This window comes from Antarcticirhabdus aurantiaca (assembly GCF_009765365.1).
GTDB lineage: Bacteria > Pseudomonadota > Alphaproteobacteria > Rhizobiales > Rhizobiaceae > Antarcticirhabdus > Antarcticirhabdus aurantiaca.
Map to the genome: position 1 here is coordinate 165,803 of NZ_VTOM01000001.1, position 110,300 is coordinate 276,102.

At 70.1% G+C, this 110,300-nt stretch carries 115 protein-coding genes (2 of these 115 running past the window's edge); 66 read left to right on the plus strand and 49 right to left on the minus strand.

Annotated elements, in window-relative coordinates:
- The 6 genes from FZN60_RS00800 to FZN60_RS00825 form a co-directional block, all read right to left on the minus strand.
- A protein-coding gene (locus FZN60_RS00800; protein WP_158870066.1) for a CheR family methyltransferase crosses the window boundary here: on the minus strand, positions 1–359 show its 5' end (the start). It extends 538 nt beyond the left edge of the window; 359 of the gene's 897 nt are visible here — the first part of the coding sequence; it begins with the start codon at positions 357–359; its stop codon lies beyond the left edge, outside the window.
- Between the two features lie 58 nt (positions 360–417).
- Complete coding sequence (locus tag FZN60_RS00805; RefSeq protein WP_158870068.1) at positions 418–918, minus strand: chemotaxis protein CheW; 501 nt, start codon at positions 916–918, stop codon at positions 418–420.
- Between the two features lie 103 nt (positions 919–1,021).
- Complete coding sequence (locus FZN60_RS00810) at positions 1,022–1,504, minus strand: chemotaxis protein CheW (RefSeq protein ID WP_158870070.1); 483 nt, start codon at positions 1,502–1,504, stop codon at positions 1,022–1,024.
- Positions 1,505–1,516: 12 nt separating this feature from the next.
- Positions 1,517–3,592: a chemotaxis protein CheA gene (locus FZN60_RS00815; protein ID WP_158870072.1), complete on the minus strand. Its 2,076-nt coding sequence runs from the start codon at positions 3,590–3,592 to the stop codon at positions 1,517–1,519.
- 10 nt (positions 3,593–3,602) lie between these two features.
- Complete coding sequence (locus FZN60_RS00820) at positions 3,603–3,971, minus strand: response regulator (protein ID WP_158870074.1); 369 nt, start codon at positions 3,969–3,971, stop codon at positions 3,603–3,605.
- 6 nt (positions 3,972–3,977) lie between these two features.
- On the minus strand, positions 3,978–4,271 hold the full coding sequence (locus FZN60_RS00825) for an STAS domain-containing protein (protein WP_158870076.1): 294 nt from the start codon (positions 4,269–4,271) through the stop codon (positions 3,978–3,980).
- A gap of 247 nt (positions 4,272–4,518) precedes the next feature.
- Between FZN60_RS00825 and FZN60_RS00830 the strand changes: the two genes are divergently transcribed.
- Genes FZN60_RS00830 through FZN60_RS00875 form a run of 10 tightly spaced genes read left to right on the plus strand, consistent with a single transcriptional unit; the run spans position 4,519 to position 13,335 of the window.
- Entirely contained in the window at positions 4,519–6,465 is a 1,947-nt protein-coding gene (locus tag FZN60_RS00830) for a methyl-accepting chemotaxis protein (protein ID WP_158870078.1), read from the plus strand.
- Positions 6,465–7,037: an STAS domain-containing protein gene (locus tag FZN60_RS28770; RefSeq protein WP_246726507.1), complete on the plus strand. Its 573-nt coding sequence runs from the start codon at positions 6,465–6,467 to the stop codon at positions 7,035–7,037. Before FZN60_RS00830 ends, FZN60_RS28770 begins: the two co-directional genes overlap by 1 nt.
- A gap of 1 nt (position 7,038) precedes the next feature.
- On the plus strand, positions 7,039–7,407 hold the full coding sequence (locus FZN60_RS00840; RefSeq protein ID WP_158870080.1) for a response regulator: 369 nt from the start codon (positions 7,039–7,041) through the stop codon (positions 7,405–7,407).
- Between the two features lie 11 nt (positions 7,408–7,418).
- Positions 7,419–9,617, plus strand: a complete 2,199-nt coding sequence (locus FZN60_RS00845; RefSeq protein ID WP_158870082.1) for a chemotaxis protein CheA — start codon at positions 7,419–7,421, stop codon at positions 9,615–9,617.
- An 8-nt stretch (positions 9,618–9,625) separates the two neighbouring features.
- Entirely contained in the window at positions 9,626–10,093 is a 468-nt protein-coding gene (locus FZN60_RS00850; RefSeq protein WP_158870084.1) for a chemotaxis protein CheW, read from the plus strand.
- Positions 10,090–10,980 carry a CheR family methyltransferase gene (locus FZN60_RS00855; RefSeq protein WP_158870086.1) on the plus strand — a complete coding sequence of 297 codons (891 nt, stop codon included), beginning with the start codon at positions 10,090–10,092 and terminating at the stop codon, positions 10,978–10,980. The genes FZN60_RS00850 and FZN60_RS00855 overlap by 4 nt, the downstream gene beginning before the upstream one ends.
- Complete coding sequence (locus FZN60_RS00860; protein WP_158870088.1) at positions 10,977–12,074, plus strand: protein-glutamate methylesterase/protein-glutamine glutaminase; 1,098 nt, start codon at positions 10,977–10,979, stop codon at positions 12,072–12,074. Before FZN60_RS00855 ends, FZN60_RS00860 begins: the two co-directional genes overlap by 4 nt.
- A 16-nt stretch (positions 12,075–12,090) precedes the next feature.
- Positions 12,091–12,483 carry a response regulator transcription factor gene (locus FZN60_RS00865; protein ID WP_158870090.1) on the plus strand — a complete coding sequence of 131 codons (393 nt, stop codon included), beginning with the start codon at positions 12,091–12,093 and terminating at the stop codon, positions 12,481–12,483.
- Complete coding sequence (locus FZN60_RS00870) at positions 12,480–13,001, plus strand: chemotaxis protein CheD (RefSeq protein WP_158870092.1); 522 nt, start codon at positions 12,480–12,482, stop codon at positions 12,999–13,001. The genes FZN60_RS00865 and FZN60_RS00870 overlap by 4 nt, the downstream gene beginning before the upstream one ends.
- Positions 12,985–13,335: a DUF8776 family protein gene (locus FZN60_RS00875; protein WP_158870094.1), complete on the plus strand. Its 351-nt coding sequence runs from the start codon at positions 12,985–12,987 to the stop codon at positions 13,333–13,335. Before FZN60_RS00870 ends, FZN60_RS00875 begins: the two co-directional genes overlap by 17 nt.
- Positions 13,336–13,347: 12 nt before the next feature.
- On the opposite strand, the gene FZN60_RS00880 is transcribed toward FZN60_RS00875, so the two are convergent.
- Positions 13,348–13,608: a hypothetical protein gene (locus FZN60_RS00880; RefSeq protein ID WP_158870096.1), complete on the minus strand. Its 261-nt coding sequence runs from the start codon at positions 13,606–13,608 to the stop codon at positions 13,348–13,350.
- A 259-nt stretch (positions 13,609–13,867) separates the two neighbouring features.
- On the opposite strand from FZN60_RS00880, the gene FZN60_RS00885 reads away from it, so the two are divergent.
- Positions 13,868–14,749 carry a 3-hydroxybutyryl-CoA dehydrogenase gene (locus FZN60_RS00885; RefSeq protein ID WP_158870098.1) on the plus strand — a complete coding sequence of 294 codons (882 nt, stop codon included), beginning with the start codon at positions 13,868–13,870 and terminating at the stop codon, positions 14,747–14,749.
- Between the two features lie 117 nt (positions 14,750–14,866).
- Positions 14,867–15,352, plus strand: coding sequence for a manganese-binding transcriptional regulator MntR (mntR, locus tag FZN60_RS00890; protein ID WP_158870100.1), 486 nt, complete (start codon positions 14,867–14,869; stop codon positions 15,350–15,352).
- A gap of 40 nt (positions 15,353–15,392) precedes the next feature.
- Here mntR and FZN60_RS00895 read toward each other — a convergent pair whose 3' ends face one another.
- From FZN60_RS00895 to tlpA, 3 genes are all read right to left on the minus strand, one after another.
- On the minus strand, positions 15,393–15,746 hold the full coding sequence (locus FZN60_RS00895) for a hypothetical protein (RefSeq protein WP_158870102.1): 354 nt from the start codon (positions 15,744–15,746) through the stop codon (positions 15,393–15,395).
- Entirely contained in the window at positions 15,746–16,483 is a 738-nt protein-coding gene (locus tag FZN60_RS00900) for an RNase A-like domain-containing protein (protein WP_246726509.1), read from the minus strand. Before FZN60_RS00900 ends, FZN60_RS00895 begins: the two co-directional genes overlap by 1 nt.
- Positions 16,484–16,884: 401 nt before the next feature.
- On the minus strand, positions 16,885–17,583 hold the full coding sequence (tlpA, locus tag FZN60_RS00905; RefSeq protein WP_422570283.1) for a thiol:disulfide interchange protein TlpA: 699 nt from the start codon (positions 17,581–17,583) through the stop codon (positions 16,885–16,887).
- Positions 17,584–17,590: 7 nt separating this feature from the next.
- Here tlpA and argH point away from each other — a divergent pair, with 7 nt between their 5' ends.
- The 4 genes from argH to FZN60_RS00925 all read left to right on the plus strand — a co-directional run bounded on the left by argH (position 17,591) and on the right by FZN60_RS00925 (position 23,841).
- The gene (gene argH, locus FZN60_RS00910) at positions 17,591–19,000 is read left to right on the plus strand and encodes an argininosuccinate lyase (protein WP_369413017.1); all 1,410 of its coding nucleotides are present in this window, start codon (positions 17,591–17,593) and stop codon (positions 18,998–19,000) included.
- Between the two features lie 80 nt (positions 19,001–19,080).
- The gene (locus FZN60_RS00915; protein ID WP_158870108.1) at positions 19,081–19,431 is read left to right on the plus strand and encodes a hypothetical protein; all 351 of its coding nucleotides are present in this window, start codon (positions 19,081–19,083) and stop codon (positions 19,429–19,431) included.
- Positions 19,432–19,458: 27 nt separating this feature from the next.
- On the plus strand, positions 19,459–20,727 hold the full coding sequence (lysA, locus tag FZN60_RS00920; RefSeq protein WP_158870110.1) for a diaminopimelate decarboxylase: 1,269 nt from the start codon (positions 19,459–19,461) through the stop codon (positions 20,725–20,727).
- Positions 20,728–21,063: 336 nt separating this feature from the next.
- Entirely contained in the window at positions 21,064–23,841 is a 2,778-nt protein-coding gene (locus FZN60_RS00925; protein ID WP_158870112.1) for a TIGR02302 family protein, read from the plus strand.
- A 181-nt stretch (positions 23,842–24,022) separates the two neighbouring features.
- Here the strand turns inward: FZN60_RS00925 and FZN60_RS00930 are convergent, their stop codons facing one another.
- The 3 genes from FZN60_RS00930 to FZN60_RS00940 form a co-directional block, all read right to left on the minus strand.
- Positions 24,023–24,430, minus strand: coding sequence for a response regulator (locus tag FZN60_RS00930; protein ID WP_158870114.1), 408 nt, complete (start codon positions 24,428–24,430; stop codon positions 24,023–24,025).
- Between the two features lie 108 nt (positions 24,431–24,538).
- On the minus strand, positions 24,539–25,081 hold the full coding sequence (hpt, locus tag FZN60_RS00935) for a hypoxanthine phosphoribosyltransferase (RefSeq protein ID WP_158870116.1): 543 nt from the start codon (positions 25,079–25,081) through the stop codon (positions 24,539–24,541).
- Complete coding sequence (locus FZN60_RS00940) at positions 25,078–25,773, minus strand: hypothetical protein (RefSeq protein ID WP_158870118.1); 696 nt, start codon at positions 25,771–25,773, stop codon at positions 25,078–25,080. The genes hpt and FZN60_RS00940 overlap by 4 nt, the downstream gene beginning before the upstream one ends.
- Positions 25,774–26,036: 263 nt before the next feature.
- Here FZN60_RS00940 and ftsE point away from each other — a divergent pair, with 263 nt between their 5' ends.
- The 4 genes from ftsE (at position 26,037) to FZN60_RS00960 (ending at position 29,383) form a co-directional block, all read left to right on the plus strand.
- Entirely contained in the window at positions 26,037–26,696 is a 660-nt protein-coding gene (gene ftsE / locus FZN60_RS00945) for a cell division ATP-binding protein FtsE (protein ID WP_158870120.1), read from the plus strand.
- 5 nt (positions 26,697–26,701) lie between these two features.
- A complete protein-coding gene (locus FZN60_RS00950) occupies positions 26,702–27,691 on the plus strand; it encodes a cell division protein FtsX (RefSeq protein WP_158870122.1) in 990 nt (329 codons plus the stop codon).
- Positions 27,692–27,769: 78 nt separating this feature from the next.
- Entirely contained in the window at positions 27,770–28,504 is a 735-nt protein-coding gene (locus FZN60_RS00955) for a YdcF family protein (protein ID WP_158870124.1), read from the plus strand.
- An 84-nt stretch (positions 28,505–28,588) separates the two neighbouring features.
- Positions 28,589–29,383, plus strand: a complete 795-nt coding sequence (locus tag FZN60_RS00960) for a lysophospholipid acyltransferase family protein (protein ID WP_158870126.1) — start codon at positions 28,589–28,591, stop codon at positions 29,381–29,383.
- On the opposite strand, the gene FZN60_RS00965 is transcribed toward FZN60_RS00960, so the two are convergent.
- A complete protein-coding gene (locus FZN60_RS00965) occupies positions 29,361–29,924 on the minus strand; it encodes a gamma-glutamylcyclotransferase (protein WP_158870128.1) in 564 nt (187 codons plus the stop codon). The genes FZN60_RS00960 and FZN60_RS00965 overlap by 23 nt on opposite strands.
- Positions 29,925–30,089: 165 nt before the next feature.
- On the opposite strand from FZN60_RS00965, the gene FZN60_RS00970 reads away from it, so the two are divergent.
- On the plus strand, positions 30,090–31,109 hold the full coding sequence (locus FZN60_RS00970) for a DUF2125 domain-containing protein (protein WP_158870130.1): 1,020 nt from the start codon (positions 30,090–30,092) through the stop codon (positions 31,107–31,109).
- Between the two features lie 4 nt (positions 31,110–31,113).
- Here FZN60_RS00970 and FZN60_RS00975 read toward each other — a convergent pair whose 3' ends face one another.
- From FZN60_RS00975 to pheA, 4 genes are all read right to left on the minus strand, one after another.
- A complete protein-coding gene (locus tag FZN60_RS00975; protein ID WP_158870132.1) occupies positions 31,114–32,181 on the minus strand; it encodes an FUSC family protein in 1,068 nt (355 codons plus the stop codon).
- 34 nt (positions 32,182–32,215) lie between these two features.
- Positions 32,216–33,142, minus strand: a complete 927-nt coding sequence (locus tag FZN60_RS00980) for a prephenate/arogenate dehydrogenase family protein (protein ID WP_158870629.1) — start codon at positions 33,140–33,142, stop codon at positions 32,216–32,218.
- Positions 33,143–33,153: 11 nt separating this feature from the next.
- A complete protein-coding gene (gene hisC / locus FZN60_RS00985) occupies positions 33,154–34,263 on the minus strand; it encodes a histidinol-phosphate transaminase (protein WP_158870134.1) in 1,110 nt (369 codons plus the stop codon).
- 63 nt (positions 34,264–34,326) lie between these two features.
- On the minus strand, positions 34,327–35,085 hold the full coding sequence (pheA, locus tag FZN60_RS00990; RefSeq protein WP_158870136.1) for a chorismate mutase: 759 nt from the start codon (positions 35,083–35,085) through the stop codon (positions 34,327–34,329).
- Positions 35,086–35,274: 189 nt separating this feature from the next.
- Here pheA and metX point away from each other — a divergent pair, with 189 nt between their 5' ends.
- Both metX and metW read left to right on the plus strand, forming a co-directional pair.
- The gene (metX, locus tag FZN60_RS28775) at positions 35,275–36,435 is read left to right on the plus strand and encodes a homoserine O-acetyltransferase MetX (protein WP_246726531.1); all 1,161 of its coding nucleotides are present in this window, start codon (positions 35,275–35,277) and stop codon (positions 36,433–36,435) included.
- Positions 36,432–37,076: a methionine biosynthesis protein MetW gene (gene metW, locus FZN60_RS28780; protein WP_158870140.1), complete on the plus strand. Its 645-nt coding sequence runs from the start codon at positions 36,432–36,434 to the stop codon at positions 37,074–37,076. The genes metX and metW overlap by 4 nt, the downstream gene beginning before the upstream one ends.
- A 7-nt stretch (positions 37,077–37,083) precedes the next feature.
- Here metW and FZN60_RS01005 read toward each other — a convergent pair whose 3' ends face one another.
- The 4 genes from FZN60_RS01005 to FZN60_RS01020 all read right to left on the minus strand — a co-directional run bounded on the left by FZN60_RS01005 (position 37,084) and on the right by FZN60_RS01020 (position 39,744).
- Entirely contained in the window at positions 37,084–37,464 is a 381-nt protein-coding gene (locus FZN60_RS01005) for a hypothetical protein (RefSeq protein WP_158870142.1), read from the minus strand.
- A gap of 64 nt (positions 37,465–37,528) precedes the next feature.
- Positions 37,529–37,822, minus strand: coding sequence for a hypothetical protein (locus FZN60_RS01010; RefSeq protein ID WP_158870144.1), 294 nt, complete (start codon positions 37,820–37,822; stop codon positions 37,529–37,531).
- A 62-nt stretch (positions 37,823–37,884) separates the two neighbouring features.
- On the minus strand, positions 37,885–38,868 hold the full coding sequence (locus FZN60_RS01015) for an aldo/keto reductase (protein ID WP_158870146.1): 984 nt from the start codon (positions 38,866–38,868) through the stop codon (positions 37,885–37,887).
- 123 nt (positions 38,869–38,991) lie between these two features.
- Positions 38,992–39,744: a class I SAM-dependent methyltransferase gene (locus FZN60_RS01020; protein ID WP_158870631.1), complete on the minus strand. Its 753-nt coding sequence runs from the start codon at positions 39,742–39,744 to the stop codon at positions 38,992–38,994.
- Positions 39,745–39,901: 157 nt separating this feature from the next.
- On the opposite strand from FZN60_RS01020, the gene gloB reads away from it, so the two are divergent.
- Together gloB and FZN60_RS01030 are read left to right on the plus strand one after the other, a co-directional pair.
- On the plus strand, positions 39,902–40,675 hold the full coding sequence (gloB, locus tag FZN60_RS01025) for a hydroxyacylglutathione hydrolase (RefSeq protein ID WP_158870148.1): 774 nt from the start codon (positions 39,902–39,904) through the stop codon (positions 40,673–40,675).
- The gene (locus tag FZN60_RS01030; RefSeq protein WP_158870150.1) at positions 40,675–41,127 is read left to right on the plus strand and encodes a cupin domain-containing protein; all 453 of its coding nucleotides are present in this window, start codon (positions 40,675–40,677) and stop codon (positions 41,125–41,127) included. Before gloB ends, FZN60_RS01030 begins: the two co-directional genes overlap by 1 nt.
- Before the next feature lie 21 nt (positions 41,128–41,148).
- Here the strand turns inward: FZN60_RS01030 and csgH are convergent, their stop codons facing one another.
- The 3 genes from csgH to yddG all read right to left on the minus strand — a co-directional run bounded on the left by csgH (position 41,149) and on the right by yddG (position 43,193).
- Positions 41,149–41,559, minus strand: coding sequence for a curli-like amyloid fiber formation chaperone CsgH (gene csgH, locus FZN60_RS01035; protein ID WP_158870152.1), 411 nt, complete (start codon positions 41,557–41,559; stop codon positions 41,149–41,151).
- A 144-nt stretch (positions 41,560–41,703) separates the two neighbouring features.
- Positions 41,704–42,207: a curlin-associated protein gene (locus FZN60_RS01040; protein WP_158870154.1), complete on the minus strand. Its 504-nt coding sequence runs from the start codon at positions 42,205–42,207 to the stop codon at positions 41,704–41,706.
- 104 nt (positions 42,208–42,311) lie between these two features.
- Entirely contained in the window at positions 42,312–43,193 is an 882-nt protein-coding gene (gene yddG / locus FZN60_RS01045; protein WP_246726511.1) for an aromatic amino acid exporter YddG, read from the minus strand.
- 125 nt (positions 43,194–43,318) lie between these two features.
- Between yddG and FZN60_RS01050 the strand changes: the two genes are divergently transcribed.
- Positions 43,319–44,161, plus strand: a complete 843-nt coding sequence (locus tag FZN60_RS01050; protein ID WP_158870156.1) for a PhzF family phenazine biosynthesis protein — start codon at positions 43,319–43,321, stop codon at positions 44,159–44,161.
- 6 nt (positions 44,162–44,167) lie between these two features.
- On the opposite strand, the gene FZN60_RS01055 is transcribed toward FZN60_RS01050, so the two are convergent.
- Both FZN60_RS01055 and FZN60_RS01060 read right to left on the minus strand, forming a co-directional pair.
- Positions 44,168–44,965: a DUF3108 domain-containing protein gene (locus FZN60_RS01055; protein WP_158870158.1), complete on the minus strand. Its 798-nt coding sequence runs from the start codon at positions 44,963–44,965 to the stop codon at positions 44,168–44,170.
- 192 nt (positions 44,966–45,157) lie between these two features.
- The gene (locus FZN60_RS01060; RefSeq protein ID WP_158870160.1) at positions 45,158–46,513 is read right to left on the minus strand and encodes a dicarboxylate/amino acid:cation symporter; all 1,356 of its coding nucleotides are present in this window, start codon (positions 46,511–46,513) and stop codon (positions 45,158–45,160) included.
- A gap of 255 nt (positions 46,514–46,768) precedes the next feature.
- Here FZN60_RS01060 and FZN60_RS01065 point away from each other — a divergent pair, with 255 nt between their 5' ends.
- The 3 genes from FZN60_RS01065 to FZN60_RS01075 all read left to right on the plus strand — a co-directional run bounded on the left by FZN60_RS01065 (position 46,769) and on the right by FZN60_RS01075 (position 50,351).
- A complete protein-coding gene (locus FZN60_RS01065; protein ID WP_158870162.1) occupies positions 46,769–48,601 on the plus strand; it encodes a sensor histidine kinase in 1,833 nt (610 codons plus the stop codon).
- Positions 48,601–49,953, plus strand: coding sequence for a sigma-54-dependent transcriptional regulator (locus FZN60_RS01070; protein ID WP_158870636.1), 1,353 nt, complete (start codon positions 48,601–48,603; stop codon positions 49,951–49,953). Before FZN60_RS01065 ends, FZN60_RS01070 begins: the two co-directional genes overlap by 1 nt.
- 113 nt (positions 49,954–50,066) lie before the next feature.
- A complete protein-coding gene (locus tag FZN60_RS01075) occupies positions 50,067–50,351 on the plus strand; it encodes a hypothetical protein (RefSeq protein ID WP_158870164.1) in 285 nt (94 codons plus the stop codon).
- Here the strand turns inward: FZN60_RS01075 and FZN60_RS01080 are convergent.
- Positions 50,326–50,949: a GNAT family N-acetyltransferase gene (locus tag FZN60_RS01080; RefSeq protein WP_158870166.1), complete on the minus strand. Its 624-nt coding sequence runs from the start codon at positions 50,947–50,949 to the stop codon at positions 50,326–50,328. The genes FZN60_RS01075 and FZN60_RS01080 overlap by 26 nt on opposite strands.
- 251 nt (positions 50,950–51,200) lie before the next feature.
- Here FZN60_RS01080 and rpmB point away from each other — a divergent pair, with 251 nt between their 5' ends.
- The 3 genes from rpmB (at position 51,201) to FZN60_RS01095 (ending at position 52,721) form a co-directional block, all read left to right on the plus strand.
- Complete coding sequence (gene rpmB / locus FZN60_RS01085; RefSeq protein WP_158870168.1) at positions 51,201–51,512, plus strand: 50S ribosomal protein L28; 312 nt, start codon at positions 51,201–51,203, stop codon at positions 51,510–51,512.
- 135 nt (positions 51,513–51,647) lie between these two features.
- Complete coding sequence (locus FZN60_RS01090) at positions 51,648–52,331, plus strand: queuosine precursor transporter (RefSeq protein WP_158870170.1); 684 nt, start codon at positions 51,648–51,650, stop codon at positions 52,329–52,331.
- Positions 52,332–52,349: 18 nt separating this feature from the next.
- On the plus strand, positions 52,350–52,721 hold the full coding sequence (locus FZN60_RS01095) for a glyoxalase superfamily protein (RefSeq protein WP_199266449.1): 372 nt from the start codon (positions 52,350–52,352) through the stop codon (positions 52,719–52,721).
- Between the two features lie 7 nt (positions 52,722–52,728).
- Here the strand turns inward: FZN60_RS01095 and FZN60_RS01100 are convergent, their stop codons facing one another.
- From FZN60_RS01100 to FZN60_RS01120, 5 genes are all read right to left on the minus strand, one after another.
- Positions 52,729–53,736: an esterase-like activity of phytase family protein gene (locus FZN60_RS01100; RefSeq protein ID WP_158870172.1), complete on the minus strand. Its 1,008-nt coding sequence runs from the start codon at positions 53,734–53,736 to the stop codon at positions 52,729–52,731.
- Positions 53,733–55,649 carry a cobaltochelatase subunit CobT gene (gene cobT / locus FZN60_RS01105; RefSeq protein WP_158870174.1) on the minus strand — a complete coding sequence of 639 codons (1,917 nt, stop codon included), beginning with the start codon at positions 55,647–55,649 and terminating at the stop codon, positions 53,733–53,735. Before cobT ends, FZN60_RS01100 begins: the two co-directional genes overlap by 4 nt.
- A 2-nt stretch (positions 55,650–55,651) precedes the next feature.
- Positions 55,652–56,164, minus strand: a complete 513-nt coding sequence (locus FZN60_RS01110) for a hypothetical protein (protein WP_158870175.1) — start codon at positions 56,162–56,164, stop codon at positions 55,652–55,654.
- Positions 56,165–56,199: 35 nt separating this feature from the next.
- Positions 56,200–57,186, minus strand: coding sequence for a cobaltochelatase subunit CobS (gene cobS, locus FZN60_RS01115; RefSeq protein ID WP_158870177.1), 987 nt, complete (start codon positions 57,184–57,186; stop codon positions 56,200–56,202).
- Between the two features lie 177 nt (positions 57,187–57,363).
- Positions 57,364–57,990: a J domain-containing protein gene (locus FZN60_RS01120; RefSeq protein WP_158870179.1), complete on the minus strand. Its 627-nt coding sequence runs from the start codon at positions 57,988–57,990 to the stop codon at positions 57,364–57,366.
- 117 nt (positions 57,991–58,107) lie between these two features.
- On the opposite strand from FZN60_RS01120, the gene FZN60_RS01125 reads away from it, so the two are divergent.
- Positions 58,108–58,440, plus strand: coding sequence for a BolA family protein (locus FZN60_RS01125; protein WP_246726512.1), 333 nt, complete (start codon positions 58,108–58,110; stop codon positions 58,438–58,440).
- 99 nt (positions 58,441–58,539) lie between these two features.
- Complete coding sequence (locus FZN60_RS01130; protein WP_158870181.1) at positions 58,540–60,417, plus strand: transglycosylase domain-containing protein; 1,878 nt, start codon at positions 58,540–58,542, stop codon at positions 60,415–60,417.
- Between the two features lie 33 nt (positions 60,418–60,450).
- On the opposite strand, the gene FZN60_RS01135 is transcribed toward FZN60_RS01130, so the two are convergent.
- The 4 genes from FZN60_RS01135 to FZN60_RS01150 form a co-directional block, all read right to left on the minus strand.
- A complete protein-coding gene (locus FZN60_RS01135) occupies positions 60,451–61,050 on the minus strand; it encodes a PH domain-containing protein (protein ID WP_158870183.1) in 600 nt (199 codons plus the stop codon).
- A 122-nt stretch (positions 61,051–61,172) separates the two neighbouring features.
- The gene (locus FZN60_RS01140) at positions 61,173–62,645 is read right to left on the minus strand and encodes an HlyC/CorC family transporter (protein ID WP_158870185.1); all 1,473 of its coding nucleotides are present in this window, start codon (positions 62,643–62,645) and stop codon (positions 61,173–61,175) included.
- The gene (gene aroB, locus FZN60_RS01145) at positions 62,642–63,781 is read right to left on the minus strand and encodes a 3-dehydroquinate synthase (RefSeq protein WP_158870187.1); all 1,140 of its coding nucleotides are present in this window, start codon (positions 63,779–63,781) and stop codon (positions 62,642–62,644) included. Before aroB ends, FZN60_RS01140 begins: the two co-directional genes overlap by 4 nt.
- Positions 63,782–63,785: 4 nt before the next feature.
- Positions 63,786–64,367: a shikimate kinase gene (locus FZN60_RS01150; RefSeq protein WP_158870189.1), complete on the minus strand. Its 582-nt coding sequence runs from the start codon at positions 64,365–64,367 to the stop codon at positions 63,786–63,788.
- Positions 64,368–64,555: 188 nt separating this feature from the next.
- Here FZN60_RS01150 and FZN60_RS28550 point away from each other — a divergent pair, with 188 nt between their 5' ends.
- From FZN60_RS28550 to FZN60_RS01170, 4 genes are all read left to right on the plus strand, one after another.
- Positions 64,556–64,741, plus strand: coding sequence for a hypothetical protein (locus FZN60_RS28550; protein ID WP_199266450.1), 186 nt, complete (start codon positions 64,556–64,558; stop codon positions 64,739–64,741).
- Positions 64,742–64,776: 35 nt separating this feature from the next.
- Positions 64,777–65,751, plus strand: a complete 975-nt coding sequence (locus FZN60_RS01160; protein ID WP_255475866.1) for a site-specific tyrosine recombinase XerD — start codon at positions 64,777–64,779, stop codon at positions 65,749–65,751.
- A 130-nt stretch (positions 65,752–65,881) separates the two neighbouring features.
- Positions 65,882–66,835 carry an acetyl-CoA carboxylase carboxyltransferase subunit alpha gene (locus tag FZN60_RS01165; RefSeq protein WP_158870191.1) on the plus strand — a complete coding sequence of 318 codons (954 nt, stop codon included), beginning with the start codon at positions 65,882–65,884 and terminating at the stop codon, positions 66,833–66,835.
- Positions 66,836–67,109: 274 nt separating this feature from the next.
- A complete protein-coding gene (locus tag FZN60_RS01170; RefSeq protein ID WP_422570203.1) occupies positions 67,110–68,174 on the plus strand; it encodes a L,D-transpeptidase family protein in 1,065 nt (354 codons plus the stop codon).
- A gap of 81 nt (positions 68,175–68,255) precedes the next feature.
- Here the strand turns inward: FZN60_RS01170 and galE are convergent, their stop codons facing one another.
- Both galE and secA read right to left on the minus strand, forming a co-directional pair.
- A complete protein-coding gene (gene galE, locus FZN60_RS01175; protein WP_158870193.1) occupies positions 68,256–69,236 on the minus strand; it encodes a UDP-glucose 4-epimerase GalE in 981 nt (326 codons plus the stop codon).
- Between the two features lie 148 nt (positions 69,237–69,384).
- A complete protein-coding gene (gene secA, locus FZN60_RS01180) occupies positions 69,385–72,120 on the minus strand; it encodes a preprotein translocase subunit SecA (RefSeq protein ID WP_158870195.1) in 2,736 nt (911 codons plus the stop codon).
- A 289-nt stretch (positions 72,121–72,409) separates the two neighbouring features.
- Here secA and FZN60_RS01185 point away from each other — a divergent pair, with 289 nt between their 5' ends.
- The 18 genes from FZN60_RS01185 to moeB all read left to right on the plus strand — a co-directional run bounded on the left by FZN60_RS01185 (position 72,410) and on the right by moeB (position 90,541).
- Complete coding sequence (locus FZN60_RS01185) at positions 72,410–73,366, plus strand: peptidylprolyl isomerase (RefSeq protein WP_246726513.1); 957 nt, start codon at positions 72,410–72,412, stop codon at positions 73,364–73,366.
- Between the two features lie 106 nt (positions 73,367–73,472).
- Entirely contained in the window at positions 73,473–74,714 is a 1,242-nt protein-coding gene (gene argJ, locus FZN60_RS01190) for a bifunctional glutamate N-acetyltransferase/amino-acid acetyltransferase ArgJ (protein WP_158870199.1), read from the plus strand.
- Positions 74,695–75,495 carry a GNAT family N-acetyltransferase gene (locus tag FZN60_RS01195; protein ID WP_158870201.1) on the plus strand — a complete coding sequence of 267 codons (801 nt, stop codon included), beginning with the start codon at positions 74,695–74,697 and terminating at the stop codon, positions 75,493–75,495. The genes argJ and FZN60_RS01195 overlap by 20 nt, the downstream gene beginning before the upstream one ends.
- Entirely contained in the window at positions 75,488–75,901 is a 414-nt protein-coding gene (mutT, locus tag FZN60_RS01200) for an 8-oxo-dGTP diphosphatase MutT (RefSeq protein WP_158870203.1), read from the plus strand. Before FZN60_RS01195 ends, mutT begins: the two co-directional genes overlap by 8 nt.
- Positions 75,902–76,027: 126 nt before the next feature.
- Positions 76,028–76,339 carry a hypothetical protein gene (locus FZN60_RS01205; protein ID WP_158870205.1) on the plus strand — a complete coding sequence of 104 codons (312 nt, stop codon included), beginning with the start codon at positions 76,028–76,030 and terminating at the stop codon, positions 76,337–76,339.
- A 17-nt stretch (positions 76,340–76,356) separates the two neighbouring features.
- Complete coding sequence (locus FZN60_RS01210; RefSeq protein ID WP_246726514.1) at positions 76,357–76,560, plus strand: Flp family type IVb pilin; 204 nt, start codon at positions 76,357–76,359, stop codon at positions 76,558–76,560.
- 740 nt (positions 76,561–77,300) lie between these two features.
- On the plus strand, positions 77,301–79,178 hold the full coding sequence (locus tag FZN60_RS01215; protein ID WP_158870209.1) for a TRAP transporter large permease subunit: 1,878 nt from the start codon (positions 77,301–77,303) through the stop codon (positions 79,176–79,178).
- Positions 79,179–79,239: 61 nt separating this feature from the next.
- Positions 79,240–80,265: a TRAP transporter substrate-binding protein gene (locus tag FZN60_RS01220; protein WP_158870211.1), complete on the plus strand. Its 1,026-nt coding sequence runs from the start codon at positions 79,240–79,242 to the stop codon at positions 80,263–80,265.
- 20 nt (positions 80,266–80,285) lie between these two features.
- Positions 80,286–81,155 (plus strand): IclR family transcriptional regulator, encoded by an 870-nt coding sequence (locus FZN60_RS01225; RefSeq protein WP_158870213.1) that lies wholly within the window; start codon positions 80,286–80,288, stop codon positions 81,153–81,155.
- A gap of 32 nt (positions 81,156–81,187) precedes the next feature.
- Positions 81,188–82,357, plus strand: a complete 1,170-nt coding sequence (locus FZN60_RS01230) for an acetyl-CoA acetyltransferase (protein WP_158870214.1) — start codon at positions 81,188–81,190, stop codon at positions 82,355–82,357.
- The gene (locus FZN60_RS01235; RefSeq protein ID WP_158870216.1) at positions 82,354–83,997 is read left to right on the plus strand and encodes an acyl-CoA synthetase; all 1,644 of its coding nucleotides are present in this window, start codon (positions 82,354–82,356) and stop codon (positions 83,995–83,997) included. The genes FZN60_RS01230 and FZN60_RS01235 overlap by 4 nt, the downstream gene beginning before the upstream one ends.
- 1 nt (position 83,998) lies before the next feature.
- Entirely contained in the window at positions 83,999–84,853 is an 855-nt protein-coding gene (locus FZN60_RS01240) for a PCC domain-containing protein (protein WP_158870218.1), read from the plus strand.
- Positions 84,850–85,599, plus strand: a complete 750-nt coding sequence (locus tag FZN60_RS01245; protein WP_158870220.1) for an SDR family NAD(P)-dependent oxidoreductase — start codon at positions 84,850–84,852, stop codon at positions 85,597–85,599. Before FZN60_RS01240 ends, FZN60_RS01245 begins: the two co-directional genes overlap by 4 nt.
- Positions 85,600–85,673: 74 nt before the next feature.
- Positions 85,674–86,531, plus strand: a complete 858-nt coding sequence (locus tag FZN60_RS01250) for an alpha/beta fold hydrolase (protein ID WP_158870222.1) — start codon at positions 85,674–85,676, stop codon at positions 86,529–86,531.
- A complete protein-coding gene (locus FZN60_RS01255; protein WP_158870224.1) occupies positions 86,528–87,370 on the plus strand; it encodes an SDR family NAD(P)-dependent oxidoreductase in 843 nt (280 codons plus the stop codon). The genes FZN60_RS01250 and FZN60_RS01255 overlap by 4 nt, the downstream gene beginning before the upstream one ends.
- Positions 87,371–87,534: 164 nt before the next feature.
- Positions 87,535–88,662 (plus strand): DNA polymerase III subunit beta, encoded by a 1,128-nt coding sequence (dnaN, locus tag FZN60_RS01260; protein ID WP_158870226.1) that lies wholly within the window; start codon positions 87,535–87,537, stop codon positions 88,660–88,662.
- Positions 88,659–89,798, plus strand: a complete 1,140-nt coding sequence (recF, locus tag FZN60_RS01265; protein WP_158870646.1) for a DNA replication/repair protein RecF — start codon at positions 88,659–88,661, stop codon at positions 89,796–89,798. Before dnaN ends, recF begins: the two co-directional genes overlap by 4 nt.
- Positions 89,780–90,541 (plus strand): molybdopterin-synthase adenylyltransferase MoeB, encoded by a 762-nt coding sequence (moeB, locus tag FZN60_RS01270; RefSeq protein WP_158870228.1) that lies wholly within the window; start codon positions 89,780–89,782, stop codon positions 90,539–90,541. Before recF ends, moeB begins: the two co-directional genes overlap by 19 nt.
- 296 nt (positions 90,542–90,837) lie before the next feature.
- Here moeB and FZN60_RS01275 read toward each other — a convergent pair whose 3' ends face one another.
- The 4 genes from FZN60_RS01275 to FZN60_RS01290 form a co-directional block, all read right to left on the minus strand.
- Entirely contained in the window at positions 90,838–91,452 is a 615-nt protein-coding gene (locus FZN60_RS01275) for a short chain dehydrogenase (protein ID WP_158870230.1), read from the minus strand.
- Positions 91,453–91,462: 10 nt separating this feature from the next.
- Positions 91,463–92,863, minus strand: a complete 1,401-nt coding sequence (locus tag FZN60_RS01280; RefSeq protein WP_158870233.1) for a nucleobase:cation symporter-2 family protein — start codon at positions 92,861–92,863, stop codon at positions 91,463–91,465.
- A gap of 285 nt (positions 92,864–93,148) precedes the next feature.
- Positions 93,149–94,990: an NAD(P)/FAD-dependent oxidoreductase gene (locus FZN60_RS01285; RefSeq protein ID WP_158870235.1), complete on the minus strand. Its 1,842-nt coding sequence runs from the start codon at positions 94,988–94,990 to the stop codon at positions 93,149–93,151.
- A 182-nt stretch (positions 94,991–95,172) separates the two neighbouring features.
- Positions 95,173–96,174: a 2-hydroxyacid dehydrogenase gene (locus tag FZN60_RS01290; protein WP_158870237.1), complete on the minus strand. Its 1,002-nt coding sequence runs from the start codon at positions 96,172–96,174 to the stop codon at positions 95,173–95,175.
- Positions 96,175–96,426: 252 nt separating this feature from the next.
- Here FZN60_RS01290 and FZN60_RS01295 point away from each other — a divergent pair, with 252 nt between their 5' ends.
- Entirely contained in the window at positions 96,427–96,960 is a 534-nt protein-coding gene (locus FZN60_RS01295; protein ID WP_158870648.1) for an SH3 domain-containing protein, read from the plus strand.
- 115 nt (positions 96,961–97,075) lie between these two features.
- Here the strand turns inward: FZN60_RS01295 and irrA are convergent, their stop codons facing one another.
- Together irrA and FZN60_RS01305 are read right to left on the minus strand one after the other, a co-directional pair.
- Positions 97,076–97,549, minus strand: coding sequence for an iron response transcriptional regulator IrrA (gene irrA / locus FZN60_RS01300; protein WP_158870239.1), 474 nt, complete (start codon positions 97,547–97,549; stop codon positions 97,076–97,078).
- A gap of 122 nt (positions 97,550–97,671) precedes the next feature.
- Positions 97,672–98,118: a hypothetical protein gene (locus tag FZN60_RS01305; RefSeq protein WP_158870241.1), complete on the minus strand. Its 447-nt coding sequence runs from the start codon at positions 98,116–98,118 to the stop codon at positions 97,672–97,674.
- Between the two features lie 112 nt (positions 98,119–98,230).
- Here FZN60_RS01305 and fabA point away from each other — a divergent pair, with 112 nt between their 5' ends.
- The 3 genes from fabA to fabI are packed head-to-tail and all read left to right on the plus strand — an operon-like array spanning position 98,231 to position 100,857.
- Positions 98,231–98,761, plus strand: coding sequence for a 3-hydroxyacyl-[acyl-carrier-protein] dehydratase FabA (fabA, locus tag FZN60_RS01310; protein ID WP_158870243.1), 531 nt, complete (start codon positions 98,231–98,233; stop codon positions 98,759–98,761).
- A gap of 27 nt (positions 98,762–98,788) precedes the next feature.
- Entirely contained in the window at positions 98,789–100,006 is a 1,218-nt protein-coding gene (gene fabB / locus FZN60_RS01315) for a beta-ketoacyl-ACP synthase I (RefSeq protein WP_158870245.1), read from the plus strand.
- A 5-nt stretch (positions 100,007–100,011) separates the two neighbouring features.
- On the plus strand, positions 100,012–100,857 hold the full coding sequence (gene fabI / locus FZN60_RS01320; protein ID WP_158870247.1) for an enoyl-ACP reductase FabI: 846 nt from the start codon (positions 100,012–100,014) through the stop codon (positions 100,855–100,857).
- 22 nt (positions 100,858–100,879) lie between these two features.
- Here the strand turns inward: fabI and FZN60_RS01325 are convergent, their stop codons facing one another.
- Both FZN60_RS01325 and FZN60_RS01330 read right to left on the minus strand, forming a co-directional pair.
- A complete protein-coding gene (locus FZN60_RS01325; protein WP_158870249.1) occupies positions 100,880–101,428 on the minus strand; it encodes a DUF2937 family protein in 549 nt (182 codons plus the stop codon).
- Positions 101,429–101,523: 95 nt separating this feature from the next.
- Positions 101,524–102,951: a cytochrome P450 gene (locus FZN60_RS01330; protein WP_158870251.1), complete on the minus strand. Its 1,428-nt coding sequence runs from the start codon at positions 102,949–102,951 to the stop codon at positions 101,524–101,526.
- Between the two features lie 221 nt (positions 102,952–103,172).
- On the opposite strand from FZN60_RS01330, the gene gyrB reads away from it, so the two are divergent.
- The 3 genes from gyrB to FZN60_RS01345 all read left to right on the plus strand — a co-directional run bounded on the left by gyrB (position 103,173) and on the right by FZN60_RS01345 (position 106,589).
- A complete protein-coding gene (gyrB, locus tag FZN60_RS01335; RefSeq protein WP_158870253.1) occupies positions 103,173–105,641 on the plus strand; it encodes a DNA topoisomerase (ATP-hydrolyzing) subunit B in 2,469 nt (822 codons plus the stop codon).
- 251 nt (positions 105,642–105,892) lie between these two features.
- The gene (locus tag FZN60_RS01340; RefSeq protein ID WP_158870255.1) at positions 105,893–106,240 is read left to right on the plus strand and encodes a hypothetical protein; all 348 of its coding nucleotides are present in this window, start codon (positions 105,893–105,895) and stop codon (positions 106,238–106,240) included.
- A 4-nt stretch (positions 106,241–106,244) separates the two neighbouring features.
- On the plus strand, positions 106,245–106,589 hold the full coding sequence (locus tag FZN60_RS01345) for an amidohydrolase family protein (protein WP_158870257.1): 345 nt from the start codon (positions 106,245–106,247) through the stop codon (positions 106,587–106,589).
- A 37-nt stretch (positions 106,590–106,626) separates the two neighbouring features.
- Here the strand turns inward: FZN60_RS01345 and FZN60_RS01350 are convergent, their stop codons facing one another.
- Positions 106,627–107,421 (minus strand): hypothetical protein, encoded by a 795-nt coding sequence (locus tag FZN60_RS01350; RefSeq protein WP_246726516.1) that lies wholly within the window; start codon positions 107,419–107,421, stop codon positions 106,627–106,629.
- 209 nt (positions 107,422–107,630) lie between these two features.
- On the minus strand, positions 107,631–108,287 hold the full coding sequence (locus FZN60_RS01355) for a TetR/AcrR family transcriptional regulator (protein WP_158870259.1): 657 nt from the start codon (positions 108,285–108,287) through the stop codon (positions 107,631–107,633).
- An 81-nt stretch (positions 108,288–108,368) separates the two neighbouring features.
- On the opposite strand from FZN60_RS01355, the gene FZN60_RS01360 reads away from it, so the two are divergent.
- From FZN60_RS01360 to FZN60_RS01370, 3 genes are all read left to right on the plus strand, one after another.
- Positions 108,369–109,109, plus strand: coding sequence for an SDR family NAD(P)-dependent oxidoreductase (locus FZN60_RS01360; protein ID WP_158870261.1), 741 nt, complete (start codon positions 108,369–108,371; stop codon positions 109,107–109,109).
- Positions 109,110–109,509: 400 nt separating this feature from the next.
- Positions 109,510–109,806 carry a hypothetical protein gene (locus tag FZN60_RS01365; RefSeq protein ID WP_158870263.1) on the plus strand — a complete coding sequence of 99 codons (297 nt, stop codon included), beginning with the start codon at positions 109,510–109,512 and terminating at the stop codon, positions 109,804–109,806.
- A 395-nt stretch (positions 109,807–110,201) separates the two neighbouring features.
- Positions 110,202–110,300, plus strand: partial view of a DedA family protein gene (locus tag FZN60_RS01370; RefSeq protein WP_158870265.1) — the start only. 561 nt of this gene lie beyond the right edge of the window; 99 of the gene's 660 nt are visible here — the first part of the coding sequence; the start codon lies at positions 110,202–110,204; its stop codon lies off the right edge, out of view.

Genomic DNA, 110,300 nt, shown 5'->3' on the forward strand with positions numbered 1-110,300 from the left:
CCTTCCTTGGCCAGGCGCTTCAGCTCGGCCGGAGTCAGGTGCTCGAAGTGGTTCAGCTCGCGGAAGAACGAGGTCTGGTTCGTCACGACGGCGTCGACGAAGAACTGCATCTCCTCGCGCTTGCCGCGGTCGCTGCGCAGGAAGGCGGCATAGGCGCCGAAGTCGGCGATGTCGTTCACCATCAGCCGACGGCGCAGCCGGGTTTCCAGCATCGTCCGCTTCATGTCGGACAAGGCGATGCCGCAGTTTTCCTTCACCAGGCGGACGAGTTCGGCGAAGACGCGGTCGTCGAGCGAAACGCGCGTCCAGTGAGGAACGGCGTCGACCTCGGGAACGCGCTGCAGGGACGCGGCGGGCATGAGGGGAACCTTGAAAGTCAGCGTCGGATCGGCGGGGCGGCGCGCGGATAGGGGAGGATCAGAACTCGAAGACGGCGCCGTCGCGGTCGGCGAACAGCGCGCCGATGTCGAGAAGCGTCATGAATTCCTCGCCGCGTCGGCCGAGGCCCTGCATGTAGTCGGCCTTCCAGCTCTCGCCGAACTGGGGCGGCTGCTCGATCTTCTGGTCGGCGACGTCGGACACCTCGTGAACCGCGTCCGCGACGATGGCGACCGTGTGCGGGCGCATGGCGATGAGGAATTCGAGGACGATGATGCGCGTGTCGGGCGTCGGACCCATGTCGAGCCCGTGCATGCCGAGCTTGCGCTTGAGGTCGACGACGGGCACGCCCGTGCCGCGCACGTCGATCATGCCGATGAGGTTCGAGGGCGCGCCGGCGACCGGGGCGATCGGCTTGTAGTCGAGCACCTCGCGAACGTGCCGGACCTCCATGGCGAAGGCATTCGAGCCGAGGCGGAAGGTCAGGATCTCGGTCGCTGCCGCCCCGTCCTGCCCGGCATAGTTCAACGCGGCGCTCATGCGCTCATCCCTTGTATGAAGCCGGCTTATGGCCCGTCGGCGAGGGTTGCTTGGGTTTCGATGGGGCGGGGAGCGGGCCGCTGGCCGAGGCCCGCTGCGGAAATCAGGCTTGCCCGATCTCGACGATGCGCTCGAGGTCGAGAAGCACGACGAAGCGGTTGTCGCGCTTGACGACGCCCGACAGGAAGCGCTCGGGCCAGCGCGTGCCGTGCTCGGGGATCGGCTCGATCTCGTCGTCGCGCACGTGGATCACCTCGAACACGGCGTCGGTGCGCACGCCGACGGCGAAGGCGTCCTCGCCCTGGCCGACCTCGGACACGATCACGCGGGTCGTTTCGGTGTTCTCGGCCCGGGCCATGCGCAGGCGGGTGCGCAGGTCGACGAGCGGCACGACGTTGCCGCGCACGTTGATGAGGCCGGGCGCGTGGTCGGGCGCGTTGGGCACCAGCGTCATCGGCGGCGGGTCGAGCACCTCGTGCACCCGGTCGACGCGCAGGGCGAAGATGTCGTCGACGAGGGCGACGGTGAGGTAGTCCGCGCCCCCGGCGGCTGCGTCGGTTGTGGGTTCGGCGGCGTCTGCGGTCACGAAACGGGCTCCTTACGCGGCTTGGCGCTGGCTGTCGGGCCGCGCCAGCGTGCTGCGCCGCGCGAGCGGGTTGACGTCGAGGATGAGGGCGACGGAGCCGTCGCCCAGGATGGTCGCACCGGCGAGGCCCGGCGTGTTGCGATGGATGGGGGAGAGCGGCTTGATCACGGTCTGGTGCTGGCCGATGACCTGGTCGACCACGACGCCGATCCGGCCGGAGTCGCTGTCCACCACGACCACCACCGAGCCCGGCTTCTCCGTGCCGAACACTTCGCTCATCCAAAGGAGCGGCACGATGGTGCCGCGGATGTCGACGAAGTTGCGCCCGCTGGAGGTCTTCGACTTCAGCGCGGACAGCTCGACGCATTCCTCGACGCTGGAAAGCGGCAGGATGCAGGGGGCCGAGCCGATCTGGACCTGGAGGCCGTCGATGATCGCGAGGGTCAGCGGCAGGCGCAGGAGGAACTTCGTGCCGTAGCCCGGTTCCGTCTCGATCTCGATCGTGCCGTGCAGCTCGTTGATCGTGCGCTTGACGACGTCCATGCCGACGCCGCGGCCCGACAGGTTCGAGATCGCGGCGGCCGTCGACAGGCCGGGATGGAAGATCAGCTCGTCGATCTCCTTCTCCGGGGGCACGGTGCCCTCGGGGATGAGGCCGGCGGCGATCGCCTTCTCCAGGATGCGGGTGCGGTTGAGGCCGGCGCCGTCGTCCTCGATGGTGATCACCACCTCGGTGCCGGACTGGCGGGCGCCGAGCCTCAGCGAGCCGCGCTTGGGCTTGCCGGCGGCCTCGCGGCGCGCCGCGTCCTCGATGCCGTGGTCGATCGAGTTGCGGATGATGTGGACGAGCGGGTCGCCGAGGCGGTCGAGCACGGTCTTGTCGAGCTCGGTCTCTTCGCCCGACAGGATGAAGTCGATCTCCTTGCCGAGCTCGCCCGACAGGTCGCGCACGACGCGGCGGTAGCGGCTGAACAGCGAGTCGATGGGCAGCATCCGCATGTCCATCGCGCTGTCGCGAAGGTCGGCGGACAAGCGCTCGATCTCCTCGACCACGGCGGTGAGCGCCGGATCGCGGCCGAGATGGGCGAGGGCCGACAAACGCGCCTGGGCGATCACCAGCTCGCCGACCTGGTCAAGCAGCGTGTCGAGGCGCTGGGCCGAAACGCGCACGTGGCTCTCGGTGCGCTCGGCGGTGCGGGGCTCGGGCGCTTCGGCCTTGCGCTTGGCAGGGGTGGGGGCGGCCGTGGCCGGCGCGGGGCTCGCGGCGGGGGAGGGGAGGGGCGCGGCGACGGCGGCCTCGGCCACCGGAGCGGCCGCGGCGGGCGCCGGCGACGCATTCGCGGCGGCGGGGGGCGCTTCAACCGCGGGAGCGGCATCGAGCTCCTCGATCACGACCGCGCCCGGCTCGTCGACGAAGATGAAGACGTCGTCGATCGCGGCGCGGCCGGCCTCGGTTTCCAGCTCGATGCGCCAGCCGAGATAGATGTCGGTGGCCGTCATCCGCTCCAGCGGCGGCAGCTTGTCGTCGAGAACCGTGACCGTGGCGGTGCCGAGCTCGGCGACCTCCTCGACGAGCCCGATCGGGTTCGTTCCGAAGGTCAGGGCCTTGGCCGGAAGGCGCAGGGTCACGACGAAGCGGCGCTTGGCGCTTGCCGGGGCCGCCGCCGGAACGGCGGTCGGCGCGTTCGCCGCGACCGGCACGACCGTCGGAGCATCGCCCGACACTTCGGCCTTGAGGAGCGCGACGAGGCGCTCGCTTTCGGCCGCATGGTCGCCGCCCGTCTGGAACAGGAGGCGGCGGATGTGGTCGGTCGAGGCGAGAAGCACGTTGGCGAGCGAGGGCGTCATCGGCACCTGGCCCTGGCGAACGCGCTCGAAGCCGTTCTCCAGCTCGTGCGCGAAGGCCGCCATGTCGGCGGGCCCGAACATCCCGCCCGAGCCCTTCAGCGTGTGAAGGGCGCGGAAGGTGGTGTTGACGAGCTCGCGGTCGTCCGGACGGGACTCGAGGTCGAGCAGCGCCGCCTCGAGCTGTTCCAGAAGATCCTTCGCCTCGTTCAGAAATGTCTCGAGAACGTCCCCGCCACCCATGGTCCTACCGTCAGTTCCCGATCAGCTTGTTGACGACGGCGACGAGCTTGGCCTGGTCGAAGGGCTTCACGATCCAGCCGGTCGCGCCGGCGGCCTTGCCCTCGGCCTTCTTGGCCTCGTCGGATTCGGTGGTCAGCATCACCACCGGAACGCCGGCATGCTTGGGCATGGCCCGCAGCTTGCGGATCATGCCGATCCCGTCGAGGTTCGGCATGTTGAGGTCGGTGATCACCAGCGAGAAGGACTGGGTCTCCAGCTTGGTGATCGCGTCCGCCCCGTCCACGGCCGTGGTCGGCGAATAGCCGGCGCTTTCAAGCGTGAAGGAGACCATCTGCCGGATGCTGGCGGAGTCGTCGACGCAAAGAACGCTCTTGCTCATCTATACTTACTCCTTGCCGCCGCCGGTCGCGCCGAAAGGCGCCACGCCGGCGCGCGACAGCAATGAATCAACGGTGGGTGACGAGCGCATCTCCAGCGCGACGCCCTTGGCCGCGGCGCTCTTCTTCAAGGACAGAAGAATCTGCACCAGGCTGATGTCGGCCGTCTCGACCTTCGACAGATCGAGCACGAGGCTCTTGGAGCGAAGCTTGCCGAGCTTTCCGATCAGCGCGTAGCGCAGAACTTCCGCCTGAGGCAGCAGGCAGGACATACCGAAGTCGAACGTCGCGGTGGACGCCATGAGATCGCCCCAATCAGGTGAACTGGAGCGACCTTCCCAGAAAAGCCTTGCCGCAAGATGAATTTCAAAACGATATCGATCTCGTTGATAAGGTTGCAGAAGTTTCTGGCCTGTCCGCGCGGATAACCGATTCTTATCGACTTGCCGGCATTCTGTGCTTCGTCGACGAGACTGCCGGCCCCGCGATCACCTCGAATTGTGGAAGGGCGCCTCCGAAGCCAACTTCTCCCATCCGAGACGCTTTGCCATGACTCTGACCGTTGCCCGCAAGTTGACACTCGCCTTCGGCATCGTTGCCGTAGCGGCAGGGGGGTTGGGCGCCCTGGCCTTCGTGGAAGCGTCCAACGTCGTCTCGGCGGCGCAGGAGGTGGAGGCCGGCCTCGACGCGGAGCACCGGCGCGAGGAAGCGCTCGGCCGCCTGTCGCAGGCCCTCCTGGCGGGCGAGGCCGCGGCCCGCGACCAGATCGCCGCCGGCGATGCGGGCGCGGCCGATCGCGTCCGGTCGGCCGGCGTCGACCTGTCCGGCGCGATCGCCGATCTGCGGGAACTGGCGCCCGAGCAGGCGCCGCGGCTCGACCGAATCGCCGCGCTCGACGCCTCGTATCGCGACGAGATGGGGACCCTGGCCGATCTCGCGGCCGATCCCAAGACGAGGGGCCAGGCGCTCGACGCGGCGCTGACCTCGACGGGCATGAGCGAGATGCGCGCTCTCGAGGGCGAAGTGCGCCTCGGCATCGCCTCCGCCGCGGCCGAGAGCATCACGGTCGCCGCCTCGCGCATCCAGGCGATCCTGACCTTCGGAACGGCGATCGTCTTCGCCGCCACCGTGCTCGTCGCCCTCGCCATGATGCGCTCGCTCGCCAAGCCGATCCGCGGCATGGCCGAGGCCATGAAGCGCCTGTCGGCCGGCGCGCGCGACGTCGCGGTGCCCGGCCTCGGCCGCGCCGACGAGATCGGCGCCATGGCCGCGGCGGTTGAAGTGTTCCGCGCCGACCGCGCCCGCGCCGAAACGGCCCGTGCCGAGGCCGACGAGGTGCGCCGCATGGCCGAGGAAGAGCGCGCCATGCGCGGCGAGGACACCGCCCGGGTCGCCGACCTTTTGGAAGCGGCGCTGACCCGCCTTGCCGACGGCGACCTGACGGCCCGCGTCACCGAAACCTTCCCCGGCCGCTACGCCCGCCTCGGCGATCAGTTCAACGCCGCCGCCGAGCGCCTGCACTCCACCCTCGGCCAGGTGTCGGCCTCGGTCGTCACCATCAACAACGGCGTCACCGAGATCGGCCACGCGGCCGACGACCTCGCCCGCCGCACCGAGCAGCAGGCCGCGAGCCTCGACACCACCGCCACGGCGCTCGACGAGATCACCGCGACCGTCAAGCACAGCGCCGACAACGCCGTGTCGGTGGCCGGCTCGGTCGCCGCGGCCCGCCTCGACACCGAGCGCTCGGGCGACGTGATGCGCGAAGCGGTCGAATCCATGACCGGCATCCAGAAGTCCTCGCAGCAGATCGCCCGAATCATCGGCGTCATCGACGAGATCGCCTTCCAGACCAACCTCCTGGCGCTGAACGCCGGCGTCGAGGCGGCGCGGGCGGGCGAGGCCGGCCGCGGCTTCGCGGTGGTCGCGCTCGAAGTGCGCGCGCTCGCCCAGCGCTCCTCGGAAGCCGCCAAGGAGATCAAGGCGCTGATCGGCACCTCGACGGCCCAGGTCGGCGCCGGCGTGTCGCTGGTCAATCGCGCCGGCGAGGCGCTCACCCGCATCGCCGCCCAGGTGACGCAGATCGACAGCCTCGTCCAGGAGATCGCGGGCTCGGCCAAGGAGCAGTCGGTCGGCATCGGCGACGTCAACGAGGCCGTCAACAAGATGGACCGCGTGACGCAGCAGAACGCCGCGATGGTCGAGGAGACCACGGCCGCCACGCTCTCGCTGCGCTCGCAGACCGAGGAGCTCGGCCGCCTGATCTCCTCCTTCCGCACCGACGCGGACGGCGCCTCCGTCGCGCAGCTGCGCCGCATGGGCCAGCAGATGCGCGAGGCCGTCAGCCCCCGCGCCGCCGAGCCCGCCGCGCCCCGCGCCCGGCCGGTGCCCGCCATCGTCGCCGTCGCCGCTTCGGGCGGGGGCATGAGTGCCGCCATGCGCGCCGCCGAGCCGCAGGCCCAGGCCGCCGCCGATCTCGGCTGGGAGGAGTTCTGATGCCCAAGCGTAGTTCGAAGCCCGCGCCGGCCGAGGACGTGCCCGCGCTTGAAGCGGTCGCGGCCCCCAAGGCCCCGCCCCGCCGGCGCCGCGCCAAGGTCGAGGCGCCCGCGCTCGAGATCGAGGCGGACGCCGTCTCCGCCGAGGTCGAGGTCGTTGCCGAGCCCGTCGTCGACGCCGCCTTCGCCGGCCTGCCGCCGGAGATCGCCGCGATGCTCGCCGCGGCCGCCGCCGCCGAGGCGCCGGCCGACGTCGAAGCCGAGGAGGAGGCCTCGGGCCTCGTCCTGCCGGAGGGCGGCGAGATGGTGGGTCTGCCCGCCGTTCTCGACCTCACCGCCGCGTCCGAGCTGCGCGAGACGCTTATCGGCCACCGCGGCGCGCCGATCGTTCTCGACGGATCGAGCGTCGAGCGCCTGGGCGGCCAGTGCCTGCAGATCCTTCTGTCGGCCCGGGCCACCTGGGCAGCCGACAACCGGGCCTTCGCGCTCGCCACCCCGTCCGAAGCGCTGCTGCGCGACCTGTCCATCCTCGGCGTTTCGCCCGAGTCCCTGTCCACGCACGAGTCCGCCTGAGATGACGAAGACGATCCTCACCGTCGACGATAGCCGCACCATGCGCGAGCTCCTGCGCTCGGCCCTGGTGGAGGCGGGCTTCAACATCCTGCAGGCCGAGGACGGGGTCCACGGGCTGGAGGTGCTGCGCGAGAACGCGCTGCCCGACGTCATCATCACCGACATCAACATGCCGCGCATGAACGGCCTCGAATTCATCGAGGCGGTGCGCGCCGATCGCGGCCTCAGGGCGATCCCGATCATCGTCCTCACCACCGAGAGCGACCCTGCCAAGAAGGACCGCGCCCGCAATGCGGGGGCCACCGGCTGGATCGTGAAGCCCTTCGACCCGCAGCGCCTCGTCGGCGCCATCAACCGCGTCGCCGCCTGAAAGACGTTTCCATGAGCGCCCTCGACGAGATCCGCATCGTCTTCTTCCAGGAGTGCGAGGAGCAGCTCCAGGAACTCGAAACCGGCCTCACCGCCATGGCCGGCGGCGAAACCGACGCCGACACGGTCAACGCCGTGTTCCGCGCCGTCCACTCGATCAAGGGCGGTGCCGGCGCCTTCGCCCTCAAGCAGCTCGTCGGCTTCGCCCACGTCTTCGAAACGACGCTGGACGAGGTGCGCCAGGGCCGGCTCGACCCCGGCGCCGAGGTCATGGACGTGATGCTGCGTTCGGCCGACGTCCTCAACGACCTCGTGGCCGCCGGCCGCGACGGCGGCGAGGTCGAGGCCGAGCGCACCGCGCCGCTTCTCGCCGAGCTCGAGCGCCTGGCCGGCAAGGGGCCGGGCGGCCACGGCGGCGAGGACGAGGACGCCGAGCCCTTCAGCTTCGACGATCTCGACTTCACGCCCGTCGCCTTCGACCTCGGGGATCTGGGCGATCTCGACGGGGGCGGCGACGGCCCGAAGTTCCGCGTCTCGTTCCGCCCGCGGCCCGAGCTCTACGCCAAGGCCAACGAGGCGACGGTGCTCCTGCGCGAGCTCGGCACGCTCGGCCCGGTGTCCACCACCTGCAACGCCGACGCCCTGCCGCTCCTCGACGCGCTCGATCCCGAGGGCGCCTATCTCGCCTGGACGATCGAGATTTCGGGCGAGGTGACCGAAGCGCAGATCCGCGAGATCTTCGAGTTCGCCGAGTGGGACTGCGACCTGACGATCGAGGCGCTCGGCCTCGCCGACCTGTCGGAGATCGCCGTGCCGGACGCCGGCGCCGACACCGGCATCTCGGTGGCCGACCTCCTCGCCCGCATCCAGGGCGAGCTGACCGGCGCGCCGGCGGCGGAGGGCCCGGCCGAGCCAGCGCCCGCCCCCGCAGCCAAGGCCGAGGCGAAGCCCGCCGCGGAGGCCGCGGAGAAGCCGGCGGCCGGTGGCGAGAAGAAGGAGGAGGCGGCGCCCGTCATCCGCGTCGAGCTGCCGCGCGTCGACAAGCTGATCGACCTCGTCGGCGAGCTCGTGACGACGCAGGCGATCCTCTCGCAGCGCCTCGAGGAATCGGGCGCGGCCGCCACCGGCTCCGACCTCATGAACTCCGTCGAGGAGCTGCAGCGCCTGACGCGCGACCTCCAGGACAGCGTCATGGCGGTGCGCGCGCAGCCGGTGAAGTCGGTGTTCCAGCGCATGCCCCGCATCGTGCGCGAGGTGGCGTCGGCGACCGGCAAGAAGGTCGGCTTCCAGACCCGCGGCGAGAACACCGAGGTCGACAAGACCGTCGTCGAGCGGCTCGCCGAGCCGCTCACCCACATGATCCGCAACGCCATCGACCACGGCCTCGAAAGCCCGGAGAAGCGCCTCGCCGCCGGCAAGCCGGAGGAGGGCACCGTCACGCTCTCGGCCGCGCACCGCTCGGGCCGCATCGTGATCGAGATCGCCGACGACGGCGCCGGCATCAACCGATCGAAGGTCCGCGAGATCGCGACCAACAAGGGGCTGATCCCCGCCGACGCGGTTCTCACCGACGAGGAGACCGATCAGCTGATCATGCTGCCGGGCTTCTCCACCGCGACGACGGTCTCCAACATTTCCGGCCGCGGCGTCGGCATGGACGTCGTCAAGCAGTCGATCGAGGCCCTCGGCGGCCGGCTCGTGATCACCTCGCGTCCCGGCTTCGGCTCGACCTTCACCATGAACCTGCCGCTGACGCTGGCCGTCCTCGACGGCATGGTGGTGCGGGTTGAGGACGACACGCTGGTCGTGCCGCTGGCCTCGATCGTCGTCACCTTCCGGCCCCAGCCGGAGGATCTCCAGATGATCGGCGCGGGCCAGGCGGTGAAGGTGCGCGGGAGCACGCTGCCGCTGATCGACGTCGGCCTGAAGCTCGGCTACCGCGACGCGCCGGCCGACCCGCTGACCGGCGTCGCGATCCTCGTCGAGGGCGACAACAACCGGCGCGTCGCGCTTCTCGTCGACGACATCCGCGGCCAGCGGCAGGTCGTCATCAAGAGCCTGGAGAAGAACTACCGCCCCGTGCCCGGCATCGCCGCGGCGACGATCTCCGGCGAGGGGCGCGTCGCGCTCATCATCGACGTCGACGCCATGATGAGCGACCAGTCCTTCGATCAGTTCATCCTCGGCAACGAGCCGATCGCGGCGGAATAGGAAGTCCCATGTCTTCGGTTCAGCGAAAGGCCGCCTTTGCCGGCCAGGAAATGATCGCCTTCCGCGTCGGCGAGCAGGAGTTCTGCGTCGACATCCTCGCGGTCCGCGAGATCCGCGGCTGGACGCCCACCACGGCGATCCCGCACGCGCCCCACTACGTCCTCGGGGTCATCAACCTTCGCGGCACGGTTCTGCCGGTGGTGGACCTGTCGTCCCGCCTGGGCTTCCCGGCGAGCGTTCCCACGCCCCGCCACGTCATCGTGGTCGTGATCGCGGAAGGGCAGACCATCGGCCTTCTCGTCGACGCGGTGTCGGACATCCTGTCGATCTCGACCGACATGATGAAGTCGGCCCCCGAGATCGCCCAGGACCAGACGAAGACCTTCATCACCGGGGTCGTCGCCGTCGACAGCCGCATGATCGCGCGCATCGCTCCCGAGCGCATGCTGCCGGAACGGCTGCGGGCCGTTTCGTGAACGCGCTCGCCGCACCCGCGACGGAGGCCCGTCGCGGCCCCGCCGGGTTCGGCGCGGCCGGGCCGGCGCTCACGGCCGCCGATTTCCGGCGGATCGCGGGCGTGGTCAAGCGCGAGGCGGGGATCGACCTGTCGGACGCCAAGCTGTCGCTCGTCCACGGGCGGCTCCTGCGCCGGGTGAAGGAACTGGGCCTCGCCGCCTTCCGCGACTATTGCGATCTCGTCGAGCAGCCGGACGCGGCCGGCGAGCGCCAGGTCATGGTCGAGGCGCTGACCACCAACTACACCTTCTTCTTCCGCGAGCCGCACCACTTCGAGGACTTGGCGAGCAACGTCCTGCCGGCGCTTGCCGAGCGGGCGCGGGCCGGGGAACGGGTGCGGATCTGGTCGGCCGGCTGCTCGGCCGGGCCGGAGCCCTATTCCATCGCCATGACCCTCCTGTCGGTTCTTCCCGAAGCGGCGGGGCTCGACGTCCGGATTCTGGCCACCGACATCGATCGCTCGATGGTGGCCAAGGCCGGGGCCGGCATCTACGAGGACCGCATGCTCGAGGCCGTGTCCCCGGCCCTGCGCAGCCGCTGGTTCCGGGCCGGCCCCGAGGCCGGGACCTTCGAGGTCGACGAGGCGCTGAAGCGGATCGTCGCCTTCCGGGAGCTGAACCTCCTCGGCGACTGGCCGATGCGGGGCGACTTCGACGTCGTGTTCTGCCGGAACGTCACGATCTACTTCGACGCCCAGACGCGCGAGGGCCTGTGGTCGCGCATCGCCCGCCGCATCCGGCCGGGCGGCACGCTATATGCCGGCCATTCCGAGCGCATCGTCGGTCCGGCGCTCGCCTCCTTCGCCCACGAGGGCATCACCACCTATCGCAAACGGGGGGCCGCGTGAGACCCGTGCGCACCCTCGTCGTCGACGACTCCGCGACCATGCGACTCCTGATCGGCCATGCTCTCGGCCGCGATCCGGAGATCGAGGTCGTCGGCTATTCGAGCGATGCCTTCGAGGCGCGCGAGGCGATCAAGCGCCTCGATCCGGACGTGGTGACGCTGGACGTCGAGATGCCGAAGATGCAGGGCATCGAGTTTCTCGCCCACATCATGCGCCTGCGGCCCATGCCGGTGGTGATGGTGTCGAGCCTCACCGGCCCCGGCACGGCGACCACCATCGAGGCGCTCTCCATCGGCGCCTTCGACTGCTTTCCCAAGCCGGTGCCCGCGACGGAAGAAGCCTTCCTGCGCCTCGGCGAGATCGTCAAGGCCGCGGCCGCGGCGCGGCGCGGGATCCAGACCCTGTCGCAGCGCCGCGCCCGGCAGTCGGTCGGCGGCGGCGGGCGCGAGCCGGCGCGGGTGGCCCAGGGCGCCGCAAGCGAGCCGCCCGTCATCTCCCGGGCAGCGCCGCCGGTCCAGGCGGACGGGGCAGGGGCGGCGGCCGAGATCGTCGTTGCCGGCGCCTCGACCGGCGGCATCGAGGCGCTCTCGACGCTTCTGGCCCAATGGCCCGCCGATTGTCCGCCGACGCTGCTCGTCCAGCATCTGCCCGCGGGCTTCACCAAGGGATTCGCCCGCCGCCTCGACGCGATCTCGCCGGCGCGGGTGGAGGAAGCCGCCGACGGAATGCCGCTCGAGCGGGGCCGGGTCTATCTGGCGCCCGGCGGCTCGGCCCACCTGACCGTCGGCGGCCTGCGTCCGGTCTGCGCGCTCGTTCCGTCCGAGCCGGTGAGCGGCCATCGTCCGTCGGTTGACGTGCTTTTTCGCTCTGTGGCGAGACGGTTCGGAAAGACATCCGTGGGAATTATCCTGACCGGGATGGGCAGCGACGGCGCGGCCGGAATGCTCGACATCCGCTCCGCAGGCGGGCTGGCGATCGGCCAGGACGAAGCCTCATCCCTCGTCTACGGCATGCCCAAGGCGGCGATGCTGATGGACGCCATCGACACGCAATTGCCGCTCGAGTCGATCGCGCGGCACCTCTTCAACGGCTGACATAAGGATCAAGACAATGGCCGTGACCAAGCAGTCCCTCAAGGTCATGATCGTCGACGATCAGAACACCAGCCGTCTGCTCATGCGCGACGCCCTGGATCAGATCGGCATCACCAACATCCCCTTCGCCAAGGATGGCGAGGAGGCTTTGAAGATGATGATGACGACACCCGCGCACATCGTGATCTCGGACTACAACATGCCCAAGCTCAACGGTCTGCAGCTCCTGCAGGCGATCCGCGCCTACCCGCCGACGGCCAAGACGCCCTTCATCATCCTGACCGGCTCGGGCGACCGCGCCGTGCTGCAGCAGGCGATCAAGCTGGGCGTCAACAACTTCCTGCCCAAGCCCGTGCAGCCGGCGGCGCTGCAGAAGGCGATCACGGCGGTCGTCGGCAACCTGAAATGAGCAGACCCGCCGTCCGCGTCCATGTTCTCGAAGGGGAAGCGCGCTTCGCCGACGAGGCGGGCACCTGCCTGACGGCGGTGCTCGGCTCGTGCGTGGCCGCCTGCCTCTTCGACCGGGTCGCGGAGGTGGGCGGCATGAACCACTTCCTTCTGGCGGGCGGCGACGGGCGCGAAGCGGGCTCGTCGCGGCGCTACGGCGCCTACCTGATGGAAGTTCTGATCAACGGCCTCCTGGAGCGCGGCGCCTCCCGGGCACGGCTGGAGGCCAAACTGTTCGGCGGCGCGAGCCTTTGGAGCGGCGGGGCCGATATCGGCCCGGCCAACGTCGCCTTTGCCGAGCGCTTCCTCGCCGACGAAGGCATTCCGCTGGTCGGCGGGAGCCTCGGCGGCACGCAGGGGCGGCGCGTCGAATATTGGCCGGCGACGGGCCGGGCACGCCAGCTGCTGGTCGGGGCGCCCGCGCCCAAGCCGGCACCGCCCAAGGTCATGGAGGATGCGGGCCATGTCGAATTCTTCTGAAACGCTCGACCTGTCGTTCGCGGCCGTTCTCGGCCGCGCCGCCGCGGAGCTGGAGGTCCAGGCGGCCGACGTCGACGCCATGCACGCGCTGACGGGCGGGGAGGGGGCGGGGCCTGCGCGCGGCGAGGCCCTGCGTGCCGCTCAGTCGATCGACGTCGTCGCGCAGCACCTGCGCGCGCTCGCCGGCGTTCTGTCGGGCATGGCCGAGGCGGCTCCGTCCGATGCCGCGGTGCCGCCGAGTGTCCTCGACGCGATGCTGTTGTCGGATCTTTCGGCGCGGCTGCGCGGCGCGGCGGCGTCCGCGGCGGAGGACGGCGACTTCGAGCTTCTCTAGAGGCGGAAAGCGTCAGGCCGCGATGGCGCCCGCTTCGTCGGTGCCGCCGTCGCTCCATTCGAAGAAGGCGCGCGTCGCTGCGACGCGCGAACCGCTGGGCACAAGGGCGCCGGTGCCGAGCGCCAGCTCCGACAGCATGCCCGCGAAGCCCAGATGGGTCAGCCCCATGGAGTCGAAGGCGTCGCCGACCGCACCGCCGGTCTCCTCGACCGACGTTTCGACCTCGCGCTCGCCGGCGTCGTGGCGCCGTCGCTCGCTGCCCATGCCAGCCATGGGCGTCGCATCTCCGATCCGCATGCCCTTGTCCTCGCTCGTCGTCACCGTTTCTGCCGGACTCGCGCCCCGTCGATCCTCCCCTACGCAGGCAAAGATTCCGTTTAAGGATTCGTTGGCATTTTAAGCCGTCGCGAGGCTTGCCACCGATTCGGGCCGCGTCGATCCTCGCACCGGACGCGGGACCGGCTGCGACTTTGACCTGGCCGCGCGGCCATTCTAGTTTGCAGCGCAACAAAGCCGGATGGAGGACGGGAGCATGGCCAGGCAGTTCGAAACGATCGGGATCGTCGGCGCGGGGCAGATGGGCGCGGGCATCGCCCATGTCTGCGCACTCGCCGGCTACGCCGTCGTGCTCTACGACATCTCCTCCGACCGGACCGAGGCCGGCTTGAAGCGGGTGAACGGCACGCTCGACCGCCAGCTCGGCTCCGACAAGATCACGAGCGCCCAGAAGGCCGAGGCGCTCTCGCGCATCACCGCGTCGACCGACGTGGCATCGCTCGGAACGGCCGATCTCGTGATCGAGGCGGTGACCGAGGACGAGACGGTCAAGCGCAAGGTCTACGCGCAGGTCTGCCCGGTTCTGAAGCCCGAGGCGATCCTCGCCACCAATACCTCCTCCATCTCGATCACCCGGCTCGCCAGCGCCACCGACCGGCCGGAGCGCTTCCTCGGCATCCACTTCATGAACCCGGTTCCGGTGATGAAGCTGGTCGAGCTGGTGCGCGGCATCGCCACCGACGATCCGACCTTCGACGCCGCCAAGGCCTTTTCCGCCCGGCTCGACAAGGTGACGACGGTGTCGGAGGACTTTCCGGCCTTTATCGTCAACCGCATCCTGATGCCGATGATCAACGAGGCGATCTACACGCTCTACGAGGGCGTCGGCTCGGTGGAGTCGATCGACACGGCCATGAAGCTCGGCGCAAACCACCCGATGGGCCCGCTGCAGCTCGCCGACTTCATCGGTCTCGACACCTGCCTGTCGATCATGCAGGTGCTCCACGACGGTCTGTCGGACTCCAAGTACCGGCCGTGCCCGCTCCTGGTGAAGTACGTCGAGGCCGGCTGGATCGGGCGCAAGGCGGGCCGCGGCTTCTACGATTATCGCGGCGAGACGCCGGTCCCCACGCGCTGACGGGGGACGGCCGCCGGCCGCTTTCGCCCGTTGCCGCTTTTCGCTATCTCCGAACGGTCGGGGACTGACGCGCGACCGCCGGTCGGCGCGCGCGAAATGCGGAGCATGCGGCCGGGAATGCGGAAGAACGAGGCGAGGGCGCGAGGGGCGGAGGCGGGAGCGGAGCAAGCGGCGGCGCACGAGCCGCTGGCGCCGGCGCGCCGCCACAAGGCGCGCTTCGCCCGCGTGCGCGAGGCGCACCAGTCCGAGCTCGCCGAGGACTATGTCGAGCTGATCGACGACCTCATCGCCTCCACCGGCGAAGCGCGCGCCGCCGATCTCGCCGAGCGCTTCGGCATCTCGCCCGGCACCGTCGCGCGCACCGTCCAGCGCCTCATCCGCGACGGCTTCGTCCGCTCCGAGCCTTATCGCGCGATCTTCCTGACGGAGAAGGGCCAGGCGCTCGCCGAATCCTGCCGCGAGCGCCACCGCCTCGTTCTCGACTTCCTCGTCGCCCTCGGCGTCGACCGCGAAGCCGCCGAGCTCGATGCCGAGGGCATCGAGCATCACGTCGGCGGCGAAACGCTCGCCGCCTTCCGCGCCTTCCTGGACCGGCGGGGCTGACGAAGCCTCAGGCGCCGGCCGGCCCCAGGCCCATCCTCAGCTATTTCGCATGTCTGCGCTCGATCATCTGCGCCTTCCTTGCATTCTCCTTCTCGACGGCAGCGAGCTTGCGATCGAAGGCGTCGAGAAACATCTGGAAGAAGGCACGCGCGCCGTCCGGCCGGACATAGAGGTCGGAATAGCCGCTGACCCAGATCGCCGCGAGATCGAGGTCGGTCGATCCATCGGAGAGACTCGTCGCGAAAAAGTCACGGAGCTCGATGCGGTGCTCCTGCGAGGTCCATTCGACCATGTCATCGAGCAGTTCGACCGGATCGGTATATTCCTCAACGACACCGGAGTAAAAGCGGCCGGTCAGCTGTTCGAAAGCGTAAGAAACGGTTCGACGTTCCATCAGTCTTCCCTTGGATAAGCCGTGACGATCAGAAAACCGTTCGGCATCGTCGGATCATGGCGGATATAAACGCCGACCCCATAGGTGATGCGCTTTCGGATGGGCTCGCCGAGGAGTAGGCGTCGAAGTCCGCTCACCGTGACGTCCCGATAGAACTCATGCCCCGTGATAGCAGAGAATTTCGCGGTGACGAGTGCGTCTGCCTGTTCGCCGCGAGCGACTTTGTCGACCTCTTCTCGATTCTGTGCCAACGTCGAGCTGACGAGCTTGTTGGCGCTGGGCAAGCTCGAAAACGTACCTGCCCTAGCAAGGCCTACCGAAAATAGTAGGCCTGGAATTTTCTCTGTATTCATACGGGTCAGAAGATAGGCGTCCGTTTTGCCGACATGCCTGGCGATCGTATGGCCGCGCCCCTTGGAGCCGACCCCTTCATGATCGAGGAGATCGACGCGATATCGTTGCCCTCGGTTCGGATCATTCGGGCTCGTTGGAGCTTGGGCAACGAGCGTGTCGTCGTCTGTCCACCGGCCCCCTCCCGCCCCGCCGGCTGGCAGTCGCGGCTGGGCCGGGTTGAAGTTCGCCTTGAGAAGCAGCGCCATGATCTTGAGCGCTGCGATATGGACCTGCTCCGCCCGCATCTCGGCGACGAGCCGTGCCCAGACGAACGACGTTCGAGAGGTCCGCCCCGACATCGACCGGGGTGACTGTTGTCTCCTCCGCTTCTTGAATTCCTCCATGCCCCTCTCCGCTTCGTCTGGAAGCGGGAGGATCGGGTACGCTCAGCCGGCGAGGATAAAATTTCTGTCTAATACCGCCGCGCGTTTGAAATGACCCTTCTTGGCAGTGTCCGCGCGGCGCCTGAGCGTTCTTCCGGCACCGCATGAACTGGCCCGAAGGGGCAGTTCATAGGCGGGCCGGTGTAAGAGCGTCTAACAGAACCTCGCGGGGTCGGTCTGGCGGGTCTTTGCCGCCACCACGTCGTCTCCACGGGGCGAGCCACGCGTCTCGCCCGTCCTTCGGACCTCGCCTATGCGCTGCATAGGCTGCGCTCGGCTCCTAGCGGTAACGTCAAATCCCTCGCCAGCCCTCCGCCCGGTGGTTCTGTTAGACGCTCTAAGGCGATTGGAGCGCCTTTGGTCTACGCCCCCGTCCGGCCCGCGCCCTTCGCCGCGTCGATCAGCGCTGCCGCGTCCGGGCCCGCCCAGTTGGCGGGGCCGTTCATGGAAGCGCGCACGCACCCGGCTTCGTCGACGAGGAGCGTGACGGGCAGGCCGAAGGCGACGCCGCTTCGCTTCAGGTCGTTGAAGACGCCCATGGTCTCGTCGCGCAGGAACGTCAGCGCCGTCAGCTTTTCGTCGGCGTAGAAGGCGCGGGGGCCGGCCTCCTCGCCCATGTCGATGTTGATCGGCAGCACGGCGAAGTCGGGCCCGCCCTTCGCCGCCTCAAGCGCGTCGAGCGCCGGCATCTCCTCGCGGCAGGGCAGGCACCAGGTGGCCCAGAGGTTGACGAGAAGCGTCCGGCCCTCGAAGGCCTTGAGCGTCGTCGGCTTTCCCTCGCCGTCCTTGAAGGCGAGGCCGGCGACGGAAAAGGGCGTGTCCGTCACCTGCATGGCGGCGACCTCGCCGCGGGCCGCCGCGTCGATCGCGGCGCGGGCGGTCTCGTCCAGCGGGCAGGCGCCGGTTGCTTCATTGCCAGCGGGGACCGCCCCGACGTATAGAGCCCCGGCGCCGACCGCCACGCCGGCCAGCAGCGCCAGCCCGGCGATCGCCCCCAGCGAGCGCCGGTTCCGCGGCCGGTTCTCGTTCGTGCCGGTCATGTCCTCACGTTCCAATCCGATGTCCTCGATGAAAAAGACCACGAGCAACGAGATGTGGGGCGGCCGCTTCGCCGCGCGCCCCGACGCGATCATGGAAGCGATCAACGCCTCGATCGACGTCGACCGCCGCCTTTATGCCGAAGACATCGCCGGCTCGATCGCCCATTCCGCCATGCTGGCGGATCGCGGCGTCATATCGGCCGAGGATGCGGCTGAGATCAAGACCGGGCTGGAGACGATCCGGGGCGAGATCGAGGCGGGAACGTTCAACTTCTCGACAAGCCTCGAAGACATCCACATGAACGTCGAGGCGCGTCTCGCCGAGCTGATCGGCCCGGCGGCGGGGCGACTCCACACCGCCCGCTCGCGCAACGACCAGGTGGCCGTCGACTTCCGCCTCCACGTCAAGGCCGCCTGCTTCGCCGTGGTCGAGGCGCTCGACGCCTTCACCGCCGCCCTGCTCGACCGGGCGGAGGAGCACGCGGCGACCGTGATGCCGGGCTTCACGCACCTCCAGGTCGCCCAGCCCGTGACCTTCGGCCATCACTGCCTCGCCTATGTCGAGATGGCCGCGCGCGACCGCTCGCGCTGCCTCGACGCGATCAGCCGCATGGACGAGTCGCCGCTCGGGAGCGCCGCGCTCGCCGGCACGGGCTTCCCGATCGACCGGCACGCCACCGCCAAGGCCCTCGGCTTCCGCGAGCCGACGCGCAACTCGCTCGACGCCGTGGCGGATCGCGACTTCGCGCTGGAGTTCCTGAGCCTTGCCGCGATCTGCGCGACGCACCTTTCGCGCCTCGCCGAGGAGCTGGTGATCTGGTCGACGCCGCAGTTCGGCTTCATCCGCCTGTCGGACGCCTTCTCGACCGGCTCCTCGATCATGCCGCAGAAGCGCAACCCGGACGCCGCCGAGCTGGTGCGCGCCAAGCCCGGCCGCATCAACGGGGCGCTGATCTCGCTCCTGACGGTGATGAAGGGCCTGCCGCTGACCTATTCGAAGGACATGCAGGAGGACAAGGCGCAGGTCTTCGACGCGATCGACTCCCTGCTCCTCGCCATCCGCGCCTCCACCGGCATGGTCAAGGACCTGACGGTGAACGAGGCGGCCATGCGCCGCGCCGCCGGCCACGGCTATTCCACCGCCACCGACCTCGCGGACTGGCTGGTGCGCGAGGCCGGCCTGCCCTTCCGGGAGGCGCATCACGTGACGGGCCGCGCGGTGAAGCTCGCCGAGGACCGGGGCGTCGCGCTCGACGCCCTGTCGCTCGCCGACCTCCAGGCGATCAATCCGGCGATCACGGACGGCGTCTATGCCGTGCTCTCGGTCGACGCCTCCGTCGCCAGCCGCACGAGCTATGGCGGCACGGCGCCGGACAACGTGCGCGAACAGATCCGGCTGTGGCGCGAGCGCATCGCGCAGCGGTCTGCCGCGGGGTGATTTCCGCGCGGCGACGCGATATGACGAGGTCGGGCGGGCTCGGTCTGTCCAGCGAGTCGCAGCCAGTTGAAGGTGGATCGATGCGTGATCGGCGGGCGCCCGGCGCTCTTTTTCTCGGTTCGGCGCTGAGTGCAGTCATACTCCTGTCCGGCTGCGGCGTGAAGAACGACCCCGTCGCGCCCGTCAGCGGGCAGACGCCGCGCATCGCCAGCCCCCAGCCGACGCTGCCCGCCAACGCGGTCGCGGCGTCGGGCGCGACGGCGTCCGTTCAGCCGGGCGCGCGCAACGAGGAGTCGGTCTTCGCCGATTCCTCGCGCATCCAGTCGGCCGACGGCGGCGGCGACCTCGGCGAGATCATCGCGCCCGCCGAAATCTCGCGCAACGCCTCCGGCCAGCGCCGCGCCTTCATCCTCGACCCGCTCCTCAACTAGCCGCCGCCCGGTGCGCCTCCGAGACCGATGAACCACTTCGAGTATCGCGACGGCGCGCTTTTCGCCGAGGACGTGGCCGTTTCCGCCGTCGCCGAGGCCGTGGGCACGCCCTTCTATCTCTACTCTACCGCAACGCTGACGCGGCACTACCGCGTCTTCGCCGAGGCCTTCGACGGGCTCGACGCGCTGGTCTGCTACGCCATGAAGGCGAATTCGAACCAGGCGGTGCTCGCGACGCTGGCCCGGCTCGGCGCCGGCGCCGACGTCGTGTCGGGGGGCGAGCTGAAGCGGGCCCTGGCGGCCGGCATTCCGGCCGAGAAGATCATGTTCTCCGGCGTCGGCAAGACGGCTGCCGAGATGGATGCGGCGCTCGGTGCCGGCATCCTCTGCTTCAATGTCGAGTCGGTGCCCGAGCTCGACCTCCTGTCGGCCCGCGCCTCCGCCATGGGCCGCGCCGCGCCGGTGTCCTTCCGCATCAACCCGGACGTCGATGCGCGAACCCACGCCAAGATCTCGACGGGCAAGAAGTCCGACAAGTTCGGCATCGCCTATGCCGACGCCGTGTCGATCTACGACCGGGCGCGCTCCATGCCCGGCATCGCCGTCGCGGGCATCGACATGCATATCGGCTCGCAGATCACCGATCTCGAGCCCTTCGACCTCGCCTTCGATCGGCTTGCCGGGCTCGTGCGCACGCTGCGCGGCGAGGGGCACGCGATCCACCACGTCGATCTCGGCGGTGGGCTCGGCGTGCCCTACAAGTCGGCCGAGGCCGCGCCGCCCCTGCCGGCCGCCTATGCGCAGATCGTGCGCCGGCGCGTCGAGGGGCTCGACGCCAAGGTGATCTTCGAGCCGGGCCGGCTGATCTCGGCCAATGCCGGCATCCTCGTCGCCACCGTCCTCTACGTGAAGGAGGCGGCCGACAAGACCTTCGTGATCGTCGACGCCGCGATGAACGACCTCGTGCGCCCGACGCTCTACGAGGCATGGCACGACATCGCCCCGGTCGCCGAACCGGCGCCGAACGCCGAGACCGTGATCGCCGACGTCGTCGGCCCGGTCTGCGAGAGCGGCGACTTTCTCGCCAAGGACCGGCGCCTGCCCAAGGTCAAGGCCGGCGATCTCGTCTACGTCTCGACCGCCGGCGCCTACGGGGCCGTGCAGGCCGGCACCTACAACACCCGGGCGCTGGTGCCCGAAGTGATGGTGAAGGACGACGTCTACGCCGTGGTCCGCCCGCGCCTCGACGCGGACGCCATCATCGCCCTCGACCGCCTGCCGGGCTGGCTGAGCTGAGAACGGACCAGGCGGCTCGGCCGGATCGAGACCGCAGCCGCTCCCGGTGGCTCATTCCCTTTTCCGCTTCCGTCTCCCGGCCCAAGGCCGGGATGACGAGGCAGAGGGCAGGGCGCAGGGATCGGGTTGTTGCCGCGGCCTAAGGGCCTTCAGCGGTTTCGATGTCGAGCGGTGTTGTCCGGGTTGGGCCGCGCAGTGCCTCGTTTCGCTAAACGACCGATCATCCAACGACTTAGCTCGGCTCCGCCTCGCCATCACACCTCCGGCATCGCCTCGCCTTCGCCCCAAAAGCTGTTAGTGTTCCGCTTGTGATGCGGCACGAACGGAAGCGACGGCATGGCGGCTGAGGATCGGGCGGCAGAACGCGGCGGCACATCGGGGCCGGATCTCGGCTGGATCCGCGCGCGGGCCCGAGCGGCGCTCGTCCTGGAGCGCCTCTGGCCGCTGCTCTTCGGCCTCGGCTGCGTCGCGGCGCTCTTCCTGACGCTCGCCTGGTTCGGCCTCTTCGCCGCTCTGCCCTTCATCGGCCGCGCCGTCGTGGTCGGACTTCTGGCGATCCTCGCGCTCGTCGTCGCGTGGCGCGCGCGCGGCGGTTTCCGCTGGCCGCGGCGGGAGGACGTCGACGCGCGCATCGAGGCGGCGAGCCGGCTCGCCCACCAGCCGCTGCGCACCCAGACCGACCGGACGACGGGCGGCGACGCCTTCGGCGCGGCGCTCTGGCGCGAGCACCAGCGGCGCATGGCCGAGAAGCTCGCCAACCTCACGGGCGGCGCGCCGGAAACGCGCACCGAGCGGCTCGATCCGCTGGCGCTGCGCGCCGTGCTCGCCATGCTTCTCGTCACCGCCTTCGCCTTTTCCTTCGGCTCGAAGGGCGGCCGGGTGGCGGACGCCTTCGTGTCCGCCGACGCGCCGCTGATCGCCGGCGCGCGGGTCGACGCCTGGGTGACGCCGCCCGGCTATACCGGACGCCCGCCGCTCTTCCTCACCGGCGGTGTCCAGCCGGGCGCGCCAGCCTCGCAGACGGCCGACGCCGCTGCGGCCGCGGCCACGAGCGATCCGGCGCGGCCGATCGCGGCGCCCGAAGGCAGCATCCTGTCCGTGCGCATCTCGGACGGCTCGGGCGCGACGCTGACCTTCACGCCCGCCGACGGCACGCCGCCGATCGCCGTCCAGCCGGTCGATCCCGAGGGGGAGACGACGGACGAACGGGTCGCGGGATCGCCGGAGGCCGCGCCGAAAACGCCTGCCGAGCCGCGCCCCGAGACCGCCTCGCGCGACTACGAGTTGCCGCTGAAGGCGAGCGGCACGGTGCGCCTCGCCACGACCTTCCGGGCCCTCGGCGAGTGGCGCTTCGACGTCTTGCCGGATGCCGATCCCGCGATCGATTTCAAGGACCCGCCCTCCGAGGCGCGCAACGGCGCGCTGCAGCTCACCTATCGCGTCACCGACGACTACGGCGTCGGTCGCGGCGGGGTGGAGATGAAGGTCCTGGAGGAAACGGCGCCCGGCGCCCGGCCGCTGCTGCCGCCCCCCGAGATCAAGCTGGCGCTGCCCCGCCGCACGAAGGGGACGGCCGAGGGGCGCACCTCGGCGGACGTGACGAAGAGCCCTTATGCCGGCGCCAAGGTGGCGCTGACGCTTCTCGCCGTCGACGATGCCGGTCAGGAAGGGCGCTCGGCGCCGCGCGAGATCGTCCTGCCGCAGCGCCGCTTCACCGACCCGCTGGCGCGTGCCGTGATCGAGCAGCGCCGCATCCTGGCGCTTGACGCCAATGCCGCGCCGCGCGTCGTCGACATGCTCGACGCGGTGACGCTGCGCGGCGAGGAGTTCATCCGCCGCCCGGCCGATTTCCTGGCGCTGAAGGCGGCGCGCACGCGCATCGCGAGCGCCGCGAACGACGAGGCCCTGGTGTCGGCCGTCGACTTCCTCTGGCAGATCGCGCTCGGCATCGAGGACGGCGACCTGTCGCTCGCCGAGCAGCGGCTGCGCGACGCGCAGGAGAACCTCGCCGAGGCGCTGGAGAACAACGCCTCCGACGAGGAGATCGACCGCCTGATGGCCGAGCTGCGCGAGGCCATGCAGGAGTACATGCAGGCCATGGCCGAGGCCATGCGCAACCAGCCGCCGATGAGCCGCGAGCAGATGCAGGCCGGCGAGATGCAGGAGATCCGCCCACAGGACCTCGAGCGGATGATGGACCGGATCGAGGACCTGGCGAAGTCCGGCTCCAAGGACGCCGCGCGTCAGCTCCTGTCCGAGCTGCAGCAGATGATGGACAACATGCAGGCCATGCGTCCCGGCCAGCAGAGCCAAGGCGGCGAGCAGAGCGCCATGCAGCAGCAGCTCGACAAGATGGGCGAGATCCTGCGCCAGCAGCAGCGGCTGATGGACCAGACCTTCGACCTCGGCCGCCAGCGGATGCAGCAGGACCAGCAGAGCCCCGGCCAGCAGAACCAGCCCGGCCAGCAGGGCGAGCCGCAGGCCGGCCAGCAGAACCAGCCGGACGAGCAGGATGAGAACGGCGAGCCTCAGGCGGGCCAGCAGGGCCAGCAGGGCCAGCGCCCGATGACGGCCGAGGAGCTGGAGCAGGCGCTGAAGCGCCTGCAGGGAGAGCAGGGCAAGCTCCAGGAGGAGCTGCAGGCCATGCAGGAAGCGCTGGAAGGCATGGGCATGCAGTCGCCCGAAGGCTTCGGCGAGGCCGGCGAAGCCATGGGCGAGGCCGAAGGGGCACTCGGCAAGGGACGCGACGGCGAGGCCGTCGGCGAGCAGGGGCGCGCGCTCGAAGCGCTGCGGCGCGGCGCACAGGAGGCCATGCAGCAGATGCAGCAGGCCATGCAGGGCCAGCAGCCGGGTCAGCCGGGGCAGCAGGGCCAGCCCGGGCAAGGACAGATGGGGCAGGGCCTCAACGGCCAGCAGCAGCAGTCCGGCCGCGACCCGCTCGGCCGCGAGCGCCAGACGCAGGGGCCGGACTTCGGCCAGGATGTCGGCGTGCCCGACGAGATCGACACCCAGCGCGCGCGCCGCATCCTCGACGAGATCCGCAAGCGGCTGGGCAACTCGCTCTCGCCGGAGCTGGAGCGGCAGTATCTGGAGCGTCTTCTCCAGACGCCCTGAGCCGGGTGTCGGCGGGAACGGACTCGATCAACGCTTCCCTCGTCTGCCCGCGGCAGGCTAGGGAAAGGCGGCGTGTTCCTGCAGGCTCCGCGACGATCGATATCGAGAGCGCACGAAAAAGCCGGCGGGCGATGTCGCCGGCCGGCTCGGATCGTCTCGGGTGGTGGCGGCCGAACTCCGCTCAGGCGTAGCGGCGCAGGAATTCCTGTTCGTCGGTGTCGCCGCCGGCGTTGATCACCTCGGACACGCGGGCGCGGATGGTGGCGAGCGTGAAGGGCTTCTCGACGACGCCGCGGATGATCGCCGTCAGCGTTTCCGCCGCTTCCTTCTGCTCGGCATAGCCGGTCATCAGGAGAACCGGCAGGTCCGGCCAGGACGCGGCGATCTCGTGGGCGAGCTCGATGCCGGTCATGGCCGGCATGCGGATGTCGGACAGGACGAGGTCGAACGCGCCGTTCGTCTCGATCAACCGATCGAGCGCGTCGGCGCCGTCTTCGGCAGCGGTGACGTCGTGCCCTTCGAGCGCAAGCGCGCGCGACACGAGAATGCGCACGCCAGCATCGTCTTCGGCCACAAGGATTCGTGCCATGCCTCTGCCTCTACCCCAAACGCGACGGGGCCTACGGGATAATCCGTATAGCAGTGGCAGGAAACACTTGCCCGAAGCTGAATGCAACAGATCGAACATAGTTAAATTTCAGGATGCGTCCACCACCCGGCCGACGAACGGCAGCTCCCGAAACGCGTGTCCGACGTCCATCCCGTAGCCCACGACGAAGTGATCGGGGCAGACGAAGCCGACATAATCCGCTTCCACCGCCGCCTTGCGCTTGTGCAGCTTGTCGAGGAGCACCGCGATCTCGACCGAATAAGCGCCGCGCGACAACATGAGGTCGCGCGCATAGGCGAGGGTCCGGCCGGATTCGAGAATGTCGTCGACGAGAAGCACCGAGCGACCCGCAACCTCGCTCTCGATGTCGCGCAGCACCCGGACCGATCCGCCCTCGGTGCCCGCCCCGTAGCTCGACAGGGAAATGAACTCGACCTCGGGTGCGAGGCCCGCCTCGTGCAGCGCGCGGATGAGATCCGCCGCGAAGACGAAGGACCCCTTGAGAACGGAGATGACGAGGAGGTCGCGGTGCTCGCGCGCGGCGATCTCGCCGGCCACCCGCCGCACCTCGGTCCGGATGCGGTCCTCGTCGAACAGCGTTTCGATGCGCCGGCCACGAACCTCGATCACGACACGGGCTCCCAGAAGCCGAGGTCGAGCGTGCCGCCGGCGACCGCGCCCTTGGGGACCGCGACCATGGTCTGGAAGCGCAGCACCTCGCCGGGGCCGAGCGGCCGGGCGAGCGGGACGACGGGCTTGGCGCGCACGACGCCGTCGGCGGCCGACAAGGAAAGCTTCAGCGGGGGCACGGCGGCGGGCGCCTTTCCAGCGTTTCGGATAACTCCTTCAACGGACAGGACCTCGCCTTCGTTGCGCGCGCCGACGCGAGCGACGACCTCGCTGACCGTGACGCCGCCGCGCGACATGTCGGCCGCGTGGAGCGACGGGGCCGAGGGCATGGCGGCGAAGGCGACGGCGGCCATGGTGACGAGGCCCGCGGCCGCGCCGCCGACGAGCGGCAGGGCACCGAACCGCCGCGTCGACCGGTTCTGCGCGGGAACGGCGGATGAGGGCCGGGCGAACAAGCCGGAAAAGATGAGGTCGCGCGACTCTTCGCGCGGCCGGCGGGGCAGGCGGGCCGGGCCGGCGCGCCCGTCCGTCGTCGGCGCGGCGGCAGGGGCCGCGGCGAGCGCGAGGCGCGGGCGGCGCGACACGAGAACGGCTTCGCCGTCGATCACCAGGGGCGCGGGAGCGCGCCGGCCGCGGCGGCCGAAGGCCGGGCGAGCGGCCTCGGGCTGGTCGGATGGATCGGCGTGGCGCATGGGGATCTCCGTCTGCGTCGGCTCGGGGCGTCGTCGGGGCGCCGCCGCATTCGCGCTCTTCAGACAGTTTTAAGAAAACAGGGTTAACGGATCCTTGAGCCGCGGCACAGATCGGATCCGCGGGGCGCCCGGCCTCAAATCACCACAGTCGGGCGTGACAGGAGGCCGGGAACGCGCCGCGCCGATCCCATGCCCGCCGGGACTGGCACGAGGCTGGCGCCCGGCGCGCCGCGCGCCTGATCAATGGCTTGGATGGAGGTCGGGTGATCCGTTTCGAGAATGTCGGCCTGCGCTACGACATGGGCCCGGAGGTCCTGCGCGACCTCAGCTTCGAGATCCAGAAGAAGTCGTTCCAGTTCCTGACCGGTCCGTCGGGCGCGGGCAAGTCCAGCCTCCTGCGCATGCTGTTCCTGGCGCTCAAGCCGACGCGCGGGCTCATCACCGTGCTCGGGCGCGACGTCGCGACGCTGAGCCGCGCCGATCTTCCCTCGATCCGCCGGCGCATCGGCGTCGTGTTCCAGGACTTCCGCCTCCTCGACCACATGACGACCTACGAGAACGTCGCTCTGCCGCTGCGGGTGCGCGGGCGCTCGGAGGACAGCTACCGGCAGGACGTCGTCGACCTCATCCAGTGGGTGGGGCTGGGCGAGCGCCTCCACGCCTATCCCGTGGTCCTGTCGGGCGGCGAGAAGCAGCGCGCGGCGATCGCCCGCGCCCTGATCGACCGCCCGGACGTGCTTCTCGCCGACGAGCCGACCGGCAACGTCGACCCGCCGCTCGCCCGCCGGCTCCTGCGCCTCTTTATGGAGCTGAACCGGTCGGGCACCGCCGTCGTGATCGCTACGCACGACCTCGGCCTGATGGAACAGGTCGAGGCGCGGCGGATGGTGCTCTCCGACGGCCGTCTCGCGGTGTATGACTGATGGCCATGAGCGAGATGTCCCTCATCGCCGGGCGGTTCCTGCGCGAGCGGCTGCACAAGCTGGTCGGCCGACGCGGCGAGCGCCAGACGCCGATCGTGCCGCCCGCCAACGTCGCCGGCCAGGCGCTCGTCACGGTGATCGCGATCATGACCTTTCTCGCCAGCCTGACGCTCGGCGGCGTCATGCTCGTGTCGGACGCGGCCTCCTCCTGGCAGAGCCAGATCGCGCGCGAGATCACCATCCAGATCATGCCGGCCGACGGCCTCGACATGGCCGCGACGCTGTCGCGCGCCCGCGCCGCGATCCTGTCGCAGCCCGGCGTCACCGGCGCGAGCGTGCTCGACGACGCGGCGACGGGCCGGCTCCTGGAGCCCTGGCTCGGCGAAGGGCTCGACCTCGACGAACTGCCCGTGCCGCGCCTCGTGATCGTGTCCATCGACGAGAGCGCGCCGCCCGACTTCGCGGCCCTGCGCACCCGCCTCCAGGCCGAGGTGCCGCAGGCACGGCTCGACGACCACCGCGCCTTCGTCGACCGCCTCGTCGCCATGGCGCAGGCCGTGGTCCTGGCCGGCCTCGCCATCCTAGGCCTCGTTCTCGCGGCGACCGTCCTGACCGTGGTGTTCGCCACGCGCGGCGCCATGTCGGGCAACCGGCAGATCATCGAGGTCTTGCACTTCGTCGGCGCGCAGGCCGGCTTCATCGCCTCGCAGTTCCAGCGCCACTTCCTGAAGCTCGGCCTCGTCGGCGCCCTGTCGGGCGGCGCGGCGGCGCTCGTCGTCTTCGCGGTCGTCGGCACCTGGACGCGGGCCAACGAGGCGACGCCGGAGGCCGACCAGATCCGCGCCTTGTTCGGCTCCTTCGCCATCGGCTGGTCGGGCTACGCGGCGATCGTGGTGCTCGTGGCAACCGTGGGGGCGCTGACCGCGTTGACCTCGCGGATGACAGTCGTGCGCCAGCTCGCCGCGATCGACATGATCTCGCCGGTGGAGAGCTGAGCGACTTTCTCCATCCGTGTTGAGGATTGATTCACCAAGAGCGATCTCTAATCCCGAGGAATGGCAAGAACGCTTCACATGGATGGTTGGCACGAGGCTCCGCCGGCGGGCGCGACGCGCCGACCCGCATCCGGGAACCGCAGGGCCGCTTGGCCCGGTCGGCTCCTCGCCGCCGCGCGTCGCCTCGCGCTCGTGACGGCGGCGCTCGCCATCCTCGGCGCGGGCTTCCTGTTCGGCGGCTTCCTGCGCTTTGCCGAGGAGGTCGCGCATTTCTCGCAGCCGACGCCCCCGGCCGTGTCGCGCGCCGACGGCATCGTGGTTCTGACGGGCGGCGCGCTGCGGCTCGACGCCGCCTTCGATCTCCTGAAGCAGGGACTGGCCGACCGCCTCCTGATCTCCGGCGTCAATCCCGGCACCAGCGTCGACACGCTGGCCCATCTCACGCGCACGCCGCGCGAATGGTTCGACTGCTGCGTCGACGTCGACTACGCCGCGCTGAACACGATCGGCAATGCCGAGATGGCGGCGCGCTGGGCGGCCTCGCGCGGCTTCGACGAACTGATCCTCGTCACCAGCGACTACCATATGCCGCGCTCGCTCTGGGAGTTCGAGCGCCTCGGCACGGTGCGCAGCCTGACGCCCTTCGCGGTGACGCGCCCCGATCTGTGGAGCGAGCGGGAGGGCCCGAGCAGCACCGGCCTTCGCGTCCTCGTCACCGAATATGCCAAGCTCGTGCTCGCGCGCCTGCGCTCGGCGACGGGCATCGTGCCCGATCCCGCCCGGGCGGTCTCCGTCGCTCAGCTCGCGCCCTGAAGCCGGCTTCGATCTCAGACTTTCCAAGCGGGCCCGCATCGGGGTAAGCAGGCGCCCGGAAACGGGGGCAGGGGCACGAAGCAGTTGATCGGAACGAAGCTGCGCTCGGTCGCCTTCAACACCCTCTTCTACGCGAATCTCTTCGCCCAGCTCCTGTTCTGGAGCCCGGTCTTCTTTCTCGTGCCGGAAGCCGTCGCCTGGCGCATCGTCAAGAACTGGGCGCGCTCCTCGCTCTGGCTCCTGCAGGTGATCGTCGGCGCGCGCTCGCACGTCGCGGGCACCGAGCGCATTCCGCACGGAGCGGCGATCATCGCGGCCAAGCACCAGTCCTTCTGGGACGTTCTGGCGCTCCTGCCGGTGATCGACCGGCCGACCTTCATCCTGAAGAAGGAGCTGATGCGCGTTCCGATCTTCGGCTGGTTCGCGCGGCGCATGCGGATGATCCCGGTCGACCGGAAGAAGCGCGGCGGCGCCATCGCCTCGATGCTGGAGGGCGCGCATCGCGCGATCGCGGACGGGCGCCAGATCGTGATCTTTCCCGAAGGCACCCGCACCCGGCCGGGCGCCGAGGCGGACTACCGGCCCGGCGTCTTCCGCCTCTACGAGGCGCTCGGCGTGCCGGCCGTGCCCGTGGCGGTGAATGCCGGGCTCTACTGGCCGTCCGGCACCTATCTGCGTCAGCCGGGCGTGGTGCGGGCCGAGGTGCTGGAGCCGATCCCGCCCGGGCTCGACCGCGCCGCCTTTCTCGACCGGCTGCGCCGCACGATCGAGGCTCACTGCCTCGGCCTCCTGCGCCGCGCCTACGACGAGCGGCCGGAGCTGCCGATGAACGAGGCGGTGCGGGCGAAGCTGCGCGTCAGGCAGGCGGCGGAGGACTAGCCGCCCCCGCGCCGGGCACGTGCGGCAGGCGCGACACGACGTCGTCCAGCCAGCGGTCCGCCAGTCCCATCGCCTTCAGCTCGGCATGCACCGACACGACGTATTCGACGTTCGGTCCCGAACGCCCATGCGAGCGCGCGACGACAGTAGCCGCCTCGTCGGCGGCGAGCTTCCCGGCATATTGCGCGTGGCCGCGATCGACCACGAAGGCGACGGCGTGGACGCGCCTGCCGTCGGCCAGGAGAACGGACAGGACGCGCTCCTTGTAGACGTTGGTCGGCAGCTCGCGCTCGCGCAGATAGGCCAGGACCGGCTCGCGATGCCGCGCCTCGACGCGAAAGGCCATGCCGACGCAGGCGCCGCCCCGGTCGAGCCCGAAGACGAGGCCCGGCCGCTCCGGCGTGCCGCGATGCACGAAGGAGCGCACGCAGAGCGCACGATGGAACCCCGAGAGGCGCCCCTTCAGCGATTCGGAGAAGTCGAAGCCCGGACGCCAGATCAGCGAGCCGTAGCCGAACACCCAGAGATCGTCCGCCGTCACCCCTTGCCCCCGTTTTCCGCGCGGATCCTCGCGCGCCGCGCCGCTTTTGCCCTTGATCCGCGCCGCCTCGCGTTGCAAGCCGGCGCGGGACACCGGACCGGGTGCCGCTTCGACCGAGGGTCGAGCGGCGTCCGGCGAGCGCGACCGTGCAGAAAGGACCGTTTGATGACGGCGTCAAGCAAGGGGAACAGCGGCGCGCGGCGCGCCGTCCTCGTCGTCGGCCTCGTGGCCGTCGTTCTGGCGGCTCTCCTGACGGGCGCCTGGTTCTACGCCGCGCGCGAGATCGACCGGCGCACGGGCGAGGCGATCGCGGCGGCGGCGGCCAACGGCGCCACGATCGACTGCGCCGGCCGCGAAACCTTCGGCTATCCCTTCCGGATCGGGCTGTCCTGCTCGGCGGTCGGCGTCGACGCCCCGAGCGCGGAGCTGCGGGCGACCGGCGGAGCGCTGCGCACGGCCGCGCAGATCTACGATCCCGGCCGCATCGTCGCCGAACTGGACGGCCCGCTCTTCCTCGACACGCGCGACCTGCCGCCCCTGGACCTGCGCTGGGAGCTCGCCCAGGCCAGCCTGCGCTTCGGCTTCGGCGGCCTGCAGCGCGGCTCGCTCTCGGTGCGCGCCCCGGACGTGGCGCTCGCCCAGCCGGCGGGAGACCGGCTGCCGGTGGCCGTCGCCGATCGCTTCGAGCTGCATCTTCGCGGGGCGGACGGCAATCTCGACTTCGCCAGCACCGATCGCGGCCTGCGCTTCGTTCTGCCGGCGCTGGCGAGCCTGCCGGCGATGGAGGCGAGCTTCGACCTGTCGGTGACGGGCGCCGAAGGCTGGCTCGCGAGCGGCATGCCGCGCGGTACGGCGCGCGAGGTGCTGGGCGGGCGCGAGGGCGTTCTGCGCTCGGCGCGGGTCGACGCGGGCATGGCGGGTCTCGAACTGTCCGGTCCCTGGCGCGTTTCCCCGGACGGGCTCCTGTCGGGCGAGTTCCGGCTGGCCATCGCCGAGCCGCAGCAGGTCGCCGACATCATCGCGGCCATCCTTCCCGACTTCGCGCCCATCGCCAATCAGACGGCGTCGGCCGTCGGCTTCTTCGGGGTGCGCGAGAACGGCCGCTCGGTGCTGCCGCTGACGGTCAAGGACGGCGCCGCGACGCTCGGCGTCGTGCCGCTCGGGCGCATCCCGCCGCTGGAATAGAGCCTCAGGCCCGATCGTCGGCCGAGCGGCGCCAGGGCAGGCGACGCGGGGCGAGGCCGGCGCCGAGGAGCGCCACGGCCCCGCCGAGAAGCGTCGCCGCCAGCCGGTCGACGTCGGTGCTGAGAACCGGCGCGCCGGCGAGAACGGTCAGCATGAGGGCGGTGACGGTGATCGCGCTGGTGAGCACGGCGTAGCGCGCCCGCTGCAGCCCGAAGGCCGCTCCGGCGGCGAGAACGACGGTGGCCGCGAGGAGCCAGGGCTGCCCGGCGAACATCAGGGCAAAGCCGGTGGCGAGGACGAGGCCGGCGGTCGTGCCGGCGAGGCGCTCCAGGCCGCGCCAGCCCGTGTCGCGCAGGCCGGGCTTGAGGACGATCAGCGCGGTCGTGGGCGCCCAGTAGGCATGCGAGAGGCCGAAGGCGTGCGCCGCCGCCAGGGCGCCGCCGACGCACACGGCCGCGCGCAGGCCGTGAAGCCCCGTGTCCCGCCACGGGGCGGGCGTCGCGGGTGCCGGCGCCACGAGCGCGGGCGCCCCGAAGAGGCGCATCGCCGCCAGCAGCAGCGCGCCCTGAACCGCGCCGCCCGCCCCCACCAGCACCGCCCGGTGCATGGCCGCCGCGGTGTCGCCCGCGAAGTGGGCGGCGACCACGAGCGCGATCGTCGCCTGCAGGCCGATCCACCAATAGGTCATGTTGCGCGTCGCCAAGGCGCCGGTGGCGCCGCCGGCCAGGCTCACGAGCACCAGTTCCGGGATCGGCTGGCGTCCGGCCAGCGTGCCGGAAAAGGCCGCGAGCGTCATGGCGACGGTGGTCAGCACCGGCATGGCCCAGCGGCGGCCGGCCACCTCGCGCGACGCGGTGAAGCCGACCGAGAAGGCCGAGCCGGCCAGGATCGAGGCGGAGAGAATGTCCGAGCCGAGAAGCCCGCCACCCAGAAGTAGCGCGATGGCCGGCATGGCGAGAAGGGCGCTTCGCCAGTCGAAGGACACGGCGCCGGTGCGGCCGGGGGATGCTCCGGTCGGCGGGATCGCCGGATGGCCGTCCTCGACCCCGCGCTTGTCTCCGCCCTTCACCATGACGCGCCCGCCCGCCGGCTCATCGGGCCACGGCCTAGCCAGCGCCCGGGGCCGGATCGCCGGTGCCGCGGCCGAAATCGGGCTTGGCCGTGTCCTGGCCGGCCTCGATGACGCCGCGGCGAATGGCTCTCGTGCGGGTGAAGAGGTCGAAGAGCGCTTCGCCGTCGCCCCAACGGATGGCGCGCTGGAGGGAGGCGAGATCCTCCGAGAAGCGGCCGAGCATCTCCAGCACGGCCTCGCGGTTGTGGAGAAAGACGTCGCGCCACATGGTCGGGTCGGAGGCCGCGATGCGGGTGAAGTCGCGGAAGCCCGAGGCCGAGAACTTCACGACTTCCGACTGCGTCACCGTTTCTAGGTCCGCGGCTGTGCCGACGATGTTGTAGGCGATGAGGTGGGGGACGTGGGAGACGATCGCGAGCACGAGGTCGTGGTGCTCGGGCGTCATCACCTCGACGTTGGAGCCGCAGGCCTCCCAGAAGGCGCGCAGCTTGGCAACCGCGGCCTCGTCGATCGGCTCGACCGGGGTGAGGATGCACCAGCGATTGCGGAACAGCGCCTCGAAGCCGGCATCGGGGCCGGAATGCTCCGTGCCCGCGAGCGGGTGCGCCGGCACGAAGTGGACGCCCGGCGGCAGGTGCGGACGCATCTGGGCGATCACCGAGCCCTTCACCGAGCCGACGTCGGACACGATGGCGCCCGGCGAAAGAGCGTCCGCGAACTCGGCGGTGACGGCGCCCGAAGAGCCGACGGGCACGCAGAGGATCACGAGGTCGGCGCCGCGCACCGCGTCCGCCGCCTCCATGTGGTAGCTGTCGCCGAGCCCCAGCTCGGCCGCGCGGTCCAGCGTCGACTGCCGCCGCGTGGTGATCGCGACGTGGCGCGCGAGCCTGTGGGCCTTGGCGTTGAGGGCGATCGACGAGCCGATGAGGCCGATGCCGACGAGCGCCAGGCGCTCGAACATGAAGCCGTCGCTCACGAGCGTCCGCCCATGAATTCGGCGAGCGCGGCGACGACGCCGAGATTGGCCTCTTCCGAGCCGATCGTCATGCGAAGGGCGTTGGGGAAGCCGTATCCCTTCACGTTGCGCAGGATGAAGCCGCGGCTTGTCAGGAACGCGTCGGCCGCCGCCGCCGTGCGCCCCTCGGTGCCGGCGAAGTGGATCAGGAGGAAGTTGGTGACGCTCGGCGTGATCCGGAGGCCCAGCGCTTCGAACTCGGCCGTCAGCCGGTCGAGCCACAGCCGATTGTGCTCGACGGTGCGCTCGACATGCGCGCCGTCGCGCAAGGCCGCGGCGGCGGCGGCGATGCCGACGGCGTTGAGGTTGAACGGCCCGCGGATGCGCTCGACGGCATCGGCGACGGCTTCCGGCGCGTACATCCAGCCGACGCGCAGCGCCGCCAGGCCGTGGATCTTCGAGAAGGTGCGCGTCATCACGACGTTCGGGCTGGTCGCGACGAGCTCGATCCCCGCCTCGTAGTCGTTCTTGCGCACGTATTCGGCATAGGCCGCGTCGAGGACGAGGAGCACGTGGCGCGGCAGGCCCTCGTGCAGGCGCCTGACCTCCGAGAAGGGGATGTAGGTGCCCGTCGGGTTGCCGGGATTGGCGATGAAGACGAGGCGCGTCCGGTCGGTGACGCGCGACAGGATCGCGTCGACGTCGATAGTGGCATCGGTTTCCGGCGCCTCGACGGCCTCGGCGCCCGCCGCGAGGATCGCCGTCCTGTGCAGGAGGAAGCCGTGCGAGGTGTGGATGCCCTCGGTGCCCGGCTCGAGATAGGTCGAGGCGAGGAGCGTCAGGAGCTCGTCCGACCCGTTGCCGCAGATGATGTTGCGCGGCGAGAGGCCGTAGCGCTCCGAGATCGCGGCCTTCAGCGCGCTCGCCTGCCCGTCGGGGTAAAGCTCCAGGTGCCGCACGGCCTCGGCCACCGCCGCCGCGACGGCCGGGGAGGGGCCGAGCGAAGTCTCGTTGGACGACAGCTTGTGCAGCTTGACCCCGGCCGGCGCCGCGGACTTGCCGGGAACGTAGGCTTCGATGGCGAGGACGCCCTTGCGGGGGACGGGCCGGGGAGCAGGGCTCGACATGGGACGCGGATCCTTCGACGCGAAACGGCGCCGGGGCCCGCCCGTCCGGCTTCGGCCGGCGTTTCAGGCGTTCAGGCGCAGAGGTGCCGCATAGCCCCCGATGGCGCGGATGTCGAGGTCGGCCGCCGCGAGGCGCCCCGCCGGCGCGGCGACGAGAACCGAGCCGCCCTCGCTTCTCGCGATCACCTCGGCGCCCTCGGGAACGCGTCCCCCCGGCGCGGCGAAGCACTCGATCTCGAAGGGCACGGGGTCGGCGAGGGGCGGGCTGAGAACGAGGGCGGGCACGCCGGCCTCGCGGCCCCGGCTCTCGAAAAACGGCAGGCGGGCAACGACCTGCACCTCGCCGAGGCGCTCCCACCAGGGCTCGGCGCTCTCGCCGAGGAGCACGAGGCCGAGCCGGTCGGTGCGGCCCGTCAGCGCCTCGATCACCTCGAACGCATTCGCGCGCAGGTGCAGGGGAACGGAGAAGCCGCAGGTGAAGCGCGCCGCCTCGACCGCCGCGACGGGATCGGGGCCGGTGGAGGCCACGACCTCGAAGGGCGCCTGGAGGGCGGTGAAGGTCGAGATGATCTCGCGCCACAGGTGCTCGACGGCGGTCAGCGGCAGGTGGCCGCCGTGGCGCGCGGCGAGGCGGCGCATCATGTCGGCCTCGCGGCCCGGGCGGAAGGCGGCGCCGGACGAGGCGGTGCCCTTGGCCTCGATCAGCTCGTCGATCACGCTCGCGCGCTGCATCAGGAGGCGGTGGACGCTCTCGTCGATGGCGTCGATCTTGGCGCGCAGCTCGGCGAGCTTGGCCGGATCGGCCGTTCCCTTCTCCGCCATGTCGCCCCCGCGCCCCCCGCTCGCCTCGTTCTCGGACGCGGATGGTTTAGCCTCGGGCCGGGGCGGCTGCCAAGCCTTGCCTTGCTCTGCCTTGCCGTGTTGCCCTCCCATGCCAGGAGGCCTACACACGAGCCCGACGAGGCCGACGCCTGCGGCCGCAGAGTTTTCCGAGTTCTTCCCGCCATGACGATGAACCCCGCGCGGCGCGCGATCAACGCCGAGGGCGCGCCCGACCAGATCGCCGAGTTCGGTCCCGACGAGCCGTTGAAGCTCGACGCCGGCTACGACCTTTCGCCGCTGCGCATCGCCTACAACACCTACGGCACGCTGAACGCCGAGAAGTCGAACGCCGTTCTCGTCTGCCACGCGCTGACCGGCGACCATTTCGCCGCCTCGCCCTCGCCGGTGACGGGCAAGCCGGGCTGGTGGTCGAGCCTGATCGGGCCGGGCCTGCCGATCGACACGAACCGCTTCTTCGTCATCTGCTCCAACGTCGTCGGCGGCTGCATGGGCACCACCGGCCCGGCCTCGGTCGACCCGCGCACCGGCGAGCCCTACGGCGTGACGCTGCCGGTCATCACGATCCGCGACATGGTGCGGGCACAGGCGATGCTGGTCGACCGGCTCGGCATCGACACGCTGTTCGCCGTCGTCGGCGGCTCGATGGGCGGCATGCAGGTGCTGCAATGGGCGGTGAGCTATCCGGAGCGGGTCTTCGCCGCGCTTCCCATCGCGACGGGCGCGCGCCATTCCTCGCAGAACATCGCCTTCCACGAGGTCGGGCGCCAAGCCGTGATGGCCGACCCGGACTGGGCGGGCGGGCGCTACCTGGCGCTCGGCAAGCGGCCGGCCAAGGGGCTGGCCGTCGCGCGCATGGCGGCGCACGTCACCTACCTGTCGGAGGCCGCGCTCACGCGCAAGTTCGGCCGCACGCTCCAGGACCGCGACAAGCTCGGCTTCGGCTTCGACGCCGACTTCCAGATCGAGAGCTACCTGCGCTACCAGGGCACGACCTTCGTCGACCGCTTCGACGCCAATTCCTACCTCTACATGACCCGGGCGATGGACTACTTCGACATCGCGGCCGACTACGGCGGCAGCCTCGCCGAGGCGTTCCGGGACACGACGACGCGCTTCTGCCTCGTCTCCTTCACCTCCGACTGGCTGTTTCCGACCGAGGAGAACCGCGCCGTGGTCCACGCGCTGAACGCGGCGGCCGCGAGCGTGTCCTTCGTCGAGATCGAGACGGATCGCGGCCACGACGCCTTTCTGCTCGACGAGCCGCACTTCTACGCCGCCGTCGACGGCTTCCTGTCCTCGGCGGCGCGGGCACGGGGGCTCCAGCCGTGAACGCGCCGGTGCCGACCTCCGAGATCGTCGTCGAGCCGGCGAGCGCGCGCGTCGACCTCCAGATCATCGCCGACCTCGTCGAGCCGAAGACGCGCGTCCTCGACATCGGCTGCGGCGACGGGGCGCTCCTGTCGCTGCTCCAGGCCCGCAAGGGCATCGACGGGCGCGGCGTCGAGATCAGCCAGGGCGGCGTCAACGAATGCGTGGCGCGCGGGCTCTCGGTGATCCAGGGCGATGCGGATCGCGACCTCGTCTACTATCCCGACGGCGCCTTCGACTACGCGATCCTGTCGCAGACCATCCAGGCGACGGAGAACCCGAAGCTCGTTTTGTCCGAGCTCCTGCGGATCGGCCGGCGGGCGGTGGTGTCCTTCCCGAACTTCGGTCACTGGTCCGTGCGCGCCTATCTCCTGATGCACGGGCGCATGCCGGTGACGAAGAGCCTGAGCTATTCCTGGTACGACACGCCCAACATCCATTTCTGCACCATCCGCGACTTCGTCGCCCTGGTGGACGAGATCGGGGCGACGGTGGAGCAGGCGGTGGCGCTCGATGCCGCCGGCCAGCGCGTGGGCATGCGCCTGCCCTGGGGCTTCTGGAACCTCTTCGGCGCCCAGGCTGTCTTCGTGCTGCGGCGGTGAAGGACGTTCAGCGCGCGCGAAACAGGACGAAGGCGACGAAGGCGCGCCGGTCGGCTTCGGGAGCGGCGAGGAAGTCGGCGATGACACGCTCGCAGCGGTCGATGTCATCGATGACGTCTTCGAGTGCGAAGGCGTGGGCAGGATCGTAGTCGGCAATGTGCCGCTTGGCTTGGATGAGTGGAACCGTGTCGGCGAGCCCTCTCATCGTAGGCGGCAGGCGCCGCAGGATGCTCGAATTGATGCAGGCGCTGCGTAGCGCGCCATGATCGAGCCCGCGGTAGGCGAGGCGGTGCGCCTCCCGCGTCAGCCCGTCGGACACGTCCGGCATGACGGCATCGCCGCAAGCCGCCGCTATCGCGTGGAACAATGCGTAATAGGTCGTGCTCACCGCCCGTCGAAGATCCGCATCCGTGGGCGTGGCGGACACGAGGCGGCGCGCGGTGGCGATCAGCTCAAGCGGCAGCAGGAAAGAGCTTCCTGTATTCGGACACCGGGTTGAAGAAGCTGACGGGGTAAGCCGGATCGCCCCAATCGTCGAAGGCGAGGCGGAGAGCCAGACTGAAGCTGACCTGTCCCTCCGGATCGAAGGGCATCGCCCCGTCCTTCGCCACGAAGCGCACCCAGACCACGGGATCTCCAACGTGGTCCTCGTCGCGCTTGCAATGGACCTCGATGATGGTGCCGGGTCCGTAATGCGCGTCGGCCATCGCCTGGATGCGGGCTTCGAGCTCGGCTTCGCTCAGCATGGCGCTCTCCTGCAGATGATCGCGGCGGGGACCATAGCACGGCCCCGCCGTGGCCGTAACGATCAGAGGTTGAGCGTCTTCATGCCCGCTTCCGCGTAGCGGGTGCCGTGGATGGCGTCGGGGCGGAAGGCGGCGTCGAGCTTGTCGAGGTCGGCGGGCGAAAGCGTCACGTCGATCGCGGCGGCGTTCTCTTCGAGGTACTTCAGGCGCTTGGTGCCGGGGATCGGGACGATGTCCCGGCCCTGCGCCAGAACCCAGGCGAGCGCCACCTGGCCGGGCTTGGCGCCGTGGGCGCTCGCGATCGCCTCGACGACGGCGACGAGGTCCTGGTTCTTGGCGAAGTTCTCGCCGGAGAAGCGCGGAGAGGTGCGGCGGAAGTCGTCTTCGGCCAGATCGTTCTCCGACTTGAAGCGACCGGTGAGAAAGCCACGGCCGAGGGGCGAGTAGGGGACGAAGCCGATGTTCAGCTCCCGCAAGGTGGGCAGGATCTCGGCTTCCGGCTCGCGGCTCCAGAGCGAGTATTCCGTTTGAAGTGCGGCGATCGGGTGGACGGCGTGGGCCCGGCGGATGGTGGCGGGCGCGGCCTCGGACAGGCCGAGGAAGCGGACCTTTCCCTCGCGCACGAGTTCGGCCATCGCGCCGACCGTGTCCTCGATGGGCACGGTCGGATCGACGCGGTGCTGGTAGTAGAGGTCGATCGTCTCGACGCCGAGGCGCCTCAAGCTGGCTTCGCAGGCCGACCGCACGTAGTCCGGCTTGCCGGAGATGCCGAGGCGCTCGCCGTTGGGGCCGCGTACGTTGCCGAACTTGGTGGCGAGGACGACCTTGTCGCGCCGGTCGGCGACGGCGCGCCCCACCAGTTCCTCGTTGCGGCCGACGCCGTACATGTCGGCGGTGTCGAGGAAGGTGACGCCGAGCTCGAGGGCACGGTGGATCACCGCGATCGACTCGGCCTCGTCGCCTTCCCCGTAGAATTCGGACATGCCCATGCAGCCGAGCCCGAGGGCGGACACGGTGAGTTCGGGACCGAGCTTGCGCTGTTCCATGATCGAGATCCTTCCTGTCGGAGGTCCCCGGTCGCCAAGCGCGCGAGGCTGGACGCGACGAGCGGCGAGGGCGGGTGACGCGTGCCTAGATAAGCGGGAAGGCCCCCGCGTCGAGGCGGATGCTCAGGAGGGCTTGCGGTTCAGCGCCGAGGCGCCCTGCGGAACGAGCACCGGCTTGACGATCCGCAGCCGCTCGCGCTTGGCGGCCGGCACGGCGAGGCCGCGCGAGACGAGCTTCAGCGCTTCCATGACGACGAGGCCGGAAAAGGCCGGCCAGAGGCGGCGGCCCGTGCGCTCCACGGCGGAGGCGAGGCGCAGGAAGCCGCCGCGCCGGAAGGGCGGAAAGAACAGCGCGTCCGACCAGGCCGAAGGCGCGAAGGCGGCGTCCTTGAGGAGGCGGGCGAGCTGCCCGCGCGAATAGGGCCGGCCGGAGCCGAAGGGCGTGTGATCGAAGCGCGCCCACAGACCGCGCCGGTTGGGCACCACGACGACGAGCCGGCCACCGGGCGCGAGGACGCGCCAGACCTCGGAAAGCAGCTCCTGCGGGTGCTCGGCGAATTCGAGGGCATGGACGAGAAGGATGCGGTCGAGGCAGGCATCGCCGAGCGGCAGGCAGTCGAGCCCGACAAGGGCGGTCTGCGAGGCGCCGCGCGCCGGCCAGCGTAGCGCGCCCTGCTGGGCCGGCATGAAGGCGAGGGCACGCTCGGCATCCGGGCCGAAGCGCTCGAGGTAGGGCAGGGGATAGCCGATGCCGAGGAGCCGCTCGTCCGGCACGAAGGGCCAGAGTGGCCGCAGCGCCGCGCCGAGCGCCCGCGACGCCAGGCCGCCGAGCGGCGAGGCGTAGAAGTCCCTGATGTCGACGATGTCGGCGTTCAGGGCGGTCGTCACGGGTTCGGGCGGGCGCGCGAGCATCGCGCCGATACCTAGTACGGGAGCGAGGCTCGCGTAAATCGCGCGCGTGCGCCTTGGCCAGCCCTGCGACAGCTCCTAGCTTGTCGCCGAGCTTCGAATCGCTGCCCTGGGAGGCCCGACCTTGACCGACGCGATCGACATCCGCCTGTTTCCCGCGCGCAGCGACAATTTCGGCGTGCTCGTCCACGTTCCCCGGACGGGCGCCACGATCTCGATCGACGCGCCCGAGGAAGCGCCGATCCTCGCGGCCCTCGACGCCGCCGGCTGGCGCCTGACCCATATCCTGACGACGCATCACCACGGGGACCATGTCGAGGCGAACGAGGCGCTGAAGAGCCGCTTCGGCGCGAAAATCGTCGGTCCGGCCGGCGAGCGCGACCGGATCCCCGGCATCGACCGCGCGGTGGCCGGCGGCGAGCGGATCGAGGTCGGCGGCCTCGCCTTCGAGGTGATCGACGTGCCCGGCCACACGCTCGGCCACGTCGCCTATCACGCGCCCGAAGCGAAGGCCCTCTTCGCAGGCGACGCCCTCTTCTCTCTCGGCTGCGGGCGCATCTTCGAGGGCACGCCCGAGATGCTCTGGGCCTCGCTCCAGCGCCTGCGGGCCCTGCCGGACGACACGATGCTCTATTGCGGCCACGAATACACCGCGACCAACGCCCGCTTCGCCTCCGAGGTCGACCCCGCCAACCTCATGCTCCACGAGCGCATCCGCGAGGTGGAAGGGCTGCGCACGGCCGGCCGGCCGACGATCCCCGTGGAACTCGGCCGGGAAAAGCTCACAAACCCGTTCCTTCGCGCCGACGATCCCGATCTCGCCGCGGCCTTCGGCATGACCGGCGCCGAGCCGGCCGCGATCTTCACAGCCCTCCGACAGAAAAGGGACCGCTTCTGATGTCCACCGCCGCCCTCAACATCGTGCGCAAGCTCGGCATGAAGCCGCATCCGGAGAATGGCTGGTACGTCGAGACCTTCCGCGACGAGCGCAGGGACGCAAACGGCCGGGCGCTGTCCTCGGCGATCTACTACCTGCTCCAGGCCGGCGAGACCTCCGAATGGCACCGCGTGACCGACGGGGTCGAGATCTGGCACTGGTATGCCGGGGCCCCGCTCGTCCTCACCGTGTCGGAAAACGGCCACGACGCGGCGGCCCACCGCATCGGGCCGAATGTACTGACGGGCGAGACGCCGCAATTCGTGGTGCCGGCCAATGCCTGGCAGACCGCGACGACGCTCGGCGAGTACACGCTCGTCGGCTGCACGGTGACGCCGGCCTTCGACTTCTCGAGCTTCGAGCTGGCGCCGCCGGACTGGCGCCCGACGCCGCGCAAGGGCGCGACGCGCTGAGCACTCGCGAGGCGGGGGCGTTCAGCCCTCCGCCTCGCACACGACGTCGCCCTCGGGAAGCGTCAGCGTGAGCTTGGCCTCGAACGCGGCGGCGGCGTCGAGCCCGATCGTGCCGAGCACAGCCTCCTCTTTCGGTTTCAGGTCGAAGGTGCCGTTCTGGGCCGAGCGCGAGGCGCCGCCGTCGCTGCGGCTCGTCACCGCGAAGCGGTAGTCGCCGGACACGCTCTTGGCACCGCGCACCAGCGCGTCGAGCTTGAGGAGGCCGTCGGCCCGGCTCTGGCGAACCTCGCAGGTGAGCGGGACCGTTCCCCTTTCGGCGGATTGCGCCTGCGGCCGGGCCGGTACCGGATCGGTTCCCGAGGTCGCGAGCGCGCCGCCGGCGAGGGCCGCGCAGCTCACCGCCAGGGCGAGAACGAGGGAGCGTCGAAGCATGGCGCCTTCCTTTCGGCTGTCGCTGCGGGCCTCAAGGTCCAGCCCCGGATGATGTCGGGGCTAAGCGAGAAGCTGACCGCTGAACGTGGCGCGAACCTTGCGCGAGCATGAACCGGTCGCGACCAAGGGTTCTGCATGCCCCGCTCAGCGGCGACCCTGGATGACGACCGAGGTGTTTCCCTCGCCGGTCTGCACCGTCTGCGCCTCCTGGCCGTCGCCGACCTGGATGGTGGCCGCGGTGTTGTTGTTGCCGGCCTGATCGGTCAGCGAGGCGTTGCCGCGGCCGAACTGCGCGCTGCCCGCGATGTTGCCGCGCCCGGTCTGGATCGTGTTCGAGCTATGGTCGACGCCGTCCTGGCCGGTCACCGACTGGTTGTCGACCCCGTACTGGTCGGTGATGGCGCGGTTGCGGCTGCCGCGCTGATAAGTGTCGGAATAGTTGCGCAGGCCCTGCTGCTGCGTCTGGGCGCCGTTGCCGCGGCCTTCCTGCGTCTGCCACAGGCGGTTGCGCTCGCCGGTCTGGCTCGTGCCGGAGGCGTTGCCCCAGCCGTGCTGCTCGACGATCGTGCGGTTGCCGGCCTCTGCCCCCGACACGACGGCGGTGGCGGCGAGGAACGAGGCGGCGAGGATGGAGGCGAGGCGCGTCATGGAGGCTTCCTTCGGGTGGGACGAGGCGTTTCGTCCGGTGTCGATGGAGCCTGTCTTAAGGAGCGGCCGCTGAGCCGGCGCTGAACGCTGCGGTTGTCTGGCGTTCAGCTTGGATGTCCGGCGCCCGCGATGCGCCGGAAGAGCGGCAGGGCCGCGAGGCCGGCGCCGAGCGCGACGAGCGCCGCGCCGCCGACCAAAGCCGGCGTGAAGGGCGCCTCGCCGAAGGCGACGAGGACGGCGGTGGACAGGATCGGCGCGGCATAGCTCGCGGCGCCGAGAAGCTGGATGTCGCCCTTCTTCACCCCGTAATCCCAGACATAGAAGGCCGCGCCCACCGGCAGGAGGCCGAGAAGCAGGACGACGAGCCATTCCCCGCCGGTGGCGGGCCACACCGTCTCCTCGAAGAGGAGGTGGCAGAGAAGGGACAGGATCGCGGTGCCGGCGCAAAAGCCGGTGACGGCGTCGCTCGGCACGTCCGCTAAGCGGCGCGACAGCAGCGAATAGGTCGCCCAGGTCAGCGCGCAGGCGAGGGCGAGAAGATAGCCGGTGAGGTGGCTTCCCTCCATGGCGAGACCGCCGGCGCGCCCCGCGATGACGAGACCGGCACCGCAGAAGCCGAGAACCGCGCCGGCGATGTGGAACCAGCGCAGCCGCTCGCCCGGCAGCATGGCCGAACCGAGAACGATCAGGAGCGGCCAGAGATAGGCGACGAGGCTCGCTTCCGCCGCCGGCGCGGCGCGAAGCGCGGCGAAGTAGAGCGCGTGGTAGCCGAACAGGCCGCCGACGCCGAGGAGCCACACGGCCGGCGGCTGGCGCAGAACGCCGAGGCTGCCGCCGCGAAGGAGCAGCGCGACGAGCCCGACGAGCGTGCCGATCGCGAAGGTGAGGGCGGCGAGAAGAAACGGCGGCACCGCGCCGCTGCGCGCGGTGAGGAGCGCGAGAACCGCCCACATCAGGATGGCGAGTCCGCCGATGATCGTCGCCATGGCCCGTCCCCGTTCGGTCGTGGCTCGGCAGTTAGAGGAGCTTTGTCACGGAGGCAATATTCCCGTTTGGCGGGCGATCGGCCTCGCCTATTCAGGGCCGGTGGATCCGATCGAAGGAGGCGCGCGTGAAGCGGCGGTTCATCCAGTGCGACGTGTTCTCGGGCGTTCCGGCCCGCGGCAACGGCTTGGCCGTGGTGCTCGACGGGAAGGGCGTATCCGAGGCGGAAATGCGCGCCTTCGCGCGCTGGACCAACCTCGCCGAGACGACCTTCCTGCTGCCGCCGGAGGACCCTGCCGCCGACTATCGCGTGCGGATCTTCACGCCGACGCGGGAGATGCCCTTCGCCGGCCACCCGACGCTCGGCAGCTGCGCGTCCTGGCTGCATGCGGGGGGCAAGCCGAAGAACCAGGGCAAGGTCGTCCAGGAATGCGCCATCGGTCTCGTGGAGATCGACCAGACGGGCCGCGTGCCGGCCTTCGTCGCGCCGCCGACGAGCGTCGAGCCGCTCGGCGAGGCTCGGCTGTCCGCGATTCTCGCGGCTTCCGGGATCGAGGCGGCGCGCGTTCTTCGCAGCGCCTATCTCGTCAACGGCCCGCATTGGCAGGTGCTGGAGCTGGAAAGCGCGGCGGACGTCCTGGCGATCGACGCCGCGCGCCTCGGGGGCTCCGGCCTGCCGGCGATCGGCTTCACCGGCCGGCACGCAGCGGGAGAGACGTGCGACTACGAGGTGCGGATGATCGATGCGACCGACGTGCCGCGCGAGGACCCGATCACCGGCTCGCTGAACGCCGCCATCGCCCGCTGGATGCGCGCCGAGGGCCGTCTGACGGGCCCGGTGACGGTGGCGCAGGGTACGGCGATCGGACGCGTCGGGCGCGTCTTCGTGACCCCCGATCCGTCGGATCCCGAGCGCACCCTGATCGGCGGCGAGACGACGATCATGATCGAGGGTACGCTGGACTTCTGATCCGCCTCAGGCGTCGGCGATGCTCGCCGCGGTGAGCATGAGGGTGCCGACCTTTGTCGGGATGCGCACCTTCACCGGCGCGACGAGGTCGGTGTCGCCGAGCCGGGCGAACCAGATGCGGATGGTCTGGCTCTGGATGTAGCGAAGCCCGCTCGACCCTTTGCGGTAGCCTCCGACCGGCACGACGCGCACGTCGCAGACCGCCGTATTGCCGGTCCAGCCCGAGGCCCTGAAGGGCTCGGTGCCGGCGGGGCTGAGCTTGAGGTCGAGGCGCGACCAGCCGTCGAAGAAGGACACCGTGCGGTTGCAGACCTTGGCGGGATCGACCGGCGCGCGGAAGACCAGGCCGGCCAGCGGGTCGACGACGCTGGCGAGCTGCCCCTTCGTCACCGGCACGTAGTCCTTCGGCAGGTCCTTGCGGAGCTTAGGCGCGATCGTGGCCTGGCGCACCGTGCCTCGGCGCATGCGGATGTCGCTCGACCACTTCTTGCCGTCGCTGGTGTAGTTCAGCCGGTAGCGGTCCGCCTCCAGGCGGCCGTTGCGGATGCGGCCCGACGAGGAGGAGGTGCCGCTCGTCGGCGAGAAGAGGTTGGCCAGCCCCGCCGAGGACAGGTTGCCCGAGACGGAATAGGCGTTGCCGTCCACCGAGGTGGTGAAGGTCGCCTGGCCGACGGACAATCCCATCAGGGATACGGCGTAGCGCGTCGTCACCTCCGTCGAGGCGGCGGCGGCCGGCAGGGGCGCCATGCCCGACAGGGTGAGGGCGCCCGACAGGAGGGCAGCGAGAAGCTTGGGCGTGCGCAAGGGCGATGGTCCGGTCGAGAGGAGGCGCTCTCTATACACGCTACTTTCGCGCGCGACGCGCTTCAATTCGTCGGCATCGGACGAAGCCCGCCTGTTTCCCGAACGCAACAGCGGGGCTCGCCGAAACGACCGAGCGCGGCGCCCCGGTCGGGACGCCGCGCTCGGTCGATGCTGGATGGATCGCGGGCCGGCTTACTCGGCCGGGACCATGGCGCCGCGCGCCGCGTCCTCGGCGGCCGGAGCGGGCAGCTTCTTGCCGCTGAGGGCCGCGTCGAGCTTCTCCTTGTCGAGCGCGCCTTCCCAGCGGGCGACGACGAGGGTGGCGACGGCGTTGCCGGTGAGGTTGGTCAGCGCGCGGCACTCCGACATGAAGCGGTCGATGCCGAGGATCAGCGCGATGCCCGCGACCGGCACGCTCGGCACCGCCGTCAGCGTCGCGGCCAGCGTGACGAAGCCGGCACCGGTGATGCCCGCCGCGCCCTTGGAGGAGAGCATGGCGACGAGGAGCAGCATGATCTGCTCGCCGAAGGACAGGTGGATGCCGGTCGCCTGCGCGATGAAGAGCGCGGCGAGCGTCATGTAGATGTTGGTGCCGTCGAGATTGAAGGAGTAGCCGGTCGGGACGACGAGGCCCACCACCGACTTCTCGGCGCCGGCCTTCTCCATCTTGTCCATGAGGGTCGGCAGCGCGGCCTCGGAGGACGAGGTGCCGAGGACGAGGAGGAGCTCCTCCTTGATGTAGCGGATCAGCGCGAAGATCGAGAAGCCGTTGTAGCGGCAGACCGCGCCGAGCACCACGAAGACGAAGAATGCCGAGGTGACGTAGAAGGTGCCGACCAGCATGGCGAGGTTGACCACCGAGCCGATGCCGTACTTGCCGATGGTAAAGGCCATGGCGCCGAAGGCGCCGATCGGGGCGGCCTTCATCAGGATGCCGACGAGCTTGAACATCGGCGCCGAGACGGCGGTGAGGAAGTCGGTGACGGGGCGGGCCTTCTCGCCGACCATGGCGAGCGAGATGCCGAAGAGCACCGAGAAGAACAGCACCTGGAGGATGTCGCCGCCGGAGAAGGCGCCGACGATTGTCGTCGGGATGATGTTCATGAGGAAGGCGACGATCGACTGGTCGTGCGCCTTGGTCGTGTATTCCTGGATCGCGCCCGGATCCAGGGTCGCCGGGTCGATGTGCATGCTCGCACCGGGCTGGACGAGGTTGCCGATTACGAGGCCGACGATGAGGGCGAGCGTCGAGAAGGTGATGAAGTAGAGCATCGCCTTGCCGGCGACGCGACCGACCTTCTTCAGGTCGGACATGCCGGCGATGCCGGTGGCGATGGTGAGGAAGATCACCGGGGCGATGATCATCTTCACCAGCTTGATGAAGGCGTCGCCCAGCGGCTTCAGGTCGGCACCGAGCTGGGGGTAGAAGTGGCCGAGCGCGATGCCGGCGGCGATGGCCACGAGCACCTGGACGTAGAGCTGCGCGTAGAGCGGCTTCTTGACGGGCGGTTCCGCCGGAGCGTGATGGGCGGGCAGTGAAATGGCCATGCAATCCTCCTCAAACATCGCACGGCAAGGGTGCCGCGCTCCCATCCCCGGCAAGGCTCGCCGGGTCCTGTCCCGATGGATTGCAAAGCCCGTGCCATTCCGCGAACGCAGGGCAGACATGCGGAGACGCGGCCTTTGCGCAGCGGCAGAAAGCTCCAGGAGACAAATCCTGTGCGGAATATCGCACGCATTCTCCGGCGGCTTGTGCGATAATCCGCACATGCATCACCCGGTTTGAGGAGGCTCGACCACGAGATGGGGCGCTTCGATCGCCTTCTGCACCCGCGCCGCCGGCTCGTCGCGGCGCTCGCCGCGCTCGCCGCTTTCGCGCTGGCCGTTGAAGGGGTTGGCCGCCTCGCCGAGCGCTCCGCGCTCGCCAGCCTCGCGGCCGAAGCGCGCTCGGCGCTGCCGCTCGCCAGCTCGGCCCTGCGCGCCGAGATCGACCGCCAGCGCGCCGTGCCGGTGGTGCTGGCCGAGGAAAGCACGGTGCGTGCCGTTCTGGCCGAGCCGACGCCCGAGCGGCTCGCCGGCGCGGACGAACTGCTGCGCCGCATCGCGGACGGCACGCGGGCGAGCGTCGTCTACCTCGTCGACCGCGGGGGGCGGGCGATCGCCGCCAGCAACTATCGCGAGCCCGACAGCTTCGTCGGCAACGACTTCCGCTTCCGCCAATACGTCCAGCGGGCCCTCGCTCTGGGGCGCGCCGAGCAGTACGCGCTCGGCACCGTGTCGCGAAGGCCGGGCCTCTACATCTCCCAGCGCATCGGGACGGCTGATGAGCCGCTGGGCGTCGTCGTCGCCAAGGTCGAGCTCGACCGCGTCGAGGCCGAATGGCGCCAGACCGGCCGGCCGGTCTTCGCCGCGGACGGGCGCGGCATCGTGCTCGCGACGAGCGTGCCGGACTGGCGCTTCCGCACCCTCGAACCCGTCGCGCCGGAGGAAGCGACCGCTTATCGTGAGAGCCTCCAGTTCGGCGAGGCGCCGCTGACGCCGCTGCCGCTGGCGGCGGCGGGCGCGCAGGATCTGGTGCGCCTAGCGGCGGGCAGCGATGCGGGCGCCAAGCCCGGCCGCTACGTCGAGGTCTCGGGCGCCGTCGAGGGCGGGCCGGAGGGCTGGCGTCTGACGATCCTCGCCCCCGCCGGGGCGGCGCTGGCGCAGGCCGGCTTCCTCGCGCGGCTCCTGACCGCGCTGGCGCTGGCGCTGCTCGCCGCCGCCGCCACCTTCGTCTGGCGCCGGCGCACGCGCGAGGCGCGGCGGCGGGCCGAGATGGTCCGCAACGCCGCGGCGCTGGAAGCGCGCGTCGCCGAGCGGACGACGGAACTCACCGAGGCCTATCGCGACCTTCAGCGCGAGATGGCCGAGCGGCGCGAGGCTGAGGCGAAGACGCTGCGGCTGCGCGACGACCTCGCCCAGGCCAATCGGCTGGCAACGCTCGGGCAGATCGCGGCCGGCGTCGCCCACGAGATCAACCAGCCGGTGGCGGCGATCCGCACCTATGCCGAGAATGCCGGCCGCTTCCTCGACGTCGGCGAGCCGGACACGGCCCGCGCCAACATGGGCACCGTGGTCGGCCTGACGGCGCGCATCGGCGCGATCACCGAAACGCTCCGGGGCTTGGCCCGCCGCGCCCGGCGCCCGAGCGAACGGCTGGCGCTGTCGGAGGTCGTCGACGGCGCGCTGACGATTCTCGACAGCCGCATCGCCGAGAGCGGCGCGACGGTGGAGCGCGTGGGCGAGGCGGCCTTGCGCGTCGAGGCCGACCGGATCGGGCTGGAGCAGGTGCTGGTGAACCTCCTGCGCAACGCCCTCGACGCGCTGGCGGGAACGCCCGAGCCGCGCATCCGCATCGAGACCGGCGGCGGGGCGGGCGTCGCGCGGCTCACCGTGTCCGACAACGGGCCGGGCTTGGCTCCCCAAGAGGCCGAGCGCCTGTTCACGCCCTTTTCCACCTCGAAGCCGCAAGGCCTCGGCCTCGGCCTCGTCATTTCCCAGGACATCGTCACCGAGCTCGGCGGCCGCCTCACGGCGGGCACCGGGCCCGACGGGGGCGCGGCCTTCACCATCGAGCTTCCGGAGGCGGGATCGTGATGCAGAACGAGCCGGTCGAGGTGCTCTTCGTCGACGACGAGGAGCATCTGCGCATCGCCAACGCGCAGAGCCTGCAGCTCTCCGGCTTTCGCGCGACGCCGCTCGGGAGCGCCGTGGAAGCGCTGGAGATCCTCTCCCCCGACTTTCCCGGCGTCCTCGTCACGGACCTGCGCATGCCCGGCATGGACGGCATGGCGCTGTTCCGGCGGGTGCTGGCGATGGATCCGGACCTGCCGGTGATCCTCGTCACCGGCCACGGCGACGTCGAGACGGCGGTGGCGGCCCTGAAGGAGGGCGCCTACGACTTCATCGCCAAGCCGTTCTCGGGCGATCGCCTCGCCGAAAGCGTGCGCCGCGCCGGAGAGAAGCGGCGGCTCGTCCTGGAGAACCGACGGCTGACGGAGGCCGCGAGCCGCGTCGACGAATCGCTGCCGCTGATCGGCGAGACGCCGGCGATCCAGCGCCTGCGCGCGACGCTGCGCCAGATCGCCTCCGCCCAGGTCGACGTCCTCGTGGAGGGCGAGACGGGATCGGGCAAGGAGGTGGTGGCGAGCCTGCTGCATGCCTGGAGCGAGCGGCGCGCCCGGCCCTTCGTCGCGCTGAACTGCGGCGCGCTGCCCGAAACGGTGATGGAGAGCGAGCTTTTCGGCCACGAGGCCGGCGCCTTCACCGGGGCGCAGAAGCGGCGCATCGGGCGCATCGAGCATTCGAGCGGAGGGACGCTGTTTCTCGACGAGATCGAATCGATGCCGCCCGCGCTGCAGGTGAAGCTCCTGCGCGTCCTGGAAACGCGCAGCGTCGACCCGCTCGGCACCAACCAGGCGCGGTCCGTGGACCTGCGCGTCGTCGCGGCGGCGAAGGTGGACCTCGGCGACCCGGCGCAACGCGGCACCTTCCGCGAGGACCTCTACCACCGCCTCAACGTCGTGACGCTGCGCATTCCCCCCTTGCGCGAGCGGCGCGACGACGTGCCCCTCCTGTTCGCACACTTCCTCGCCCGCGCCGCGACCCGCTTCGGCCGGCCGGTGCCGACGATCTCGGCGCAAGGCCTGCGCTACCTGCGCACCCACGACTGGCCCGGCAACGTGCGCGAGCTGACCCACCACGCCGAGCGCGTGGTGCTGGGTCTGGCCGACATCGACGGCGAGGGAGACACGGCCGCGCCCGCGGCACCCGCCTCGCCGGGCGCGAGCCTGCCCGAGCGCGTCGAGGCCTATGAGGGGGAGCTGATCCGCCAGGCGCTCACCGACAACGGCGGCGACGTGCGCTCGACGATCGAGGCCCTCGGCATCCCCCGCAAGACCTTCTACGACAAGCTCAAGCGCCACGGCATCGAGCGGCGGGGCGGGTGAAGCGGGGAGCCTCGCTGGACCGCAAGGGCGAGTTCGCCCGAGCCGGTCGAGGGCGAGCATGAGATGCGCGGGAAACGATTGCGAGGCTCTCGCCCTCTGGTAAGTCTTGCAGGATGCCGATCCCGCTCGCCGCCGGACTGTCCTACCTGCCGCACACCAATCGCGAACTCGGCCTGATGTTGGCGGGGCGCAAGCCTCTCACGGTCTTCAGCGACGGCGTCGTATGCTTTCCTGACGTCGTTCTTCGCGACCTTCGCCGGTTCGAGCCGCACGTGGCGCAAGGACGGATCGTGCGGTCCGATCACGTGTCGGAACCGAATTGGATGAACGACCACCACTTGGCGCGGGTGGCCGAGTTGGAGGCTCGCGCTGTCACTGCCGCGAAGCCGACGGACTGAACACGGGCACATGCGGCGCGGCGGTCATGGGCAGCAGGCCGGCGAGGCGCGGGTCCTCGGCGATCTCGATCGCCTGGGAGACCGGCTGGAAGCCGGAGCGGCGGTAGAAGTCCAGGGCGCGGGGATGGTCGAGCGTGTTGGTGTGGAGGAAGAAGCGCTCGATCGGACGGGCGAAGGCTTCCGGGATCGCGCGATTCATCAGGCGGCGCGCCTGGCCGGAACCGGTGAGATGGGCGGAAACGCCGAAATACACCATCTCGCAGGCGGTCCCCATCCGGAAGTCGAGCTCCGCCATGCCCTCGGCCCGGCCGTCGATCTCCAGGACGAGGAGGCGGATGTCGGGATGGTCGAGGAGCTCGGCGAGGCGCGCCGGTGAAAGAACCAGGCGACCGTACCAGAGGTGGTCGGCGCCGATGCGCCGGTAGAGGTCGAGGTACCAGTCGGCGGCGGGCCGCTCGACCATGCGGATCGTGCCGGGAAGGGCAGGCGCCTCGGCCCGAGCCGGGGCGGGCGCACGCATTTCCAGGAAGGTGGCGATCGCCGCGATCCGGCCCGCCGGAATGGCCGCCAGGGCATTCGCCTCGTTCGTCGTCGCCATGCTGCCGTCCATGTCCTCGTCGCGCGATCCAGGCTGTGGATCGGATCGCAGGAAAGCCATCGCTCGGCCGGGGTCAACCGTCGCGGAGCGCGGGCGGTTGGTGATCGGCCCGCGGCGCGTTCGGCTTGACGCTGGGCGGCCCCGGGACTATAGGGTCGAGCCAATTTCCGATCATGCCCGTTGCCTTATGATCGACCCGCCGAGGCGGCGGCGCACGAGGTCGGGCGCATTGAATAGAAGAAGGTGCTCCCATGTCGCGCGTCTGCGAACTCACCGGCAAGGCCGTCCTCACCGGCAACAACGTCAGCCACGCGAACAACAAGTCGCGTCGCCGCTTCCTGCCGAACCTGTGCTCGGTCACGCTGATCTCGGACGCCCTCGGCCAGCGCTACCGCCTGCGCGTCTCGGCCAACGCCCTGCGCTCGGTCGAGCACCGCGGCGGCCTCGACGCCTTCCTGCTCAAGGCGGGCGAGACCGAGCTGTCGCAGCGCGCCCGCCTGCTGAAGCGCCAGATCGCCAAGAAGGTCGCGGCCGAGGCCGGCGCCGAGACGCAGGCGGCCTGAGGCTCCACGCCTTTCGCATTCGAATCGTCGCGGCTCCGCCGGCTTGATCGCCGGCGGGGCCGCTTTCCCTTGGGCGCCATTCCGGCGCGACGCTGGTGCCATCTCCCAGCGACACCAAAAAAATGGATCGCACCGATGCGCGTCTATCTCCTGCCCGTCGCCGCCATGGCGCTCGTGGTCCTCGCCTCCAACATCCTCGTCCAGTTCCCCATGGCCGGCCATCTCGGCTCCCTGGCACTGGGCGACCTCCTCACCTGGGGCGCCTTCACCTATCCCTTCGCCTTTCTCGTCACCGACCTGACGAACCGCCTTCTCGGGCCCGTCGTCGCGCGGCGCGCGGTCTATGCCGGCTTTGCGGTGGCCGTCGCGACGTCGATCCTGGTGCCGCCGATCCTGTTCTCGTTCGGGCTCCTGCCCTTCGAAACGGTGGGCGAGCGGCTCGCGCGCATCGCGGTGGCCTCGGGCACGGCCTTCATCATGGCGCAGCTCCTGGACATCACCGTCTTCAACCGGCTGCGCCGCGGCTCGTGGTGGAAGGCGCCGATCGTCGGCTCGGTGGCGGGCTCGGTGGTCGACACGGCGATCTTCTTCACCGTCGCCTTCTCCGCCGCCTTCGCGTTGGTGGGGCCGGGCGACGAGTTCGCCACGGCCGCGGCGCCGCTGCTCGGGCTCTTCCCGACCGCGGAAGCGCCGCGGTGGGTGTCCTGGGCGCTTGGCGACCTTTGCGTGAAGCTCCTCATCGCTTTCGTCGCGCTCGTTCCATACCGGCTCGTCATCGGCATGGCGCTGCCGCCGCGCGAGATCAACGCGGCGGCCTGAGGGCAAGGGAGAGGCGCGATGTCCGCCGTTCGGATGAAGGGTGCCGTGCCGATCCTGCGCCAGTTCGACGAGGACGCGGCCTTCGCCTTCTATCGCGACTATCTCGGCTTCACGGTCAATTGGACGCATCGGTTCGAGGCGGACCTGCCTCTCTACGCTCAGGTGTCGCGGGACGACCTCGCGCTTCACCTGTCCTGGCACCACGGCGACGCGACGCCGGGCTCGGCGGTGTTCCTGCCGATCTCCGGCATCGATGCGTTTCGCGCCGAACTCTCGGCCAAGGCCTATCGCAACGCCCGTCCGGGAATCGAGGACGCGCCCTGGGGCGCCCGCACGATGACGCTGCTGGACCCCAGCGGAAACCGCCTCCTGTTCAACGACAAGGGATGACGCGCCCTCAATCCGCGGCGTCGAGCCTGAACTCCAGGTAGAGGCTGCGCTGGAGGAAGGAGTTGTTGTCGTCCGAGACGAGAGCGAGGCGGGTCGTGCCGTCCGGCGCCTCGAAGAGGTCGATACCCTCCATGTTGTCGATCTCGCAGGACAGGTCGGCCTCGGCGATCACCGGGCCGTCGGCGAGCGCGCCCGCCCGCAGTTCCGCCGCCGGAATGCGCCGGATGCGCGTGCCGATGCGGCCGAAGAGGCCGGTATATTGCCGCTCCAGGAGGAGAAGGTCGCCGCTGGGCAGAAAGACACCGTCGGTCGCGTCCCAGTCCTGCCCGCGCTTCACCGTGAAGACGCCGTTGGCGGCGGGGTTCGCCGCGCCGAAGCGGCCGGCAAAGAGGTTGCCCTCCGCGTCGATCGACTTCTCCGCCACCGCGACGCCGCCCCAGTCCGGCCGGGGCGAGAGCGCGATCGTCTCGATGCCGCCATTGGCGCGCAGCTCCTCGCGCGGGATCGGCAGAGGGCGCAACGTCGGCACGGCTCCGATGGGGTCGTCGCGATCGAAGGCGAGGATGCGCGCCTCGCGCTCGAAGCCGACGAGAACCGAGCGCTCGCCGATCGCCAGCGCCTCGGCGTCGGTCGCGATCTTGCCGGTGACGATCCGGCCGTCGACGTCGCGCATGCCCGTCGTTTCGGCATCCTCGATCCCGATCGGGCGGTCGTCCCCGTCGCGGGCGATGCGGCCGGTGAACCAGTAACCGGTGTCGGTGACGGCGAGGAACTGCGATCCCGCGTCGAGGAAGCGGAAGGAGGACACGCCCGACACGCCGGAGTAAGCGAAGCCGCCGACGAACCGGAGGCCGCCGACGAGATCACGCAAGTCGGCCCCGCAGAAGCGGTGGATCGGCGCGACGGATACCTCGACGGGCTCGGCCGGAGCCGGAGAGGGGGCGACGGAGGCGAAGGCGAGGGTGAGAAGGGCGAGGAGGCCGACCGCGCCGTGGCGCTGCCGTCTCGGCCTCAACGGCGCCCTCCGGCGGCACGGCGGCTGCGCCGGCCGGCGGGGATCATCCCCTCGTCCTCGAACAGCGCGGCGAGCTGCTCGGTCATGGCGCCGGCCAGCTCCTCGGCATCCACCAGCGTCACCGCGCGGCGGTAGTAGCGCGTGACGTCGTGGCCGATGCCGATGGCCAGCAGTTCCACCGGCGAGCGGGTCTCGATTTCCTCGATCACCCAGCGCAGATGGCGCTCCAGGTAGTTGCCGGGGTTCACCGAGAGCGTCGAATCGTCGACCGGCGCGCCGTCCGAGATCATCATCAGGATGCGCCGCTGCTCGGGCCGGGCGATCAGCCGCCCATGCGCCCAGAGCAGCGCCTCACCGTCGATGTTTTCCTTGAGGAGCCCTTCGCGCATCATCAGGCCGAGATTGCGCCGGGCCCGCCGCCAAGGCGCGTCGGCGCTCTTGTAGATGATGTGGCGAAGGTCGTTGAGGCGGCCGGGCTTCGGGGGCTTGCCGGCCTTCAGCCAGGCCTCGCGCGACTGCCCGCCCTTCCAGGCGCGCGTCGTGAAGCCGAGCACCTCGACCTTGACGCCGCAGCGCTCCAGCGTGCGCGCCAGGATGTCGGCGCAGGTTGCCGCCACCGTGATCGGGCGCCCGCGCATCGAGCCGGAATTGTCGATGAGGAGCGTGACGATCGTGTCGCGGAAGGAGGTGTCGCGCTCCATCTTGAAGGAGAGCGGCGAGAGCGGGTCGGTGACGAGGCGGGTGAGCCGCGCCGTATCGAGGTAGCCTTCTTCGAGATCGAAGTCCCAGGACCGGTTCTGCTGCGCCATCAGGCGGCGCTGCAGACGGTTGGCGAGGCGGCCGACGACCCCGCCGAGCGTCGCGAGCTGCTTGTCGAGAAAGGCGCGCAGGCGATCGAGCTCCGCCTCGTCGCAGAGATCCTCGGCACCGATCGTCTCGTCGAAGGCGCGGGTGAAGACCGCGTATTCGTGGTCCGGCGCGTCGCGCAGCGGCGACTCGGGCGGGCGGCGGGACTCGCCCGGCGTCTCGGAGTCCTGGCTGTCGTCGTCGACGGGGTCGTCGGCCGTGACTTCCGAGGTTTCGGCCTCGGCGGCCTCCTGGTTCTCGCCCTCGCTCTCGCCTTCTTCCGGCTGGGCGTCCTCGGCGCCGCTCTCCTTTTCCGAGGTGCCCTCGTCGGAGTCGCGCGTCTGGTTGTCGCCCGCTTCCTGATCGTTCTCCTCGTCGGAGGCCTCGCTCTCCTGGCCGAGCTCCTCGGCCATCTCCAGCGACACGAGCATGTCGCGCATGGCCCGGGCGAAGGCGGCCTGGTTCTCGACCTGGCCGGCGAGCTTGTCGAGAGTGCCGCCCGCCTTGGCCTCGACGTGCTCGCGCCAGACGTCGACGAGGGCCTGGGCGCTCTTCGGTGTCGGGCGGCCGGTCAGGCGCTCGCGCACCATGAGGGCGATGGCGTCCTCGATCGGCGCCTCCGCCTTGTCGGTGACGTCGGCGAGGTTCGAGCGGAAGTACTTGTCCTCGATCATCGAGGCGAGGTTGTCGCCGACACCGGCCATGGCATTGGCGCCGATCGCCTCGACCCTCGCCTGCTCCACGGCATCGTAGACGGCGCGCGCGCCCTTGCCGTCCGGCGACAGGCTGGCGTGGAGGCCGGCATCGTGGCGCGCGCGGCGCAGGGCCATGGCGTCGGAAATGCCGCGCACCACGGACACGTCGTTCTTCGTGGCGCGCTTGGGCAGTTCCGGCAGGCGGGCGCGTTTTCCCGCGAGGCCCGGCCGGTCGGCGGCGAAGGTCACCTCCAGCTCGGACTCGCCCGCGATCGCCCGAAGGCAGCCCGCCACGGCGCGGCGGAACGGCTCGCGGTCCGCGCCCGCCTTCGGGGTCTTGGCTCTCGAATTGTCGCCGCTGCCCGCCGCCACGCTCAGTTCTCCTCAGGCCCGTCCGTCGTCGCTTCCGGCAGTTCGCCCACCGCCACGTCGCGCATCGCCGGCGGCGCCGCGCCGGCCGGGACGGGCTTCAGGACGATCGCTGTGATGCCCTGGTGCATGCCGGCATATTCGGTGGTGAAGAGGCCGTCGAGCACGAAGCGGTCGCCCTCGTGCTCGACGCCCTCGCGGGCCGAGACCTGCACCGTGCCGGTGTTGTCGGGCGAGCCCGCCTCGTAGATCACGAGAAGGCCGGAGCCGTCGTCGTAGGCCGCGAGCCCCGCCCGCCCCAGCCCGTCGTCCTCCTTCGCCGCCACCGTCACGTCGAGGCCGAAGACGTTGCCGTCGGCGTTCGCCTCGACGAAGTCGGCGAAGCGCCCGAAGGTCTCGTTCGTCAGCTCGCCGGTGATCCGCGGCGTGTCCGCCGCGTCCTGCGCGCGGGCCGGCGCGGGAAGGGCCGCGACGAGGCCGAGAAGCGCGGCGGAGGCGAGGTTGGTTCGACGGGTCATGCCTGGAGGTCCTTGTCCGATCGTGTCCCTTCGATCTAGTCGAGAACCACGTTGGCGGCCGATTCCGGCAGTTCCTGGCCGAAGGCGCGCTGGTAGAACTCGGCGACGAGCGGGCGCTCCAGATCGTCGCACTTGTTGAGGAAGGTCAGGCGGAAGGCGAAGCCGACATCGCCGAAGATCTCGGCGTTCTCGGCCCAGGTGATGACGGTGCGCGGGCTCATCACGGTCGACAGGTCGCCGTTGATGAAGGCCGAGCGCGTCATGTCGGCGAGGCGCACCATGCGCCCGACCGTCACGCGGCCTTCCTTGGTGTCGTAGCTCTTGGCCTTGGCGAGGACGATGCCGACCTCGTTGTCGTGCGGCAGGTAGTTCAACGTCGTGACGATGGACCAGCGGTCCATCTGCGCCTGATTGATCTGCTGCGTGCCGTGGTAGAGGCCCGTCGTGTCGCCGAGTCCGACCGTGTTGGCGGTGGCGAAGAGGCGGAAGGCGGGGTGCGGACGCACGACGCGGCTCTGGTCGAGCAGCGTCAGGCGGCCGGAGGACTCCAGGACGCGCTGGATCACGAACATCACGTCCGGGCGGCCGGCATCGTACTCGTCGAAGACGAGCGCGACGTTGTGCTGGTAGGCCCAGGGCAGGATGCCGTCGCGGAACTCCGTGACCTGCATGCCGTCGCGCACCGTGATCGCGTCCTTGCCGACGAGGTCGAGCCGCGACACGTGGCTGTCGAGGTTGACGCGCACGCAGGGCCAGTTGAGCCGTGCCGCGACCTGTTCGATGTGGGTGGACTTGCCCGTGCCGTGATAGCCGGAAACCATCACCCGCCGGTTCTTGGCGAAGCCCGCGAGGATGGCGAGGGTCGTCGTCCTGTCGAACAGGTAGTCCGGGTCGATCTCGGGCACGTGCGGGTCGGGCCTGGAATAGGCGGGGATCCGCAGGTTGCTGTCGAAACCGAAGGTTTCGCGGACGGAGACCGTGGCGTCCGGCAGAGGGGCCACTTCCAGTTCCGCTGCGCTCATCATTCCTCCAAGGGCCGCCGAAGCACGTCGCTCCGGCCTGGCGCCCGCCTCATGGTTCAAGAACGGCCGTCCGCCGGCATCGGCCGGGAACGGGCGCGCAAGCGCCGGCTCGCGCCGCTTGTCCGCACAATGTCCGGACAGCACGGATCGCGCCGCATCGCAAGAGCTGTCTTCCGCTTAGCAAAAGCCGGACTGCTTCAAAAGCTTGTAGGCCTGGATGACGTCGCGCAAGCGGTCCTCGGTGCTGCGGTCGCCCCCGTTGGCGTCGGGATGCAGCTGCTTCACCAAGCTCTTATAGCGCGTGCGGATCGCCTCGCCAGTCGAGGCTTCCGCCAGATCCAGCGTTTCGAAGGCCTTCGCCTCGAGCGAGCGCACGCGCTTGGGGCGCGCCTCGGGGCGCGGGCCTTCGGCCTCGTCGGCGCCGAACAGATTGAAGGGATCGCGCGAGCGCGGGTTCCAGCGCTTGCGCCCGCCGCCCGCCGCCCCCTTCGCGCCCGCCGCCTTGGCGCCGGCCTGGCCCATGGTCCAGGTCGGCCGGTGGCCGGTCAGCGAGTCCTTCAGATAGGCCTGGATGTCCTTGTCGTTCAGGCCCGAGAAGTAATTGTAGGATTTGTTGTACTGGCGGACGTGATCCACGCAGAAGTTGAGATACTGCCCCTCGTGGTCGCGGCCGAGGGGAGCCCTGTACAGGCCCTTTTCCTCGCACCCTTCCCAGGCGCAGATCGGCGCGCGCGGCTCGGCCGGCCGCCCGGCGCGGGATCCCTTGATGCGGATCCCGTCGAAGAATTTTGAATCGAGCTTCATCCCGGCGGATTATGGGGTTCGGGGAAAAGGCGAACAAGAATTGACAGAACGCAAAATCAGTCCCCACGTCAGCTTCGGCGATCCCGAGCGCGGCCCATCCGCGAAGGGGCGCCGTTGATGACGGCAGACAGGGGCGGAACGATGACGGGAACCACCAAGGCACGCATCGAGGCGAAGCTGGCCGAGGCCCTTTCGCCGCAGAGCCTCGCGGTCCTCGACGAGAGCCATCTTCATGCGGGGCACCACCATTCGGGCAGCGACCATCACGACGCGTTCGACGGTTCCGGCGAGACCCATTTCCGGGTGCGCGTCGTGTCCGACGCCTTTGCCGGGCAGAGCCGCCTCGCGCGCCATCGGCTCGTCAACGAGGCGCTGAAGGACGAGCTCGCCGGCGGCGTCCACGCGCTCGCCATCGAGGCCTCGGCGCCGGGCGAGCCGACGCGGCGATAAAACACCGGTCGGGGGAAGAGAATTTTCGCGGCCTTATTGCGGCCGGGCCCGCCTGCTTTCACATTCGTGAGGGTTAACGAAAGGTGAAGGCCGGCCGTGATGGGGGTGGAAACGGAACGGCGCCGCCGGCCGAGCGCGAGCCTCGTCCTCGCCAAGCTCCTGCTTCTCGCCCTTTGCGCCCTCGCGCTGACCTATGCCTGGGCGAACGACGTCGCCAAGCGCTACGGCGCGACGCGCGAAACGACGATCGCCCGCGTCCACGCCAACAAGCTGGTGGTGCGCCTGCCGGCCGACCGCGCGGCACCGTGGAACGCCTCCACCGAAGAGGTGATGTACGTTTCCTACGACGACGTGCCGCAGGTGATGCGCGAGGCGATCCTCGCCAGCGAGGACGCCTGGTTCGAGGTCCATCCCGGCTTCAACCCGGTGGCGCTCGGCAAGGCGCTCGTCAGCCAGTTCTCGGCCGATCCGCGCGGCGGCTCGACCATCACCCAGCAGCTCGCCAAGCAGCTCTACACCGGCAGCCGGCGCGACTACGCCCGCAAGCTCGACGAACTGGCCATCGCGATCTGGCTGGAGATGACCTTCTCCAAGCGCGAGCTCCTCGAATTCTACGTGAACACCCCCTTCATGGGGAACGGCACGAAGGGCATCGAGGCGGCCGCGCGCTACTATTTCGACTATTCCTTCAAGAAGGTCGGCTGGCAGGCAACGCGGCTGACGCCGGACATGGCGGCGAGCCTCGCCGTCACCATCAAGAACCCGACCCACGGCAACCCGACCGAGCCCGGCAACCTGCGCGAGGCGCGCCGCCTCCTCCTGTCGATGGGCATCGAGCCGACGGTGCTGAGCGCGAGCGCGGTGACGGGCGAGGGGCTGCCGCGGCGCTTCGCCGCGCCGGCCTTTCGCGACGGCGGGCGGCTCGCAGACCAGTTCGCGCCGATGCGCGACCTCGCCGTGGCGCGGCTCGGCGCCGCCTTGGGGAACGACGCCCGCGACCTCGACGTCACCACCTTCTATTCGTCCGAGATCCAGCTCTATCTCGAGCGCGCCGTCGCGACCTATAGCGGGCGTCTGGAGGCGGCGGGCTACGACCGCCTGACCGCCGCCGTCGTCGACAACCGGACGGGCGGCGTGAAGGCGATCCTCGCCCCGCCGGCGGCGCGGATCTATCCCGGCTCCGCGATGAAGCCGTTCCTGGCGCTCTGCCCGATCGTCGAATGGGGCTGGAGCGGGCGCACCCCCGTCGAGGACGAGCCGGTGGGAACGCCGCCGGTCGCCAACCACGACAAGCGCTATCTCGGCCGCATCCCGCTCGTCGAAGCCATGGCCAAGAGCCGCAACCCGCCCTTCGTGACGCTGCTCGACCGCTTCGGCGCGGCGTGCGCCGACGCCGTCCTGGCGCGGATGGACACCGAACTGCGGCTCAAGGGCGACACCAAGCGCGCCATGGCGCTCGGCGCCGAGCCGGTCGACCTCATGGCGCTCCTCGACGCCTATGTCACGCTGGCGAGCTGCGGGCGCGTGTCGAACGGACCGCTGCTCGTCGAGGAAGCGCGCGACCGGCGCACGCAGGCCGTGCTCTTTGCGGAGACGGCCGAGCCGATGCCGGCCGACCCCGAACTCCTCGACGGCTTCGACCGGCTTCACGCGATCCTGGCCGAGGTGACGGGACCGGGCGGAACCGCGGACGGCAGTCGCTTCGTGCGGGAGGTGGCGGCCAAGACGGGCACCGCCGACGACAACCGCCAGATCACGCTCGTCACCTTCACGCCGGCCTATACGGTTCTGGTGTCGGCCGGCGCGAGCGATCCGCGACGGATCCGAACGAGGCTGTCCTCCCACGCCCTCGTGCCGCTGGTGCGCAACCTCAACGCCAACATCCACCCCGACGGCTTCAAGGCGAGCCTCGGCTGCGCCGCCCCGCGCGTGGTCGCTGAGGGTGGCGGAAGCCGGACCGGACGCGCCGCGCGATGATCGCGCCGCCCGGCCCGCCGAGGTCGGATCGGGTCAGGCGTGGATGAACCGCTCGAAGAAGGCGCTGAAGTCGCGCGTCGGGTGCGAAACCTCGCGCGTCGCGTCGAGCAGCAGCCGGAACTGACGGGCGAGGGCGTCTTCGCCGTTCAGGGCGTTGATCTTGAACGCCGCGGCCACCGCGGACAGGCAGGGCTGGACGTTGGACAGGGCGACGTAATCCCGCTCCTGCTGACGGCCGATCGCGATCAGCGCCTTGTAGATGTCCTTCAAGGCTTCCAGGAAGTCCTTGCGGACGTCGATGCTGAAAACGACGTCCTCGATGCGGAACTTCAGCTCGACGTCGCGGTCCACCGTTCCCGCCGTCTCGATGAGGACGTTGCTCACGCGGTGGCTCGCGAACTCGTAGCGCTTGATCGAGCGCTTGGAGGAGACCGCCGACTCGCCGTCGACGTGGATCAGCGCGAGGTTGGTGAAGCAGTACTCGTCCTTCTTCGACTTGATGAGGAAATAGATCTTCTCGCCTTCCTCGTGGAAGAGGTAGTCGTCGGCGTCGACCTGCGCATAGGCCGAGGGCGGCACGATCACGCCGATGTCGCTGAGCCCCAGGGCTTCCGAGGCGATTCTCTTGAACATGCGCATTCCTCCCTGCGAAAGGGCGGCGGTGCCCTTGCCGGTGCAAGGTCCGCGCGGCCCGACCCGCACTGAAGGTGCCACAGGCCGCAGAGGGAGGTAAGCGGCAAACGACGGGGGCGGCGCTACCGGCGCCCGTTCTCGTCCGGCTGCGTTTCAAGGATCATGTCGCCGCGCTCCGGCTCGGCGTCCGCCAGCGGCACCCCGGCCGGCGTCACGTCGGCCTCGCCCGCCTCGTGCCAGCCCTCGTCGAAGCTCTCGTAGAGGTCCTGGGGCGCAGGCTCGCGCATCTCGTCCTGGACCACGGCCGCCGCGGTCTTCTTCGGAGGCACGACGACGCTCGCGTCGCGGATGCGCAGGCGGGCGATGCGATTGCGCTCGCGCTTGAGCACCGTGAAGCGCTTGGCGAAGAAGGTGAAGGCCTGCCGCTCCTCGGGGATCGACTGCGTCTCGTGGATCACGAGGCCGGCGATGGTGACGGCCTCCTCGTCCGGCAGGCTCCAGCCGAGCGCGCGGTTGAGGTCGCGGATCGGGACCGAGCCGTCGACGATCACCGAGCCGTCGGCTTCCTGCGTCACGCCCTGGATGTCGAGGTCGTGCTCGTCGGCGATGTTGCCGACGATCTCCTCCAGAATGTCTTCGAGCGTGATCAGCCCTTCGACCTCGCCGTACTCGTCGACGACGAGCGCGAGCGGCGTGCGGCGGCGCAGGAAGGCGTTGAGCTGGTCCTGCAGCGTCGTGGTTTCCGGCACGAACCAGGGCCGCGAGGCGATGGCCCGCACGTCGACGCGGGACGGGTCGTCGCCGGCCTCATGGAGGGCGCGCAGCAGGTCCTTGGCATGGACGACGCCGACGATGTTGTCCGGCTCGCCGCGCCAGAGCGGCATGCGCGAGTGGGGGCTGTCGAGCACCTGGCGCACGATCTCGGCGGGCGCCTCGTCGGCGTTCAGCTGGCGCATGGCGGTGCGGTGGACCATCACGTCCGAGACTTCCAGCTCGTGCAGGTCGAGAAGGCCGCCGAGCTGCTTGGCGTCGGCCTCGACGAGGGCGCCCTCGCGGTGGAGCACCTCCATCGCGCCGCGCAGCTCGTCGCGGGCTGTGAGGAGCGCTTCCGCCTCGCGGCGCTGGCCGAACACGCGCAGGAGGCCGCGCACGAACCAGTCGACCGCGTCGGCCGCCGGGCCGAACAGAAGCGCGACGGCGCGCGCGAAGCCGGACAGGCGCTCGGCCGCGCGGTCAGGCCGGGCGAGCGCCAGGGAGCGCGGCAGGACCTCGCAGAAGACGACGATGGCGAGCGTCGCGAGGAGCCCGGCGCCGGCAAGGCCGGGAACGCCGTAGAGTTCGTAGCCCCCTTGCGCCGCGAGCACGACGGCGAGGCCGCAGGCGAGGTTGTTGGCGAGGAGGAGGGCGCCGATGATGCGGTCGCGATCGTCGAGAAGCCGCGCGGCGCGGGCGGCGCGGCGCTCGCCGGCAAGGTCGGCGGCGGCGAGCCGCGCCTTCGACGCGGTGCTCATCGCGCTCTCGGCGGCCGAGAGAACGGCGGCGAAGAGGAGAAGAACGAGAACCGCGCCGGCGACGAGCCAGAGCTCGAGGGTCAACCCGCCAGCTCCTCGGCGAGGAACTCGTCGATCTGCGCCGCGTCGACGTCCGCCGCGATAAAGGAGCGGCCGATGCCGCGCGTCAGGATAAAGGTCAGGCGGCCGCGCTTGACCTTCTTGTCCTGCGCGATGCCGGCCATCAGGACCTCGCGCGCGATGGCGGCGCCGGGCACCTCGGACAGGCGCGTCGGCAGGCCCGCAGCCTTCAGATGCGCTTCGACGCGGGTCGCGTCCTGGCCGGGACAAAGGCCGAGCCTCGCCGAGAAGCGGTGCGCCTGGGCCATGCCGATCGACACCGCCTCGCCGTGGACGAGGCGGGCGGGATCGAAGGCGACCGCCGCCTCGATCGCGTGGCCGAAGGTGTGGCCGAGGTTGAGAAGGGCCCGCTCGCCGGCCTCGCGCTCGTCCGCGATCACGACGGCGGCCTTGGCCTCGCAGCTCGCCGCGATCGCCTCGGCGCGCTCAGGCCCGCCCGCGAAGATCGGCGCGCGCTTCCATTCCAACCAGTCGAAGAATTCCGGCCGGTCGATGAGGCCGTACTTCACGACCTCGGCGTAGCCGGCCGCGAACTCGCGCGGCACGAGCGTGTCGAGGACGCTCGTGTCGGCCAGAACGAGGTCGGGCTGGTGGAAGGCCCCGACGAGGTTCTTGCCGCGGGGCGAGTTGATGCCGGTCTTGCCGCCGACAGACGAATCGACCTGCGCGAGCAGCGTCGTCGGCATCTGGACGAAGCGCATGCCGCGCCGCACGATCGCGGCGGCAAAGCCCGCGAGGTCGCCGACGACGCCGCCGCCGAAGGCGAGAACCGCGTCGCCCCGCTCGAAGCGTCCGGCAAGGATGGCGTCGACCACGTGCTCCAGCTGGCGGAAGGACTTGGACGTCTCGCCGGGCGGCACGGTGACGACGGCGTGAGCGATGCCGGCGGCGTCGAGGGAGGCGGTCAGCCGGTCGAGGTGGAGGGCTGCGACCGTTTCGTCGGTGACGATCGCCAGCCGCGCATCCGGCAGGCGCTCGGCGAGGATCGACCCTGCCGCGTCGACGAGGCCGGCTCCGATCAGGATGTCGTAGGCGCGGCCGGGCAGGTCGACGCGCACGCGGCGCGGGGGGCGCGCTTGGCCGGGATCGATGTCGCTCATCGGATCATCCTTTCGCGTCGAGATGGCGGACGAGCGCCGACACGATCTCGGTCGCGACCGTTTCGCGGCGCACGTTGCGCGAATCGATGGTGATGTCGGCGAGCGCGTAGACGGGATAGCGCGTCTCGATCAGCCCGGCCATGACGGCGCGCGGATTGGGGGCCTTGAGAAGCGGGCGGTCGCCGCGCCGGCCGACGCGCTCCATCAAGGTGTCGAGGTCGGCGCGCAGCCAGACGGTGATCGAGCGGTCCTTCAGGGCGTCCCGGATCGCCGGCGTCATGAAGGCGCCGCCACCGGTCGCGAGCACCCGCCGGCCTTCCGCCGCGAGGCGGGTGACGACGCGGCTTTCCAGTGCCCGGAACTCCGGCTCGCCATAGGCCTCGAAGAGCTCGGCGATGCTCATGCGCGAGGCCGCCTCGATCTCGTTGTCCGAGTCCACGAAGGGCAGGTCGAGGATCTGCGCCAGGCGCCGGCCGACGGTGGTCTTGCCCGAGCCCATCAGGCCCACGAGCACGACGGAACGCTCGCCGAGCCGCTCGGCGATGGCGCGCGCGTCGATCGCGTCTGGCTCGGCCGTCAGGGTCATGCGGGGCGCGGAGGCCTTTCGTCGATGTCGTGTCACGTGACGATTGGCAAACAGAAAAACGCGAATGCGGTCAAGGGCCGCCGGCGCCTCGCCGCATCGCGGCAAAAACCCTTTCTTTGCACTTCCGATCGTCTAAGAGACGGAGCCGGGGGACCTCAGAACGACGGACATATGCCGCGATGCCGACATTGACGCGTCTTCTTCTGATCGTCGCGGCGATCGGCCTGGCGATCTACGCCGCGATGGCCGCCCTGGTCTACCTGGTCCAGCCGGTGCCCCAGCCGATGGAGCTCGACGTGCCGTTGCCCCAGCTTCGCGAGACGCAGGCACCCGTGGCGCCGTCGGCGGCGCCGGCGCCGGGAACCAGTCCGTGAGCCGCGCCGCGCCGGCGGGAGCCGAGGGCGTGCGCCTGCGCGGGCGCGACGGCCGGCTCGTGGAAAGCTTCTGCGAGATGATGGCGGTGGAGCGCGGCGCCTCGGTCAACACCACCGATGCCTATCGGCGCGACCTCGACGATGCCGGCGCCTTCCTGGCCGGGGAGGGCACGTCGCTGACCGAGGCGACGACGGATTCGCTGCGCGCCTACGTCGCCGATCTCGCCCGGCGCGGCTTCGCCCCGTCCTCGCAGGCGCGGCGCCTGTCCTCGCTGCGCCAGTTCTTCGGCTTCCTCTACGCCGAGAACGAGCGCGGCGACGATCCGACCGGCCCCCTGGAGGGCGCGCGCAAGACCGCGCCCCTGCCCAAGATCCTGTCGGAGGACGAGGTCGAGCGCCTGCTCGCCCGTGCCGAGGACGAGGCGGACGCGGCCGAGGACGGCTCGGGCGCGGCGCTGAGGGCCAAGCGCCTCCTGGCGCTGGTGGAGCTCCTCTATGCCACGGGCATGCGCGTGTCCGAGCTCGTCTCGCTGCCGCGCTCGGTGCTCCGGGCGCGCGGGCGCGTCATCGCCGTCACCGGCAAGGGCAACAAGGAGCGGATGGTGCCGGTCGGCGAGCGGGCGCGCGACGCGCTCGCCCGCTTCGGCGAGGCGCTGCGGATCGGCGGCGGGCCGGCGGCTGCGGCGGACGAGCGCCAGCGCTGGCTCTTTCCCGCCCTGTCGGAGAGCGGGCACCTGACGCGCCAGGCTTTCGCGCGTGACCTGAAGGCCCTGGCGAGCCGGGCGGCGATCGCGCCCGCGCGCGTTTCGCCCCACGTCCTTCGTCACGCCTTCGCCAGCCATCTCCTCCAGAACGGCGCGGATCTGCGCGCCGTTCAGGAGCTGCTCGGCCATTCCGACATCTCGACCACGCAGATCTACACCCACGTCCTCGAGGCGCGGCTCATCCAGCTCGTCGCCGACCACCACCCCTTGTCCGAGGAAGCGCAGCAGCACGCCGGCAAAGCTTGACAAGCCGGGCGGCGATGCCCAGGTTCCGCCCGCCTTCGAGGGGGCGCCTTCCTCCTGCCTTCTCGCGTCGCGCCGCGCTTCTCGCCGGCCGGGGCGCTTCACCCAAAGGACGGCGGACGCCGCGCAACGGATGCACAACTACCTCGACTTCGAAAAGCCGGTCGCCGATCTCGACGGACAGATCTTCGAGCTGAAGAAGCTTCACACCGGCGAGGAGGGCGTCGACGTCGCGGACGAGATCGCGCGGCTGGAGAAGCGCTCGCACGACACGCTGGCGGACCTCTACAAGAAGCTTTCGCCTTGGCAGAAGACGCAGGTCGCCCGGCATCCGGACCGCCCGCACTGCGTCGACTACGTCGCCGGGCTGATCACCGAGTTCACGCCGCTCGCCGGCGACCGCGCCTTCGCGGAGGATCACGCCGTCATTGCCGGCTTCGGCCGCTTCGACGGCGAATCGGTCGCCGTGATCGGGCAGGAGAAGGGCAACGACACCCAGACCCGGCTGAAGCACAACTTCGGCATGGCCCGACCCGAGGGCTACCGCAAGGCGGTCCGCATCATGGAGATGGCCGACCGCTTCGGCATCCCCGTCCTCACCCTCGTCGACACGGCCGGCGCCTATCCCGGCATCGGTGCCGAGGAGCGCGGCCAGGCCGAGGCCATCGCCCGCTCGACGCAGACGTGCCTCGGCCTCAAGGTTCCGCTGGTCTCGCTGGTCATCGGCGAGGGCGGCTCGGGCGGCGCCATCGCGATCGCCGCGGCCAACCGCGTCCTGATGATGGAGCACGCGGTCTATTCCGTGATCTCGCCGGAGGCTGGCGCCTCGATCCTGTGGCGCGACGCCACGCGCGCCCGCGACGTCGCCCAGGCGATGAAGATCACGGCGCAGGACCTGAAGGGCTTCGGCATCATCGACGAGATCGTCGAGGAGCCGCTCGGCGGCGCCCATCGCGACGCGGCCGAGGCGGTCGCTCGGGCCGGCAACGCCATCCGCCGCAACCTCGCGGAGCTGTCGGCGCTCGACGGCGACGCGTTGCGCCGCCAGCGCCGCGAGAAGTTCCTGGCCATCGGCAGGAACCTTTAAGCGCCGCAGCGCCGGCCCTCCGCCCTCCAAATCGCGTTGACGCCGGTGCCGGGCTCCAAGACGCTCGGCACGAACAATGCTGCCGGCCGCGTCAAAATCCCGCCCCGATCGTGGCAGAAATGAGCGAAGCCTTAACGGCGTCGGTCGAACGTGCCGTTTTAACGCTGCGTTAAGCGGTGCGGGGCATCAAGGGGACAACGGGTCCGTCCACGCAACGCGGTCGGCCCGGTGGCGGCGTCCCATCCGACCGGAGCTGCGGAGCCGGCCGCGATGGATGGCTGAGGTGCGGACGACCAGCCTCGTGCCGGTCGTTTCGAGGGCAGGGGGTGTCACGGGGATGGTGGCAGGACGTCTCGCACGGGCCGCGGTTCTGGCCGCCAGCCTCTTCACGCTGGGTGCCTGTCAGGGCATCGAGGACCTCGTTCCCGCCAACAAGCCGCTGCCGCACGAGCTGGTCGAGCTCATCCAGAAGCAGGGCATGGGCACCAACTCGCCGATCCTGGTGCGGATCTTCAAGGAAGAGTCCGAGCTCGAGGTCTGGAAGCAGAAGACCGACGGCACCTATGCCAAGCTCAAGACCTATCCGATCTGCGCCTGGTCCGGCAATCTCGGGCCGAAGCAGAGGGAAGGCGACCGGCAGGCGCCGGAGGGCTTCTACACGGTCACGCCGGCGCAGCTGAATCCCGACAGCCAGTACCATCTGGCCTTCAACATGGGCTATCCCAACACCTTCGACCGCGCCAACGCGCGCACGGGCACGCACCTGATGGTGCACGGCTCCTGCTCCTCGGCCGGCTGCTACGCCATGGACGACGCGCAGATCGAGGAAATCTACGCGCTCGCCCGTCATTCCTTCGGTGGGGGCCAGCGCGCGTTCCAGATCCAGGCCTATCCCTTCCGGATGACGCCCAAGAACATGGCGCGCCACCGCAACTCCGAGCACTACGCCTTCTGGAAGATGCTGAAGCGCGGCTCGGACTACCTGGAAACGACGCACCGCCAGCCGGTCGTCGGCGTCTGCGAGAAGCGCTACGTCTTCGATCTCGACGCCGAGACGGCGAAGGGCCTCGACCCCGACGGACCCTGCCCTGAGATGACCCCGCCGATCTCGGTCGCCGCCAAGGCGATCTCGGACGAGGCGGAGGAGCAGCGCATCGCATCGAGCATGGCGCCGAGCGAGTTCGCGACCTATTCGAGCTTCGCCTACAAGATGGGCGACCGGGTGAACCCGGAAGCCTTCCGCGCCGAGCAGCACCGCCGGCAGGGGCGCGACCGCTACGGCAACCTGGTCGACGGCGGCCGCTCGCCCTCGATCTTCGGCTCGTTCATCGGACGGTAGGTTCCCGGACCAAGGCCGCGACTGGCGTTCTTCTCCCCCGCGGGGAGAAGAACGCAGCGCCGCCTTCCGATCCCGCCCCGCTCAGCCGCCGAAGTTCGAGCGGCTGTGCCAGTTCCAGGCGGTCTCGACGATCGAAGCCAAGTCGTGGCGGGGCTGCCAGCCGAGGACGTCGCGCGCCTTGTCGTTGACGGCGACGAGAGCGGGGGCGTCGCCGGGGCGACGCTCGGTCACCTCGACGGGGAACTCGCGGCCGGTGACGGACACGATCGTGTCGAGGAGCTCCTTCACCGTCGTGCCGGTGCCGGTGCCGAGGTTGATCGCGGTCGAGGCGCCGCCGTCGATCAGGTACTGCACCGCGCGGCTGTGGGCGTCGGCGAGGTCCATCACGTGGATGTAGTCGCGCACGCAGGTGCCGTCGCGCGTGTCGTAGTCGGTCCCGAACATCTTGAAGCCGGCTCGGCGGCCGAGCGCCGCCTCGATGGCGAGCGGGATCGCGTGGGTCTCGGGCTCGTGCCATTCGCCGATGCGCCCTTCCGGATCGGCGCCGGCGGCGTTGAAGTAGCGCAGGACCACCGAGCGGACGCCCTTGATGGCGTCGAGGTCGGCGAGCACCTCCTCCACCATGCGCTTGGAGCGGCCATAGGGGTTCAGCGGCGCCTGCCGGTGGGTCTCGGGCATCGGCACCTCGACGGGCTCGCCGTAGGTCGCGCAGGTCGACGAGAAGACGATCTTGTCCACCCCGGCCTCGGCCGCGGCGGAGAGCAGGGTGAGGGTCCCCGCGACGTTGTTCTCGTAGAAGGCGAGCGGGTCCTTCATCGATTCGCCGACCTCGATCAGGGCCGCGAAGTGGACGATGGCCGCCGGCCGGTGCTGCTTCATGACGGCGACGAGCCGCTCGCGATCCTTGAGGTCGCCCTGTTCCAGCGGTCCCCACCGGCAGAACTCGGCGTGTCCGTTCGACAGGTTGTCGTAGACGACCGGCGTGAAGCCCTTGGTCGAGAGATCGAGGCAGGTGTGCGAGCCGATATAGCCGGCGCCGCCGACAACCAGGATGTTCGTCATGGATTCCCGCTTCCGTTGCGTCGTGCTGCGCTGCAGCGACACTCGCATACCGGATCGGCGGACGAGATGAAAGAAGACCCGGCGCTTCGCGAAGAAGCGCCGGGTCCCGCTGTCGGATCGAAGCCTCGATGAAGCGGATCGATGCCGCTCAGGCTTCCTGCGTGGCGAAGGCGCCGTGGCAGTGCTTGAACTTCTTGCCCGAGCCGCAGGGGCAGGGCTCGTTGCGGCCGATCTGGCCCCAGGTCTCCGGGTTCTCCGGATCCACGAGGAAGCGCTCCTCCTCGATCGGGTTGAAGTCCGCGGTCAGGCGCTCGGCGCCGTGGCCGAACTCGTCCTCGCCCGTCGTGGGGTCGACGTGGTGCGCCTCCATCACGGGGAGAGGCGGTTGGGCGGGGGCCGGGCGCTGGATCTCGACGCGCGAGAGCTGGCTCGTCACCCGCTCGCGCAGCTGCGTGATCATCGACTGGAAGAGCTCGAAGGCTTCCGACTTGTACTCGTTCAAGGGATCGCGCTGGGCGTAGCCGCGGAAGCCCACCACCGAGCGCAGGTGGTCGAGGTTGACGAGGTGGTCGCGCCAGAGCGCGTCCAGCGTCTGGAGCACGACGGAGCGCTGGATATAGGTCGCGACCTGCGGGCCGAAGCGCTCGGTCTTCTCCTTGGCCGCGGCGTCCGCCGCCGCGCGGATGCGCTCGCGGATGTCGGCGTCGTCGATGCCTTCCTCCGCCGCCCACTCGACGATCGGCAGATCGAGGTTGAGGAGCTCGATCGCCTCGTCGTGGAGCTCCTGCGTCGCCCACTGTTCGGGATATGCGCGCTCGGGGATGTGGCGGGCGACCATCGCGTCCACCGTCTCGTTGCGCATGTCCTCGATGGTCTCTTCGAGGCCTTCGGCGTCCATGATCTCGATGCGCTGGTCGAAGATGACCCGGCGCTGGTCGTTCATGACGTCGTCGTACTTCAGGAGGTTCTTGCGGATGTCGAAGTTGCGCGCCTCGACCTTCTTCTGCGCCTTCTCCAGGGCCTTGTTGATCCAGGGATGGACGATCGCCTCGTCCTCCTTGAGCCCCAGGCGCGTCAGCATGGTGTCCATGCGCTCGGAGCCGAAGATGCGCATGAGGTCGTCCTGCAGCGACAGGAAGAACTTCGAGCGCCCGGGATCGCCCTGGCGGCCGGAGCGGCCGCGCAGCTGGTTGTCGATGCGCCGCGATTCGTGACGCTCGGTGGCCAGCACGTAGAGTCCGCCGGCGGCGAGCGCCTGTTCCTTCAGGCGCTTGATGTCAGCGTCGATCTCGGCGATGCGGCGCTGGCGCTCCTCGCCCTCGGGCACGTCGGCGAGCTCGCGCTCGACGCGCATTTCGAGGTTGCCGCCGAGCTTGATGTCGGTGCCGCGGCCGGCCATGTTGGTCGCGATCGTCACCGCGCCGGGCACGCCGGCCTGCGCGACGATGTAGGCTTCCTGCTCGTGGTAGCGGGCGTTCAGGACCTGGAAGTCCTTGAGGCCTTCCTTGCGCAGGCGGTCGGCGAGCATTTCCGACTTCTCGATCGAGGTCGTGCCGACGAGAACGGGCTGCCCGCGGCTCGCCGCTTCCTTCACCTCGCGGGCGATGGCGCGGAACTTCTCCTCGAAGGTGCGGTAGACCTCGTCGTCCTCGTCGATGCGCTGGACGGGAACGTTGGTCGGGATCTCGACGACGTCGAGGCCGTAGATGTCGGCGAACTCGGCCGCTTCCGTGTTGGCCGTGCCGGTCATGCCGGACAGCTTCTTGTACATGCGGAAATAGTTCTGGAACGTGATCGAGGCCAGCGTCTGGTTCTCAGGCTGGATCGTCACGTGCTCCTTGGCCTCCAGCGCCTGGTGGAGCCCTTCGGAATAGCGCCGTCCCGGCATCATGCGGCCGGTGAACTCGTCGATGATGACGATCTCGTCGCCGCGGACGATGTAGTCCTTGTCCTTGGCGAAGAGCTTGTGCGCCTTCAGCGCGTTGTTCACGTGGTGGACGACCGCGACGTTCTCGATGTCGTAGAGCGACGAGCCGTTGAGGTGGCCGGCCGCCTCCAGGAGGCGCTCCAGCTTCTCCGTGCCGTCCTCGGTGAAGGAGACCTGGCGCTGCTTCTCGTCGACCTCGTAGTCCTCGGCGGAGAGCTGCGGGATGAAGGCGTCGATGGTCTGGTAGAATTCGGATCGGTCGTCGAGCGGCCCTGAGATGATGAGGGGCGTTCTCGCCTCGTCGACGAGGATCGAGTCGACCTCGTCGACGATGGCGTAGTGGTGCCCGCGCTGCACCATCTGCGCGCGCTCGTACTTCATGTTGTCGCGAAGATAATCGAAGCCGAGCTCGTTGTTCGTCGCGTAGGTGATGTCGCAGTTGTAGGCGTCGCGGCGCTGCTGGTCGGACAGGCCGTGGCCGATGATGCCGACGGACAGGCCGAGGAAGCGGTAGAGCCGGCCCATCCACTCCGCGTCGCGCGAGGCGAGGTAGTCGTTGACGGTGACGACGTGGACGCCCTTGCCTTCGAGCGCGTTGAGGTAGGTGGCGAGCGTGGCCACGAGGGTCTTGCCCTCGCCGGTCTTCATCTCGGCGATGGAGCCGGCGTTCAGCACCATGCCGCCGATGAGCTGGACGTCGAAGTGCCGCATGCCGAGCGCGCGCTTGGCACCCTCGCGGACGGTGGCGAAGGCCTCGACGAGGATGTCGTCGACGGTCTTGCCGTCCTTCAGCTCCTGCTTGAAGCGCTCCGTGCGGGCGCGCAGCTCGTCGTCGGTCAGGCGCGACAGCTGCTCTTCCAGCGCGCCGATCGCCCGGACCGTGGGGTCGAAGCGCCGCACGCGGCGCTCGTTGGACGACCCGAACAGAGCGCGGGCGATGCCGCCGAAATTGACCATGAAACGGTCCTCTTGATTGATATCTGCCGGCCGGCGGCGGCCGCGTCGCCCGGCTTCCGCCTTGCGCATCGGTCCTTTCGCACGACCGGTCCGGGCGCGTCCAATCGCGCTTCACACTTGCGGGATGCGGCTGGACTTTCGGATCGCGCGAGAGATAAGAGGGGCCCCAAGCGATGTCAACGCTCAGGCCCGACCCCGTCCGGCCGGCTCAAGAGACTGTGGAGCAAGGGCTTTCCCGAAACTCGGGCGCCCCGCCACCGATGGTTCTCCTTCTCGAGGATATCCCGCATTGACCAACGTCCTGCGTTCCCTCCGGCTCGCCGCGAGCCTGTCCGTCGCCCTCGTCTGCCTGCCGGCGCTCGCCCAGGACGGCGGTGCGCCCGCCGGCGGCTCGCCGCCGGCCGCGCCCGCGCCGGCCGCTCCGGTCGATCCCGAGACCGTGGTGGCCAAGGTCGGCGACAAGGCGATCACCGAGCGCGACCTCGCCGTCGCCGCGCAGGATCTCGGTCCCCAGTTCGCGCAGGTGCCGCCCGAGCAGCGCCGCATCGCTGTTCTGTCCGCCCTCATCGACATCGACGTCCTCGCCGCCAAGGCCGAGGCCGAGAAGCTCGCCGAGGACAAAGACGTCGCGGCCGAGATCGCCTTCGCCCGCGCCCAGGCCCTGCACAGCGCCTATTTCGCCAAGACGGGCGTGCCCTCCGTCACCGACGAGGAGCTCAAAAGCCGCTACGACGCCGAGATCGCCAAGATGCCGCCGGTCGACGAGGTGAAGGCCAGCCACATCCTCGTGAAGACGAAGGAAGAGGCCGACGCGGTCATCAAGAAGCTCGACGCGGGCGAGGACTTCAACAAGCTCGCCGCCGAGAACTCCTCCGGCCCCTCCGGCCCCGAGGGCGGCGACCTCGGCTATTTCGGCCCCGGCCAGATGGTGCCCGCCTTCGAGACGGCGGCCTTCGCGCTGGAGCCCGGCACCTACACCAAGCAGCCGGTCGAGACCCAGTTCGGCTGGCACGTCATCAAGGTCGACGACAAGCGCAAGCAGGCTCCGCCCGCCTTCGACGAGGTGAAGGAGCAGGTGCGCCAGGTCGTTCTTCGCGAGAAGTACGTCGATCTCGTCCAGAAGGCCCGCGCCGACGCGAAGATCGAATATGTCGACCCGGCCATCGCCAACCAGATGAAGGCGATCGAGGAGATGAACGCGGCCCGCGACAAGCCGGCCGAGGGCGCCGCGCCGTCCGCCAACTGACCGCTGCCGCATCGTCGACGCGCGAGCGCCCGCCTCCTTCAAAGGGGCGGGCGCTTCTGCTAGAGGCGGGCGCAACGCGAACGACGCTTCCGAAGGACGTCACCTTATGGCGCACGCCGTTTCCCCGCTCGCCCCGAAGACCGCCCCGGCCATGCCGGCCATCGAGGGGCTGCGCATCGCCACGGGCGCGGCCGGGATCAAGTACAAGGGGCGCACCGACGTGCTCCTGATGGTCTGCGACCGGCCGGCCTCGGTCGCCGGCGTCTTCACCCGCTCGCGCTGCCCCTCGGCGCCCGTGGACTTCTGCCGGGCGAACCTGTCCGGCGGCACGCTTCGCGCCCTCGTCGTCAATTCCGGCAACGCCAACGCCTTCACCGGCGCCAAGGGGCGGGCGGCGACGGAGGAAACGGCGCGCGGCGCGGCCGAGGCCGTGGGCTGCACCCCGGGCGAGGTCTTCCTCGCCTCCACCGGCGTCATCGGCGAGCCGCTCGACGCCTCCAAGATCTCCGCGCTCCTGCCCGAGTTGGCCAGCGCCGCCGCGCCCGCGGGCTGGGCCGAGGCCGCGAGCGCGATCATGACCACCGACACCTATCCGAAGGTCGCGACGCGGAGCGTCGAGATCGGCGGCGTGACGGTGACGATCAACGGCATCGCCAAGGGCGCGGGCATGATCGCGCCGGACATGGCGACGATGCTGTCCTTCGTCGCGACCGACGCTGATATCGCCGCGCCCGCTCTCCAGGCGCTGCTCTCGCGAGCGGTGGAGCCGAGCTTCAACTCGGTGACGGTGGATTCCGACACCTCGACCTCCGACACGCTGATCCTCTTCGCGACGGGCGCGGCCGAGGCGCGCGGCGCCCCGGCCATCGCCGATGCCGGCGACGAGCGGCTGACGGCCTTCCGCGCGGCGCTCTCCGACCTTCTCCTCGACCTCGCGCGTCAGGTCGCCCGCGACGGCGAAGGCGCGCGGAAAGAGATCCAGGTGACGGTCGAGGGCGCCGAGAGCGACAGCTCCGCCAAGCGCATCGCGCTCTCCATCGCCAATTCGCCGCTGGTGAAGACGGCGGTCGCCGGCGAGGACGCGAACTGGGGCCGCGTCGTCATGGCCGTCGGCAAGTCCGGCGAGCCGGCCGACCGCGACCGCTTGTCGATCTGGTTCGGCGACGTGCGCGTGGCGCACGCGGGCGCGCGCGACCCGAACTATTCGGAAGACGCGGCGAGCGCTGCCATGCGCGAGAGCGTCATCCCCGTCCGCGTCGACCTCGGCCTCGGGCAGGGTCGCTGGACGGTCTACACCTGCGATCTCACCAAGGAGTACGTCGCGATCAATGGCGACTACCGAAGCTGAGCGGCTGCGCCAGCAGGCGATCGTCCGGCGCCTGGAGGCGGCGGGCTTCCGTGCCTGGCCGGCCTCCTCGACGATCTTCGACGGCACCTGGGCCGTGCGGGTGACCACGAGCTTTCCGGCCAAGCGCCTGAACTCGGTGAACCCGCTCGACCCGTCCGACCACAAGGACATTCCCGAGCGCATCAACAAGGCGGCGCGGCATTTCGCGAGCTTCGGCCGGCAGCTCCTGTTCCGCCAGTCGCCGCTCGCAGCCCCTCAGCTCGTCGCCCACCTCGACGCGGAAGGGTGGAGCCGCGAGGGCGAGACGCTGGTGATGACCGCTGATCTCGAAACGCTGGACCTTTCGGGTGCGCTGGACGGCATCCCGATCCGCGATCCGGCGCGCTACGTCGAGGCGAGCCTCAAGGTCCATGAGCGTCCGGCGGCGCTGCGCTCGGGCCTCACCGCCATCCTCGAAGCGATCCGGCCGGAAAAGGGCATGTTCCTGCGCGAAAGCGCGGGCGGCGAGGCGCTGGCCGTCGCGCTCGTCATTCACGACAACGATCTGGCCGGCCTTCTCGACGTGGCCGTGGACCCTTCCGCGCGCAATCGCGGGATCGGGCGCGAGCTGATCACGACCGCGCTTCGGTTCGCCGCCCATCGCGGCGCCGCGACGGCCTGGGTGCAGGTCGAGGCGGACAACGGACCGAGCCGCCACCTCCTCACCTCGATCGGCTTTTGCGAGGTGTATCGCTACGTCTACAGGTTGCCGCCGGGCACCGCCGGAGTGCGTCATGTCTGAGGCCCCGCGAAAGCTGCTTCTCGTCGCGGCCTGCGCGCTGATCGACGCGGACGGCCGCATCCTTCTCGCCGAGCGGCCGGCCGGCAAGTCGCTGGCCGGTCTCTGGGAGTTTCCCGGCGGCAAGATCGAGCCGGGCGAAACGCCGGAGGAAACGCTGGTGCGCGAGTTGCGCGAGGAACTGGGCGTCGAGACCAAGGCCGCCTGCCTCGCGCCGCTGACCTTCGCCAGCCACAGCTACGAGACCTTCCACCTCCTGATGCCGCTCTACGTCTGCCGGCGCTTCGAGGGCGTCGCGACGGGACGGGAGGGGCAGCGACTGAAATGGGTGAGACCGCAGAACCTGCGCGACTATCCCATGCCGCCAGCCGACCTTCCGCTGATCGCGCATCTCCAGGATTTGCTTTGAGGCCGGGATCATTCCCAGCAGTTCTATCCGAAGCTTTAAGGCGATCTTCATCGGCAGGGGCGATGCTTGTCCCAACGGCAGACGCAGGGGAGAACCGCTGAGGGCCGTGCGCTCCGTGAGGCCGTCATGACCGATGCTCCGCCAGACGAGGACGCCGCGCCGGACGGGGCGCCCTTCAGCCGCATCCGGATCTCGGTTCCCGCCTGGGGCATCGCCGCGGTCGCCCTCGCGGCGCTCGCGGCAGCGATCCTGCCGCCGGTGGCGGAAAACGGGCTCGTGGCGCTGCTGGACGACCGGGCTCAGGGCGTCGACCCGATCGTGACCGGCACGGCCGCCGTGGCCTCGCAGCGGCGCTACACGGTTCGCCGCAGCGTGCTCCGTTCCGCCGGCGAGACCTGCACGGTGTTCGCCAACGGTCGCGCGCATGGCGCATGCTGACGAGGAGCGAGGCGTCCGTGACATCCGAAACCCGACCGGTTCATCGCCGATCCCTGATCTCTCGTCTTTCGGCCTGCCGGCGCGGCGCGACGGCCATCGAATACGCGCTGATCGGCGCGATCCTGTCCACCTTCATTCTGAGCGCGGTGACGGGCCTGGGCGCGGACCTGAAGTCCGTCTTCGACAACATCATCGCCACGCTCGGCACCGCTCTGTCCTGAGCGGCTGAGCGGTGCCGAGCGGGCAACGCGAAGAGGACGACGCGCTGTCCCGCGACGATATCGGCGCTCGTCGCGTCCTTCCACTCGTCGGGACTGGGACCGCCGAGCGCGTCGGTGCGCACGCGCGTGTGGAAGGCGACGTCCGGAATTCGTGACGGCTGCATGGCTGCTCCTGCCGTTCGCCTGCCTTGCGCCGGCAGGGTTCGCCACAGGGCGCCATCCGGTCGCGCGGGGGCGCCGGTTCGGCTCATCAGCGAAGCGGCGGAAGCGGCAGGCGTAACCGGCATCCCAAACCGGTGGTCTACATTATGGATCGATCTGACGTCTTCGCCTGACGGTACGCCAATTGTCGATGAATTTGCTCCCGAAGATACCGTGAAAACAGGGCTTTGACGGTCCATCCCGCTTTCCCGCTGTGGTCGAACTCGCCCCATCATGTGGAACGATCCTGGAAAAATCCGGCAGGATCGCCCCGGCGGCGGTTGCAGGGTCGGGCTGGATGGTGCAGGTTTCCTGCCGAAAGCCGGTGCCGGACCTGGGAGGGGCCGACCGGCGGAGGAGCCGGGACACCGGCGACGGGAGGATGAGGTCGCTCGCATGGCGGGCGCTTCACGCCGAGCCTGAGCGCGGCCCGACCGGTGCCGCTCGCGAGCCGTCGTCGCGTGGGTCCGGAACGATCGAGCACGTGGAGCCTGTCCGCAGGCGTCGCGGCTCGACGCGACCCCGGGGAGGACGCGGGCATGGCGGTGGCAGGCACGGCGAGCAGCGACGACGCGGCCCTTCTGGCCGGCATGGAAGGCGCCAGCCTGGGAGGCGGATCGCGCTGGATGCGCCCCGTTGAACTCGTGGCGGCGAGCCTTCTCGCCTTCATCATCGCGCTTCTGCTGACCGGCGTCTTCTCGCGCTACGTCCTGGCCAAGCCGGTCATCTGGATCGACGAGGTCGCCTCGATCTCCTTCCTCTGGCTCGCCATGCTCGGCGCCGCCATGGCGGTCGACCGCTCCGAGCACCTGCGCCTGACGCTCTTCGTCAACCTCCTGCCCGAGCGCCTGCGCGGCTTCGCCTCGACGCTGGCGCTCGTGCTCATGGCCGTCTTCCTCGCCAGCCTCCTGATGCCGGCGATCGACTACGCCTACGAGGAAGCCTACGTCACCTCCGCCGCGCTCAACATTCCGATGAGCTGGCGCGCCTCCGCGCTGCCCTTCGGCATCGGGCTCATGCTGCTCCTCGCCCTCGTCAACGCCGTGAAGGGCTCGCGTTCCGCCGAGCTCGCCGGATCGATCGTCTTCGCCGGCATCGTCGGGGGGCTGTTCTGGCTCGGCATGCCGGCGATCAAGACTCTCGGCAACTGGAACATCGTCGTCTTCCTCGTCGGCTTCGTCGCTTTCTTTCTCGTTATCGGCGTGCCCATCGCCTTCTGCTTCGGCCTCGGCACGCTCGCCTTCCTGACCTTCGCCACCAACGTCCCCGTCTTCGTGATGATCGGGCGCATGGACGAGGGCATGTCGGCGATCATCCTCCTGTCGGTGCCGATCTTCGTCCTGCTCGGCTGCGTCCTCGACGCGACGGGCATGGGCCGGGCGATCGTCGAGTTCCTCGCCTCGCTGCTCGGCCACGTGAAGGCCGGCATGTCCTACGTCCTTCTCGGCTCGCTCTTCCTCGTCTCGGGCATCTCCGGCTCCAAGGTCTCGGACATGGCGACGGTCGCCCCGGCGCTGTTCCCCGAGATGAAGCGGCGCGGACACAAGCCGCGCGAGATGATCGCGCTCCTCGCCACCGGCGCGGCCATGGCCGACACGGTGCCGCCCTCGATCGTCCTCATCGTGCTCGGCTCGGCCGCGGGCGTCTCGATCGCCGGGCTCTTCACCTCGGGCTTCGCCATCGCGATGGTGCTGCTCGCCGTTCTCGCGGTGCTGGCGCGCTGGAAGGCGCGGGGCGAGGCGATGGAGGGTGTGCGCCGCGCGCCGCTCTCGCTGATCGGCAAGACCCTCCTCGTCGCCGCGCCGGCGCTGGTCCTGCCCTTCCTCATCCGCTCGGCCGTGGGCGGGGGCGTCGCGACCGCGACCGAGGTGTCCACGATCGCCGTCCTCTACGCCATGGCGATCGGCGCGCTGCTCTATGGCGGCCTGCGCCCCGGGCGCATCTACGCCATGCTGGTGGAAACGGCGGCGCTTTCGGGCGCGATCCTCCTCATCCTCGGCACGGCGTCCGCCATGGCCTGGGCGCTGACGCAGACGGGCTTCGCCTTCCAGCTGGTAAGCGCCGTTCAGGCGCTGCCGGGCGGATGGCTCACCTTCATGGGCGTCACCATCCTGATCTTCCTGGTGCTGGGCTGCGTGCTGGAGGGACTGCCGGCGATCGTGCTCATGGCGCCGATCATGTTCCCGATCGCCCGCTCGCTCGGCATCAACGACATCCACTACTCGATGGTCGTGGTGACGGCGATGAACATCGGCCTGATGACCCCGCCCATCGGCATCGGCTTCTATATCGCTTGCAAGATCGGCAACGTGTCGCCCGACGAGGCGATGCGGGCGATCTGGCCCTACATCGGCGCGCTCATGGTCGGCCTCCTCGCCATCGCCGCCGTCCCCTTCTTCTCCACCGCCTTCCTTTGAGAGGCGGGCGGAGGCGAGACCTTCTCAGCCAACGATGAGAAACGTGAGGAAACGAAACGCCATGACCCTCAGCCTGTCCCGCCGCAAGTTCATGATCGGTGCCGCCGGCGCCGGCATCGCCACGAGCTTCGCGATCCGCAGCCGGCCGGCCGAGGCCGCCGAGTTCTCCTACAAGTTTGCCAACAACCAGGCGCTGACCCACCCGATGAACGTGCGGGCCGGCGAGGCGGTGGCGAAGATCAAGGAGGAGTCCGGCGGGCGCGTCGAGATCAACATCTTCCCCTCCAGCCAGCTCGGCGCCGACACCGACATGCTGAGCCAGGTGCGCTCAGGGGGTGTCGAGTTCTTCTCGCTCTCGCCGATCATCCTCTCGACGCTGGTCCCCAACGCTTCGATCAACGGCGTCGGCTTCGCCTTCCCCGGCTATGAGCAGGTGTGGCCGGCCATGGACGGCAAGCTCGGCGAGTACGCGCGCGGCCAGATCGCCGAGCGCGGGCTCGTCACCTTCTCCAAGATCTGGGACAACGGCTTCCGGCAGATCACCTCGTCGAACAAGCCGATCGCCAGTCCGGCCGACCTCGAGGGCTTCAAGATCCGCGTGCCCGTCTCGCCGCTCTGGACGTCGATGTTCTCGGCCTTCGGCTCGGCGCCGGCCTCGATCAACTTCGCCGAGACCTACACCGCGCTCCAGACCGGCATCGTCGACGGGCAGGAGAACCCGCTGGCGATCCTGACCACGCACAAGATCTACGAGGTGCAGAAGTTCGTCTCCATGACGAACCACATGTGGGACGGCTTCTGGATCCTCGGCAACCGCCGCGCCTGGGAGGCCTTGCCGGAAGACCTTCAGGAGATCGTCGAGCGCAACTTCAACGACGCCGCCATGCTGGAGCGCGACGACGTCATGAAGCTCAACGCCTCGCTGCGCGCCGAGCTGGAAGGCCACGGCATGGCCTTCAACGAGCCCGACACGGCCGCCTTCCAGAAGAAGCTGGCCGATGCCGGCTTCTACGCCGAATGGAAGGGCAAGTACGGCGACGAGGCCTGGGCGATCCTCGAAGAGGCCGTCGGCAAGGACCTCGGCTGAGGGGAGGAGGCCCGAGCGCGATGGACGGTGGCGCCGTGAGGCTCGACGAGGCGGTTTCGGGCGCGAGCGCCTCCGGCGGAGCGCAGGCGGTGGAGCGGGCCTTCCAGCTCCTCGGCCTCGTCGCCGGCGGCGCGGCGCGCGGGCTTTCGCTCGGCGAAGCGGTGGCGGGCAGCGGCCTCAACAAGCCGACCGCCCGGCGCCTGCTCCTCGCGCTGATGCGCGCCCGCATGGTCGAGCAGGACGAGGAGACCCGGCGCTACCGCCTCGGGCCGCAGCTCTACGTGCTCGGCCAGATCGCCTCGCGCCGCCACGGCCTCCTGGAGGTGTCGGGCGACGCCCTGCGGCGCCTCGCTGCCGCCACCGGCGACACGGCCTTCCTGTCGATGCGCCGCGACGACTATGCCGTCTGCCTGCACCGCGAGGAAGGATCGCACCCGATCCGCACCCACGCGCTGCAGGCCGGCGACCAGCATCCGCTCGGCGTCGGCGCGGGCTCGCTCGCGATCCTCGCGGCGCTTCCCGAAGCGGAGGTCGAGGCGGTGCTCGCGCGCATCGAGCCGGCGATCCGCGAAAGCTATGCCGGCTACTCCCTCGACGTGATCCGCGAGGACGTCGCGCAGGCCCGGAACGCGGGCGTCGCGCTCAATCCCGGCCGCGTCCTCCAGAACTCCTGGGGTCTCGGGCGCGCCCTGCGCTTTCCCGACGGCGGCGTGGCGGGCGCGCTGTCGCTCGCCGCCATCGACGGGCGCATGGGCGAGGGACGACGGCCCGAGCTCGCCCGGCTCCTCACCGAGGAGGCCGCCCGCATCGAAACGCGGCTCGCGCGGATGTTCCGCGCCGGGCCGGACGACACGCAAGCCGGAACCGCGCGGCCCCGCCGCAAGGCGTGAGGCCGGCGCCGAACCTGAAAGGCACGAGAACCATGGCAGATCCGCAGATCGTCGGCTGGGCCCATTCGCGCTTCGGCAAGTCGGAGGCGCGCGACACGCGCGAGCTGATGGCGGAAGTCGCGCTCCCCGCGCTGGAGCATGCGGGCCTGTCCCCCGCCGACGTCGACGGCCTCTTCGTCGGCGTCTACAACAACGGCTTCACCGCGCAGGACTTCCAGGGCGCGCTCGTCGGCATGGGCGCCGAGGCGCTGTCGCGCGTGCCGGCCGTGCGGCTGGAGAACGCCTGCTCCACGGGCTCGGCCGCGATCAACGCCGCGCTCGACTTCATCGCCGCGGGGCGCGGACGCGTGGCGCTCGTCGTCGGCGCGGAGAAGATGACCGGGGTCCCGACGAGCCAGGCCGGCGATATCCTCCTCTCGGCCTCCTTCCGCGAGGAGGAGGCCGACGTCGAGGGTGGCTTCGCCGGGCTCTTCGGGCGCATCGCGCAGAATTACTTCCAGCGCTACGGCGACCGCTCGGAGGAGCTGGCGCGCATCGCGGCGAAGAACCACCGCAACGGCATGGCCAATCCTTATGCCCACATGCGCAAGGATTTCGGCGTCGAGTTCTGCAACACGATCTCCGACAAGAACCCCTATGTCGCCGCGCCCCTGCGGCGCACCGACTGCTCGCTGATCTCCGACGGCGCGGCGGCCCTCGTGATCGCCGACGCGGAGGTCGCGGCGGGCCTCGAGCGGGCCGTCGCCTTCCGCGCGCGCTCGCAGGCCAACGACGTCCTGGCCCTGTCGCGCCGCGACCCGACCGCCTTCGACGGCGCGCGGCGCGCCTGGGGGCAGGCGCTGGAGCGTGCCGGCCTGACCTTGGGCGACCTCGACCTCGTCGAGACGCACGACTGCTTCACCATCGCCGAGCTCATCGAATACGAGGCCATGGGTCTGGCCGAGCCGGGGCAGGGCTACCGGGTCGTGCGCGACGGCACGGCCGAGCGCGGCGGGCGCCTGCCGGTGAACCTGTCGGGCGGCCTGAAGTCCAAGGGCCACCCGATCGGCGCGACCGGCGTCTCGATGCACGTCATGGCGGCGATGCAGCTCTGCGGCGACGCGGGCGAGATGCAGCTGCCGGGCGCCGAAATCGCCGGCGTCTTCAACATGGGCGGCGCGGCGGTCGCCAACTACGTCTCCATCCTGGAGCGCGCCAAGTGAGCGGAAGCCTGGATCCGGCGGGCGGCGTTTCGCCCGTCTCGACGCGGGTGATGAACCTTTCCCGCTTCGTGACGCAGGCCGCCCGGCGCGAGCCGGGCGGCGTCGCCTTCGTCTGGGGCGAGCTGGAGCTCAGTTGGGCCGAGCTCGACGCGCGGGTCGAGGCCATGGCCGCGGCCCTGCAGGGACGCTTCGGCGTGGCGAAGGGCGAGCGCGTCCTCGTCCAGTCGCAGAACTGCAACCAGATGTTCGAGGCCATGTTCGCCTGCTTCCGGGCGGGCGCGGTCTACGTGCCCACCAACTTCCGCCAGACGCCCGACGAGGTCGCCTATCTCGCGCAGGCGAGCGGCGCCTCGGGCCTGATCTGCAACGCGTCCTTCCCGGCGCACGCCGCGGCCGTCGCTGCGGCCTGCCCGGACCTGCGCTTCACCATCGCGATCGGCGAGGCGGACTTCGGGCCGGACTGGGACGCGCTCGCCGCCGAGCACCGCGGCGCCCACGCGGCCGAGGTGCCGGTCTTCCGCGACGATCCCTGCTGGTTCTTCTTCACCTCCGGCACCACGGGCCGGCCGAAGGCGGCGGTGCTGACCCACGGCCAGATGGCCTTCGTGGTCAACAACCATCTCTGCGACCTCATGCCGGGCCTCACCTCCGCCGATGCCTCGCTCGTCGTGGCGCCCTTGTCGCACGGGGCGGGCGTTCATGCCCTGACCCAGGTCGCCAAGGGCGTGAAGACCGTGCTCCTGCCGGGCGAGCGCTTCGACGTCGAGGCGGCCTTCCGCCTGATCGAGCGCTGGCGCGTTTCGACGATCTTCACCGTGCCGACCATCCTGAAGCTCCTCGTCGAGCACGAGGCGGCGGGCCGCTTCGACCATTCGAGCCTGCGCTCCGTGATCTATGCCGGCGCGCCGATGTATCGCGAGGACCAGAAGCGGGCCCTCAAGGTGCTCGGCCCCAAGATCGTCCAGTATTTCGGCCTCGGCGAGGTGACGGGCGCGATCACCGTTCTGCCGGCCGCCCTCCACGCCGCCGAGGACGGCGAGGACGTGAAGCTCGGCACCTGCGGCGTCGAGCGCACCGGCATGGAAGTCTCGATCCAGGACGACGCCGGAAGCGCCGTTCAGCCCGGCAAGACCGGCGAAATCTGCGTGATCGGCCCGGCGGTCTTTGCCGGCTACTACGACAACCCCGAGGCCAACGCGAAGGCCTTCCGGAACGGCTGGTTTCGCACCGGCGATCTCGGCCACCTGGATGCCCAGGGCTTCCTCTTCATCACCGGACGCGCCTCGGACATGTACATTTCCGGCGGCTCGAACGTGTATCCCCGCGAGATCGAGGAGAAGATCCTGACTCATCCCGGCGTCGGCGAGGTGGCCGTGCTCGGCGTGCCGGACCCGCTCTGGGGCGAGGTCGGCATCGCCGTCTGCGTCGCCGCCGCGGGCGCGAGCCCGACGGAAGCGGAGCTCGCCGCCTTCCTCGACGGCAAGATGGCCCGCTACAAGCTGCCGAAGCGCTTCCTGTTCTGGGATGCGTTGCCCAAATCCGCCTACGGCAAGATAACGAAGAAGATGGTGCGCGAGGAGCTGGAGCGCCGCGGCGACTTGGGCGCGCCGGGCGATGCGCCCGCGCGCCGGAGCGCCTGAGATGGCCCGCGCGCTCCCCCATCCCGGCCCGCCGGTTCTGCCGCGGCGCGAGGTCGTCGCGGCGCGGCTGCGGCCGGTCGAGGGCGTGCTCCGGCCCGGCGAGGTGGTGATGGACGGCGTCGCCCGGCTGATGGCGGAGGCGGGTTGCGTCGGCGGCGTGCTGCGCCTGTCCGGAGGCCACCTCGCGCCCTTCCGCTACGTCCTGCCGGCCCCTTCCGACGACGGCGTCCACGCCGCCTGGTACAGCGAAACGCACGCGCCGGACGCCGGCGGGCGCATCGCGGAGGCCACCGCGATCGTGGGCGCGCGCGACGGCGCGCCCTTCCTCCACTGCCACGGCCGCTGGGACACGGGCGAGGCGACCGAGCGCATGGGCCACATGCTGCCCTTCGACTGCACGGTCGCCGAGCCGATCACCGTCACCGGCCTCGGTAGCGCCGCCGTCCTCTTCGAGGGCCTGCCCGACGAGGAAACGGCCTTCACCCTCTTCACCCCGCGCGCCGACGGCGCTGAGGAGGGCGCGGGCCGGCGTGGCCTGTTCCTGCGCCTGCGCCCGAACGAGGACGTCTGCGGCGCGGTCGAGGCCGCGGCGGCGGAGGCCGGCCTGCGGAATGCCGAGGTTCTCGGCATCGGCTCGATCAACGAGGTGGTTTTCGAGGATGGGCGGCGCGTTTCCTGCCACGCGACGGAGATCGCGATCGAGAACGGCCGGATCGGGGCGGGCCGCGCCCGGCTCGACGTGTCCGTGGTCGACATCGCCGGCACCGTCCATCGCGGCCGGCTGGTCCAAGGCGACAATCCGGTGGGCGTCACCTTCGAGCTGGTGATCGCCGGCAGCGAGGAGACCGGCTCGTGAGCGCGCGCTCGATCGCCATCACCGGCGCGGGCTCCGGCATCGGCCGGGCCGCGACGCATCTCCACCTCGCGCGCGGCTGGCACGTCTTCGCGCTCGACCGCGACGCGGCGGCTCTCAAGTCGCTTGCGGCGGAGCTGCCGGGCGCGAGCATCGAGGCGGTGCCGCTCGACGTCACCGACGAGGCCGGCATCGACGCCTTCGCCGCGCATGCCGCCGCCGCGCAGGCTCCCCTGCGCGCCCTCGTCAACTCCGCCGGCCTCGGCTCGGCCGCGCGCTTCGCGGACACCACGCCCGAGCTGATGCGCCGGCTCTACGAGGTCAATGTCGTCGGCGCCTTCGCCCTGTCCAAGGCGCTGGCGCCGGTTCTCGAAGCCAATGGCGGCGGGTCGATCGTCCAGATCGCCTCGGTCTCCGGCATCAAGGGCAATCTCGGCCGCGCCGCCTACGGCGCCTCCAAGGGCGCGCTGATCACGCTGACCAAGGTCATGGCCGTGGAGCTCGCGCCCGGTGCCATCCGCGTCAACGCCATCGCGCCGGGGCCGATCGAGACGCCGATGGTGGCGCAGCACCACTCGGCCGAGCAGCGCGCCGAGTGGCACCGCACCGTGCCGCTGCGCCGCTACGGCACGCCGGAGGAGATCGCCGAGGCCATCGCCTTCCTCTGCGACGAGGAGCGCGCCTCCTACGTGACCGGTCAGGTGCTCTCGGTGGACGGCGGCTTCACGGCCGCCGGTCTGATGGCATAGTTCAACAGCCAGCCACGAATCGGCTGCGCGGCGCGGGAGGCGCCGGACGACGAAGGGATGGAGGGAGGAGCCCCATGAGCAAGACATTTGAGACCTCCGACGGCGCGCGGCTGGCCTACCTGGACGAGGGGGCGGGAGACGTCCTCGTCTTCCTGCCCGGCTGGTCGCAGTCGGCCGCGATGTTCCGTCACCAGGTCGAGCACTTCTCCAAGACGTACCGCGTGATCGCGCTCGACTTCCGCGGCCACGGCGCCTCGGCCAAGGCGGATCGCGGCTACCGCATCTACCGCTTCGCCGCCGATGTCGCCGAGCTCCTGGCGCATGCGGGCGTCGAGCGGGCGAGCGTCGTCGGCTGGTCGATGGGCGCCTCGGTGCTCTGGGCCTATCTCGACATTTTCGGGACGGACAGGATCGGCCGCCTCGTCTTCGTGGACGAGCCCGCGTCGGTGATGCGCCAGGCCGGCATGGACGACGAGGCGGCCGCGGATGCCGGCGCGCTCTTCGACGCCGCGACCATGGTCGCCATCGCCGCGCAGATCGCCGGCCCGGACGGTCACGCGATGCGCGGCGCCTTTCTCGACACGATGATCACCAAGGGCATTCCCGACGATCTCAAGGCCTTTCTCCTCGCCGAGAACCTGCGCGTCGACCCCGCCGACGTCGCCTCGCTCTTCGTCAATCACTGCGCCCTGGACTGGCGCGACGTCTTCGCGCGGGTCGACCGGCCGACGCTGGTGATCGGCGGGCGCGTCAGCCACGTCTCGGTGCGCTCGCAGGAATGGATCCACGCGCAGATCCCGGGCTCCGAGCTCGTCGTCTTCGACGAGACCGAGGGCGGTGCGCACTTCCCCTTCATCGAGGCGCCGGCCGCCTTCAACGCCGTCCTCGCGCGCTTCCTCGGTGCGCAGGCATCGGCCGCGGAGGCCGCGTGAGCGCCGTCGTTTCGCCGCTGCCACCCCACGCGCCCGCACCCTCGCGGCGCCTCGCCGGGCGCACCGTCCTCGTCTTCGGGGCGGGCACCTCGGGCGAGGGCTGGAGCAACGGCCAGGCCGCCGCCTACGCCTACGCGCTGGCCGGCGCCGACCTCGCCCTCGTCGATCTCGTCGCGAGCCGCGCCGAGGCGACGGCGGCGCTTTGCGAGAGCGTCGGCGCGAGGACGCTCGCCATCGGCGCCTCGGCGACCGATCCAGCGGCCGTTGAAGAGGTCTTCGCCCACACGATCGAGCGGTTCGGGGCGGTCGACGTCCTCCATAACAATGCCGGCATCGCCGAGGTCATGCCGACCGCCGAGATGACGGACGCCGTCTGGCGGCGCGCCTTCGACCTCAACGTCGACGCGCCCTTCATCGCCTGCCGGCTGGCTCTGCGACAGATGCTGAGCCAGCCGCGCGGCGGCGTCATCACCAACATCTCCACCGTCGGCTCGATCCGCTGGTCGGGCATGGCCTATGCCGGCTACGCCGCCTCCAAGGCGGCGCTGAACCAGCTGACCCAGACGATCGCCGTCGAGCACGCCGCCCGCGGCATCCGAGCGAATGCCGTCGTGCCCGGCATCCTCGACACGCCGCTGGTGATGAACCAGCTCGCGGCCCGCTTCGGCGGCGACGTTGCCGCGGCGCGGGCGACCCGCGCCGCCATGACGCCGACGAACTATGCGGGCGACGCCTTCGACGTCGCCAATGCGAGCGTGTTCCTCGCCAGCGACGAGGCCCGCTACGTCAACGGCCAGATGCTGGTGGTTGACGGAGGCTTGTCGGCGCGGTGCGCATGAGGGCGGGGGATTAACGATCCCCCGCGAGCCCGGCGCGTCCGGCTTTTCCGCGGGCGCGATCCGTTCTAGAAAGGTCTCCCCCTCGCGGGGCCGCGAAGGCCGGCGACCCGGCCGCCCGTTCCGCCCTGCTTGCCCGAAGTCCGCGAACGGTTGAGTCGAGTCCCATGCGCATCATCATCGAACGCTCCAACCTCCTGCGCTCCCTCGGCCACATCCAGCGCGTCGTCGAGCGCCGCAACACGATCCCGATCCTGTCCAACGTCCTCCTGAAGACGGAAGAGGGCGCGGGCCTGCGCCTGAAGGCCACCGACCTCGACCTCGAGATCACCGAGACCGCGCCGGCCGAGATCGAGATGGCGGGCGCGACGACGGTGCCCGCGCACCTCCTCTACGACATCGTGCGAAAGCTGCCCGACGGCGCCGAGGTGAAGCTCGGCCTCAACGAGGGCGGCACGCAGATGACGGTCTCGGCCGGCCGCTCGAACTTCCGCCTTCAGTGCCTGCCGGAAGCCGACTTCCCCGACATCACCACGGGCACCTTCAGCCATTCCTTCACGATGAAGGCGCAGGCGCTCGCCCGCCTCGTGGAGCGCACGCAGTTCGCGATCTCGACGGAGGAGACGCGCTACTACCTCAACGGCATCTACTTCCACGCGCTGGAGGTCGACGGCGCCTCGCGCCTGCGCGCCGTGGCGACCGACGGGCACCGGCTCGCCCGGGCCGAGGCCGACGCGCCGGCGGGCGTCGAGGGCATGCCGGGCATCATCGTGCCCCGCAAGGCGGTGGGCGAGCTGCAGAAGCTCCTCGGCGAGGCCGGGGAGGACGGCGACGTGGCGGTCGAGCTGTCGGACTCCAAGATCCGCTTCACGCTCGGCACCGTCGTCATGACCTCCAAGCTCATCGACGGTACCTTCCCGGACTACCAGCGCGTCATCCCGCAGAACAACGACAAGGCGCTGACCCTCGACCGCTCGACCTTCTCGGCCGCAGTCGACCGCGTCTCGACGATCTCGTCGGAGCGCGGCCGGGCGGTGAAGCTCGCGATCTCCGACAGCCAGCTCGTCCTCACCGTGAACTCGCCCGAATCCGGCACCGCGACCGAAGAGCTCGCCGTCGGCTACGACTCCGACGCGATCGAGATCGGCTTCAACGCCAAGTACCTCCTCGACATCACCGGCCAGCTCTCGGGCGAGGACACGGTGTTCATGCTGGCCGATCCCGGCTCCCCGACGCTCATCAAGGACGGCGGCGACGAGGGCACGCTCTACGTGCTCATGCCGATGCGGGTCTGAGCGCGCCTCTCGTCTCCAGCCTGCGGCTCGTCGACTTCCGCAACTACGCCTCGCTCGGAACGCGCTTCGAGAAGCCCTTCGTGGTCTTCTCGGGCGAGAACGGCGCGGGCAAGACCAACCTCCTGGAAGCCCTGTCGCTGCTGACCCCCGGCCGGGGCCTGCGCCGCGCCGCCTATCGCGAGGTGGCGCGGGTCGGCGGCACGGGCGGCTTCGCCGTGCGCACGACCCTGACCGGCGAGGGCGGAGAAACCGAGGTCGCGACCTTTGCCCGTCCGGGCGAGGACGGCTCGCTCTCGCGCGTGGTGCGCATCGACGACACCGAGGACGGCGGCGCCGACGCGCTGCTCGACGTGCTGCGCGTCGTCTGGCTGACGCCGGCGATGGATGGGCTCTTCACGGGACCGGCCGGCGACCGGCGCCGCTTCCTCGACCGGATGGTGCTCTCCGTCGACCCCGCGCACGGGCGCCGATCGCTCGACTACGAGAAGGCGATGCGCGGGAGGAACCGGCTTCTCGGAGAGGCGCGGCTCGACGAGGTCTGGCTTTCGGGGTTGGAAGCGCAGATGGCGGAGCTTGGCGTCGCGATCCACCGCGCGCGCGCCGAGCTCGTGTCCCGGCTCGGCGCCGAGGCGACCCGGGCGGGCGCCGACGCGCCGTTTCCGACCGCCGACCTGCAGCTCGCCGGCGGCTACGACTTCGAGGATCCGAGCGCCGCCCTGCCGGACCTCGTCGCCGAGGTGCGCACCCGCCTCGCCAAGGCCCGCTGGCGCGACCGCGCGGCCGGCCGGACGCTGGAGGGGCCGCATCGCGGGGATCTCCTCGTCACCCACCGCGCCAAGGCGATGCCCGCCGAGAAGTCCTCGACGGGCGAGCAGAAGGCGCTGCTGATCGGCCTCGTCCTCGCCCATGCCGGCCTCGTCGCCGCCCTCTCGGGCCTGCCGCCGGTGCTGCTTCTCGACGAGATCGCCGCCCATCTCGATCCCGGCCGGCGCGCCGCGCTCTTCGATCTCGTCGGCGGGCTCGGCGGTCAGGCCTTCATGACGGGCACCGACGCCGCGCTGTTCGAGGCGCTGGGCGAGCGGGCGGATCATTTCGACGTATCCGACGGGAGGCTGGCGTGCCGGACGAGTCCCTGAGCCCCGAGGAGATCCGCCGCTACGCGCGCCACATCGTGCTTCCCGAGGTCGGGGGCGCGGGACAGCAGGCGTTGAAGCGCGCCCGGGTGCTTCTCGTCGGCGCCGGCGGCCTCGGCTCGCCCGCTTTGCTCTTCCTCGCCGCCGCCGGGGTCGGCACGCTCGGCCTCGTCGACGACGACATCGTGTCGCTGTCCAACCTCCAGCGCCAGATCGCCCACGGCACTGCCGATGTCGGCCGGCTCAAGGTCGAGAGCGCGGCCGACGCGGCGGCGCGGTTGAACCCGCACGTCAGCGTCGTCGCCCATCCCGTCCGCCTGGACCGGGAGAACGGCCCGGCGATCGTCTGTTCTTACGACCTCGTGATCGACGGCTCGGACAATTTCGACACGCGCTATCTGTGCGCCGACCTCTGCGAAGCGGCGCGGGTGCCGCTGGTCTCGGCCGCGGTGAACCGCTTCTCCGGCCAGATCACGGTGCTGAAGCCTTACGAGGCGGACCCGGCGACGGGCCGGCTCCGGCCTCGCTATCGCGACCTCCACCCGGCGCCGCCGCCCGAGGGCCTGATCCCGACCTGCTCGGAGGCCGGCATCCTCGGCACCACCACGGGCGTCCTCGGCACGCTCGCGGCGAACGAGGCGATCAAGCTCCTGACCGGCACCGGCGAGCCGCTTCTCGGACGCCTGCTCCTCGTCGACCTCCTCGGCATGCGCTTCGAGGAGATCCGCTACAAGCGGCGGGGGTAACGGGCCCCTTTTCCGGTATCTCTTTCAAGATACGAAACACGGGAACCGGAGGTTCAATCTTGGATGCGCGCTCGTCGATGCTCCACTTGCGGATCGATGACGAGACGAAGGCGGGGCCGCCGAGGCGCTTGGCGTTATGGCGCTGCCTGTCTCGGAGGCCCTCTGGCTGCTTCACTGCCTCGTCGTCGCGGGCCAGGTGCTACCGATCGACGTAAGTGATCTGAACGCCCAAATGCACCCGGCCATGGCTGAAGCGGACATGATCAAGCGAACAGTTGGTCCTTTAGCTAATGTCATCAGCCATCGCGGGACCAGCCGATGCGATAGATGCGGCCCGTCTGCGCACCTTCGATGCTTCTGACATACCCGAGCGCTACCTCCCGCGCGGGCACTGGCTTGATCCCCGGGAAGAACAGACCGTAGGCGGACAGCGACTCCTCAACGATCGTGGGGCTGATCACGTTAATTCGCAAGCCACGCGGAAGCGAGATCGCCGCGGCACGCATGAAGCCTTCAATGCCTCCGTTGACCATTGCTGCCGAGACGCCGTGGCGGATAGGGGCTTCATTGAGCAGCCCGCTGGTAAGCGTGAATGAACCCCCATCGGCGATACTGTGTAGGCCCATCATCACCAAATTGACTTGTCCCATCAGCTTGTTTCGCAAGCCGATCTCGAACTGTGCTTCGCTGAACTGCTCGAATGGACCGAAGTGAACGCTACCCGTGGCGCATACAAGGGCATCGAACGGTCCCGTTTCGCTAAACAGACGCTCGATCGAAGCTGGGTCGGACAGATCCACTCGAAAGTCACCGCTGGTCCTATTGACGCTCACGACCTCGTGCCTCCCCCGCAACTCGGCCTCGATGGCCTGTCCGATCGTGCCACTGGCTCCGACGAGGATGATCTTCATATCGATGTCCTTAGGCGTGATCGGCCACCGCCGATGCGGCGAGGGCGTTCTCGCGCGCCTGCGCTTCGCTGGCGAGGCCGTTGAGCGCGAGGTTGAGGACCACGGCGGTGAGGGTGGCGAGAAGGATGCCGGATTCGAGGAGAGGCTGAAGACCCGCGGGCAGGTGGTGGAAGAAGCCGGGGCCGACGAGCGGGATCATGCCGATGCCGATCGACACGGCGACCACGAAGAGGTTGTTGCGAGACGCCGCGTAGTCGACGCCGGCGAGGATGCGGATGCCCGTCGCCGCGACCATGCCGAACATCACGATGCCGGCGCCCCCGAGCACCGTGACGGGCACCGATTCGACGAGGGCCGAGAGCTTCGGCATCAGGCCGAGAACCAGCATGATCGCGCCGCCCGCCGCCGTCACCCAGCGCGACTTGACGCCCGTCACGCCGACGAGGCCGACGTTCTGCGAGAAGGACGTGTAGGGGAAGGTGTTGAAGATGCCGCCGATCAGCGTGCCGACGCCGTCGGCGCGAAGACCGCGGGTGAGCGACGCCTTGTCCACGACGCGTCCGGTCATCTGCCCGAGCGCCAGGAACATGCCGAGCGACTCCACCATGACGACGATCATGACGAGGCACATGGTCAGGATCGGCACGAGGTGGAAGGTCGGCATGCCGAAGTGGAAGGGGAGGACGAGGCCGAACCACGCGGCCTCGCCGACCCGCTCGAAGCTCATCGCGCCGATCATCGCCGCGAGCGCGCAGCCCGCGACGACGCCGAGCAGCACCGCGACGTTGGCGACGAAGCCGCGGCCCCATTTGACCAGCGCGAGGATGACGAGAAGCACGAAGAGCGCGAGGCCGAGGCCGGCCGGGTCGCCATAGGCTGGGTTGGCGACCTGGACGGCTTGGCCCTCGATCGTCTGGCGCAGCGTCGGCTGGCCGCCGCCCGCCCAGTTGATGCCGACGCGCATCAGCGAGATGCCGATGACGAGGATCACGGTTCCCGTGACGACCGGCGGGAAGAGGGCGATCAGCCGGCCCATCAGCGGCGCGGCGAGAATGGCGAAGAGGCCGGCCGCGATCACCGAGCCGTAGATGCCGAGAAGGCCGATGTCCGGGCTCGCTGCCATGGCGAGCATCGGGCCGACCGCCGCGAAGGTCACGCCCATCATCACCGGCAGGCGGATGCCGACGCCGGGAAAGCCGACGCATTGCACGAGGGTCGCGATGCCGCAGGCGAAGAGGTCGGCGCTGATCAGGAAGGCGACCTCGGCGGGCGACAGGTTCAGCGCCCGGCCGATGATCAGCGGCACGGCGACCGCGCCGGCATACATCACCAGGACGTGCTGGAGGGCGAGCGGCACGAGGCGGGCGGGAGCCGGCGCGGCGTCGACCGGGTGGACGGCGGAAACGGTCATCGCGCGGCTCCTCGGCAGGTTGCGGGCGCCGCGGATCCAAGGGCCGGCGCCTCTACGGCCGCCTGACGATCGCACGGTCCGCGCGAGCCGTCACTGCCCAGGCGAGCGGCAGGCATAAAAAACATGCAGAGACCCGGCGCCGAGGACCACGCGCGCCGGCAAGGCGCCGGGCGCGCGCGGCCGTGACGGGTCACGGCGCGGGAGGAGTGCGACCGTCCCGCCACGGGGGCGGCCCGGACACGACCTGAAACGGCGCATCCTGGCCGGAGCGGCAGGCGGCCGAGCTCAGGCCTTGTGGTGAACCTCCTCGCGGCCCCAGACCGGGGTGTAGAGGCCTTCCATCCGCGCCTTCAACTGGAGCGACAGGAACTGCGAGTAGTGGCGCGACTGGTGGAGGTTGCCGCCGTGGAACCAAAGGTTCGGCAGGGCGGTCGGCTTCCACATGTTGCGCAGCTCGCCGACCCAGGGGCCGGGATCCTTCGTGGTGTTCGAGCCCATGCCCCAGCACTTGCCGACCGTGTCCGCGGCCTTCTGGCCCATCAGGTCGACCAGCCAGCCGTTCATCGAGGAATAGCCGGTGGCGTAGACGATGAGGTCGGCGGGCAGCTCCGTGCCGTCGTCGAGCTTGACGCCGTGTTCCGTGATCTCGGAGACCTGGCCGGCCTTGAGCTTGATCTTGCCGTCGGCGATCAGCTCCGAGGCGCCGACGTCGATGTAGTAGCCCGAGCCGCGGCGCAGGTACTTCATGAAGAGGCCCGAGCCGTCCTCGCCGAAGTCCAGGTCGAAGCCGGCCTTTTCCAGCCTGTCGTAGAAGTCGGCGTCGCGCGCCTTCGCCGCCTCGTACACGGGGATGTGGAACTCGTGCATGATCCGGTACGGCACGGAGGCGAAGATCAGGTCGGCCTTGTCCGTGGTGATGCCGTTCGCCAGCGCTTCTTCCGAGTAGAGGCCGCCGAGCGCCAGCTCCATCAGCGTGTCGGACCGGATGATGTGGGTGGAGGAGCGCTGCACCATGGTGACGTCGGCGCCCTGTTCCCAGAGGGCGGCGCAGATGTCGTGGGCCGAGTTGTTGGAGCCGATGACGACGGCTCGTCGGCCCGCCCAGCCCTCCGGCCCCTTGTGCTCGGAGGAGTGCTCCTGGACGCCCTTGAAGCGCTCCATGCCGGGGAAGCGGGGCTTGTTCGGCTTGCCCGAGAGGCCCGTCGCCATGACGATGTGCTTGGGGCGAAGCGTCACCTCCTCGCCGTCGCGGTCGACCACCAGCGTCCACTCGCCCCTGGCCTCGTCGAAGGCGGCGCACTTGGCGACCGTCCTGCCCCAGAAGTTCAGCTCCATGATCGAGGCGTAGTGCTTCAACCAGTCGGCGATCTTGTCCTTGGCCGCGAAGACCGGCCAGTCGTCGGGGAAGGGCAGGTAGGGGAGGTGGTCGTACCAGACGGGATCGTGGAGGTGGAGCGACTTGTAGCGCTTGCGCCAGGAGTCGCCCGGCTGCTCGTTCTTCTCGACGATCAGCGCGGGCACGCCCAGGCGCTTCAGCCGCGCGGCGAGCGCGAGGCCGCCCTGGCCGCCGCCGATGATGACGACGGAGGGCTGATCCTCGTAGCCGAGGCGCGCGTCGGCCTCGTCCTTGCGCTCCTGCCAGGAGCGGCGGCCCTGCTCGATGCCGTGGAGAACGCCCTTCTCCCGGCGCGGCCCTTTTCGCTCCTCGAAGCCCTTCAGCTCGCGCAAGGTGGTGAGCAGCGTCCAGGCGAGGCCGTCCTTCAGGCGGACGTGTCCGTAGCCGCGTCCCGTCCCGGTCTCGAAGGTGAACCAAGCCTCGGTGACGCCGTCGGCCTCCGTCACCTCCTCCTTCGGGTCGAGCCGGAAGGCGGAGGGCTTCGCTGCGGCGAGCGTGCCGTCCAGAAGCCCCCGCACGCCCTCGCGGTTCTCCACCGTCTTGATGTTCCAGGTGAAGGCGACGAGGTCGCGCCAGAAGCTGGTTTCGGCGAAATGGGCGACCGCCGCCTCGACGTCGCCGCTCTCAAGCGCCTGCCCGAAACTCGTCAGCCAGGCTTCCGCCGTGTCGCGCGGCGATGCCGCGCCGATCGTCCGGGCGCCCGTGCCCGGGCGCTCCAAGGTCTCGCTCATGGATCCGCTCCTCCCGCTGCGAGGCGCCGCTCGGGGCGCGTCTCGCGCTCTGCCGTTTCCTCGCGGAGGCTCCATGGCCGGTGGTCCGGCTTCTCGTTCGAGGAGCGACCGCACTGCCGGAACAGTCTGCGCCCGTTCCGGTGGCCGAGGAATACGACTTTCGGTCGAAGGCCGCCCGGCGATCAGGCGCGGCCGGGCAGCACGCGGTCCGGCGGGCGGTGGCCGTCCATGAGGGTGCGGATGTTGATGATGACGCGCTCGCCCATGTCGATGCGCGCCTCGATCGTCGCCGAGCCCATGTGCGGCAGGAGCACGACCTTGTGCTCGGCGGCGAGCTTCAGGAGGCGGCGGTCGATCGCCGGCTCGTTCTCGAAGACGTCGAGGCCCGCGCCGGCGAGCTGACCCGCCTCGATCATCCGGATCAGCGCCGCGTCGTCGACGATGTCGCCGCGCGCCGTGTTGACCACGAAGGCATGCGGCTGGAGCAGCGCCAGCCGCCGGGCCGAGAGAAGGTGAAAGGTGCCGGGCGTCGAAGGGCAGTGGATCGACACGATGTCGGCCCGGGCGAGCATCTGGTCGAGGCTCTCCCAAAAGGTCGCGCCAAGCTCGGCTTCGGTCTTGGCGCTGACGCGGCGGCGGTTGTGGTAGTGGATCTCCAGCCCGAAGGCTCGGGCGCGCCGGGCGACCGCCGTGCCGATGCGGCCCATGCCGAGGATGCCGAGGCGCTTGCCGGCGAGCCGGCGGCCGAGCATGGCGGTCGGCGACCAGCCGGCCCAGGGCTCGTCCGACAAGAGGCGGACGCCGCCCTCGACGAGGCGGCGGGGCACGGCCAGGATCAGCGCCATCGTCATGTCCGCCGTGTCCTCGTCGAGGACGTTGGGCGTGTTGGTGACGATGAGGCCGCGCGACAGCGCCGCCTCGACGTCGATGTTGTCGATGCCGTTGCCGTAGTTGGCGATGAGCTTCAGCCGGGGACCGGCGAGCGCGATCATCGCGCGGTCGATCCGGTCGGTGACGGTCGGCACGAGCACGTCCGCCTGGCGCAGGGCCGCGACGAGCTGGGGCTGGGTCAGCGGTCGGTCGGACGGGTTCAGCCGCGCGTCGAAGAGCTCGGCCATGCGCGCCTCGACGGCGTCGGGCAGCTTCCGCGTGACGATGACCAGGGGCTTCGGGCGCTCTGTCATTCCACTCCTCGTCAGCCTTACCTTTTGCCTTCCAGCGCCGGAAAAGCTTCAGCCGTCATTAACCGACATGGAGCATCTTGGGCGGCGTGTCCCCCTGAGAGCCGCCTTCCTACCAAGGAGCGGCGGTTGAAACAAAGGGCTGCCCGCCGGGGCGGTCCCAAGCATCCAAGGATTCGCCGCGCCGTGTCCGCTCCCCGCATTCTTCTCGCCTCCGTCGCCGCCCTGCTCGTCGCTGCCGCGGGCTTCGCCATCATGCCGGCCACCAGCGCCCCACAGCCCGAGACCGTCGCCGCGGCCGCGCCCAAGCCGGAGAAGCCGACGGCCGCCGCCATCGCCGCCGCCGGCCGCGGGCCGGTGACCGACCTGCCGCTGCCGCGCTTCGCCTCGCTGAAGTCGGCCAAGGTGAACCTGCGCATCGGCCCGGGCAAGGACTACCCGGTGTCCTGGCTGTTCATGAAGCCCGGCCTGCCGGTGGAGATCATCGGCGAATACGACCTGTGGCGCCGCATCCGCGATTCGGAGGGCACGGAAGGGTGGGTCTACCACTCGCTCCTGTCGGGCTCGCGCACCTCGATCGCCGCGCCCTGGCTGAAGGGCAAGCCGACCACGATCGACATCCACCGCACGCCCGCCGCCGACGCGCCGCTCGTGGCGATGATGGAGCCGGGCGTCGTGTCCAGCGTCGAGGAATGCAAGTCCGGCTGGTGCAGCGTCGAGGTGTCGAGCCGGGCCGGCTTCGTCAAGCAGAACGAGCTCTGGGGCGTCTACCCCGACGAGCAGTTCTGAGCGGAACCGGGCACCACCCCGCGGGGCTGGTGCCCATGCCCACGAAAACAAACGAGGCGGGTTCGATTGCCGAACCCGCCTCGTTTGTTTCTGCAAATCGTGTGCTGCGGCGATCCTACTCCGCCGCGACCTTCACGGCGACGGACGACTTCGAGGCGCCGGCATCGCGCTTGCGGCGCAGGCGGACGACCACGTCGACGTTGACGATCTCCATGCCTTCCGGCGGCTCCGGCAGGTCCGACAGGCGCAGCGCGCCGTCCGGAATGTCGATCATCGAGTTGTCGTCCTCGACGAAGAAGTGGTGGTGGTCGTCGGTGTTGGTGTCGAAATAGGTGCGCTGGCCTTCGGCCGAGAGCGGCCGCACGAGGCCGGCATCGGTGAACTGATGGAGCGTGTTGTAGACCGTGGCGAGCGAGACCGGCTCGCCGGCCTTGTGCGCTTCCTCGTGCAAATCTTCGGCCGAAAGGTGCCGATCGCCCGCGCCGAACATCAGGTTGCACAGGGCCACGCGCTGGCGCGTCGGGCGCAGGCCGACGGACCGGAGGCGCTCGAACACGCAGAAGGTGTGGGGCCGGGATCGGTTGTGCATTGAAAACGCCGTTCAGCTCATGCGGAATGGATGAAGCTCTGTGCCAGCTTTCTAGAGCATCAATCTCCTGTTTTGCAAGATAATGGGTCGCGAACACCGGTGTGCAAGATGTGAACGGCGCGTCAGCCGCCAGGCGGGGCGGGCGCGCAGGCCGCGGCGAGCGGCGCCAGCGCGGCGCCCGAGCCGGTGAGCGGCACGCTGTAGCGCCCCGCCGGCACCCGCACCTCCGCCGCCTTGCCCTTGCGCAAGGCCGCCACGAGGAGGCCCGCGCGAGCCGGCGGCACGACGGCCGAGAGGCTGTTCGGGCCCGGGGCGCCCGCGTCGAGCAGGAAGGCGGTGCCGCCGACCTCGACCGCCAGCGAGGCGCCGCGCCCGCCGGTGCCGGGGCTGAAGGCCGACAAGCGCAGGCGGCTTCCTTCGCAGGCGAGCTCCAGCAGCGCCCGGCCGTTCTCGTAGGCGCCGGCCGCGCCCCCGCTGCCGCGCCAGGCGGGAGCGCTCCAGGCCGGTCCGGCGAGGAGCAGCGAGGTGGCCGTTGCCGCGCTGCAGAAGCGCAGAAGTGCGCCGCACAAGGAACGGCGGCGGCTCCGGCCGGTTTTGCCTCCTTGGGCGGCTGTGCTAAGGGCGCGTGCCGAACAGCGGCGAGCAGGCGTCCGCTGACAGGCGGCGGGCTTTGAGCGGAACATGACGATAGCCAAGACTTCCTTCGACAAGAACGACCTCCTGGCATGCGGCGAGGGCCGGTTGTTCGGCCCCGGCAACGCCCAGCTGCCGCTGCCGCCCATGCTGATGTTCGACCGCATCACCGAGGTCACCACCGATGGCGGCGAGTTCGGCAAAGGATCGATCCGGGCCGAGTTCGACGTCAACCCCGACCTCTGGTTCTTCGCCTGCCACTTCAAGGGCGACCCGGTCATGCCGGGGTGTCTCGGCCTCGACGCGCTCTGGCAGCTCACCGGCTTCTATCTCGGCTGGCTCGGCGAAGAGGGCCGGGGCCGCGCGCTGGGCGTCGGCGAGGTGAAGTTCACCGGCCAGGTGACGCCGAAGGTCAAGCTCGTCGAGTACGGCGTCGAGTTCCGGCGCGTCATGCGCTCCAAGCTCAAGCTCGGCATCGCGCAGGGGTGGATGAAGGCCGACGGCGAGGTCATCTATCGCGCGTCCGACCTTCGGGTGGGCCTGTTCAAGGACGAGGAGCCGGCCGTTGCGGGCGGCTGATAGGGCTTCGGGCGAGAGGATTTCGATATGAGGCGCGTCGTCGTCACCGGCATGGGCATCGTCTCGGCCATCGGCAACGATGTCGAGGAGGTGGCCGCCTCGCTGAAGGCCGCGCGCTCCGGCATCGTCTTCGCGCCGGAATATGCCGAGCTCGGCTTCCGCTCGCACGTCCACGGCAAGCCGACGCTGGACCCGATCACGGTTCTCGACCGGCGGGCGCTGCGCTTCCACGGCGGCGGCACCGCCTGGAACCACGTCGCCATGGACCAGGCGATCGCTGACGCGCGCCTGTCGCCGGAGGACGTGTCGAACGAGCGCACCGGCATCATCATGGGCTCGGGCGGGGCCTCGACGCAGTCGATCGTGCAGGCCGCCGACGTCACCCGCGAGAAGGGGCCGAAGCGCGTCGGGCCGACCGTCGTCCCCAAGGCGATGAGCTCGACGGCCTCCGCGACGCTCGCCACCTGGTTCAAGATCAAGGGCGTCAACTACTCGATCTCCTCGGCCTGCTCGACCTCCAGCCACTGCATCGGCAACGCCTACGAGACGATCGCCTGGAACAAGCAGGACGTCATGTTCGCGGGGGGCTGCGAGGACCTCCACTGGACGCTGTCGGTTCTCTTCGACGCGATGGGCGCGCTCTCCTCCGACTTCAACGACACGCCGGCCGTGGCGTCCCGCGCCTATGATGCGCGCCGCGACGGCTTCGTGATCGCGGGCGGGGCGGGCGTCCTCGTGCTCGAGGAGTACGAGCGGGCCAAGGCGAGGGGCGCCACCATCTACGGCGAGATCGTCGGCTACGGTGCGACGTCCGACGGCGCCGACATGGTCGCGCCCTCCGGCGAGGGCGCGGTGCGCTGCATGCGCCAGGCGCTGGCGAACCTCGACGGGCCGATCGACTACATCAACCCGCACGCCACGGCGACGCCGGTCGGGGATCGCATGGAGATCCAGGCGATCCGCGAGGTCTTTGGCGACCAGATCCCGGCGATCTCCGGCACCAAGTCGCTCACCGGGCACAGCCAGGGCGCCACCGGCGTCCACGAGGCGATCTACTCGCTGATCATGATGCGCGACCGCTTCATCGCCAAGAGCGCCCATATCGACGAGCTCGACCCGGAGTTCGAAGGCATCCCGATCGTGCGCGAGCGGATCGACGACGCGAAGATCGATCGCGTCCTGTCGAACTCCTTCGGCTTCGGCGGCACCAACGCCTGCCTCGTCTTCCAACGCGTGACGGATTGAGTGCCATGGGCGATCTGATGAAGGGCAAGCGGGGCCTCGTGATGGGCGTCGCCAACCACAATTCCATCGCCTGGGGCGCCGCCAAGGCGCTCCACGCGCAGGGCGCCGAGATCGCGCTGACCTATCAGGGCGAGGCCTTCGGCAAGCGGGTGAAGCCGCTCGCCGACGAGATCGACTGCCGGCTGATCCTGCCCTGCGACGTCGAGGACGCCGCCTCGATGGACGCCGTGTTCGAGACGCTGAAGCGCGAATGGGGCGGCATCGACTTCCTCGTCCACGCCATCGCCTTTTCCGACAAGAACGAGCTGAAGGGCCTCTACGCCGACACGACGCGCGAGAACTTCACGCGCACCATGCTGATCTCCTGCTTCTCCTTCACGGAGCTCGCCCGGCGGGCGGTGGCGATCATGCCGAACGGCGGCTCGCTGGTGACCATGACCTATGGCGGCTCGACGCGGGTCATGCCGAACTACAACGTCATGGGCGTCGCCAAGGCGGCCCTGGAAGCCTCGGTGCGCTATCTCGCCGCCGACTTCGGCCCGCGCAACATCCGCGTCAACGCGGTCTCCGCCGGCCCGGTGCGCACCCTGGCGGGCGCCGGAGTTTCGGACGCGCGGCTGATGTTCAACTACCAGCGCGTCAACTCGCCGATGCGCCGCAACGTCACGATCAAGGAAGTCGGCGGGGCGGTGCTCTACCTCCTGTCCGAACTCGCGGACGGCGTCACCGGCGAGATCCACTACGTCGATTCCGGCTACAACGTCATGTCGATGCCGGCGCTGGACGAACTCAAGGCGCAGGACAGGCTCAAGGTCGAAGCCGGCGCGGCGCCCGCCGACGAGGAGCGCTGACGGCCAGTCTCCGGCCGGCCGCTCACAGAACGGGCGGCCGGTGGTGGAAGCCGCCGGCGGGGGCCGCCAGGGCGTGCCGCAGACGCCGACGGCGCAGGAGGCGCACGGCGCCTTCGACCGTCGTCCCGCCCAGCCAGCCGAGCATGAAGCCGACAAAGGTCAGAAGCAGCCCGCCCGCTCCGACGGGGATGGCGGGTGCGAAGTCGGCCGCAGTGCGCAGGATCACGCGCCAATCGGGATCGGCGGCGATGACGAACACGGTCGCGAAGGGCGCGGCCGTGACCAGCTTGCGATAGCGCCGCTCCGCCGCCTCGAACTCCCGGACGGTCTCTGCGGCGTCGGAGCCCTGGCGGGCGACGAAGGCGTCCGGATTGCTCTCCAGCCGCACCAGCGCTTCGTTCCGCGTCATGCCCGCGGCCGCGGCGCCGACGTCGAAGCGCTCGACGACGTTGCGCAGCGCGTCCGCCGCCCCGCCCAGCCGCTGCAGGTATTGCTGCGCGAACTCGCCGGCCTGACCGAAGCTCAAGGCCAGGGCGATCGCGGGCACCGTGCGGGTGAGAAGGGGCTGCATGCAGTCGAACCATCGAAAGCGGCGCGGCCGTCGCCGCATTCATGACGATTAACCACGAAACGCGTCGATTTGACTAGACGGCTCCAGATTGCGCCCTAGTTCGGCCGCCGCTCGATGCGCATCGGCAGTCCGCCGCGCGGCTGGATCGTGATCCGCTGCACCGGATAGGGCGCCCGCGTGCCCGCGTGATGGAACCGCAGCCGCCGCACCAGACCCGCCAGCGCGATCACCCCTTCCTGCAGCGCGAAGCTCGCGCCGATGCAGACCCGCGGACCGGCCCCGAAGGGCAGGTACTGGAAGCGGTCGATGCGCCCGCGGTTCTCCGGCAGGAAGCGCGCCGGGCGGAACTCGTCCGGCGCCTCCCAGAGCGTCTCGTGCCGATGGAGGATCCAGGGCAGGAACAGCACCGTCGATCCCGCGGGGATGTCGGTGCTCCCGAAGCTGTCGGCCGCGATGGCCGTGCGGTTGAGGGAGGGAGCGGGCGGGTAGAACCGCATCGCCTCTTCCAGCGCCGCGCGGGTGCGCGGCAGGCGGTCGAGCCAGGTGGCGGGATCGGGAAGCTCCGGCAGCAGCGCGTCGACCTCGGCCTCGACGGCCGCACGCTCCTCCGGCGCCTGGCTGAGAAGGTAGAGCGTCCAGCCCAGCGCCCGGGCCGTCGTTTCGTGACCGGCACCGATGAAGGTGACGATGTTGTCCTCGATCTCGGCTTCTGAGAGGCCGTCCGTCTTCAGGAGAAGCGTCAGGAAGTCGTTCGGCGCGCGCTCGGGATCCGCGGCGAGGAGCGCCCGGCGCTTTTCCGCGGTGGCGCGGATCACTTGGCGCAGATGCTCCTGCGCGCCGCGGGCGGCGAGCCGCCCCAGCCGCGGCAGGAAGGCCGGCGCGTTGAGGATGTCGAGCGGGTCGACCCGACCCATCTGCGCGATCGTCCGCTCCATCGAGCGGGCGAAGGCCTGAGGCTCGCCGGCGATGTCGTCGGAGAACAGCGTCGCCTGCAGGATATCGTAGGTGAGGAGCGTCATCTGGAAGGACAGGTCAACGGTCTCGCCGTCCCGCGCCATCAGGCGCTCGGCGAAGCCTTCCGTTCGCGCCCGCATGACCGGCGCGAAGCCGAGGATGTTCTTCGGCGTGAAGACCGGCGCCATCGCCCGGCGCGTGCGCCGCCAAAGCTCGCCCTCGGCGGTCAGGAGGCCGTCGCGCAGGATCGGGCGCAGGAGGCGCTGGCGCAGCGGCTGCATCGCGTAGTTGCGGGCATTGTCGACGAGGCAGTGACGGATCAGGGCGGGATCGTTGATCGTGAAGGTCGGGACGCCCAGCCAGTCGGCGCGCGACACCGGCTCGCGGAAGGCGCGGCGGCTCCAGATCTCCAGGGGGTTGCGCGCCGCCGCGAGCACGAAGCTGACGGTCCTGCGCGGCGCCTCCGGCGGCACCGGCGCCGGCGGCCGGAAGGCCCGGGCGGCGGACGTGGGCGAGGAGGCGGAAGCCGATGCGGCCGACGAATGCCCGGAGGCGTGTGGCAGGCTCATGGAAGGACTGTCCGAAGGTTGCTGCGAAGGGGCGAAAAGGGCGGGAAAACGGGCCTTTTTCCTTGGATCGGCGGGGTCTACCCCTTATATAGGTGAGGTCGTGGAGAAGCCGCGACCCGCATTTCGCGGATGGGCCCGCCTGGTCCCTCCGTCGCCTGCCGATGGGGCGCCGGCCGCTGCCCGCCGGGTCCGACCGACGGCTCCGAACATCAAGGAAGATCATGTCCGAAGCGTTTGACCTGAACCACGGTCGCGAAGCCGAATACGGCGCCGATTCCATCAAGGTTCTGAAGGGGTTGGACGCGGTTCGCAAGCGGCCGGGCATGTATATCGGCGACACCGACGACGGCTCGGGTCTCCACCACATGGTCTACGAGGTCGTCGACAACGCCATCGACGAGGCGCTGGCCGGCCACGCGACGCTCGTCACCGTCACGCTGAACCCCGACAGCTCCTGCACGGTGACCGACAACGGCCGCGGCATCCCGACCGACATCCACACGGGCGAAGGCGTCTCGGCGGCCGAGGTCATCATGACCCAGCTCCATGCGGGCGGCAAGTTCGACCAGAATTCCTACAAGGTGTCCGGCGGCCTTCACGGCGTCGGCGTGTCCGTCGTCAACGCCCTGTCGAGCAGCCTCAAGCTCAAGATCCGCCGCAAGGGCAAGATCCACGAGATGAGCTTCTCCCACGGCGCCGCCGACGGGCCGCTCACCGTCACCGGCGACGCGGGTCCCGAGACCGGCACCGAGGTCACCTTCATGCCCCATACCGGCGGGGAGGGGAGCGACGCGACCTTCAAGGGCGTCGTCGACTTCGACTACGGCACGCTGGAGCATCGCCTGCGCGAGCTCGCCTTCCTGAACTCCGGGGTCCGCATCGTCCTCACCGACAAGCGCCCGGCCGACGAGAAGCGCACCGAGCTGTTCTACGAGGGCGGGCTCGAGGCCTTCGCCCGTTATCTCGACCGCTCCAAGAAGCCGATCCTGCCCGCGCCCATCACCGTGATGAGCGAGCGCGACGGCATCACCGTCGAGGCGGCGCTGTGGTGGAACGATTCCTACCATGAGACCGTGCTCTGCTTCACCAACAACATCCCCCAGCGCGACGGCGGCACGCACATGGCGGGCTTTCGCGGCGCGCTGACGCGGCAGGTGACGGGCTATGCCGACACCTCAGGCCTGACGAAGAAGGAAAAGGTCCAGCTCACCGGCGACGACTGCCGCGAAGGGCTGACCTGCGTCCTGTCGGTCAAGGTGCCGGACCCGAAGTTCTCCTCGCAGACCAAGGACAAGCTCGTCTCCTCCGAAGTGCGCCCGGTGGTCGAGAGCGCCATGAACGAGGCCCTCGCGACCTGGTTCGAGGAGCACCCGAACGAGGGCCGGCAGATCGTCGGCAAGGTCATCCAGGCCGCCGCCGCCCGCGAGGCGGCCAGGCGCGCCCGCGAGACGATCCGCAAGGACGTCATGAGCGTCTCGACCCTGCCGGGCAAGCTCGCCGACTGCCAGGAAAAGGACCCGGCGAAGAGCGAGATCTTCATCGTCGAGGGCGATTCGGCCGGCGGCTCGGCCAAGGGCGCGCGCTCGCGCCAGAACCAGGCGATCCTGCCGCTGCGCGGCAAGATCCTCAACGTCGAGCGCGTGCGCTTCGACCGAATGATCTCCTCCGACCAGATCGGCACGCTGATCACCGCGCTCGGCACCGGCATCGGCCAGTCGGAGGGGCACGCCAACCGCTTCAACGCCGACAAGCTGCGCTACCACAAGATCATCATCATGACGGACGCCGACGTCGACGGCGCCCATATCCGCACGCTGCTCCTCACCTTCTTCTTCCGGCAGATGCCCGAATTGATCGAGCGCGGCCACGTCTTCATCGCCCAGCCGCCGCTCTACAAGGTGACGCGCGGCAAGCAGAGCCAGTACCTGAAGAACGAGCGGGCGCTGGAGAACTACCTCGTCGATACCGGCCTCGAGGACGCCGTCCTGACGCTGGGCTCGGGCGAGAAGCTCACCGGCCAGCGCCTGCGGTCCGCCGTCGAGGACGCGCTGGCGTTGCGCCAGGTGCTGCAAGGCCTCCACACGCGCTACGACCGCCGGCTCGTCGAGCAGGCGGCGGTGGTGGGCGCCCTGACGCCCGAAGCGGTGGGCGACAGCCAAGGCCTCGGCGCCCGGCTCGTCGCCCGGATCGCCGAGCGCATGGACGCGCTCGCCGAGGAGACCGAGCGCGGATGGGAAGGCGAGGTCATTGACGGCGGCTATCGCTTCAACCGCACGCTGCGCGGCGTTAAGGAGGCAGCCGTCCTTGACGCGGCGCTCATCAATTCCGGCGACGCCCTCCAGATGACGCGCCTCGCCGAGCGCCTCGGCGCCATCCACGGCGAGATGCCGGTTCTCGCCCGCAAGGACGAGACCCGCTTCATCGGCGGCCCGATGGAACTCCTCGACGCGGTCTTCGCCGTCGGTCGCCGCGGCCTCTCGCTCCAGCGCTACAAGGGCTTGGGCGAGATGGACCCCGAGCAGCTCTGGGAAACCACGCTCGATCCGAGCGTGCGCTCGCTCCTCCAGGTCAAGATCAACGACGTGACCGACGCCGACCAGCTCTTCTCCCGCCTCATGGGCGACGAGGTCGAGCCCCGCCGCGAGTTCATCCAAGACAACGCCCTGTCCGTCGCCAACCTCGACATCTGAGGGCTAAAACGTCAGGCCGGTGAAATATCTCAGTGGAAACAATGTTTTCTGCTGGGCTTCTTTGTGCGTTCCTAGCCGTGGTCACAGCGTGGTCACAGGTGCGGGGTGATGCAGCCCGAGTAAGCAAAGGAAGGGTGGCGCCGAGAGCGGACCGAGCCGATCCCGTTAGGTTTTGACAGGGCAACTCTCCCACGGGTCCCATGCCCCGGCACCAGGATGCGACGTCGCGCATCCACCATCGGAGCCGCACCATGTCCGACATCGAAGCCCACCTTCAGGCACTCGAAGCCCGCAGCCTCCAGACCGTTGCCGCCAACCACGCGCTGAAGGTCATGCTTCAGCACCTCTGGCTGGATCGCTTGCGTTCGGCCGGCGGCCCATCGGCTGAGCAGACCCGTGTCATCATGGACAAGTTCACCGCCGTCCAGGGCGACGACGTCCCGGCGATGGGTGGCGGCCAGAGCGTCGAGCAGGCCGCCGAACTTCGTGCTGAGGTGCAGGCGCAGTTCACCATCCTGGCGAACGAGATGGTGCTGATGGCTAACCGACTGGCCGAGCACGACGCGGAGCGTGAGATGGCAGAGGATGAGGCGGCCTAGGCTGTTGATCGGCGCAGCCGGTTGCCATTGCCGGCATCAGCACACTCAACAGGTCGCCACGTCGATCGGCGTCGAAACTGCGCGCGGATCGACACATCCCGTTCGCCGGATGCTCGCGGACGGGATGCGCCCGTCGTTGCATTCCGACGATCCAGCTTGGTTCGGTTCGATCACGGAGAACTACATCGCGCTCGTGACCGAGGGTGCGCTGACGCGTGCGGAGGTTCTCCAGCTCGTTCGCAACAGCTTCACGACCAGCTTCCTTCCCGCATCGTCGGTCAGCCTCTATCTCGCGGAACTCAGCGCAATGGCCGACGGTCGCCTGCGGGCGGACGACGACCGCTCTTGAGCGCATCCGTTTTCGTCGAGAACGGCTGGAAGGCGCCTTAGAACGGGTGCCGAAGCCAGATGCTCGGCTCTTCGTAGATGCCTAGATCGGTGGCGCAGTCTGCCATCACCGGGGCGAGGCCACCTTCGACGTGGTAGGCGCCCGAGCGCGGAAAGCGCAGGCCGGTCCATTCCGTCCACTGGTCGAGCGAGGCGGAGACGGTCATCGAGCGAGATGCGATCCCGACGATCCGCGCGCCGAGCTGGTGGTGCTTGCGGACCCAGGGATCGAACGGCGCGCCATCGGGCGTCGTCCAACCCGCGTAATCACCGAATGAGGTCAGCGGATAGCTCGCCTTCCTCGTCGGCCGGACCGGCGCGACGAGCGCCCGCAAGCCGCCCGCGATCGCGCTCGTCTTCATGTTGCGAAGAAGCCGCTCGGCCAGATCGGAACCGCGCCGCTCAGGCGAGACGACGATGGAGAGGGCCGAGAGAGCGTTGCAGGTCCGCCCACCGATCGCTGCGTCCGCGCCTGCCCGAAGCACCTCGTCCCATCCCCCGTCCGGCAAGGTGGCGTCGTCGCCAGGGTTCGCCCATTCGAACGGGATGCTGTTCGAGGTCGCCAGGACGCGCTCTTCGCCATCCTCGTGCGTCTGCACGACCGCGAACTGGTAGCGGGAGAGCCCGTGCGCGTAGAGGTCATCCCAGCACTCGACGATGGCTCGATCGCCGTCCAGGAAGGTCGGCCATACCGGTGCACTGAGCGCGGCGAAAGCCGGAACGAGGTCCGGCCTTTGTTCGGCCGAGACGAGCGAGAGAGCCGCGTGGTCGACCGTGTTCGTCTCCATCGGCATCTACTGCCTTTCGCTCGTTCCACGGCGTCTGCCGACAGCCCCAGGGATCCCGATTGGGTGAGGGAAAGCCGCCTTCGGGATTCTAATCAACCCTCGTAACGTCTTCGAAGGGGCGTTTGCGGATCGGCAGCTTTCCGCCCCTTGTTCCTCGATGCCGACGTTCGGCTATCGGCGCGCACTTTCCCCTCGGCTCGACATGGTGAGCGGCCTCAGCGTGCGAGCCGGGCGTCCCAACAGTCCATCGCGAGGTCGGCAACCGCCTGCAGCTCGTCGCCGGTCGCGCCGTCGCGGGCGAGGATCGACATGCCCGCCTGAACGGTCTGGACGAAGCGGGCGAGGGCATGCCGGTCGGTGGCGGCGGGGATCTCGCCCGCGTCCACGGCCGCGTCGAACCGAGCCGTCAAGCGCTCCAGGGTCACGCCGCGTGCCGCCCGCACGAGTTCGCCCAGCGCCTCGTGCCCTTCGCTCCCGACCTGCGACAGCGTCACCATGCACCCGCGCGGCAGGTCGGCGACGCAGCCGGTGAGCGCTGCGGCCGAGTTCGACAGGAGCGAGCGCACCGCCTCGCGCGCCGTGGCGGCGGCCCGGAACTCCGCCCAGACATAGGCTTCGTTGTCCTCGGCATAGCGTTGCAGCGCCTCGGCATAGAGAGCCTCCTTGGAGCCGAAGGCGGCGTAGAGGCTCGGCGCGCCGATGCCGAGCTCCGCCGTCAGGTCGGCGATCGAGGTCGCTTCGAAGCCGCGCAGCCAGAACAACCGCACCGCCTTCCTGAGCGCCACGTCGCGGTCGAAGGCCCGGGGCCGCCCCCGCGGCCGGGGGACGGCTGCGGCGCACGCAGCGGGTCCTGTGTCATCCGATTTTTGCATCGATCACTATTTAATCCCATTGACGGAAGCCGGCAAGCCGCGTAGCTAATTTCATATCGATCGTTACAGAAAGAATCGACCATGAATGACCTGCACAACAAGCGCGCCCTGGTGACCGGCGGTGCCCGCGGCATCGGCGCCGCCATCGCCCTGGCGCTCGCCGAGGGCGGCGCCGACGTCGCGATCACCTACGGGCGTTCCGCCGAACGCGCAGCCGAAGTCGTCGAGGCGATCCAGGGGAAGGGGCGCCGCGGCGTCGCGATCCGGGCCGACGCGGCGGATCCCGCGGCGGTCCGGCGCTCCGTCGAGGAAGCGGTCGCCGCGCTCGGCGGCCTCGACATTCTCGTCAACAACGCCGCCATCGCGGCCTACGCGACCATCGCCGAGGTCAGCCCAGAGACCATCGACGAGCTCTTCGCGGTCAACGTGCGCGGCACCATCCTCGCCGCGCAGGCGGCCATGCCGCACCTGCCGGCGGGCGGCCGGATCGTCACGATCGGCTCGGGCGGAGCCGACCGCATCGTCGGCGACACGGGAACGATCTACTTCATGACGAAGTCGGCGCTGCAATCCTTCACGCGCGGCCTCGCCCGCGAGCTCGGGCCGCGCGACATCACGGTGAACCTCGTGCAGCCGGGCTCGACCGACACGGACATGAACCCAGCCGACGGCCCCTTCGCCGACTTCCAGCGGAACTTGATCCCGCTCGGCCGCTACGGCGCGCCGCAGGACGTGGCGGCCGCCGTCGCCTTTCTCGCCAGCCCCGCCGCCCGCCACGTCAGCGGCGCGATCCTCAACGTCGACGGTGGCCAGCTCACCTGACGTCGCCGCCCGCCGGCCTGTCGGCGACGTGCCGCAGGGACGGCGTCGCGATCCCGTCGGCGGCGCCAAGCCGATGCGAGCGTGAACCCTCGATGGGATCGGAGGCGGGACGGTCTTCGATCCCGCCGCTCTCGCCTCGAGCCGCTCGGGCAGCACCGCGATCAACGACGACCTGCGGATCGACGAACCGGGCTTTCAGACCGTGGCGGCGACCGGTCACCGGCTCGTGCCCTGTGCCGTGCTCCCGATCCGCATGATGGCCGGGACCGCCGCTTGAACAGCTCTGGCCGGGGCCGAGGGATTGCGGGGCGTCCTGACCGCCACCATCTGCGTTGCATCCGTCCGGGCCCCTCTGGCGAGAGATCCCTCTCGTGATGTCGGACACCTCACGGAGTTTCGCATGCAGGAGTTCGTCGCCGCCCTCGTTTCCTTCTTCCTGATCCAGCCCCTCGAGGCCGAGATCCGGGATCGGTTCGGAGACGTCTCGCGCGAGCAGGTGGCCGCCATCACCGAGTGCGTCGGCGAGGCCGCCCCGATCCTCGTCCAGCAGACTTTCGACGATCCTTGGCGCACGGCGACCCAGGTCTTCGTGATCTGGACGGGCATGACCCCGGCCGAGCAGATCCTCGCGGAAACGACGCCGCTCTGCGCTGATGCCTTCAGCATGAGCGCGGGGGCCGAGGAAGCCGACGCCTGATCGTCTTCCTTGAGCTTGCTCACACGTTGGGGCGAGGCGCCGCGCGTCCATGCGCGGGACCTTCTTCTCGCCACGACGCAGCTCCGGGATACGGAGGAACAGGCGGAAGCGGTTGACGCGGTTGTGTCCGACAGATCGCGGGACCTCTCGAAGCGGGGCTGGTACGATGCTTCCTGCCGGACGTCGTGCGACACCGGGACCCCAGACGGTGTGGTCGCGGCGGACCGGTCGAGGCGGACAGGCGAAGTGCGGGCTTAACCTCGTCAAGGGATAGGTACGGGCGGCGCGGCGACGCCTCGCTCGTGCCGGGCAGCATCGTTCAGCGTGAGCGTGCAACCCGTTCATGTCCTTCAACGATCGTCGACAAGCACCTTCGGCGACAATGCGGCAGTCACATGGAATCCCATCTCGCCGACCTCGGCACCTTCATCCAGGCCCACCAGGGCTGGGCCTTCGTCATCGTCGCGCTGATCGCGCTCGGCGAGTCGCTGGTT

Excerpts from the sequence above, each read along its gene's own strand:
- FZN60_RS00805 (WP_158870068.1), bottom strand. The coding sequence starts at position 918 with ATGAGCGCCGCGTTGAACTATGCCGGGCAGGACGGGGCGGCAGCGACC.
- FZN60_RS00815 (WP_158870072.1), bottom strand. The coding sequence starts at position 3,592 with ATGGGTGGCGGGGACGTTCTCGAGACATTTCTGAACGAGGCGAAGGAT.
- FZN60_RS00820 (WP_158870074.1), bottom strand. The coding sequence starts at position 3,971 with ATGAGCAAGAGCGTTCTTTGCGTCGACGACTCCGCCAGCATCCGGCAG.
- FZN60_RS00825 (WP_158870076.1), bottom strand. The coding sequence starts at position 4,271 with ATGGCGTCCACCGCGACGTTCGACTTCGGTATGTCCTGCCTGCTGCCT.
- FZN60_RS00830 (WP_158870078.1), top strand. The coding sequence starts at position 4,519 with ATGACTCTGACCGTTGCCCGCAAGTTGACACTCGCCTTCGGCATCGTT.
- FZN60_RS28770 (WP_246726507.1), top strand. The coding sequence starts at position 6,465 with ATGCCCAAGCGTAGTTCGAAGCCCGCGCCGGCCGAGGACGTGCCCGCG.
- FZN60_RS00840 (WP_158870080.1), top strand. The coding sequence starts at position 7,039 with ATGACGAAGACGATCCTCACCGTCGACGATAGCCGCACCATGCGCGAG.
- FZN60_RS00845 (WP_158870082.1), top strand. The coding sequence starts at position 7,419 with ATGAGCGCCCTCGACGAGATCCGCATCGTCTTCTTCCAGGAGTGCGAG.
- FZN60_RS00850 (WP_158870084.1), top strand. The coding sequence starts at position 9,626 with ATGTCTTCGGTTCAGCGAAAGGCCGCCTTTGCCGGCCAGGAAATGATC.
- FZN60_RS00865 (WP_158870090.1), top strand. The coding sequence starts at position 12,091 with ATGGCCGTGACCAAGCAGTCCCTCAAGGTCATGATCGTCGACGATCAG.
- FZN60_RS00870 (WP_158870092.1), top strand. The coding sequence starts at position 12,480 with ATGAGCAGACCCGCCGTCCGCGTCCATGTTCTCGAAGGGGAAGCGCGC.
- FZN60_RS00875 (WP_158870094.1), top strand. The coding sequence starts at position 12,985 with ATGTCGAATTCTTCTGAAACGCTCGACCTGTCGTTCGCGGCCGTTCTC.
- FZN60_RS00880 (WP_158870096.1), bottom strand. The coding sequence starts at position 13,608 with ATGGCTGGCATGGGCAGCGAGCGACGGCGCCACGACGCCGGCGAGCGC.
- FZN60_RS00885 (WP_158870098.1), top strand. The coding sequence starts at position 13,868 with ATGGCCAGGCAGTTCGAAACGATCGGGATCGTCGGCGCGGGGCAGATG.
- mntR (WP_158870100.1), top strand. The coding sequence starts at position 14,867 with ATGCGGAAGAACGAGGCGAGGGCGCGAGGGGCGGAGGCGGGAGCGGAG.
- FZN60_RS00895 (WP_158870102.1), bottom strand. The coding sequence starts at position 15,746 with ATGGAACGTCGAACCGTTTCTTACGCTTTCGAACAGCTGACCGGCCGC.
- FZN60_RS00900 (WP_246726509.1), bottom strand. The coding sequence starts at position 16,483 with ATGGAGGAATTCAAGAAGCGGAGGAGACAACAGTCACCCCGGTCGATG.
- argH (WP_369413017.1), top strand. The coding sequence starts at position 17,591 with ATGAAAAAGACCACGAGCAACGAGATGTGGGGCGGCCGCTTCGCCGCG.
- FZN60_RS00915 (WP_158870108.1), top strand. The coding sequence starts at position 19,081 with ATGCGTGATCGGCGGGCGCCCGGCGCTCTTTTTCTCGGTTCGGCGCTG.
- lysA (WP_158870110.1), top strand. The coding sequence starts at position 19,459 with ATGAACCACTTCGAGTATCGCGACGGCGCGCTTTTCGCCGAGGACGTG.
- FZN60_RS00925 (WP_158870112.1), top strand. The coding sequence starts at position 21,064 with ATGGCGGCTGAGGATCGGGCGGCAGAACGCGGCGGCACATCGGGGCCG.
- FZN60_RS00930 (WP_158870114.1), bottom strand. The coding sequence starts at position 24,430 with ATGGCACGAATCCTTGTGGCCGAAGACGATGCTGGCGTGCGCATTCTC.
- FZN60_RS00940 (WP_158870118.1), bottom strand. The coding sequence starts at position 25,773 with ATGCGCCACGCCGATCCATCCGACCAGCCCGAGGCCGCTCGCCCGGCC.
- FZN60_RS00950 (WP_158870122.1), top strand. The coding sequence starts at position 26,702 with ATGAGCGAGATGTCCCTCATCGCCGGGCGGTTCCTGCGCGAGCGGCTG.
- FZN60_RS00955 (WP_158870124.1), top strand. The coding sequence starts at position 27,770 with ATGGATGGTTGGCACGAGGCTCCGCCGGCGGGCGCGACGCGCCGACCC.
- FZN60_RS00970 (WP_158870130.1), top strand. The coding sequence starts at position 30,090 with ATGACGGCGTCAAGCAAGGGGAACAGCGGCGCGCGGCGCGCCGTCCTC.
- FZN60_RS00975 (WP_158870132.1), bottom strand. The coding sequence starts at position 32,181 with ATGGTGAAGGGCGGAGACAAGCGCGGGGTCGAGGACGGCCATCCGGCG.
- FZN60_RS00980 (WP_158870629.1), bottom strand. The coding sequence starts at position 33,142 with ATGTTCGAGCGCCTGGCGCTCGTCGGCATCGGCCTCATCGGCTCGTCG.
- hisC (WP_158870134.1), bottom strand. The coding sequence starts at position 34,263 with ATGTCGAGCCCTGCTCCCCGGCCCGTCCCCCGCAAGGGCGTCCTCGCC.
- pheA (WP_158870136.1), bottom strand. The coding sequence starts at position 35,085 with ATGGCGGAGAAGGGAACGGCCGATCCGGCCAAGCTCGCCGAGCTGCGC.
- metX (WP_246726531.1), top strand. The coding sequence starts at position 35,275 with ATGAACCCCGCGCGGCGCGCGATCAACGCCGAGGGCGCGCCCGACCAG.
- FZN60_RS01010 (WP_158870144.1), bottom strand. The coding sequence starts at position 37,822 with ATGCTGAGCGAAGCCGAGCTCGAAGCCCGCATCCAGGCGATGGCCGAC.
- FZN60_RS01015 (WP_158870146.1), bottom strand. The coding sequence starts at position 38,868 with ATGGAACAGCGCAAGCTCGGTCCCGAACTCACCGTGTCCGCCCTCGGG.
- FZN60_RS01030 (WP_158870150.1), top strand. The coding sequence starts at position 40,675 with ATGTCCACCGCCGCCCTCAACATCGTGCGCAAGCTCGGCATGAAGCCG.
- csgH (WP_158870152.1), bottom strand. The coding sequence starts at position 41,559 with ATGCTTCGACGCTCCCTCGTTCTCGCCCTGGCGGTGAGCTGCGCGGCC.
- FZN60_RS01040 (WP_158870154.1), bottom strand. The coding sequence starts at position 42,207 with ATGACGCGCCTCGCCTCCATCCTCGCCGCCTCGTTCCTCGCCGCCACC.
- yddG (WP_246726511.1), bottom strand. The coding sequence starts at position 43,193 with ATGGCGACGATCATCGGCGGACTCGCCATCCTGATGTGGGCGGTTCTC.
- FZN60_RS01060 (WP_158870160.1), bottom strand. The coding sequence starts at position 46,513 with ATGGCCATTTCACTGCCCGCCCATCACGCTCCGGCGGAACCGCCCGTC.
- FZN60_RS01065 (WP_158870162.1), top strand. The coding sequence starts at position 46,769 with ATGGGGCGCTTCGATCGCCTTCTGCACCCGCGCCGCCGGCTCGTCGCG.
- FZN60_RS01070 (WP_158870636.1), top strand. The coding sequence starts at position 48,601 with ATGCAGAACGAGCCGGTCGAGGTGCTCTTCGTCGACGACGAGGAGCAT.
- FZN60_RS01075 (WP_158870164.1), top strand. The coding sequence starts at position 50,067 with ATGCCGATCCCGCTCGCCGCCGGACTGTCCTACCTGCCGCACACCAAT.
- FZN60_RS01080 (WP_158870166.1), bottom strand. The coding sequence starts at position 50,949 with ATGGCGACGACGAACGAGGCGAATGCCCTGGCGGCCATTCCGGCGGGC.
- rpmB (WP_158870168.1), top strand. The coding sequence starts at position 51,201 with ATGTCGCGCGTCTGCGAACTCACCGGCAAGGCCGTCCTCACCGGCAAC.
- FZN60_RS01090 (WP_158870170.1), top strand. The coding sequence starts at position 51,648 with ATGCGCGTCTATCTCCTGCCCGTCGCCGCCATGGCGCTCGTGGTCCTC.
- FZN60_RS01095 (WP_199266449.1), top strand. The coding sequence starts at position 52,350 with ATGTCCGCCGTTCGGATGAAGGGTGCCGTGCCGATCCTGCGCCAGTTC.
- FZN60_RS01110 (WP_158870175.1), bottom strand. The coding sequence starts at position 56,164 with ATGACCCGTCGAACCAACCTCGCCTCCGCCGCGCTTCTCGGCCTCGTC.
- cobS (WP_158870177.1), bottom strand. The coding sequence starts at position 57,186 with ATGAGCGCAGCGGAACTGGAAGTGGCCCCTCTGCCGGACGCCACGGTC.
- FZN60_RS01120 (WP_158870179.1), bottom strand. The coding sequence starts at position 57,990 with ATGAAGCTCGATTCAAAATTCTTCGACGGGATCCGCATCAAGGGATCC.
- FZN60_RS01125 (WP_246726512.1), top strand. The coding sequence starts at position 58,108 with ATGACGGCAGACAGGGGCGGAACGATGACGGGAACCACCAAGGCACGC.
- FZN60_RS01130 (WP_158870181.1), top strand. The coding sequence starts at position 58,540 with ATGGGGGTGGAAACGGAACGGCGCCGCCGGCCGAGCGCGAGCCTCGTC.
- FZN60_RS01135 (WP_158870183.1), bottom strand. The coding sequence starts at position 61,050 with ATGTTCAAGAGAATCGCCTCGGAAGCCCTGGGGCTCAGCGACATCGGC.
- aroB (WP_158870187.1), bottom strand. The coding sequence starts at position 63,781 with ATGAGCGACATCGATCCCGGCCAAGCGCGCCCCCCGCGCCGCGTGCGC.
- FZN60_RS01150 (WP_158870189.1), bottom strand. The coding sequence starts at position 64,367 with ATGACCCTGACGGCCGAGCCAGACGCGATCGACGCGCGCGCCATCGCC.
- FZN60_RS01165 (WP_158870191.1), top strand. The coding sequence starts at position 65,882 with ATGCACAACTACCTCGACTTCGAAAAGCCGGTCGCCGATCTCGACGGA.
- FZN60_RS01170 (WP_422570203.1), top strand. The coding sequence starts at position 67,110 with ATGGCTGAGGTGCGGACGACCAGCCTCGTGCCGGTCGTTTCGAGGGCA.
- galE (WP_158870193.1), bottom strand. The coding sequence starts at position 69,236 with ATGACGAACATCCTGGTTGTCGGCGGCGCCGGCTATATCGGCTCGCAC.
- secA (WP_158870195.1), bottom strand. The coding sequence starts at position 72,120 with ATGGTCAATTTCGGCGGCATCGCCCGCGCTCTGTTCGGGTCGTCCAAC.
- argJ (WP_158870199.1), top strand. The coding sequence starts at position 73,473 with ATGGCGCACGCCGTTTCCCCGCTCGCCCCGAAGACCGCCCCGGCCATG.
- FZN60_RS01195 (WP_158870201.1), top strand. The coding sequence starts at position 74,695 with ATGGCGACTACCGAAGCTGAGCGGCTGCGCCAGCAGGCGATCGTCCGG.
- mutT (WP_158870203.1), top strand. The coding sequence starts at position 75,488 with ATGTCTGAGGCCCCGCGAAAGCTGCTTCTCGTCGCGGCCTGCGCGCTG.
- FZN60_RS01205 (WP_158870205.1), top strand. The coding sequence starts at position 76,028 with ATGACCGATGCTCCGCCAGACGAGGACGCCGCGCCGGACGGGGCGCCC.
- FZN60_RS01215 (WP_158870209.1), top strand. The coding sequence starts at position 77,301 with ATGGCGGTGGCAGGCACGGCGAGCAGCGACGACGCGGCCCTTCTGGCC.
- FZN60_RS01220 (WP_158870211.1), top strand. The coding sequence starts at position 79,240 with ATGACCCTCAGCCTGTCCCGCCGCAAGTTCATGATCGGTGCCGCCGGC.
- FZN60_RS01225 (WP_158870213.1), top strand. The coding sequence starts at position 80,286 with ATGGACGGTGGCGCCGTGAGGCTCGACGAGGCGGTTTCGGGCGCGAGC.
- FZN60_RS01230 (WP_158870214.1), top strand. The coding sequence starts at position 81,188 with ATGGCAGATCCGCAGATCGTCGGCTGGGCCCATTCGCGCTTCGGCAAG.
- FZN60_RS01240 (WP_158870218.1), top strand. The coding sequence starts at position 83,999 with ATGGCCCGCGCGCTCCCCCATCCCGGCCCGCCGGTTCTGCCGCGGCGC.
- FZN60_RS01250 (WP_158870222.1), top strand. The coding sequence starts at position 85,674 with ATGAGCAAGACATTTGAGACCTCCGACGGCGCGCGGCTGGCCTACCTG.
- dnaN (WP_158870226.1), top strand. The coding sequence starts at position 87,535 with ATGCGCATCATCATCGAACGCTCCAACCTCCTGCGCTCCCTCGGCCAC.
- FZN60_RS01275 (WP_158870230.1), bottom strand. The coding sequence starts at position 91,452 with ATGAAGATCATCCTCGTCGGAGCCAGTGGCACGATCGGACAGGCCATC.
- FZN60_RS01280 (WP_158870233.1), bottom strand. The coding sequence starts at position 92,863 with ATGACCGTTTCCGCCGTCCACCCGGTCGACGCCGCGCCGGCTCCCGCC.
- FZN60_RS01285 (WP_158870235.1), bottom strand. The coding sequence starts at position 94,990 with ATGAGCGAGACCTTGGAGCGCCCGGGCACGGGCGCCCGGACGATCGGC.
- FZN60_RS01290 (WP_158870237.1), bottom strand. The coding sequence starts at position 96,174 with ATGACAGAGCGCCCGAAGCCCCTGGTCATCGTCACGCGGAAGCTGCCC.
- FZN60_RS01295 (WP_158870648.1), top strand. The coding sequence starts at position 96,427 with ATGCCGGCCACCAGCGCCCCACAGCCCGAGACCGTCGCCGCGGCCGCG.
- irrA (WP_158870239.1), bottom strand. The coding sequence starts at position 97,549 with ATGCACAACCGATCCCGGCCCCACACCTTCTGCGTGTTCGAGCGCCTC.
- fabA (WP_158870243.1), top strand. The coding sequence starts at position 98,231 with ATGACGATAGCCAAGACTTCCTTCGACAAGAACGACCTCCTGGCATGC.
- fabB (WP_158870245.1), top strand. The coding sequence starts at position 98,789 with ATGAGGCGCGTCGTCGTCACCGGCATGGGCATCGTCTCGGCCATCGGC.
- fabI (WP_158870247.1), top strand. The coding sequence starts at position 100,012 with ATGGGCGATCTGATGAAGGGCAAGCGGGGCCTCGTGATGGGCGTCGCC.
- FZN60_RS01325 (WP_158870249.1), bottom strand. The coding sequence starts at position 101,428 with ATGCAGCCCCTTCTCACCCGCACGGTGCCCGCGATCGCCCTGGCCTTG.
- FZN60_RS01330 (WP_158870251.1), bottom strand. The coding sequence starts at position 102,951 with ATGAGCCTGCCACACGCCTCCGGGCATTCGTCGGCCGCATCGGCTTCC.
- gyrB (WP_158870253.1), top strand. The coding sequence starts at position 103,173 with ATGTCCGAAGCGTTTGACCTGAACCACGGTCGCGAAGCCGAATACGGC.
- FZN60_RS01340 (WP_158870255.1), top strand. The coding sequence starts at position 105,893 with ATGTCCGACATCGAAGCCCACCTTCAGGCACTCGAAGCCCGCAGCCTC.
- FZN60_RS01350 (WP_246726516.1), bottom strand. The coding sequence starts at position 107,421 with ATGCCGATGGAGACGAACACGGTCGACCACGCGGCTCTCTCGCTCGTC.
- FZN60_RS01355 (WP_158870259.1), bottom strand. The coding sequence starts at position 108,287 with ATGCAAAAATCGGATGACACAGGACCCGCTGCGTGCGCCGCAGCCGTC.
- FZN60_RS01360 (WP_158870261.1), top strand. The coding sequence starts at position 108,369 with ATGAATGACCTGCACAACAAGCGCGCCCTGGTGACCGGCGGTGCCCGC.
- FZN60_RS01365 (WP_158870263.1), top strand. The coding sequence starts at position 109,510 with ATGCAGGAGTTCGTCGCCGCCCTCGTTTCCTTCTTCCTGATCCAGCCC.